This window comes from Burkholderia cepacia (assembly GCF_001718835.1).
In the GTDB taxonomy this organism is placed as follows: Bacteria; Pseudomonadota; Gammaproteobacteria; order Burkholderiales; family Burkholderiaceae; genus Burkholderia; species Burkholderia cepacia_F.
Map to the genome: position 1 here is coordinate 2,215,725 of NZ_CP013443.1, position 114,073 is coordinate 2,329,797.

The window sequence follows — 114,073 nt, forward strand, 5'->3', positions numbered from 1 at the left end:
CGAGCGCGTGCTGCCGGAGATCAAGCACGTCGGCGAAGTCGCCAAGACGTACTTCCTGCGCCGCGCGATCGCGCAGGGTTTCGACGATGCGGCATTCGTCGATCGCCACGGGCGCATCAGCGAAGGCTCGATCTGGAATCTGGCGTTCTGGGACGGCGACGCGGTCGTGTGGCCGGTGGCCGGCATGCTCGGCGGCGTCACGATGCGCATCGTGCGCCGGCAGCTGGCGCGCCTGGGCGTCGCGCAGCACGATCGCGAACTGACGCCGGCCGACCTGCCGTCGATGGCCGGCGCCGTCGTGATGAACTCGTGGACGCCCGGCGTCGCCGTGCGACGGTTCGGCACGGCGACGCTGCCGGACGCGTCGTCGTTCGTCGCCCTGCTGCATCGCGCGTACGAGCAGGAGCCGCTCGTCGCCCTGTGACGCGCGCAGGCACGAAACGCCGGTGCGCTGCCCGTCTCCTCACCCGTCGACCGTCTCCGGCAGCCGCGCGATCGCCTTGATCTCGAACTGGAAGCCGTACAACCAGGTCACGCCGACGGCGGTCAGCGGAGCGAAGCCGCCCCTGCATCAACGATGAAGGCACTTTAAGGACCGTAGCCCGGCGGATAAACCGACAACCCTGTCCAACACTGTTTGCGCGCCCCAAGCAATTCCCGACGACGCGGAGCCCTGACCGATGGACCGATTCGACGCAATGCAGGCGTTCGCCCGCGTCGTGGAAGCCGGCAGCTTCACGAAGGCGGCCGAGACACTTGCACATGAGCCGCACCACCGTCACGCAACTGGGGCAGCAGCTCGAAGCGCGGCTGCGCGTGAAGCTGTTCAACCGCACGACGCGCAAGGTCGTCGTCACGGCCGACGGCGCCGCGTACTACGAGCGCGTGGTGCGGATGCTGGCCGACATGGACGATGCCGAAACGAGCCTGTCCGTTGCGTCCGCATCCCCAGGGGGCGGCTGCGCGTGAACGTACCGAGCCCGTTTGCGCGCCTGATCCGGATCCCCGCGCTGCCCGATATGGCTGCCGCGTATCGCGCCCGTGGCGAGTTGGTGCCGCTGTTCGAACGATGGCGGCTCGAACCGATGCCGATGTACGTCGCGTTCCCGCCTGACCGGCATGTCCGCGCGAAGGTGCGCGTCTTCGTCGACTGGATCGCCGGCCTGATGGCGCAGCAAGCGCCGGTCGCGAACCGATGTCGCGACGGCAACGGTTCGCGCGACACGCGCAAGGCCTTGGCGACCTGAATCGCGCGGAACCGCCGGCGACGCTCAGGCCGTCAGCGCGTGCAGCGCCTCGTCGGTGAGCCACAGCGATTCCTGCAGGTCCTGCTCGTTCAGGTTCAGGCCGTCGCCGCCGCGATCGACGACGATGAAGTCGCTGACGCCGCCGAGCGCGATCAGCGGGTGATGCCACACGCCCTTCGCGTAGTTGACGCCCTGCCACCCGCTCGTCACGAACGCGCGGATCTTCGCCGGATCGAGATCGCCCGCCGGCGCGACGACGACGAGATACGGCTGGTCGTTCAGCGGCACGAACGCCTGGCTGCCGAGCGGGTGCCGCTCCAGCATCTTCACTTCGAACGGCAGCGTGCGCGGCTGGCCGCGGAACAGGTTGACGAGCGTGCGGCCGCCTTCATCGGTCACGTCGACTTTCGCGAGATCATGGAAGCGGATCGTCGTGCCGAGGTTGATCGGGATCTGCTTTGCCCCTTCCGTTTCGATCACGTCGCCGAACGGCGCGAACGCTTCCCTGGTCAGCGGCTCGATGACAAGCGTCTTCATTTGTCGAGCGTCCCCCACAGACGCAGGCGCGACACGCCGCCGTCCGGAATGATGTTCAGTCGCACGTGCGTGACGGGGCCGAGCGACGCGATGTCCTGTTCGAAGTAGTGCTGCTTGTCCATCTGCAGCTTCTGTTCGCCGAGCAGCACCGGCCAGAACATCGACTGCGTGATCAGCGAGCTGTCCGTGCCGCCCGACACGTACGCGGCCTGGATCGAGCAGCGGTCCGGATAGTTGCCCTTGAAGAACGCGGTGTCGACTTCGATCTTGCGGATCACGCCCGGCTGCGCGAGCGCGATGATCGCCCAGTCGTTGCCCGGCTCGCGGCGCCGGCGGGTTTCCCAGCCGTCGCCCATGTTCACGCCGCGGCCCGGCAGCAGCAGGTTCGACGCGACGCCGAAGTGCTGGTTGTTCGCGGCCACCACGTAACCGCCGTTTTCCATCGCCGCGAGATCGAACTGCTCGGTCGCGCTCGCGCCGGCCCAGTCGAGCTGCGGCTGGCCGTATACGCGCAGGCGTGCGATGCCGCCGTCCGGGTAGATGTTCACGCGCAGGTGCGTGAACGCACGTGCGTCGCTTGCTTCGACATAGTGATGGCTGTTGCCCTGCAGCGTCGTCGACGGCACGATCTCGACCCACTCGGTCGCATGCGTCGGCGCGCCGTCGGCCACGAACGCGGCCTCGATCGACGCGGCCGGCGGGAAGTTGCCGGTGAAGTGGCTCGTGTCGATGTCGAAGCCCTTGATCACACCCGGGCGCGCGAGCTTGACGATGCACCAGTCGTAGCCCGTGGTGCGCTTGCGGCGCGTTTCCCAGCCGTCCATCCACTTGCCGTGGTCGTCGTACTTGCCGGGGATGAAGACGGCCGGCTCGGGGTTCAGCATCCGGTCCTTCGGCGCGAAGAAATCGTCGCTGGCTTCGAGCGCCTGCGCACCGAGGCGCGGGTCGGCAAGATTCACGTAGCGCCGCGTGAACTCGGGTGCGTTGGGATCGAGAAGCGGAACAGCCATGATGTTTCCTTGTTTCAGTGAGGCGATCGGGCCGCTGCGACGCAGCAGGCCTTATTACGGTGCAGGCGGCGGTGTCAGCCGTCGATCAGGTCGTCGAGGCGAAAGCGCGCGATCCGGTAGATCTGGTCGAGGCTCGCGCGCAACTCCTCGGTGCGCGAATGATTCACGCGCGACTCGAAGTTCGCGATGATGCCGTGCCGGTCATAGCCGCGCACCGCGAGGATGAACGGGAAGCCGAACTTCTCGCGATACGTGCGGTTCAGCGTCAGCAGCTTGTCGAACTCTTCCTGCGTGCACTGGTCGAGGCCCGCGCCGCTCTGCTCGCGGGTCGACTCGGCCGTCAGCTCGCCGCGCACGGCGGCCTTGCCGGCCAGCTCCGGGTGAGCGTTGATCAGCGCGAGCTGGCGCACTTCGCCGCCGGATGGATTCCACCGCGCCGGACATCGTCTTGTGCAGCGCGTCGACGCTCGCGAACGGCCGCTCGCCGGCGGCGACTTCGGCCACCCACGGCGAATGTTCGAAGATCCCCGACAGCGCCGCGACAAATGCGCTCGGCGCCATCGTGTTCAGTTGATCCAACGTGTAGCGCATCGCCTTCATGCTTTCCCTTCGTTTCGATGATTGGGCTGATACGGATGATGTTCACGCCAGTGGCGCGCGATGTCGACACGTCGCGTCACCCATACGCGATCGTGTTTTTCGATGTGATCGAGGAAACGCTGCAGCCCGCGGAAGCGGCCCGGCCGGCCGAGCAGCCGGCAGTGCATGCCGATCGACAGCATCTTCGGCGCTTCGTCGCCCTCCGCGTACAGCACGTCGAACGCGTCGCGCAGGTAGTCGAAGAAGTGATCGCCGGTGTTGAAACCCTGCGGCGTCGCGAAGCGCATGTCGTTGGTATCGAGCGTGTACGGCACGATCAGCTGCGGCGACGTCCTGCCGCCCGACACTTCGACGTCCATCCAGAACGGCAGGTCGTCGCCGTAGTTGTCGGAGTCGTACAGGAAACCGCCGTATTCCGCGACGAGACGGTGCGTATTGGGGCTGTCGCGGCCGGTGTACCAGCCGAGCGGGCGCTCGCCCGTCACGCGCTCGATCGCTTCCATCCCGAGGCGCATGTGCTCGGCCTCGAGTTCCGGCGTCATGCTCTGGTAGTGGATCCAGCGCCAGCCGTGGCACGCGATTTCATGGCCCAGCTCGACGAACGCGCGCGCGAGCTCCGGGTGGCGTTCGATCGCCATGCCGACACCGAACACCGTCAGCGGCATCCCGCGCTTCTCGAATTCGCGCAGGATGCGCCATACGCCGGCCCGCGAACCGTATTCGTAGATCGACTCCATGCTCATGTGGCGGTCGGGATACGCGGCCGCGCCGACGATTTCGGACAGGAACTGCTCGGAGCCCGGATCGCCGTGCAGCACGCAGTTCTCGCCGCCCTCCTCGTAGTTCAGCACGAATTGCACGGCGACGCGGGCGCGCCCCGGCCAGTTCGCCTGCACGGGATGGCGGCCGTAGCCGATCAGGTCGCGAGGATAGTTGGGATCGAGTGACATGGTTCGAGGTGCGGCGAAAGCTCGCTGAAATAATGGGTTCGCATCGACCGCGCGGCTGCCGGAGACCGGCTGCGCAAGCCGATGCGATGACGGCCCAGTGTAGCGAAAACGCCCATACGCGCCCATACAGCGGCGCAGATAGTGCGTGTCAGACGGTGTGTATGTGCGGTTGCGGCAAATTCGGGACCGGTTCGGCCTCGTCCCCGCCCGGCGGGCTGAAACGGGCGAACGCGCCGTCGTAGCGCTTGGGCAGCGGCCGCGCGTAATCGCCGCGCTTCGCCGTCGCGAGACGCAGCGCGACGAGCGCCTCGGCCCACTTGACGGCCGCCGTGACACCCTCGACCACCGGCGCGCCGATCTGCTGCTCGATCTCGTGCGCGAACTCGGCCATCCCCGCGCAGCCGAGCACGATCGCGTCGGCGCCGTCCTCGTCGAGCGCGCGCCGGCATTCGTCGACGATGATCCGGCGCGCGGCCGAGCCCGGCCGGTCGAGCTCGAGCACGGCGACATCGGTCGCACGCACGTTGCGGCAGAACCGCTTCATTCCGTAGCGCTCCGCGAGGTGCCATGCCATCCCGCAGGTGCGCGCGAGCGTCGTGACGACCGAGAAGCCCGGCGCGACCACGCTCGCCGCATGCATCGCGGCCTCGGCAATGCCGATCACCGGCCCGCGCGCGAGCTCGCGCGCCGCGTACAGGCCCGGATCGCCGAAGCACGCGATCACGTATGCGTCGCAGCCGTCGCGCTCGCCCTGCGCGACCTCGGCAAGCAGCCCCGGCGTCGCGAGCGCCTCGTCGTAATACCCTTCGATCGACGGCGGCCCCATCGACGGGCTCACGGCCACGATCTCCGTGCCCGCGGCCGCGACCTCGCGCGCGCAGCGGCCCATCGCGTCGGTCATCCGCTGCGTCGTATTCGGATTGATCAGCCGGATCTTCATCGCACGCTCCTCAGGCCTTCGGGTTCACGAGCAGCCGGTAGAACACGAAGCCGAGCCCCGCGCCGATGAACCACGAGAAGTTCGCGACGCCCTGCCAGCCCGGCACCATCACGCACACGATCGCGATCACCGCGGCCGGCAACAGCGCGGCGAGCGCGCGGCGGTTCACGCCGCCCGTGTACCAGTACGTCCCGCTCTCCGACATCGTGTACAGGTCGTCGCGCACGAGCCGGCCGCGCTTGACGAGGTAGAAGTCGGCGATCAGCACGCCGTACAGCGGGCCGATGAACGCGCCGAGCACGTCGAGCGTGTAGTGGATCACGGCCGGGTTGTTGAACAGGTTCCACGGCGTGATGAAGATCGACGCGACGGCCGCGAGCATCCCGCCCGCGCGCCAGCTGATCAGGCGCGGCGCGACGTTCGAGAAGTCGAACGCGGGCGACACGAAGTTCGCGACGATGTTGATGCCGATCGTCGCGATCGTGAACGTCAGCGCGCCGAGGATCACCGCGGTCGGATGGTCGATGCGGCCGACCGTCTCGACCGGGTCGGTGATGAGTTCGCCGAACACGGGCAAGGTCGCGGCCGTCGTGATCACCGTGACGAGCGAGAACGCGAGGAAGTTGACCGGCAGCCCCCAGAAATTGCCGCGCTTCACTTCGCCGAACGAGCGGCAGTAGCGCGAGAAATCGCCGAAGTTCAGCATCGGCCCGGAGAAGTACGACACGACCAGCGACACGGCCGTGATCATCACCGGAATCACTTCCGCGCCGTGATACTTGACGCCGCCGAGGTTGATGCCGATGTTGCGCCAGCCCGCGCGCCACACCATGTAGCCGGCGAGGACGAACATCACGACGTAGACGGCCGGCCCCGCGAAGTCGATGAACTTCTTGATCGTCTCCATCCCGTTCCAGAACACGAACGCCTGGAGCACCCACAGCAGCATGAAGCCGGCCCAGCCGACCGCCGACAGCCCGAGGAAGCCGTAGCGATGCACGTCCGCGTAAGGCAGCCATTGCGGGAAGAATTTCAGCACGACGATCACGAGCGCGCTCGACGCGAGATAGGTCTGGATGCCGTACCACGCGATCGCGATCAGCCCGCGGATCACGGCCGGCACGTTCGCGCCGAGCACGCCGAACGTCGCGCGGCACGCAACCGGATACGGCACGCCGATCTGCTGGCTCGGCCGTGCGATCAGGTTGCACAGCACGTTCACGAGGCCGATCCCGACGATCAGCGCGATCAGCACCTGCCAGCTCGTCAGCCCGAGCGCGAACAGGCTGCCCGCGAACACGTAGCCGCCCACACTGTGCACATCCGACATCCAGAACGCGAAGATATTGTATGAACCCCATGTCTGATTTTTCAGGGGTGCCAAATCTTCGTTGTACAGACGTTCGCTGAAACCGCCCGGCAATGGCGGGCCGCTCCCCTCGCCGCCTTCATCCGCCGGATAGGCGCTGTCGTGCGCCACACTGAACTGAGCCATGACTTCTCCTTGACCGCGGCCGCACGGCCGCTTCATCGTCGTCGAAATCGCCCCGGGCCGTCGTCCCGGGGTCGGACCTGCGGCCGCGGCGCGTGCCGCGTGCCGGCATTGCTTCAGTTCAGTGGGTGCGCAAGCAGGGTTCCGTCGCCGCTTACGCGGCGCCGCCGAACACTTCGCGCAAATCGACCTGCCCTTGCGCGGGCCGGTCCAGCATCTTCAGTTCGACATGCTGCAGGTGATGCGCCATCAGTTCCGCCGCGCGCTTCGCGTCCCCCGCCTCCAGTGCGGCGAGGATCTCGTCGTGGTCGTCGCACGAGCACGGGCTGCGCCCGTGCGATTCGTACAGCGCCGACATCAGCGTCGAGCGTGCGACGAGCCCTTCGAGGCACTCGCTGAGCGTCGCATTGCCCATCAGCGTCGCGAGCGCCGTATGGAACTCGCCCGACAGCCGGATCCACGCCGCGAAGTCGTGCCGCTCGAACGCCTTGCGTTCCTTGTCGATCAGCGCGGCGACGCCCTTCAGCCGCTTCGCGCCGGGCCCGGTCGCGAGCCGCTCGACCACGGCGAGCTCGATGATCCGGCGCATCTCGAACACCTCGTGCACGTCCTGCAGCGTCGGGCTCGCGACGAACGCGCCGCGGTTCGGCTCGAGCTCGACGAGCTTGTCGGTCGCGAGCTGTGCGAGCGCCTGGCGGATCGCCCCGCGCTTCACGCCGAACACGTCGCAGAGCTGCGCCTCCGTCAGCTTCGCGCCGGGCGCGAGCCGATGCTCGAGGATCGCCGTGCGGATCCGCTCGGCGATCGCTTCGGGTCCGGGCGCGCCGGACGGGACGGATTCGGGCTCGTTCATGATCGGCATCGTGTGATGATCCTCATCCTAGGGCGGACATAAAGATTGTCAACAATTCTTTTCATCGATTTTGCACAATTGGCGCGCATCGCGGCGAACCGGCATGGTGCAACGCGCGTCAAATCCATGCACGACAAGCCTGAATCGCCCATCAGAAGCGATCCTCGTCCGTATTGGCGCCGGATATTTTGTTGACAAAATTGGTGCACGACAGAAGCGGCACCATGTTGCGCGAGGCTCGAACGCTTGACCGTTAGTTGCGCGATCGCATAAAGAAAAAGGCGGAAAATCCGCCCTTTCGATCGTGCGTCCCGGCAATCAGCCGAGGTGCGGATAGTCCGACAGCGTAAGCCGGAAACCGTGCGCATTCGCAACCAGTTGCGCGTGCGCGCCGAACGGCAGCGTCAGCAGGTCGGGCACGTGGCCGAACTGGAGCCCCGTGACGACCGGAATCCCGACCACCGCGCGCACCTGCTCGATCATCGCCTGCATGTCGTAGCCGTTGTCGTACTCGAATGGCCGCGCACCGGTGAACTGGCCGAGCACCAGCGCCTGCTGGCGCGCGAGCAGGCCCGACAGGTGCAGCTGATAGATCATCCGCTCGATCCGGAACGGCTGCTCGTTGACGTCCTCGATGAACAGGATGCCGCCTTCGATGTCGGGCATGTACGGCGTGCCGACGAGCGACGTCAGGATCGCGAGGTTGCCGCCCCACAGCGTGCCGGTCACGTTCACGCTCTGCACCTGCGGCGCTTCGGCGATGATCGTCGTGCTCGGCTGCGTCAGCGTCTGCCAGAAGTGCTGCATCGTGAAGTCGCTCGGCGTCTCCGCGCCGAAATCGGCGGACAGCATCGGGCCGCCGAACGTCTTGATGCGTGCCTTCGCATACAGCGCGAGCTGGAGTGCCGTGAAATCGCTGTGGCCGACGAGCGCGACCGGCTGGTCGCGCAGCCGGCGTTCGAGCCCGCGATAGTCGAGCCCGTGCAGGATGCGCGCGGCGCCGTAGCCGCCGCGCACCGCCAGCGCGATGTCCGGCAGCGGCCGCTCGGGATCGGCAAGACGGTTCAGGTCGCCGGCCCGCTCGCCGTCGGTGCCGCCGAACCGCTGGAAGCGCCGCTGCGTCGCCTCGATGTTCTCGATGCGGTGCTGTGCGGTGCTGAGGCGCTCGAGCGCGCGATTGATCGCGTCGGGGTCGTGCGGATAGCCGGACGGCGCAAGCAGGCGAATCGAATAGGATGCAGTGGACGAAGCGGACATGGGCAGGACGTGTCGGTGATCAAACCAGCTTAGAGGGCCCGAACCGCGCCGGGTTCACGACGTGCCGGACGCCAGGTCGCGAGCGATGCGCGCCTCGCGCAGCGCGCGGCGGCGCTCGGCGAAGAACGACTTCAGCGCGGCGCCGCACTCGTCGGCGAGCACACCGCCGGTCACTTCGGTATGGTGGTTCAGCTGCGGATTCGCGAACGCGTCGATCACGCTGCCGCAGGCGCCCGTCTTCGGATCGGCGGCGCCGTAGACGACCCGCGCGATGCGCGCATGCATGATCGCGCCCGCGCACATCAGGCACGGTTCGAGCGTCACGTACAGCTCGCAGCCGGGCATCCGGTAATTCTGCAGATGCTGCGCGGCCATGCGCAGCGCGGCCATTTCGGCATGAGCCGACGGGTCGTGGCCGCCGATCGGGTGGTTGAAGCCACGCGCGATCACTTCGTCGCCGCGCACGAGCACCGCGCCGACCGGCACTTCGCCGGCCGCGCGCGCCTCTTCGGCGGCGGCCTGCGCGAGACGCATGAAATGCAGATCGCGCGCCGACACCGGCGCGGCGGCGGGCTCGGGAGAATCGGTCGCGGGTTCGGCAGGCACGCCCGGCAGCACGTCAGGCGTCACATCGGCCCCGCTTGCGCAGGCCCGTCGTCGTCGAGCCCGCGCTCGCACAGGCGCTCCGCGATGCGTCGGCAGTAGTCGCGCGGCATCACCATCGGGCCGCCGCGCAGCGATTCGAGCGCCATGTCCAGCGCGAGGATCTTCGCCTGCAGCCGGCACCGCGCGGCACGGTCGCTGACCGCCTGCACTTCGTCGTGCAGGTTGCGCAGCGCGCGCAATTGCTCGACGGCCGGCGGCACGAAGCCCGCATTCTTCAGGATACGGTTGGCCACCCGCACCTCCTCGGGCACGAGCAGGTCGTCATCCAGCGCCTGCGGCGCGCCGGTACCCGGCAAATCGTCGAACTCGCCCCGCGCGGCGGCGGCGGCAATACGTTGTTCGACCAGGGCGTCAAGCAATCTCATCAGTCAATCGGAACAATGCGGCAGGCCGAATTCTAGCAGGGTGACGCGGGTATGACAGGCCCTTCGAGAGAATGCTCGATATTGCATCGGCGACGGGATTGTGCTGGGACGGCGCGTGCGCCGTTCTTCCCCCTTTTTATGACGATGCGCGGCGTGCGGCATCGCATAATCGCACCGCATCGCCGCGCGTTGTCCAGTCAGCGCAGCCGATAGACGCGACCGCCTGCGCCGCCCGACGGTCGCACCGTTGGCTATTGCCCGCCCTCGTAAAGCTGGTTCAGGCGTTCCAGTTCACCCGACTTCTGCGCGCGCAGCAGTTCCTGCTTGACCTGCGCCCGGCTCAGGCCGGCCGGGCTGCCCGCCTGCGTACCGGCGGCGGGCATGCTGCCCACTGCCGTCGCGCTGATCGCGGCGTCGGACGGCGACGCCGGTGCGCTTCCCTCCTGCGCCCGGGCGAGCCCCACCGCGCCCAGCACGCAGACTGCGGCCAACGCCGCCTTGAATACCGTCTTCATCGTGGCACCTCACATGAAGCAGCAATGCGATCTGTTCGACGCGGGCAGCGCTGGTGTCCGCTGTCCGCGCGCTTCGACGTCCACCCCGTTGCGATGCGACCGGCTCGCGCGTCCGTGGCTTCGTCGAATTTTTCCGGCATTCCCCCTATGAATTCCCCCGGGCCAGCGCATCGGCGTGCGCAATACCGCGTCGCGGCCGCATCGCGCGTTTCGTGTCGTCCTGTTCGCGCCTCTCGCCGCATCGCGAATCGAATCTTCCCGTCGCGCCCGCATTGCTTCGGACTCCTCTTTCGCGTCGTGCGCGACAGCGAGCGAGCATCGGTCGTGCGGCAGGAATGGGGCAATGATAGGAACCGCGCGTACGCTTGACGCCCCCTTGAAAGGGGGCAATTGCGCGGTTTGTCATCTTGTCGGCCTAAGCTCGACACATCGTGCAACAGGCTCGCACCGCCCGCATCGCGACACCGCCGCGAGCAGGTCCGTCATGCACTCGGGGAACGTCTTCATGTCTGACAAGCACGCCGCGCTTGCAGGTCACATTCGACGACTGTGTTCGCTGGGCGTCGAGCCGCGCCTCGTCATTCCTCATGTGATTGAAGCGGCACGGCAGATCGTCGGCGCCGACTGGGGGATGTTCTTCTATGCCGACGAATGCCATGTGCTGACCGACGTGTACAGCGAAAACGACGCGGTCTACGCGGTGCTGCCCGCCTACTTCGCGAACGTGCACAACACCCCGCAACAGGAAGTGCTCGGCGTCACGTTCTCGGACGCGATGCGTCGCGGGCGCGGCTTCGACAACAGCGCGCGCCACGACGGCGCGCTGCTGTCGAGCGCCATGTACGCGGACCTGTGGCAGCCGGTGTCGATGCGGCACTGCCTCGAGCTGACCGCGACCGACGGCACGCGCGGCTGGGGCAGCCTGCAGTTGTCCCGCTCGCCGGGCAGCCCGCCGTTCTCCGACCGGAATCACCGCGACCTCGAACCGTTCGCACGGCATCTCGCGCATGCGTTGTCGCGCCCCGTGCAGGCGCCGCTGCATGAAGCGGAAGGCAGCCTGTCCGCGATCGTGGTCGTCGACGACGCCGGCCGGATCCTGCTGCACAACGCGGACAGCATCCGGATGCTGGCGCTTGCGACCGGCGAGCCGCTCGCGTTCTATCGCGACGACCGCGTGCCGGACTGGCTCGCGCCGCTGCTGACGAACGTCAGCCGGATCTGGCGAGGCCACCCCGCGCCGCCCGCCGCGCTGGAGCGCCGCACTACCGCGGGCCGCTTCCGCTTCAAGGCGTATCGCTTCGCCGACGCCGGCGCGATGCGACGCGAATTCGCGATCGTGATCCACATCGAGCACTTCCCGCCACTCGAACTGGAGATCGAGCGGCTCGGCTTCCGGTTCGGCCTCACCGAACGCCAGCGCGAACTCTGCACGCAACTCGTGCTCGGCCGCTCGCACAGCGAGATCGCGCGCTGCCTCGCGTTGCGCGACAGCACGGTCGTCGATCACGTCCGCAAGATCTATCGCAAGCTCGACGTCCACAACCACGACGAGCTGCGCAGCGTGTTTCGTCTCGGCGCGCCGGGGTAGCCGCCGCCGACATCGGGCGATCCTTCGGAAACGGCGGAGCTATCGAAACCCGCGCACGCCGGTCCGGAAGAATCTTCAGTCGTTCAGGCGCGAATCTCGGCGGACCGCCTGCGGCGGCACGCCGAACCCGCGCACGAACGCCTCGCGCATGTGGCGCCGGTCGCGAAAGCCGTTTTCCTTCGCAATCACGTCGAGCGAATGGCGGCTCTGCTCGATCATCAGCCGCGCGGACTCCAGCCGCAGCCGCTCGATCGCCTTCGCGGGCGACTGCCCCGTTTCGAGCGTGAACACGCGGCTGAACTGGCGCGGGCTCAGGTGAACCGTCTCTGCGAGTTCCTCCACCGTCAGCGAGCGGCCCAGATTCCGGCGCGCATAGTTCAGCGCATTCTGGATGCGGTCCGATTTCGGCGCGAGTTCCAGCATTTCCGAATGCTGCGACTGGCCGCCGGCCCGCCGCTGATGCATCACGAGCTTGTGCGCGACCGACCGGGCGGCATCCGCGCCCAGGTCCTTTTCCACCATCGCGAGCGCGAGGTCGAGGCCGGCCGTCATCCCGGCCGACGTCCAGACCGGGCCGTCGACGATGTAGATCCGGTCGTCCTCGACGCGGACGTCGGGAAAGCGCTTCTGCAGGTCGCGGCCGAACGCCCAGTGCGTCGTCGCGCGGCGCTGCGCGAGCAGCCCGGCCTCGGCGAGCACGAACGCGCCCGTGCAGATGCCGGCGATCCGCCGCGCGCGATGGCCCGCGCGGCGCAGGTACGCCAGCAGCTTCTCCGGGGCCGGCGATTCGAGCGGATCATTGACCCCGGCGACGATCCACGTGTCCACGTCGATCTTCCCGCGCAACGACCGCGTGCCCACCGCCACGCCGAGCGACGAGCGCACGTCGCCACCGTCTGCGGAGAAGTTCTCGAGCGCGTAGAACGCCTCGCCCGCCACCATGTTCGCGTACTCGAACACCGACTGCGCGGCGAGCGCCATGATCTGGAAGCCGTCGCTGATCAGAAAGCCGATGCGGTGCATGTGCGTTCTCCAGTGTCGGTCAAGGTCGCCACGCCATGTCCTGAATCATACCCATCTACGTCATTTCCGTCGAACCGGATCGAAGCCAGAATGGACTCACGCATTTCCCCTCCCCTACGAAACGGAGTGACATCATGGCTCAAGCACATCAAGGTACGGCTGTCGTGACCGGCGCCTCGTCGGGCATCGGCGCCGTCTACGCGGATCGCCTCGCGCGCCGCGGTTACGACCTGATCCTGGTCGCCCGCAACCGCGACCGGCTGGCCGCCCTCGCCGAGCGCATCACGAACGACACGCAGCGCAGCGTCGAGATCGTCGACGCCGACCTCAACGACCGCGCGGCCCTCGCCACCGTCGAGGCGAAGCTGAAGCAGGATGCGAGCATCACGCTGCTCGTGAACAATGCGGGCGTCGGCACGCACGCGCCGCTGCTCGACAGCGACGTCGACGCGATGACCCGGATGATCGACCTGAACGTGACGTCGCTCACGCGCCTCACCTACGCGGCCGTGCCCGGCTTCGTCGCCGGCGGCCGCGGTGCGGTGATCAATATTTCGTCGATCGTCGCGATCTCGCCGGAAACGCTGAACGGCGTGTACGGCGGCACCAAGGCGTTCGTGCTCGCATTCAGCCAGTCGCTGCATCACGAACTCGCCGACAAGGGCGTGCAGGTGCAGGCCGTGCTGCCCGGCGCGACCGCCACCGATTTCTGGCAGACGGGCGGCCTGCCGCTCGAGCATCTGCCGAAGGAAATCGTGATGTCGGCGTCCGACCTGGTCGACGCCGCGTTGACGGGCTTCGACCGCGGCGAACTCGTGACGATCCCGTCGCTGCATGCGGGCGACGAATGGGCCGCCTACGACGCCGCGCGCCGCACGATGGCCCCGCACCTGTCGGCCGATACGCCCGCGCCGCGCTACGCGACGGGGCGATAAGAGGAATTCTGATCATGAAACTCGGCGGAAACACCATCCTCATCACTTGACCGGCACGTCGGGCATCGGCCGCGCGCTGGCGGAAGTCTTCAGCCGACGCGGCAACAAGGTCATCGTTGCGGGCCGGCCGCTGCGCGATGACGCGGGGCCGAACGAGCACGCGTTCGTCGACCAGTTCAGCCAGTTCGGAGCACTACAGATGTTGGCGAACCTGTCATTACAGCTAGGTACACATTTATAGGATATTTTCCTACCATGTTCTTGCAGTCCTTGGTCTCATCGATTAACACCATCACCCGTTACTTTTCGTATCCAAGGAGCATGCCATGGCAGAGGAAATCGTTGAACCTAGTCATATCGGCCACTTCCGCATCAGTGGGGGGCACATCAATTGGCCGCCCCACGGCGGAGTCGGCCCGGTGCTGCCGAGTCGAGTGATCAACGTCACCCTTCATGCGTACAACGGAAACAGTATCGTGAGCGGGAGCGGCACGTTGATCGTGACGCCTCCGGGTAAGCCGCCTATCTACACTCGCTTGTATTTGAAGGGGACGTCGCACGTGCAAAGCTATGGTGTAGGCAAGGCTTTCCAAACCTTCGCATTGCACGGCACGCCCTTTGCTAGCGCGCCGGGCTCCACCTTTGTTTCGCAGCTCGTCATCCATCTCAAGACCCTATGGGGGCCGGACGGCACGGCGACCTATACCCTCGAGACGAGCGGCGTTGAGCACCCGTCGGAAGTGGTGATCAAGGACGCTGAAGTGAATGTCCGGTGGGTGGTGAAAGAAAGCATCCCGGTTCTGGAAGAGTAAGCACCCACGCCGAAATGATGCGTCGCCGCCCTTTGAAGCGGCGAAACCCGAAGCCTCAAATCGGGATAGGGGCGGTCAGGTAATCTGACCGGTCCCCTCCCACATACATGGACGCCCCGGCGACGTTCTTGTGCCGGCGCGTGAGCAAGCGATGAAGCCAGCCCGAGAAAGCATCGTCCTTGTTGGCGCAATAGCGAACGACAGCCCGCGCGCCGTGCACCATCAGTGTCCGCAGGTAGGTATCGCCGTGCTTGCTGATACCCAGCAGCGTCGGCTTGCCTCCGCTCGAATGCTGTCTGGGTACCAGACCTAACCACGCCGCCAGTTGCCGGGCATTGCTGAAGCACTTGCCGTCGCCGATCGAGGCAACCAGAGCGCTGGCCGTAATCGGGCCGATGCCGGGAATCTCTGCCAGTCGGCGACTGGCGTCGCTCGCGTGATGCCACGCCTTGATCTGCGTCTCGATCTCTGCGACCTGCCGGTCAAGTTCCTTCAAGTGGTCCGTCAAGCGCTGTATCAACAGACGGAATGACCCCGGCAGTTCATTGCTGGCGTCTTCGATGAGCTGAGGTACGTGCTGGGCAATGCTGGTGATCCCCCGCGGCATCACCAAACCGAATTCCCCCAGCAGCCCGCGGATCTGATTGGCCTGCGCGGTACGCGCCCGAACGAACCCTTGGCGGGCTCGGTGCAATGCAATAACCGCCTGTTGATCGACGTTCTTGATGGGCACAAACCGCATGTTGGGTCGCGCCACCGCTTCGCAGATCGCTTCGGCATCGGCAACGTCGTTCTTGTTCGTCTTCACATAGGGTTTAACGAACTGGGGAGCCATGAGCCTCACCGTATGGCCGAGCGTCTGCAGCTTGCGTGCCCAGAAGTGGGCGCTGGCGCAGGCTTCCATTACCACGGTACAACTCGGAAAATTGCTCAGCAGCGTGAACATCTGATTGCGCGTGAGCTTCTTGCGCAACACCATCCTGCCCGACCCATCCTGCGCATGCAGGTGGAAGCAGTGCTTGCCGAGATCGATGCCGATCAGCGATACCGTGTCCATGATGGCCCCCAAAAGGACAAAATCCTCACTCAGCGTAGTCCACTGAGCGAGGATCGGGCTGACCATCCTATTAGCCCCCGGACATACCGCCCGGGGCAATTCGCCATTCACCGGATCTGCCGGGGAATGCTGAACCTCATTCCCACCGATTGTCGATTGGTCCTGGAACGATTACACGGCATGGCTTCCATGCCCAGCATCCGGGGTTTGCTGCCGACAGCAACTGCCGCGCCTTTGGCGAGATCATCTGACTCGCTCCGCCCTCGTCCAGGTTGGTTAGGTGTACAGTCCCGTATTTTCATGGTGCAGTTCTCTCGTTGGAATGGAAAGACGCACTTTGGGTAAAAGTCTTCACGGAAGCGCCACAACGAAGAAGGAAGCGATCCGTCGAGCAATACAAGGTAGTCAAGAGGGCCTGAGAAAGCCGGCCGGTCGTTGCGGCGGATCAGAGCGGCGCTCACGGAGCGGACTTGCGCCTTGCCCGCACTGAAGCCGCTCGGAAAAACCCATTCAATATTACCTACCGCCATGCTGAACGACGCGCTTGCACGCCTCACCATCGACCAGTTGAAATCGCTGATGCGCTGGCTTCCCGACACGTCTCCCACCGGCAAGAAAGACCTCCTGATCGGACAGATTTCGAGAAGTCTCGATGATGACGGGCTGCGCACGCTGTGGGAACGTCTGGATGATATCCAGCGTATGGCCGTAGCGGAGGCCGCCTATGCGCCGGACGGCCTCTTTGATGGAAAGCGGTTTCGAGCAAAATACGGGCGATTGCCCGATTTCACCGTCATGGAGGACGGCCGACGCTCCTACTACGGGCGGCCGACGGCATTAGGCCTTTTCTTGTATTACGAGGCCGGATGTTACCGTTTGCCGTTCGATCTGCGCGAGCGGCTGCAAAGCTTCGTGCGAGAACCTCTGCCCGTCAGGTTGAGTCCCGTCGAGACACTGCCGGAGGAGGCCGGCGAAAATCGGCTGACCGTGAGGTGTAACGAGCACGACGCGACGATCGACCTGCTCGTTCTGCTGCGTTTGACAGATCAGGGCAAGGTTCAGGTGAGCGACAAGACATCGCTGCCTGGCACCGCTACACTGCGCTTGCTGACCGATCATCTCGCCGGTGGCGATTTCTATGTTCCACCACGCAAACAACGCCAGCGCGCGGCAGAGATTGGCCCGATCAAGGCGTTCTCCTGGCCGCTGCTGCTCCAGGCAGCCGGGTTGGCACAACGGAATGGCAGCAAACTCGCTCTGAGTGACACGGGCCGAAAAGCACTGGCGTCCGTCCCGGCCAAGGTATTGAGGGCAATCTGGAGCAAGTGGCTGAAGTCCAGTCTCTTTGACGAATTCAGCCGCATTGACGTCATTAAGGGGCAAAAATCCAAGGAGCGCGTGATGACTGCGGTGGCGCCGCGTCGCTCCGTCATCAATGAAATGCTGCGCATCTGCCCCGTCGGAGCGTGGATCAACGTCGACGACCTCTCACGATTCATGGAGGCGGCCGGCCACACGTTTGAGGTTACGCACGATGCATGGAGCCTCTATATCGGCGAGTCGCACTATGGCAGTTTGGGCCACGCCGGCTACCATGATTGGTCGATTCTGCAGCTTCGATATCTGCTCTGCGTCCTCTTCGAGTACGCGGCTGCCCTCGGCATCATCGATATCGCGTACATCGAGCCGGCCGGGGCGCGTCACGACTACCACCAGATGTGGGGAACAGATGAGCTGGAATTCCTGAGCCGCTACGATGGTTTGACTTACTTCCGCGTCACCCCGCTCGGCGCCTATTGCATCGGATTGCATGACGAGTACACGCCCGCCTCCGTCCCGCCGAGCGTCAGGCTTTCGGTTTTGCCCAGTTTGCAGGTGAACATCGCGGACGGAAGCCTGTCGATGGACGAATCGCTGACGCTGACGACGTGGGCCGAGGAACTGACAGACAAAAGTTGGCGGCTGGATCGTCAAAAGGCGGTGGAAGCCGTCGAGAAAGGACGCGACATCGCCGAACTTCGAGCGTATCTTCAAGCACGAGTAGACCAGCCGTTGCCGGAAACGGTGGAATCCTTCATCAAGACGACCGAGAAGCGGGGTAAGGCGCTGAAAGTCTTGGGGACCGCGCTACTGATTGATTGCGAGAATGAGGAAATCGCGTCGATGATTGCCGAAGGAAAGAAAACCGCCGGTCTCTGTCTGCGAGCTGGAAAGCGACAGCTTGTCGTCAAGCTTGAGCATGAGGAAAAATTCCGGAAGTTTGTCCACGAGCTTGGTCTCGGTGTGACAATTTGACGCCTTATCCGTGTCGGCACGTTGCGGGCAGTCACACCGTTCGGATAAGTCCGCAGCGCTGTCGGCGTGTTCCAGAAACGCTGAGACTGCGGACTTGAATACGCTGAACGGGACCTATCCGTCACTTTGCGTCCATATACAATGGCCTTTCGAGCCACAGCCGGCAATCTCCTCGAGGATGCCGCACCCGTTATCTCGCACCGATGTTCCTCGACTACCCTACCCTCGATGCGCTGCGCACGCGCCATCCCGCTTGGCGACTTTTGCGCTCCGACCACGCGCCGCTCGCCGTCAGCTTCCTGCACCGCGCGTTCGTCGCGCCGAACGTGCGCGAGGTGGCGGCTCCGTTTCTTGCCGAAGCACTCGAGGACGAGCTTTACGCGTTGCGCGAACAACTCGGCGACGGCGCCTTCCCGAAGCCCGCGCTCGAGTATTTGAACGACTGGGCGAGTCCTGAAAAGGGATGGTTGCGCAAGTTCTATCGCCAAGGCTCCGATGAACCGCATTTCGACCTGACACCCGCCGCGGGAAAAGCGATAGCGTGGCTCGGCACGCTGATGGAACGAAGCTTTGTCGGCACGGAATCCCGGCTCCTGACGCTTTTCGAGTTGCTGCGGCAGATGGCCGAAGGCAGCGAGACGGACCCGGAAAGGCGTCTTGCCGAGCTCCACGCGCGGCGCAGCCAGATCGACGAAGAAATCGCTCGCGTGGAGGCCGGCGACGTCCGGCTGCTCGACGATGCCGCGATCAAGGACCGCTTTCAGCAATTCATGCAGATGGCGCGCGACCTGCTCACGGATTTCCGTGAAGTCGAGCAAAACTTCCGTCTGCTGGACCGGCATGTACGCGAGCGAATCGCGCTCTGGGAAGGATCGAAGGGTGCGCTCATCGAAGAAATCATGGGCGAGCGCGACGCGATCGCCGATTCGGACCAGGGCAGCAGCTTTCGGGCGTTCTGGGACTTCCTGATGTCGAGCCGCCGCCAGGAGGAACTCTCCGAACGGCTCGAGCACGTGCTTGCGCTCCCGGCGATCACGGAAATGAAGCCGGACGCGCGCACGCGGCGCGTCCACTATGACTGGCTGGAAGCCGGCGAGCACACGCAACGCACGGTCGCTCAGCTCTCGCAGCAGCTTCGACGTTTCCTCGACGATCAAGCGTGGCTCGAAAACCGCCGCATCATGGACATTCTGCGCGGTATCGAAACGAAAGCGCTTGTGCTGCGTGAAGCGCCCCCGCCGGGCTCCGTCATGGAGATCGAGACCGCGTCCGCTGACATCGAGCTGCCAATTGAACGCCCGCTTTACGCCCCTGCGCTGCGCCCTCTCATCGCCAACGTCGCAATCGAGACCGGCGATGCGGACCTCGATGCGTCGGCACTCTACACGCAGATCGTCGTCGATCGCGCGCGCCTCGCAAGCCACATCCGCCGCTGCCTTCAAGATCGGCGGCAAGTGACACTTGCCGAACTGGCCGCTTCGCAGCCGCTCCTGCATGGGCTCGCTGAACTCGTCGCCTATTTGCAACTGAACGCCGAAGCCGGAACATTTCGCGCGACCGTCGATGAGACCGTCTCCGATACGATCGAGTGGCAGGCAAACGATGCCAACGGAGCAGCAATCGTCAAGCGCGCAACGATGCCGCGGGTGATTTTCACAAGGTAGAAATGATGGAAGAACAGCAAACCCCGTCGCTTGGTCGAGGTGACTTGTCGACGGTTGCCGTCGCGCTGCTCAAGGGCGTAATTTATCGTGATGGAAACGAGCGCCTCTGGGCCGCACTGCTCGAATTGCAGACACACGTGCGCGACTACGTCGCCGTGCTTGGCCTCGAGCTCGTCGTGGACGAGGCGGAAGGCTACGCCTTCGTAAAGAGCCGCACCGAGCCTGACGCCGAAGTCGACGGAGACCAGGCCAAGCTGCCCCGGCTCGTTGCACGGCGTCCACTCTCGTTCCCCGTGAGCCTGCTGCTCGCGCTGCTGCGAAAGAAACTGGCGGAATGGGATGCCGGCGGCGGCGACACGCGGCTCGTCCTTTCGCGCGAGGACATCGTCGAGCTCGTACGCGTGTTCCTTCCCGCGAGCACTAACGAGGCGCGCCTGGTCGATCAGATCGATACGCACGTGAACAAGATCGTCGACCTCGGATTCCTGCGCCGGATGAAGACCGCGAGCGGACCGCCCACATTCGAGGTGCGACGCATTCTCAAGGCGTTCGTCGATGCGCAATGGCTGCTCGATTTCGACGCGCGGCTCGCAAGCTATCAGGCGCACCTTCGGGATGCGACGAATTCGGACCAAACGGAGAGTCGCGATGAATGAGCCGCGCACGCTCGGCCTCGATTTTGCCGCGGACAACACCCTGACGGGCTTTCGCCTCGAGCGGCTCGAGGTTTTCAACTGGGGCACCTTTGACGAACGGGTCTGGGTGCTGAGGGTCGACGGCCGCAACGGCCTGCTGACAGGAGACATCGGTTCCGGCAAGTCGACGCTCGTCGACGCCATTACCACCCTCCTCGTGCCCGCGCAGCGCATCGCCTACAACAAGGCGGCAGGCGCGGACAGCAAGGAACGTACGCTGCGCTCGTATGTGCTCGGCTACTACAAGTCGGAGCGCAACGAGGTCACGGGAGCGGCCAAGCCCGTGAGCCTGCGCGACCATAACAGCTATTCGGTGATTTTGGGCGTGTTTCGCAACGCCGGGTACGACGCCACCGTCACGCTCGCGCAAGTGTTCTGGATGAAGGACGCGCAGGCTCAACCTGCGCGATTCTTCGTCAGTGCCGAACGAGATCTCTCGATCGCGACCGACTTCTCGCGCTTCGGCACCGACATTGCGCAGCTGCGCAAGAAGCTGCGCGGGCTGGGCGCCGAAATCGAGGACACGTTTCCGAAATACAGCGCCTGGTTCCGGCGGCGCTTCGGAATCGAAAACGAGCAAGCGCTCGAGCTCTTTCATCAAACGGTATCGATGAAGTCGGTGGGCAATCTCACCGACTTCGTACGCAGCCACATGCTCGAGCCGTTCGACGTCGCACCGCGCGTCGACGCCCTGATTGCTCACTTCGACGATCTGAATCGCGCGCACGAGGCGGTACTGAAAACCAAGCGCCAAGTGGAATTGCTGACACCGCTCGTCGACGACTGCGACCGCCACAGCGCGCAAGGCCGCGTTCTCGAAGGCTGGCGCGCGTGCCGTGAAGCATTGAGGCCCTACTTCGCCGGGCTCAAGCTCGGCCTCGTCGAACGCCGCCTCCAATTGCTCGAAGAGGATCATGCGCGCGCGACCTCGCGAAAGGCGCGACACGAAGAAGCGCGCGACCAGGCACGCCAGCGCGTGGACGATTTGCGCCGTGCCGTGGCCGAACAAGGCGGCGATCGCATCGCGCAGCTCGATGTCGAGATCCGCGAGCACGAGCGAGAAAGCGTGCGTCGCCGCGAACGCGCGCAACGCTATGCCGCCATCGTTACGCTGTTCGGCGAAACCGAGGCCGTGGATGAGGCTGCATTCGCCTCCCAGCGCCAACGCCTGGCCGAGCAGCGCAGCTCGCTCGTTGACGACGAAGCGCAACAGCAAAATGCGGTAACCGAATGGAGCGTGGCATTTCGCGAAGGAAAAGCGCGGCGTGATGTGCTGGAGGACGAAATCGCGAGCCTGAAAGCCCGACGCAACAACATCCCGAAGGAACAGGTCGCGATGCGGGCGAGCCTGTGCTCGGCGCTCGGCCTGGAGGAAGACGCCCTGCCGTTCGCGGGCGAACTCATTCAGGTGCGCGAGGATGCGCGTGATTGGGAGGGCGCCGCCGAGCGCGTCCTGCGCAACTTCGGCCTGTCGCTGCTCGTGCCCGACGAGCACTATGCGAACGTCGCGGCGTGGGTCGATCGCACTCATCTTCGGGGGCGGCTCGTCTACTTTCGCGTGCGCTCCGAACGCACCGCGCGTGTAGCCGAGGCCATCGAGCTGCACCGCGACTCGCTCGCGCACAAGCTCGCGATCAAGCCCGACTCGCAGTTCTACGGCTGGCTCGAGCGCGAAATCGGCCGCCGTTTCGACTATGCCTGCTGCGATACGCAGGAGCAGTTTCGGCGCGAGACGCGCGCGATCACACGTGCGGGCCAGGCGAAAGCGCCTGGGGAGCGCCACGAAAAAGACGACCGCCACGCGCTCGACGATCGCAGCCGCTACGTGCTCGGTTGGAGCAACACGGCAAAAATATCCGCTCTCGCAGCACAACGGCAAGCGCTCGAAGCTCGCCTTGGCGAGATCGGGCAAAGGCTCGGAGAGGCCCAACACGAGCACACCAAGGTGCGTGAGCAACTCGAAGCACTTGCGCGTGCCGGCGAGTTCGCCGAGTTTCGGGAAATCGATTGGTCGAGCTGCGCTGCCGCGATCGCACGTCTTGCGGACGAAAAGGCGCGACTCGAATCGGCAAGCGACGCCCTCGCAGAGCTAACGGCTCAATTGGACTCGGCGCAAGCGTCGTTGAAAGAGAGTGAAACGGCGATGTCGGAAACCGACTCGGAACTGGGCGGCATCCTGGCCAAGCGGGAGGCGGCACAAGCGCTGCGCGAAGAGACGCACGCGCTCGTTGCAGAAGTGGATGCCGAACTTGCCGAACGAATCGAGGCCCTGCGAGCAGAGATTCTCGGCGAACACCAGCTTTCCGTCGAGTCATGCGACAACCGCGAGCGGGACGTGCGAGAGGCGTTGACAACCCGTATCGACAACGAAACGAAGTCACTCGGCCGCCTGGCCGAAAGAATCGTCAAGGCAATGGCGGCCTTCAAGGAAGCCTACAAGCTCGAAACGGCCGACTTCGATGCGAGCCTCGACGCGAACTCAGAGTACCGTGACATGCTCGCGCGGCTGCAGGCGGACGATTTGCCGCGCTTCGAAACGCGTTTCAAGGAGCTGCTCAACGTCAACACGATCAACGAGATCGCCAACTTTCACGCCCAGCTCGCGCGCGAACGGGCGACGATCAAGGAACGCATCGAACGCATCAACGAATCGCTGCGACAAATCGACTACAACGCGGGTCGTTACATCGTCCTCGAGAGTCAGCCCAGCCCCGACGCGGAGATCCGCGAATTCCAGAGCGACCTGCGCGCTTGCACCGAGGGCGAACTCACCGGCTCGGACGATAGCCAATACTCGGAGGCCAAGTTCCTGCAAGTCAAACGGATCATCGACCGCTTCCGCGGCCGCGAAGGGTTGACCGAGCAGGACCGGCGCTGGCGAGCCAAAGTGACCGACGTGCGCAACTGGTTTCTGTTCGCCGCCAGCGAGCGTTGGCGCGAGGACGACAGCGAATACGAGCACTACTCGGACTCCGGCGGTAAATCGGGCGGCCAGAAGGAAAAGCTCGCCTATACGATCCTTGCCGCGAGCCTCGCCTATCAGTTCGGCCTCGAATGGGGCGCCGTGCGTTCCCGGTCGTTCCGCTTCGTCGTCATCGACGAAGCATTTGGCCGAGGCTCCGACGAATCGGCGCAGTATGGTCTCACTCTGTTTCAGAAACTGAACCTTCAACTGCTGATCGTCACGCCACTGCAGAAGATTCACATCATCGAGCCGTTCGTTTCGAGTGTCGGATTCGTTCAGAACGACGGTGGACGCGCCTCCAAGCTGCGCACCCTGTCGATCGAGGAGTACCGCGCGCACAAGGCGGAGTTCGAGCAATGAGCTGGACAACTGCCGTCGAACTGCGTGCCCGCCTCCAGCACCTATGGGCACGCGGCGAATGGCTGCGAAGCTTCGTAGACGGCACCGAGGGGCTATTCCCGCTACGTCTGGCGATCAAAGGCCCGAGTTCGTCCGAGCTGGCTGAACGCTTCGACGCGGTACGCGCATGGATCGCGGAAATTGCCGCGACGCCGCACATACGCATCGAATGGCGAGAAATCAATCATCGAATTCTCGGCGTGCAGCGTTTGCCACGAGCGGCCTGGGTCGACAGTCTGGACGATGCGCTCGCAGTCGCCGGCAAGCACCGCGACGCAGCGCAGTTCGCGCGGCTGCTCGAAATCACTCGCGCCCGCCAGCCGAAGCTCATCGCGTGGCTTGCGCAGCGCCCGTTGCAAGCCCTCGAATTCGCCGGCGATTGGGAACGACTGCTGGCGGTCGTCGATTGGCTGCAAGCACATCCGCACCCGGGCGTCTATCTTCGCCAAGCCGAAATCGCCGGCGTCGACACGAAATTCATCGAGGCAAGGCGCGGCGTCCTCTCCCAATGGCTCGATCTCGTGCTGCCGTCCGAGGCGATCGACAGCAGCCGGACAGGCGTCGCTCAATTCGCCGCGCGCTACGGGTTCCGCGAGAAGCAACCCCGTATTCGATTTCGCGTGCTCGATGAGCGGCTCGCCGTTCTGCCCGGCATGGGCCGCCCCGACATCGCACTCGACGCCGACAGCTTCGCGCGCCTCGCACTGCCGTGCCGCCATGTTTTCGTTACGGAAAACGAAACAAATTTTCTGGCGTTTCCCGACGTTCCGCAGGCGATCGTGCTCTTCGGAGCGGGCTACGGCTGGGAAGCTCTGGAGCCGGCGCGATGGCTCGCGGACTGTGCGCTCCACTACTGGGGCGACATCGACACGCACGGCTTTGCCATTCTCGACCAATTGCGTTGCCGATTCCCTCACGTGAACTCCTTCCTGATGGACCGCGCGACACTGATGGCGCATGAAGCATTCTGGGGAGACGAAGGCGATCAGGTCATGCGTGATCTGCCGCGACTCACGGCGCAAGAGCGCGAGCTCTTTGACGACCTGCGTGACAACCGGATTCGCCACGGATTGCGGCTCGAACAGGAGCGCGTCGGGTTCGGGTGGGTCAGAGCGGCGCTAGAGGAACGGTCTTTCGTTTAGCCGCCGCTCAATTCATCGCGCTGTGTTCCTCGATGCCGGTCGCGGTAACCGCGCGACAAATCCTGACCGGATGCCGCACACCGCCGCAATCCGGCCTTCTGCGGTGACGCGCTCACAAGCAAAAATGCCCCCGGACAAACCGTCCGGGGGCATTTCGCGATTCACTGCATCTGGCGGGGAATGCTGAATCTCACTCCCACTCGATCGTCAATCTGGGGCTGGAGCCTTTTGGGGACGGCGTTTCCGCCTGGTCACGCGGCGTCGATACCGTCAACGATACCGAAAATCATGCTCGGCAGTTGATGGCTGTTATCGGAACGCCCCGGAGCATCAATGCTCGTTTTGTTTGAAAGATCACGAACATTGGCTGTCCCAAGGCGATTTGTGGCCGCAATACCGTCGCTGATACCGTCAGCATCTTTAGAGCACGGTCCTCGATACCGTCACAGCCGCAATGCGGCGCTAAGATCGTCGTGCTCGAAGGCACTGGCCATACGTGCCATCTCTGCTCGTGTGCAACCAACTTCCTGGGCAACCGCTTGCCATGTCCGGGTAACGTCGGCTACCTCCCGGATCGTGGCCCGAGCCTGTTTCAGCGTCAGACCAAAAAACTCCGCCGCATTTTCCAAGAGCCCCACCGAGCACGTTCCCTCGTCGAGATCGATATTCGTCGTCAGGATACGCGCCTTCAGATCGGTCGGCGTGGGATTGAGGTCATAGGCTGGTGACAATACCCACCCATCGCGCCCCGCCCACAGAAAGCCGTGGTTGCGCAAGTGGTCGTCCACATTGGAAACCAAAACATTGAACGTCACGCGGCGATACAACTGCGCGGCGTCGGCCCGCGCCTTCGCCCCATGTTGCGTCAGCGCGTCAACTAGTTCGGGATAACTGCCGCGTTGACCGTCCCGCGATCCCGTCATCGACATAGCCGAGAGAAAGGGAACGCGAATATTGCCTGCGCGATCGAAACGACGGGACAGCAGCACCGGCTTGCCTGCTACGCGGAGCAGTTCGTGGTGCGGAGTGGATATGCCGGCGCGTTCCGCCAATAGTAGTGCGATTTCCTCCCAGGTCTCGATGCTGTAGTCGTCGGTCTCCTTCGGGAATTTGGCAATCGACAAATGACCGTACTGGTCGATGACCGAGGCCTTGGGACGTGCGCCGCCGAGCGACGATCCGGGCGCAAAGATGAGTTGCAGATCCTCATCGGTTTCCTCGTCCCGCAGGATGCGCTCGGTGATTTGTAGCAGCCGCCCCAATTCAATGAGCGCGGGAACCCCGGCGGGCACCGGCGCTTGGAACTCGTCCTCTCCGCTCCAGCGAAACCGCAAGGCTCCCAGACGCGTTTCATCGGCTACGCCCAACAAATAGTCCAGTTCGCTGAGTGTACGGACGCGCCGTCCTTCTCGTTCTGCTTGGCGACGCTCGGCGCGCTGCATGAGACGGCGCCCCCAGGTATCCGGCGCCGAATCACCTATCGAACCGAAGATCGGTTGATCAGGCAGCGGTGGAAAGACGCCTCGCGTCAATGCCAGCGCTGGTTCGATAGAAAAACGCTCGTCGTCGGCCAGCCAGGTCTCGTCATATTCGAACGTGACCGTTGCTTCCCGACGCGACGCATGGCGTCTGAGCAGCCCCACTGATCGCGGCGCGCCATCGAGATCAATGTAGACGTCAACATCAGCCATGGTCACCCTTCCCGCCGCTACGAGGGAGCCGGATGCGCTGCGGCAATGCCGCGGTTGCCAACGACTGCCCAATCGTATCTCGGGCCACATCGGCGATCTCCGACAGCCCGCCCAGAAGACCAAGCGCCTGCAACACGGCCGCATAGATGCCGATGCTCACGCCCGGATCACCCGCTTCGACGCGCTGCAGAGTCGCTCTGGACGTAAAAGCCCGTTCGGCAATCACCGCCATGGTCAACCGGCGGCGGCGACGCGCGTCGTGAATATCGGCGCCCAATTTCCGCAACGCCCGCCGGACGCCGGCAGAAGGAGCGTGAGGAGTCGGCATTTTGCCACCTTCGTAAGTCTTTATATCCGATAATGTATCACGAAGATAACACTAACCGCCAATGATATGACTACGGAGGACGATCAGGGGCCAAGCCATTTCATAAGCCTCGATGAGCCGACATTTCCGGATAATTCGTGAGAGATGCGGTAATCGGTACAGTCATACTCGTCGCTAAACTCGGCAAAATCTGGTAACAATTGCGGTAGTATGACGGTCTTTCAAATTCCTTTCATTAAAAATACGGATAGGTCTTGATGGATGGCCAACCGACAACCACCGCCCTTGCAGACACGCTGACTACGTTGGGCAGCTTTGGCCTGCTCGACCTGTCCCGGCAACAGCGCAACCTCCTGCTACTTCGCCCGGTATTCCAGCTTGAGCGCTATAAGATGATGCTCGGGGACGAAAGCAGTTCAGACCGCAGCCTCTTCCAGGGTGTCGACACGCATTACCTTGCATTGTCAGCACTGGATCAGATGATGGAAGCCACCACGGTCTCCAGTGGAAGTACTTCGACAGAAATCCTGACGCATCTTGCCGACGTCGCAATACGGATGAAACCGACACTCTCGGCGCCTCAGGCTCGGCGCGTAGCGGAGGTCATTCTCGATGCACTGGACAACAAGGCCAACAACCATCGCGAGTTCAGCTTCGAGTATTTTGATGCCCAAAGCGCGAGCACCAACAGCATCCAGTTCCGCCTTGTACGGTTCGAGCCCGACGCCGAAGATGTATATCGGTACCGCCCAACGGCGGAAGGCTATCTGGTCTACCTCGGAATGTTGGATCTCTCGCCGGAGGACTCCCAGGAACTGTTGGAAAAGATGCTGGACCTTCTGGTCCAGCGCGGGCGCTTCGATGCCGCTCTGGAAATCGCACGCCGTGCGCGCAAGCTATCCATTGAGTACCGTCAGCTCATTCGCGATCGCCTCTACCAGGCCTATCGCGCTCCAGGCAGCGTCAACTGGAGCCGAGACATGGCCGGGCGGATCGACGAGGCGCGGACGCACGTTCGTCAGCGCCAAGCCGAAGACGCCCGGATGGAGGAAGCCGTTGGCGAGGCCCTGCTTGGCGCCGATGAACCGAAGACGCGCGAGAGTCTCGTACAGCTGAAGGAAACCATCCGTAGCGCCAGCCTCATCCGACTACAGCTTGTCACTGATATCAACGTAGCGCCCGAACGTTTCATCGAGGCGCAGCGCGCGGTCTTCCGTGCACGCAAGCCCACCGGTCTCCCGGACCTTGAGCCGCAACTCCTTCCGCAACTCGTCAACCTTCCGACCCAATTACTCTCGGCAGAAGCGGACGTCTTCATCAGTGCACTATACCCACCGGTGTGGCCAAGGGTGTACGACCTGAACTCGGTGTTCGCCCTGCTACTAGAGCAGCGTGGGGAAGATGCAGAGGTCGAGACTGACCCAGGCTCGATTGAGAAGCTCGAACCCCTGCCCGACCAGTTTTCGAAGGAACTCGTGCTACGCGCCAACGACTGGCTGGCAGGCAAGTTTTCCGCCGGCCAACGGCTGCGCATCGACCAACTGCTGGATGCCGCCGAGGACGAAGGCCTAGACCGGACGACGCGGCGGTGCCTCGTTCTCATCCTGTTCCGATCGTTCGCGCGGTCTGAGAGCGAGTTCAAGAACGTGAGCGTCGAACTCACGGGAGACACCTTCCATCTCGACATCGCTCAGGGCAGTGCTCTCGAGTTCGTTCCCCAGGGAGAGTCAGAATGAATATAGAACCTACCGTGCGCAACGCTGCGCGACTGACCTACAAGGCGCTGCACACGACGTTGTCGCCTATCAATGACTCGGAGTACCGCGAGCTGCTTGCCCTGTGCAGAGCAGACCCGACATTCAGACGCTACGTCGAGGATGTCGCGGCCGGCATGGAACTGCAGATTCTCGACTTGAGCGAGCAGCGTGGGCTCATTGTAGTTCCGGCCTCCAAGGATAGCCGCTTCGCAGTGCGTCTCACGGATATCCGCAGCGGCATGACTCCAGACCAGAAGGCTGCGCTCGTGCTTGCCCACATCGCCATCGCGGCGGCCTTCTTCCCAACGACTGATGGATTGGACGATGACAACTACTCCCCGCCCCCGGCGTCTGTGGCCACCTGCCGCGACACACTCTATGCACTGGCGCGGCGCCTGAAGGAGACATCTGACCTTCCGCCGGACGTGCCACCTGAGCTTGCTCCCGGCTGGGAGACAATTTCAGCACTTCCAGTAGCAATCCCGTCCGGTCAGCGAGCGTCGCATGCCTCGGTTGTCGGCGTCGTCAAGATTGCGCTGAACCAGATGTCGCAGAACGGCCTTGTTCGGCTTGACCGCGACGCGGAAGACGAGGCGGCTGCGACCTACACGCCCACCTTTCGGCTGCGTGTGCAGTTGCGAGAACTGGCGTTGCGGCGACTTTACGAGATGGCGCAGCTTGCTACGACCGAGCGCAAGGCGGCGTGACCATGCAGAAGATTTCCCGCATCCACCTGGGCAACTGCGGCTACCGCACCGCATGGTACGAAGGGATGACTTTCGAGCTGACCGACCCGGACAGCGGCCAACCCACCGACACGCTCATCAACCTGGAGAATGGCGGTGGCAAGACCACACTCATCGGGCTTGTGTTCTCGTGCTTCGAGACCGCTCAAGAGAGGTTTCTCAAACACATCCAGAGCAAGCACAACACGTTCTCTCAGTACTTCACTCACGATGGCGTACCTGGTTTCATCATCGTTGAATGGCTCATGCCGTCCAGAATGGCAGGAGGCAAGCCCTACCGTCTGGTGACCGGTCAGGCGGTCGCGGTACGGTCGCACACCGAGCCACCGGAAGTCGACCGCATGTTCTTCTCATTCGAGGAGCACGCCGACCTCGGCCTGGTAGACATCCCGGCCCCAGGTCTGGCGCAGCCCACGTCGTCCTCCATGCAGGAGTTTTCTCGCTGGCTGCACGCACAGCAAAAAAAATACTCGGGTGACGTTTTCATCAGTCACAACCGCCAAGCGGAGTGGCAGCGGCATCTGAAAGACGAGCGTCTCATTGACCTGGACATGTTGCGCATGCAGGTCAACTTCTCGGCACAGGAAGGCGGTTTCGACACGGGTTTCCTCGACTTCAAGACGGAAGGCGAGTTCCTGCGCAAATTCCTGAATCTGACCAGCGACACCACGAAGGCCGACGAGGCACGGAAGCTAGTGGTTGCGGTATGCGAGAAGCATCGCCGTAAGCCTCAGTTCCAAAAGCGTCGTGATGAGCTAACCAAGTTCAGGGCATCACTGAACGCTTTCGCCGAGTCTGCTCATCTGTATCTTGAGACGCTTGCCGCGCAGCGCTCTATGCTAATTCGGGGCGCTCAGATGGTCCAGGCCTTGCAGGCCCGGGCCGTCTCCTTGTGCCTTGACCACGACCGAGAAGTGAAGTTTGAGCAGACCCAGCGAGGACTGGCCTCGGCTGCGCTCGCGGACTCGACGTCGTACACAAAGGAGCACGCGACGGTCACCTGGGCCTGGCACCAGAAGCGCAGCGCTCAGGCGAAGGCTCGCAAGGAGGCTGCCGATGGCCAGGTAAAGAACTTGGAGCAGGACGAACGACTCATTCGAGCGGCGCGGCTGCAGAAGGAAATCGTCGGCGTCGACGAAGAGCTCAAGGAGCTTGACGCGCTGGCCGAAGCCGAGCGCGCGAATCTCAAACCGACGAAGGACCACGTCGAAACTCAGGGGGCGCTGCTGCGCCGAGCACTGTTCAACGAAGAGCAGCGACTGAAGGTAGCGCTCCAAGTGCTCAATGAGCGAGCTACCGCGCGTGAGGAAGAACGAACGGCCCTCCGCAAGCAACGAACTCAAGCCGAAGCTGACGAGCTCCGCCAGGTAGGGGAACGTTCGAAGCTTCAAGCGGCCGAGGAGTCCTACACGCGTCGTAGGCAAGCTCTTGAAGCGGATGGTGCCTTTCTCGGACCCGATGAGACGACTGCGGAGGCGCTTGAACGACTGAATACCAATGCTGCAACTGCGGCTTCCGAGCGTGACCTGCATCGAGCATCGCAGCAACGCTGCGCCAAGGAGGCACGAGAGCATCGACAGTCCTCCGCAGCGGAGAACGTCCGCGCGGCCGAGTTGGCCGCCAAGGCACGGGCACTCGGCGAGTTCATCGCACGAGGAGAAGCCGAGCTCGAACGCCTGGCACAGCTACCCACTCTTCTGAATGCCGTCGAATCCGACCGCGTCGACCCGTTGTCCGCGGCCTTGCCTGCCCGCCTGCGCGAGGTCGTCTCTGAGTCGGCACGACAAGTGTCTGTGGGAGACGTTCGCTTGGCGGAGCTACGCGCCACCAAGCAGGCTATTGATGAGACCGGGGTTGCTGGCTACAGCATCGACGTTGCACTCGTCGTCGAGACACTTCTACAGGCAGGAGTGCGCTCGGCGAAAGCCTATAACGAATACATCTCACGCGCCTTACCGGACGCCTCCAAGGCGCAGGCGCTCGTCGCCAGCGACCCCGCCCGCTTCCTCGGCGTCTCCGTGGCGTCCACGGAACTTGATAAGGCCAGGGCCATCTCCTGGGAGGCACGGCGGCCTACGCGTCCTGTAGTGATATCAGCGACAACCCTTGAGCCTGCAGCGCAACTGGCGGAGCGCTTGGTCGTCCCTGCCGAGGACGATTCGGCCTTTAACGTCGAGGCTGCCGCCAAGCTGGGCTCGAACCTCGAGATCCGGGTCTCTGATGAAAACGAGCGTCGGTCCGCGTATCAGGAGCGCCACGACCAAACGCTGAAGGCTATCCACGAGCTGGATAGGTATGCGAAGGAATTCGGCGACGGAAAACTTGGACGGGCACGAGCCGACAAGGTGGCCCTCGAAGAAGACGCTGCCGCTGCGACAGCACGCGCGGAGTCCCTCGAATCGCTCTCGCTTGAGTTGGATGAGAAGGCTCAAGGGCTGGAGCTGCAAGCCCAAGCCGCCGATGCGAGACGCCAGGCTGCACTTTTATCTTCCGAAGCAGTTCGCACGTTCCAGAACGAACACGAAGCCGGTCATGCGGAGCGCGTCCACCGACTGGCGGACGTAGCACAAGGCATCACCGCAGCACAGGAGAGCAAGTCCGCAGCCGATGAGGGCCTTGAGCGACTGCAGCGTGAACACGACCGCGACCACGGTTTGCGCGTGAGCACTGACCATGAACTCAAGGTCGCAGGCGAAGAGCGTGCGGGCGTTGCGCACTACGACAAGGACTATCCGGCTCACGAACAGCTGTTGCAGAACCCGCGACCGGTAGAGACGTTGCGCCGCATTTACAGCGATGCGGAAGCGGCCTATCTGGTCGAAGAAAGGGAGCGACTCGGGCTGTTGGCACACAAGCTGGAAGATGCTCGAAAGCGCCGTGAAGACAAGGCCAAGGAGTTCACCCGCGAATACAAGGGCGTTCAGATGGCGGACCTTGCTGCCTTTCTGAACGTAAACCATGAAGATGCGTTAGCCGACGTCGAGACCGCACTGGAGGCGGCCAAGCCAGAGCAGGTGAACGCTGCTTCAAATCTGCAGGTCGTGAACGGCGAGTCAAGAAAGTGGTTGGACTCAAACAAGACGAACCTCGGCCCCGCGGTACCTGCTCACGAGGCTTTGGACCTGGATGCTCTGGCCGCTCTCATGGCTGAGGCCGAGAACCGCGTGAACGCGGCGTTGGAAAGGATGCGTGCGGCCAACGAAGCCGCGAACCAAGCCGCGGACAGAGCCAATCGGAAGCGCACAGCCGCGGAGGCGGACGGGAAGGTTGAGGCGCTGCTGCGCAGCAGCATGGGGTTTGAAGACAAGCCCGATCCAGTGCTCATTGCAGCGGAAATCGGCGCCCAAGTGGGAATGACCTTAGAAGTGCCGGACCCCGACAGTCTCGTTCTGGAGGCCGACGCCAGCAACCAAGTCAACGCGCTGCTAAAGGACTACACGGGGAAGAACCAAGGCGTCAGCAAACTGCAAACCAAGGCTCGCGCTGCCTTCGACCTCGTCAAGGCGGCTGCGTCGGAGCAGTCGTTCCGCGAGGTCGACCCCGATGTTGCGCAGCAGATGGTCGCCAACGAGTTCGGTGCCGCGTGTACGGACGCGAAACGGCTCCTAGAGCATCTGGACGACCGCATCGCGACGACCGAGGCAACACTGCGGTCGATGCAAGCTGACTTCGATGCCTGCGTCGAGGAGGTTCTCGCCGTCGTCCGCTCGGCCATCACGACGCTGAATCGCGCGACGAGCAAGGACAAGTCAGTGCCGGTGGGTGCCCCATACGTCGGTGGCAAGCAAGTCCTGAAGATGCGGGCAAACTTCGGCTCAGTGCCAGTTGAGACGCGACGCCAGACTCTCAGCGCCTACCTCGACACGTTGGTTGATACAAATGTGTTCCCTCCGCGCGGTACAGACTTCATCGCCGACGCTGTGGCGCGCGTTTATGGGCGTCCGCTAGGACTGCAAGTCCTGAAGATGTCCATCGAGGAGACAGAGCAGTACGTACCGGTTGAGCGGGTTTCGAACTCCGGTGGCGAAGGCGTCGTCATGGCGATGTTCCTATACTTGGTCATCAACCAGTTGCGGGCTGAGAACCACGCCCAGGTATATCGCATTGCCGGTGGGCCGCTCATCCTCGACAACCCGTTCGCGAAGGCCACCAGCCCCACCATGTGGCGCGCCCAACGGCTGCTGGCCGAGGCCATGAACGTCCAATTGATATTCGCCACGGCACTTCAGGACTTCAACGCTCTCGGCGAGTTCCAGCGATTCATCCGCCTGCGCCGCGCCGGACAGAACAGCAAGACAAGACGCTGGCACCTTGAGTTCGCTAACCTGAAGCTCAACAACGTACCCGAGGAGTTGGCTTGAGCGAGTTCCTTGAAGCGCTGCTATCATCGCCGCGCAAGCGTGTGCCGCTCGACGAGCTGCGCCGGCACTACTTCTCGCTGTACCCAGATGTCCAGAACAGCCCAGACCGTGGTGTGCTGCTGCTGAGGGCGCTGAAGGAGCTAGAAGCTGACGGTGCCATCTCGCTGCCGGCTACCAGAAGTTGGGAACAGGCCGGCTCGCCCGCTCTTCCACTTTGGGTCACGTTGAAGAGTTCACCTCGCTCCAAGGCTTCTGTCAACTATGCCGACGTGATCTGGGCGCCGGAGCTGGGGTTCTGGCCAGAGTTGAGGCCATCGCAGTTGCCATCGCTACGGCCCATCAATGACTTCCTACTCCGACGCCGAGGGGCTTTCTCCCCGGTTCCAATCAAGGAACGTTCCTTGGAAATCTTCGGCGACGAGAAGCGGCTCGACAACATGTGTGTCGGAGACTTCCTCTTTGGTGGGCGACTTCCAATTTCCGTCATCGGTTGCTTCCGAGTGCCCCAGCCGCTGCCGTATCGCAAGGTTGATGCGCCTGGCAAGTCCGTACTCGTTGTCGAAAACCACAACACGTACTGGAGCTTCGCCGAATGGAACGAGGCCACGCGACGATACACGGCGGTCATCTATGGCGGAGGTGAAAACTTCAGGCTCACTGGGCGAGCGTTGCGCCAAGCGATACAAGAAACAGGAGCTTCTTCAGCGGAGTACTTTGGCGACCTGGACCCGAAGGGCCTGTCAATTCCCGTGGACTTCAACCGTTCCGTCGAACCAGGCTATCCGACCGTTTCTGCAGCGCTCCCGTTGTACCGCTGGTTGCTTGCGAACGGAGTGCGGCGTGAAAAACCCGAGTGCGCAACCTATGTAGCAGGACTGGCGGCTGCCTGGCTCGGCGCAGAGCTCGCCGCAAAACTAGAAGCAGTTTGGTCTGCAGGCATGTGGCTGCCTCAGGAAGCGCTGGGCACTGAACAACTCCGTGCTGATGCCATTGGCGTCAGGGCCGCCCCCGGCGGCTTGGACGGCTGAGCGTCAAAGCGCATGGCTTTAACAGGTCAAGGATACCGTCGGCACCGCTGACGGTATCAAGCAAGCCCATCCACATGTTGCCCGCATATACCGTCAGAAATACCGTCAAATGACGGTTGCTCGGTTTCCGCGCAGGGCGCAGGCGCAGGTTGACAATCCCTCTAGCGATCAAGGACTTACGGACCTGCGCTCGGCAATTTAGAATCGGGCACGCGTGATTTACCGATCAACACAACCCATTGATTCAAAAGGGAATTCCAAGAACCTCTATTCCCACTCGATCGTCGCCGGCGGCTTGCCCGAGATGTCGTACACGACCCGGTTGATCCCGCGCACCTCGTTGATGATCCGGTTCGACGCGCGGCCGAGCAGCGCGTACGGCAGGTGCGCCCAGTGTGCGGTCATGAAGTCGGTCGTCTGCACGGCGCGCAGCGACGTCACGTAGTCGTACGTGCGGCCATCGCCCATCACGCCCACCGACTTGACCGGCAGGAACACCGCGAACGCCTGGCTCGTCAGGTCGTACCAGGTCTTGCCGACATCGGCTTCGCCGCACAGGCCGGCAGCCGCATCCTGCGCGGTCGCGGTCGTGTTGCGCAGTTCCTCGATGAAGATCGCGTCCGCGCGGCGCAGCAGGTCCGCGTATTCGCGCTTCACTTCGCCGAGAATCCGCACGCCGAGGCCCGGGCCCGGGAACGGATGGCGGTACACCATCTCCGGCGGCAGGCCGAGTGCGACGCCCAGCTCGCGCACTTCGTCCTTGAACAGGTCGCGCAGCGGCTCGAGCAGCTTCAGCCCGAGCGTTTCCGGCAGGCCGCCGACGTTGTGGTGGCTCTTGATCGTCGTCGCCTTCTTCGTCTTCGTGCCGCCCGATTCGACCACGTCCGGGTAGATCGTGCCCTGCGCAAGCCACTTCGCCTTCGACAGCTTCTTCGCCTCGGCCTGGAACACCTCGACGAACTCGCGGCCGATGATCTTGCGCTTCGCTTCCGGATCGGTCACGCCGGCCAGGTGGCCGAGGAACTGCTCGGATGCGTCGACGTGCACGACCTTCGCATGCAGGCGGCCTTCGAACATGTCGAGCACCATCTTGCCTTCGTTCAGGCGCAGCAGGCCGTGGTCGACGAACACGCAGGTCAACTGATCGCCGATCGCGCGATGGATCAGCGCGGCTGCGACGCTCGAATCGACGCCGCCCGACAGGCCGAGAATCACTTCCTCGTCACCGACCTGCTCGCGGATCTTCGCGACGGCTTCCTCGATGTGGTTCTTCATGATCCAGTCGGGCTTCGCGCCGGCGATCTGCAGCACGAAGCGCTCGATGATCTGGCGGCCCTTCACCGTGTGCGTGACTTCCGGGTGGAACTGCACCGCGTAGTAGCCGCGTGCCTCGTCGGCCATGCCGGCGATCGGGCAGCTCGGCGTCGACGCCATCAGCGCGAAGCCCGGCGGCAGCTCGGCAACCTTGTCGCCGTGGCTCATCCAGACCTTCAGCATCCCGTGGCCTTCGTCCGTCTTGAAATCCTCGATGCCGTCGAGCAGGCGCGTATGGCCGTGCGCGCGCATTTCCGCGTAACCGAATTCGCGGTGGTCGCTCCACTCGACCTTGCCGCCGAGCTGCACGGCCATCGTCTGCATGCCGTAGCAGATGCCGAGCACCGGCACGCCGAGATCCCACACGGCCTGCGGCGCGCGCAGCTGGTGGTCTTCGTACGTGCTCGCATGGCTGCCCGACAGGATCACCGCCTTCGGCGCGAACTCGCGGACGAAGTCGTCGGACACATCGTTCGGATGGATTTCGCAGTAGACGTGCGCTTCACGCACGCGGCGCGCGATCAGTTGGGTGACTTGCGAACCGAAGTCGAGAATCAGGATTTTGTCGTGCATGGCTGCGGACGGGATGAAGAGAATAAGAAAAGCAGCGCATCGTTTGCATCGTGCGCTGCGTCAAAAGCATGGACAGCGGCGTCGGGCGGAAGGCAGCACGCGCGACGCATGGCCGGTTCAATCCTGCATCGGCGGGCGCTCGTCCAGCGCGACGTCGCTTGACGCCTTGCCGGACGCGGCAGGCGCGCCGGACGGTGCGGCCGCCGCTGCGGTGGACGTGGCCGCCGGGCGGGCAACGACCGGCTCGGCCCGCTGCGGCGACACCACCGCCGGCTCGGCCGGCCGCTGCGCGGCACGGCCTTCGAGCGCCTGCGCCCGCTCGCGCCGGCGCACGGCCGATGCGAGCCGCACGCCGCCGAGGCCGAGCACGATCAGCGCGACGCCGACCGCCGCGGACAGCAGCTGGCCGGCCGCCGCCAGCGCCGGACCGTGCGAGCCGATCGACCAGACGATCGTCAGCGCGCCAGTCAGCCAGTACACATGGCCGACCGCGCGCGCGACGGGCGCCGTGAGATCCCCGTTGAACGCTGCATGAAACGCGAGCCACGCGAGCCCGAGCAATGCGATGCCGAACGCCTGGCCGAGCATCGCCGGCTGGACGTTCGCAAGCTGCAGCGCGTTGAAGAGCGACTGCCAGGGCGTCAGCACGAACAGCACGCCGAACGCCAGCAGCAGCACGGCATCGACGATCAGCACGGCTCGCAGCAGCGGTTTCATCGGCGATCAGTCCACGTGGTAGTTCGGCGCTTCCTTCGTGATCTGCACGTCGTGCACGTGCGACTCACGCATGCCCGCCGCCGTGATCTGGACGAATTCGGCCTTGTCGTGCAGCTCGTCGATCGTGCGGCAGCCGCAGTAGCCCATGCTGGCGCGCACACCGCCGACCAGCTGGAACAGGATCGCGTTGACCGAACCCTTGTACGCGACACGGCCTTCGATGCCTTCCGGCACGAGCTTGTCGATGTTCGCCGAGTTGTCCTGGAAGTAGCGGTCTGCCGCGCCGTCCTTCATCGCACCGACGGAACCCATGCCGCGATACGACTTGTACTGGCGGCCCTGGTACAGGAACACGTCGCCCGGCGCCTCTTCGGTGCCCGCGAACATGCTGCCCATCATCACGGCGTTCGCGCCGGCCGCGAGAGCCTTCGACACGTCGCCCGAGAAGCGCACGCCGCCGTCGGCGATGCACGGCACGCCCGTGCCCTTGAGCGCTTCCGCGACGTTCGCGATCGCGCTGATCTGCGGCACGCCCACACCGGCGACGATCCGCGTCGTGCAGATCGAACCCGGGCCGATACCGACCTTGACCGCGTCCGCGCCGTATTCGACGAGCGCCTTCGCGGCAGCAGCCGTCGCGATGTTGCCGCCGATCACTTCGACGTGCGGGAAGTTCTGCTTGACCCAGCGAACGCGCTCGAGCACGCCCTTGCTGTGGCCGTGCGCGGTATCGACCACGATCACGTCGACGCCGGCCTGCACCAGCAGCTCGACGCGCTCTTCGTTGTCCGGACCGACCCCGACCGCCGCGCCTGCGCGCAGCTTGCCGTGTTCGTCCTTGCACGCGTCCGGGTGCTCGGTCTGCTTCGTGATGTCCTTGACGGTCATCAGGCCGCGCAGTTCGAACGCGTCGTTGACGACCAGCACGCGCTCGAGGCGGTGGCTGTGCATCAGCGCCTTCGCTTCGGCGAGCGGCGTACCTTCCTTGACCGTGACGAGGCGCTCGCGCGGCGTCATGATCGACTTGACCGGCTCATCGAGGCGCGTTTCGAAACGCAGGTCGCGGTTCGTGACGATACCGACGAGCTGCGGGCCTTCGACGACCGGGAAGCCCGAGATGCCATGCTGGCGCGACAGCGCGATCACGTCGCGCACCTTCATTTGCGGCGGCACCGTGATCGGGTCGCGGACGACGCCCGACTCGAAACGCTTGACCTTCGCGACTTCGCGGGCCTGCTCGCTCGGCGTGAGGTTCTTGTGGACGATGCCGACGCCACCCTGCTGGGCCATCGCGATCGCGAGGCGACCTTCGGTGACCGTGTCCATCGCAGCGGACACGAGCGGCATGTTCAGGGAGATGTTGCGGGTCAGCTTGGTCTTGAGGCTGGTGTCGCGCGGGAGAACGTCGGAGAAGGCGGGAACGAGGAGCACGTCATCGAAAGTGAGTGCTTTTTGGATCAGACGCATGGCAAATCCTATGGGCGCAAAAGCGAATTATACGCGAAGCGCCGTGAATTTTCACAACACGAACAACGGCTTAGCCGGTTTCGGCCGTTCGGGGGCCGAATCGTTCGGTTCCCCGTTCGGTTCGTTTTCGATCCGGTTTCGTTTTGGACGCCGGCGTGTCCGTTCGCGCGCCCTCACGCCAGCCCGGCCACGCGGGGGGTGTGGTGCTAGATTAGTGCCGGGCCACGAACGGCGGGAGTGACAAGTGTGTCGGGATTCGGATGGATTCGCTGATCACGGCGGCCGCGCGCGCGCTCGCGGCCGGTGACGCGCTCGGCGCGCTGAACCGCGTCGCGCTGCGCGACGATGCGCCGGCGCTCGCGTTGCGCGGAATCGCGATGGCGCAGCTCGGCGATTTCGAACGCGCGAAGGCGCTCGTGCGCAGTGCGGCGCGCGCGTTCGGCCCGAAGGAGACCGTGGCCCGCGCGCGCTGCGTCGTCGCGGAAGCGGAGATCGCGCTCGCATCGCGCGAGCTCGGCTGGCCGGCCCGTGCGCTCGACGCCGCGCGCACTACGCTCGAAGCGCACGGCGATCACGTCAATGCGGCGCACGCACGCCACCTCGAAGTGCGCCGGCTGCTGCTGATCGGGCGCCTCGACGACGCCGAGCGCGCGCTCGCCGGCCTCGATCCGGCGCCGCTGCCGGCGGCGTCGCGCGCCGTGCACGAGCTCGTCGCCGCGGGCATCGCGATGCGGCGCGTGCGGCCCGGCGCCGCGCGCGCGGCGCTCGCCCGCGCACGCCAGGCCGCGCAAGACGCCGGCATCGCCGCACTGACGGCCGAGATCGACTGCGCGCGCGGCATCCTCGACGCGCCGGCCGCCCGCCGGATCGCGCCCGGCGGTGCGCGGCTCCTGCTGCTCGACGAAGTGGAAGCGCTGCTGGCGTCGGACGCCGTCGTCGTCGATGCGTGCCGCCACACGGTGCGCGACGCGCGCACGACCGTGTCGCTCGCGCGGCGGCCCGTGCTGTTCGTGCTCGCCCGCGCGCTCGGCGAGGCATGGCCGGCCGACGTGCCGAGAGACGCGCTCATCGCCCACGCGTTTCGCGCACGGCACGCGGACGAATCGCATCGCGCGCGCCTGCGCGTCGAGATCGGCCGGCTGCGCGCGATGCTCCAACCGCTCGCGGACGTGACCGCGACCGCGCGCGGCTTTGCGCTCGAACCGCTCGGCGTGCGCGAGACCGTCGTCCTGGCGCGCCCGGTCGACGAAAAGCATGCGGCCGTGCTCGCGCTCCTCGCCGATGGCGAAGCCTGGTCGAGCTCCGCGCTGGCGCTGGCCCTCGGCGCAAGCCAGCGCACCGTGCAGCGCGCGCTCGACGCGCTCGCGCAGGCAGGCAAGGTGCAGACGTTCGGCCGCGGGCGCGCGCGCCGCTGGATGACGCCGCCGCTGCCCGGTTTCGCGACGACCTTGTTACTCCCCGCCCCGCTGCCGGGAGATTAGGATGACGTTACCGAACGCACTGAACGACGAGGACGGCGACATGAAACGATCCGCGGCAGACATCATCCGGGAATACGGCCCGTTTCCCGGCGTCGACGGCGTACACGGCGTCACGTTCGACGGGAAGCACGTGTGGTACGCGTCCGGCGACAAGCTGAATGCGCTCGACCCGGACAGCGGCGAGACGCTGCGCACGCTCGACGTCGCCGCGCACGCGGGCACGGCGTTCGACGGCCGCCACCTGTACCAGATCGTCGAGGACCGCATCGAGAGGATCGACCCCGAATCGGGCCGCGTGCTCGCGACGATTCCCGCTCCCGGCGGCGGCGGCGATTCGGGGCTGGCATGGGCCGAAGGCACGCTGTGGGTCGGCCAGTACCGCGAACGCAAGATTCATCAGGTGGATCCGCAATCGGGCGCCGTGCTGCGCACGATCGAATCGAACCGCTTCGTCACCGGCGTGACGTGGGTTGACGGCGAGCTGTGGCACGGCACCTGGGAAGGCGACGCAAGCGAGCTGCGGCGAGTCGATCCGCAATCGGGTCAAGTGCTCGAACGGCTCGACATGCCGGCCGGCGTCGGTGTGTCGGGGCTCGAATCCGACGGCCGCGACCGCTTCTACTGCGGCGGCGGCAACAGCGGGAAGATTCGGGCCGTGCGTCGCCCCGCACGCGGCGCGACGGCATCGGCCGAATCGACGGATCAATAGGCCAAGTCTCCCCTGCCGACGACACGCGCGGCGTTCGCCAACGCCGCGCCGCTTCCCGCCGAGTGCAGGAATGAACAAGACGCCTTTCCCCCGACACCGCTAAGATGCGCGCTCGTCAGTCATGTGTTCGGAGCGGTCGATGCAGCGCGGTGTGGTCTACGGTGTTCTGGCAGGCGCCCTGTGGGGCATGGTGTTTCTCGTCCCGCGGCTGCTGACCGACTTCTCGCCGCTGCTGCTGAGCGCCGGCCGCTATGCGATGTACGGCCTCGTGTCGCTCGCGGCCGCGCTGCCGGCCGCCCGCTCGCTGCTCGCGCGGCTGACCCACGAGGATTTCGTCGCGCTCGCGAAGCTCGCGCTGGTCGGCAACGTCGCGTACTACATGTTGCTGTCCGGCGCGGTGCACCTGATCGGCATCGCGCCCAGCTCCCTGATCGTCGGGGTGCTGCCCGTCACGGTGACACTCGCGGGCCTCGGCGACCACGGCGCGGTACCGCTGCGCCGGCTCGCCGCCCCGCTGGCGCTGGTGATCGCGGGCATCGTCTGCATCAACGTCGACCTGTTCACGTCCGAGGCCGCGCATGCGACGACGCTCGGCCAGAAACTCGCCGGCATCGCCTGCGCGGCGGGCGCGCTCGCGAGCTGGACCTGGTACGCGGTCGCGAACGCACGTTATCTGCAGCGCCATCATCGTTTCGGCGGCAACGAGTGGTCGGTGCTGTGGGGTGTCGTGACGGGCCTGATCGGCGCGCTGTGCTGGCTCGGCGTCCTCGCGGCGCCGGCCGGCACGCTGCAGGCAGCGGTGCCCGCGTCGCGCTGGCAGTTGTTCTGGCTGCTGAACCTCGTGCTCGCGATCGGCGCGTCGTGGCTCGGCAACGGGCTGTGGAATGCCGCGTCGAAGCGGCTGCCCCTCACGCTGTCGGGCCAGCTGATCGTGTTCGAAACCGTGTTCGCGATGCTGTATGCGTTCGCATACGACCGGCGGATGCCGCATGCGCTCGAAATCGCCGCGCTGGTGCTGCTGCTCGCCGGCGTCTACGGATCGGTGCGGCGGCATGGCGACACGCACACGAAGGACGATCCGATGAATGCGAACCTCACCGCGCACTGAGCGCGGCGGGGTTTGATCGGACGAATCGGATAAATCAGCGTCGGATCGCGCGAATCAGCGCGAATCCTTGTGCATCCACTTGCGGCCCTCGATGGAGCCGTCGCGGCGCGACTTGTCGACGCGCCGCTGGCGCGCGAGCTTCGGATCGACGATCAACGGGCGGTAGATCTCGACGCGGTCGTGGTCGGCGAGCGGTGCGTCGAGCGGCGCAAGCTTGCCGAACACGCCGGTCTTCGCGTTCGCGAGATCGATTTCCGGGTGCAGCGCGAGCACGCCGCTCGCATCGATCGCCGAACGAACGGTCGCCCCTTCGGGCAGCGACAGCGGAATCAGCGTCTGGCGATCCGGCAGCGCGTAGCAGACTTCGATCGACAGCATCGCGTCACCCCTTTCCGTAGCGCTGGTCGGCGCGCTTCACGAACGAATCGACGAACGTGTTCGCGATGTGGCTGAACACCGGCCCGATGATCTTCTCGAGCAGGATGTTCGAGAACTCGTAGTGCAGCGCGAATTCGATCTTGCATGCATCGGCACGCAGCGCCGTGAAGCGCCACGAGCCCGTGAACTTCTTGAACGGGCCGTCCGTGAACTCCATGTCGATCCGCGTCGGGCGCTGCTGCGTATTGCGCGTCGCGAAGTGCTGCTTGATGCCCTTGAAGTTGATGTCGATGCGCGCTTCCATCCCGCTCTCGTCCTGACGGCGAACCTCGACACCGCCGCACCAGGGCAGGAAATTGGGGTAATCGGCCACGTCGGTGACGAGGTCGAACATCTGTTCCGCCGAATGACGGATCAATACGGTTTTCTGGACATCTGCCATAAATCGCGCGGCATCGCTAAAGGTGAGAACGCAAGCCGGGCGATTCCCGCCCCGCTTTGCTAAAATCGTGATTTTAAACGAGTTGGCCCGATCCTTTCATGAGCATCATCGACAACAGGAAAGCGCACTTCGATTATCACATCGAGGAACGCTACGAGGCGGGGCTCGTGCTCGAGGGCTGGGAAGTCAAGGCGCTGCGCGCCGGGCGCGGCCAGATCAAGGAAGGCTACGTCGTGGTGAAGAACGCCGAGATCTTCCTGATCGGTACCCATATCAGCCCGCTGCCCGAAGCCTCGACGCACATCAAGCCCGACCCGGTTCGCACGCGCAAGCTGCTGCTGCACCGCGAGGAAATCAAGAAGCTGATCGGCAAGGTCGAGCAGCGCGGCTACACGCTCGTGCCGCTGAACTTCCACTACAAGGGCGGTCGCGTGAAGTGCGACATCGCGCTCGCGAAGGGCAAGAAGCTGCACGACAAGCGCGAAACCGAGAAGAAGCGCGACTGGGAACGCGAAAAGGCACGCATCATGCGCGCCGGCACCTGACGCGCCGTTACCTCGCATGAAAAGGCCCGCTCGAAGCGGGCCTTTGTCCTGTGGGGAAGCGTGACGAGCCGGCGGGCGGCCGGACGCGCACTTCATCGCACTTCGTCGCGGCAATCCGCCGCACGCCCGGCGCACGATGCAGCCGCGGCAAGACCGCCGCGGCGACACCACTCAGGCCTTGCCGGCCGGCGTGCCGGCTCCCGCCGGCCCCGCATGCCTGACGATCGTCAGCGCCGACGAGATCGCGGTGCCGAGATCCGACAGGTTCGACGGCACGATCAGCGTGTTGCCCTGCTTCGCGAGATTCGAGAACGCCCCGACATACTGTTCGGCGACCTTCAGGTTCACCGCATCCATCCCGCCCTGCGACTGGATCGCGTTCGCGATCTTCTGGATCGCCTGCGCGTTCGCCTCGGCCACCGCCAGAATCGCGGCGGCCTCGCCCTGCGCCTGGTTGATCGCCGCCTGGCGCTCGCCTTCGGATTTCTGGATCGCGGCTTCGCGCGCGCCCGACGCGAGGTTGATCTGCTCCTGCTTGCGGCCTTCGGATGCGGCGATCAACGCGCGCTTTTCACGCTCCGCGGTGATCTGCGCCTGCATCGCGTGCAGGATTTCCTTCGGCGGCGTCAGGTCCTTGATCTCGTAGCGCAGCACCTTCACGCCCCAGTTCGCCGCGGCCTGGTCGAGCGCCGACACGATGTTGTGGTTGATGAAGTCGCGCTCCTCGAACGTCTTGTCGAGTTCGAGCTTGCCGACCACCGAACGCAGCGTGGTTTGCGCGAGCTGCGTGATCGCGAGCACGAAGTTGCTCGACCCGTAAGACGCCTTCATCGGATCGGTCACCTGGAAGTACAGCACGCCGTCGACCTGCAGCTGCGTGTTGTCGCGCGTGATACAGACCTGGCTCGGCACGTCGAGCGGGATTTCCTTCAGCACGTGCCGGTACGCGATGCGATCGACGAACGGCAGCACGATATTCAGGCCGGGCGACAGCGTCGCGTGATAGCGCCCGAAGCGCTCGAGCACCCACGCATGCTGCTGCGGCACGATCTTCACCGTCTTCGACACGATCACGATCGCGATGACGAGCAGGACCACCCAGATGATCAGCGAATCCATGAAATATTCCCTCCTTGTTGTATATCGGCGGACGATCAGCCCGCGGGTTTCGCCACGACCACGAGACAATTGCCGCGCACGGCACTCACCTGATACACGTGCACATCGTCTCGCTCGCCGTTCGCCAGCTCGACGTCCCAGTCGGCGCCGCGATACTGCACGCGCGCGCGGCCGTCACGCCACGCATCGACCGTCACGGTCGAGCCGATGTCGAGATTGACGTCGGGATTCGTCGACGTGTCGCGCTTCTGCTTGCGGCCGAGCCCCGAGCGGCGCAGCGCGATCATCGCGACGATCGCGACCGCGGCCGCCGCGCCGAACTGCACGTGCGGCGCGAAGCCGGCCAGTTGCAGCAAGCCGCCCGCGAGAAAGCCGAGCGCGATCATCAGCAGGTAGAACGTGCCCGTCAGCAGTTCGGCCACGACCAGCACGCCCACCGCGACCCACCAGAACAGATGCCCCGACATCATGTGGTCTCCAGAAAAAACGACCCCCAAGCTCACTGCGTTCGCTGCCCCCCCGAGGGGGCGGCCGGCACTCTTGGGGCGGCCCGGCGCGTGCCCGCAAACGAAAACACCCCGGTGCGTACCGGGGTGTTTATAGCATGAAGCTTGCGTATTGCCTTCATCCGGCAGGCGGACGCGCCGCCCGCCTGCCTGAGGACCGTTGCCCATCTTACTTCCGGTTGGCAAGCGCCTGCCACGTATCGATGATCGTGTCGGGGTTCAGCGAGATCGACACGATGCCTTCGTCGGTCAGCCATTGCGCGAAGTCCGGGTGATCGGACGGGCCCTGGCCGCAGATACCGACGTACTTGCCCATCTTGCGGCAGGTATCGATCGCACGCTTGAGCAGGAACTTGACGGCCGGGTCGCGTTCGTCGAAGTCGACAGCCAGCAGTTCCATGCCCGAGTCGCGGTCGAGGCCGAGCGTGAGCTGCGTGAGGTCGTTCGAGCCGATCGAGAAACCGTCGAAGTGCTCGAGGAACTCTTCGGCGAGGATCGCGTTGGTCGGGACTTCGCACATCATCACGAGGCGCAGGCCGTTCTCGCCGCGCTTCAGGCCGAACTTCTCGAGCAGGCCGACGACACGCTCCGCCTGCTTCACGGTACGCACGAACGGCACCATGATCTCGACGTTGGTCAGGCCCATCTCGTCGCGCACGCGCTTCAGTGCACGGCATTCCATCTCGAACGCCTGCGCGAAGTCTTCAGCGATGTAGCGCGATGCGCCGCGGAAACCCAGCATCGGGTTTTCCTCGTCCGGCTCGTAACGCGAACCGCCGATCAGCTTCTTGTACTCGTTCGACTTGAAGTCGGACAGACGCACGATCACGGGCTTCGGATAGAACGCCGCCGCGATCGTCGCGACACCTTCCGTCAGCTTGTCGACGTAGAACTGACGCGGCGATGCGTGACCGCGCGCGACGCTCTCGACGGCCTTCTTCAGGTCCTGGTCGATGTTCGGGTACTCGAGGATCGCCTTCGGGTGAACGCCGATGTTGTTGTTGATGATGAACTCGAGACGCGCGAGACCCACGCCGCCGTTCGGCAGTTGCGAGAAGTCGAACGCGAGTTGCGGGTTGCCGACGTTCATCATGATCTTGACCGGGATTTCCGGCAGTTCGCCGCGCTGCACTTCCGTGACTTCCGTCTCGAGCAGCCCGTCGTAGATCTTGCCTTCGTCGCCTTCCGCGCACGACACGGTGACGAGCGCGCCGTCCTTCAGGACGTCGGTCGCATCGCCGCAGCCGACGACTGCCGGCACGCCGAGCTCACGCGCGATGATCGCCGCGTGGCAGGTCCGGCCGCCACGGTTCGTGACGATCGCCGCCGCACGCTTCATCACCGGCTCCCAGTTCGGGTCGGTCATGTCGGCCACCAGCACGTCGCCCGGCTGCACGCGTTCCATTTCCGACGGATCCTGGATCACGCGCACGGGGCCCGCGCCGATCTTCTGGCCGATCGCACGCCCCGTCGCGAGCACCTGCGACTGGCCCTTCAGCTTGAAGCGCTGCTCGGCCTTGCCGGTTGCCTGGCTCTTCACGGTTTCCGGGCGTGCCTGCAGGATGAAGATCTTGCCGTCGCGGCCGTCCTTGCCCCACTCGATGTCCATCGGACGCTGATAGTGCTTCTCGATGATGACCGCGTACTTCGCCAGCTCGATCACGTCTTCGTCGGTGATCGAGTAGCGGTTGCGCTGCTCGTGCGGCACGTCGACCGTCTTCACGCGGCCCGGCTCGCCCGGCTGCGTGAATTCCATCTTGATCAGCTTCGAGCCGATCGAGCGGCGGATGATCGGGTACTTGTCCTGTGCGAGCGTCGTCTTGAACACGTAGAACTCGTCCGGGTTCACGGCGCCCTGCACGACGGTTTCGCCCAGGCCGTAGCTCGACGTGATGAACACGGCGTCCTTGAAGCCCGATTCGGTATCGATCGTGAACATCACGCCGGCCGCGCCGACGTCCGAGCGGACCATGCGCTGCACGCCGGCCGACAGCGCGACTTCGGCGTGCGTGAAGCCCTTGTGCACGCGGTACGAGATCGCGCGGTCGTTGTACAGCGACGCGAACACGTGCTTCATGCGGTCGAGCACGTCTTCGATGCCGACGACGTTCAGGTACGACTCCTGCTGGCCGGCGAACGATGCGTCGGGCAGGTCTTCCGCGGTCGCGGACGACCGCACGGCGAACGACAGTTCGGCCGGCGAGCCGTTCTTCAGCACTTCGAACTGCGCGCGGATTTCCTGCTCGAGACGCGCCTGCAGCGGTGCATCGACGATCCACTTGCGGATTTCGGCACCGGCTTCGGCGAGCGCCTTCACGTCGTCGATGTCGAGCGACTCGAGACGCTTGGCGATGCGATCGGTAAGGTCGTTGTGCTTGAGGAAATCGCGGAACGCGAGCGCGGTCGTGGCGAAACCGGTGGGTACGCGAACGCCTGCTTCGGAAAGCTGGCTGATCATTTCGCCAAGCGACGCATTCTTGCCGCCGACGATTTCCACATCGGTCATCCGCAACTGCTCGAACGGAATTACATACGCCTGGTCCTTTGCGACGTTTGCTGCGTTAGTCATACAAGCCCCTAAGTGTGAAAAAAATGCTCGATTGCGCAAGTGGGCTTGGACGCGGGCGCTTGCAAAAAGGCGCGGCGCGTCTTGCGCAACCTGTTGGAGAAACACTCGCAGCGGCGAAAATCTTCCGACCCGATTTGCAAAAATCCCGGCAGAAGGGCGATATTTGCAGACAAATCGCCAAACTTGCCGGGAATTATGGAATCGAGCGGCAAAGCCTGGGGCGCCGTTCGCGCCCTGCCCCCGCAATTGCTTATCCAACAGGTTGCCGCTATTCTACCGTGCCGGCTGCCGGATGTGGCGCGACCTTGTCACTGCGTCTGGAGGCGAACCTCCAGCCGCCCGCGCAACCGCCCTTCACGCTCGACGCCCAGATTCATGCTGCCTACCGTATTCATCGTCTCCGACGGCACCGGGATCACTGCCGAAACCTTCGCGCACTCGATCCTCTCCCAGTTCGACCAGAAATTCCGTCTTGTGCGCGTGCCGTTCGTCGACTCGCTCGACAAGGCCTATGCGACCGTCGAGAAGATCAACGAGGCCGCCGTGCACGACGGCCGCCGCGCAATCGTGTTCACGACGCTCGTCGACAGCGAGTCGAACGACATCGTCAAACGCTCGAACGCACTCGTGCTCGACATGTTCCAGCGCTTCGTCGAACCGCTCGAACAGGAACTGGAGCTCAAGTCGAGCCACGCGATGGGCCGCGGCCACCAGAACGCGGACACCGAGGAATACAAGACCCGGATCGAGGCGATCAACTTCTCGCTCGCGCACGACGACGGCCAGTCGAACCGCAACCTGTCGGAGGCCGACGTGATCCTCGTCGGCGTGTCGCGCAGCGGCAAGACGCCGACGAGCCTGTATCTCGCGATGCAGTACGGCGTGAAGGCCGCGAACTATCCGCTGATTCCGGAAGACTTCGAACGCGGCAAGCTGCCGTCGGCGCTCGCCTCGCACCGCGAGAAGCTGTTCGGGCTGTCGATCGACCCGCAGCGCCTGTCGGAGATCCGCAACGAGCGGCGCCCGGGCAGCAAGTACGCGGCACCCGAGAACTGCCGTTACGAGATCAACGAGGCGGAAGCGATGATGCGCCGCGAGGGGATCAAGTGGCTGTCGTCGACGCACAAGTCGATCGAGGAAATCGCGACGACGATCCTGCAGGAAGTCCGCCTCGACCGGCAGTCGTACTGACGCGGCGCGGGCGCGCCGCCCTTCCCGCCCCGAAAAGACAAAAGGCCGCGTGCGACACGCGGCCTTTTTCGTTTCGCAGCGCGGGGGCGTGACCGCCCTGCCGCCCCGCACCGTCACGCGCGGCGCTGCTGACGCACCTGCTCGAACAGGCACACCGCCGCCGCGGCTGCGACGTTCAGCGACTCCATCCCGCCCGGCTGCGGAATCGTCACGCGATGCGTCGCCGCATCACGCCAGAACGCCGATACGCCGGCGCCCTCGTTGCCGAACACCCAGACGACCGGCCCGGCCAGGTCGCAATCGTAGATCGCCTGCGCGCCGTGCGAGTCGGTCAGCGCAACCGGTACATCGAGGCGTTCGGCGAGTTCACCGGCTTCGACGTCCTCGTGGATCGACAGCAGGAAATGCGCGCCCATGCCCGAACGCAGCACCTTCGACGACCATGCGTACGCGGTCCCCGGCGCACAGAACACGTGGCGCACGCCTGCGGCCGCCGCGCTGCGCAGGATCGAGCCGACGTTGCCGGCGTCCTGCACGCCGTCGAGCACGACCGACGTATGCGTGACGCGCGCGGGCAGCGGGTGCGCCGGCCGGTCGACGAGCAGCAGGAAGCCGACGCCGTTGACGACGTTCGACAACTGCCCGAACAGCGCGTCGGGCAGCGTGACGATCCGTTGCGCATCGATGCGCGCGACGATCGCCTGCGCCTCCGCGTGGCCGAGTGCGCCTTCGGTCGCCACGCACAGCTCGGGCGTCGCGCCCGTATCGAGGTACGCGCTCGCGAGATGGAATCCTTCGAGCAGCGCCTGGCCGCTGCGGCGCTGATGGGGCGTCGAACCCGCGAGCGCCTTCAGGCGCTTGTACAGCGGGTTGTCGCGGGAAGTGATGCTTTTCATCGAATCAGGTCGAGTGCCGCACGAACCGGCGCGAACGAGCGCCGGTGCGCTTCGCACGGGCCGTGCTCGCGCAGTGCGGCAAGGTGTTTCGCGGTGCCGTAGCCCGCATGCACGTTGAAGCCGTACACCGGGAAACGCTCGTGCAGGTCGACGAGCATGCGATCGCGCGTGACCTTCGCGAGAATCGACGCGGCCGAGATGCTCGGCACGAGCGCATCGCCGCTGACGATCGCCTCGGCCCGAACCATCAGCGTCGGGCAGCGGTTGCCGTCGATCTGCGCGAGCGTCGGCAGCACCGACAGGCCCTCGACCGCCCGCTTCATCGCGAGCATCGTCGCGTGGAGGATGTTCAGCGTGTCGATTTCGTCGACGCTCGCCGACGCGACGCAATAGGCGCGCGAACGTGCGACGATCAGGTCGTACAGCGCGTCGCGCTTCTTCGCGGACAGCGCCTTCGAATCGTCGAGCCCGTCGATCGGCTGCGCCGGATCGAGGATCACCGCGGCGGCCACCACCGGCCCCGCGAGCGGGCCGCGGCCCGCTTCGTCGACACCGCAGACGATCTCGTCGGGCCGGCTGAAATCGAAACCGTCCTGCACGTCGCTCGACGCGCGGCGGCGTGGTGCACGTACTGCGGTCATGCGCGCCCCTTGCGTTGTTCGAGCACGCGCACGACCGCTTCGGCCGCCTTCGCGGCCGTGTTCTGCCGCAGCGAAAGATGCATTTCGGTGAATACTTCGGTCAGTGTGCGGCGGTTCGCGTCGTCGCGCAGCTGCGTGAGCGTCGCATCGGCAAGCGCCTCGGGCGTCGCGAAATGCTGCAGCAGCTCGGGCACGACGAAACGCCCCGCCAGGATGTTCGGCAAGCCGACGTACGGCAGGTACCCCTGCCGGCGCATGATCTGCCCGGTCAGCCAGGGCACCTTGTACGAGATCACCATCGGCTTCTTCAGCAGCGCGGCTTCCAGCGTGACCGTGCCGCTCTTCACGAGGATCGCGTCGGCGGCCGTCATCGCGACCTGCGAGCGGCCGTCGGTGAGCGTCAGCGCAAGCTGCGGATGCGCGTCGACAAGCGGCTGCAGCAGCGCGCGCAGCGCGGGCGTCGCCGCCGGCATCACGAACCGCACGCCAGGCTCGCGCTGCTGCATCAGCGCCATCGCCGCAAAGAACGTCGGGCCGATCAGCGCGATTTCCGAACGCCGGCTGCCCGGCAGCACCGCGATCACCGGGCCGTCGGCCGGCAATCCGAGCGCGATGCGCGCGCCGTGCATGTCGGGTTCGAGCGGGATCTCGTCGGCCAGCGGATGGCCGACGTAGGTCGACGCGACGCCTGCCTTGTCGAGAATCGCCGGTTCGAACGGGAACAGGCACAGCATGTGATCGACGGACTTCGCGATCTTCTTGATCCGGCCGCCGCGCCATGCCCAGATCGACGGGCACACGAAGTGGATCGACGGGATCCCCGCGTCGCGCGCGGCCTGTTCGACATTGAAGTTGAAGTCGGGCGCGTCGATGCCGATGAACGCGTCCGGCCGCTCGGCGAGCAACTGGCGCTTCAGCTCGCCACGAATCCGCAGGATCTCGGGAATCTGGCCGAGCGCCTCGACGTAGCCGCGCACGGTCAGCTTGTCCATCTGCCAGTGCGAGTCGAAGCCCTGCGCGATCATCCGCTGCCCTCCGATCCCGTAATACTGGGCCGATTCGGGCAGCCGCTCGCGCAGCCCGCCTAGCAGCGACGCCGCGAGCAGGTCGCCCGACGGTTCGCCGGCCGCCATCGCGAGCCGGAGCTGAGTGGTCGGAAGCGGCATCGCTTAGCGGATGATGCCGCGTTGCGACGCGTCGATGAACTCGACGAACGCCTTGACCGCCGCGTCGCCGTCGCCGCCCGCTTCCGCGAGCTCGCGCAGCTGCACCTTCGCTTCCTCGAACGACAGGCCGCTCTTGTACAGCAGGCGGTACGCGCTACGCAGTGCGGAGATCGCGTCGGGCGAAAAGCCGCGCCGGCGCAGCCCCTCGACGTTGATGCCGTGCGGCTCGGCCTTGTTGCCCGCCGCGATCACGAACGGCGGAATGTCCTGCACGAGCGCCGATGCGCCGCCCAGCATCGAGTGCGCGCCGATGCGCACGAACTGGTGGACGCCCGACATCCCGCCGACGATCGCCCAGTCGCCAATCTCGACGTGGCCGGCCATCTGCGCGTTGCTCGACAGGATCACGTGGCTGCCGACGGTGCAGTCGTGACCGATGTGCACATAGGCCATGATCCAGTTGTCGTCGCCGAGCGTCGTCACGCCGCCGTCCTGCACGGTGCCCGTGTGGATCGTCGTGAATTCGCGGATCGTGTTGCGGCTGCCGATCACGAGCTTCGTCGGCTCGTCCTTGTACTTCATGTCCTGCGGACGACCGCCGACCGACGCGTAATGGCCGATGCGGTTGTCCTCGCCGAGCGTCGTATGGCCTTCGATCACGCTGTGCGAGCCGATCGTCGTGCGCGCGCCGATCGTGACGTGCGGGCCGACGATCGCGTACGGGCCGATCTCGACCGATTCGTCGATCTGCGCGCCCGGTTCGACAATCGCGGTGGGATGAATCCTGGTCATGCGCCGTTGCCTCTCGATGTGATGTGTCGCGTTGCGTTGCCTATGCGTGCCGCGTCGCTCAGGGCGCCACGTCGGTCGTCTTGACCGTGCACATCAGTTCGGCTTCCGCCGCCACCTTGCCGTCCACTTCCGCCACCGCCTTGAACTTCCAGATGCCGCGGATGTAGCGTTCGAACGTCACGTTCAGAATCAGTTGGTCGCCCGGTTCGACCGGACGCTTGAAGCGCGCGCCGTCGATCCCGACGAAGTAGTACAGCGTGTTCTCCGGATCCTTCGGCTGCTCTTCCGAGAAGGTCAGCAGCGCCGCGGCCTGCGCGAGCGCCTCGAGGATCAGCACGCCCGGCATCACCGGCCGCTTCGGGAAATGCCCCTGGAAGAACGGCTCGTTGATCGACACGTTCTTCAGCGCTTTGATTCCCTTGTGCGGTTCGAGTTCGAGCACGCGATCGACGAGCAGAATCGGGTAGCGATGCGGCAGCAGCGTGAGGATCTTGTGGATGTCGAGATTGATTTTTTCAGTGCTCATGATGGTTCGTCTCACGCAGAGGCTGCGCGGTGGTGATGCAAATGCTGATGCGGACCGGTGCCCGGCCCTGTCGGTCGAACCGGGCGGCACATGCAGTCCCTGCCCGGTTCATGATGTCGCATGGTATGGGTTACGCGTCCGCGCCGCCGCCCTGGGCGGCCAATGCGGTCTCGAGCGCCTTGATGCGCTCGCGCAGCTTGTCGAGGTTGCGCACGAGCGCGGCGCTCTTGTTCCATTCGCCGTGGTCGACGGCCGGGAACGCGCTGGTATAGATGCCGGCCTTCGGCAGCGACTTCGATACACCCGAATTCGCGGTGATGATGACATAGTCGCCGAGCGTCACGTGGCCGGCGATCCCGGCCGCGCCGCCGATCATGCAGTGGCGGCCGATCGTCGTGCTGCCCGCGATGCCCGCCTTGCCGGCGATCACCGTATAGGCGCCGATCCGGCAGTTGTGGGCGATCTGCACCTGGTTGTCGATCTTCACGCATTCGTCGATGACGGTGTCCGCCATCGCGCCGCGGTCGATCGTCGTGTTCGCGCCGATCTCGACGTCCGGGCCGATCGATACGCCGCCGACCTGCGGGATCTTGACCCAGCTGCCGGTGCGCGCGTCGCCGTCGCCGACGAAATCCGGCGCGAAGCCGAAACCGTCGGAGCCGATCACGGCGCCCGCATGGATGATCGCGCGCGGGCCGACCTTGCAGCCGTGGTACACCGACGCGTTCGGATAGATGTGCGAGCCCGCCCCGATCGTCGTGCCGCGGCCGATGAAGACGTTCGCGTCGAGCTGCACGCCGTCTTCGATCACCGCGCCGGCCTCGACCGTCACGTGCGGGCCGATCACCGCGCTCGCGGCGACCTGCGCAGCCGGATCGATCGTCGCGCTCGGATGCACGCCGGCGGCACGCTGCGGCGTGGCCAGATCGATGAACATCTGCGCGACGCGCGCGAAGTACGCGTACGGATTCGGCGTGACAATGAAATTGCGCCCCGTCGCGGCCGCGCCCAGCTTTTCCAGATCCTTCGGCGCGATCAGCACCGCGCCGGCGCGGGTCGACTCGACCTGCGACAGGTACTTCGGATTCGCGAGGAACGCGAGTTGCTGCGGGCCTGCCTGGTCGAGCGGTGCGAGCCCGCTCACCTTGCACTGTGCGTCGCCGGCGATCTCGCCGCCGAACCGCTTTACGAGTTCCTCAAGCGTCAATGCCATTCGTCGTCTGCTCCGTTCAGTTCGTCGAGCCGGACGCGAGCGCCTTGAGCACCTTGTCGGTGATGTCGATGCGCGGGCTGACGTACACGGCTTCCTGCACGATCAGATCGTAATTCTGCTGCTCGGCAATCTGCTTGATGACCTTGTTCGCCTTCTCGAGCACGGCCGCCAGCTCCTCGTTGCGGCGCTGGTTCAGGTCTTCGCGGAACTCGCGCTGCTTGCGCTGGAAGTCGGTATCGAGCTGGGCGAGATCGCGCTGCTTCTGCGCGCGGTCGGCCGCCGACAGCGACGCGCCGTTCTTGTCCAGCGAATCGGACATCGATTTCAGGCGTGCCGCCAGATCCTGCAGATCCTTGTCACGCTTCGCGAACTCGGCTTCGAGCTTCGTCTGCGCCGCCTTCGCGGGCGCCGACTCGCGCAGGATCCGATCCGAATTGACCGCCGCGATGCGGGCGACGTCCTGTGCGTGTACCGTCGCAGCGCCCAAGGCCAGCGCAACGGTCAGCGCGCACATCACTCGTTTCGAAAACTTACCGGTTAGCAAAATTACCCTCTCGTTGCTGTTGTCATGCGTTCGGTCAGAACGCCGTCCCGATCTGGAACTGGAATTTCTGGTACTGGTCGCCTTCGTGCTTCTGCAGCGGGAAGCCGAGGCTCAGCTTCAGCGGGCCGATCGGCGAGATCCACGCGAGACCCACGCCGTAGCCGTAACGCAGGCCGTTGGCGCCCGTACTCGTGCCGCCCGGCGCGTTGCCCCACACGTTACCGCCGTCGAGGAACGTGAACACGCGCAGCGTGCGGTCGTAGCCCGTGCCCGGCAGCGGGAACGTCAGCTCGATGTTGCCGACGAGCATCTTCGAACCGCCGATCGGGTCGTTCGTCTTCGTGTCGCGCGGGCCCAGCGAGCTCGGCTCGTAGCCCCGCACGGAGCCGATACCGCCCGCGTAGTAGTTCTTGAAGATCGGATACGGGTTGCCGATACCGTTACCGTAGCCGCCTTGCAGGTTCAGGCCCAGGATGAAGCCGCGCGAGAACGAATAGTAGTACTGGGCCTGCAGGTCGGCCTTGTAATACTGGATCTTGCCGACCGGTACGCCGTACTCCATGTTCGCCTGCGTGAAGTAGCCGCGGCTCGGAATCAGCGCGCTGTCACGCGCGTCGCGCGACCACGCGACCGTCAGCGGCACCGTGTTCGACACGCGGCCGAACTCGTTCACGTAATCCTGGTAGCTTTGCGGCGTGTTCGAATCGACGTCGAGGCGGTTCTGCTCGAAACCGGCGCCGAAGTAGACGGTGTCGACTTCCGAGAACGGAATGCCGAACTTCAGGTTGCCGCCCGCGCTGATGATCCGGAAGCTCGAGCTCGTCGAATAGTAGAGCGGCTGGTACGTGCGGTAGTAGACGTCCGTGATCCGCTTGATGCCGTCGACCGTGAAGTACGGGTCGACCTGCGTGACGGTCAGCGTGCGGTAGCTCTTCGCGGTGTTGACGTTCACCGACAGGCTGGTACCCGAGCCGAACACGTTGTCCTGCGACACCCCCGCCGACAGCACGACCTTGTCCGTCGACGAGAAGCCGGCGCCCAGCGTGATCGCGCCGGTCGGCTTCTCGGCGACCTTCACGTTCACGTCGACCTGGTCGTTCGTGCCGTCGACCGGCACCGTCGTCACGTCGACGTTGGTGAAGTAGCCGAGACGGTTCACGCGATCCTTCGACAGCGCGAGGCGGTTCGAATCGAACCACGAGCTTTCGAGCTGGCGCATTTCGCGGCGCACCACTTCGTCGCGCGTGCGCGTGTTGCCGACGACGTTGATGCGGCGCACGTACACGCGGCGGCTCGGATCGACGACGAGGTTCAGGTTAACCTTGTGGTTCGCCTGGTCGATGTCCGGCTGTGCGTTGACGGTCGCGAATGCGTAGCCGTATTCACCGAGCTTGTCGACGATCGACTTGGTGGTCTGTTGCAGCTTTTCGGCCGAGAAGCGGTCGCCCGGCTTGATCTTGATCAGCTTGTTGAGTTCGGCCTCGCGATCGAGCAGGTTGCCCGACAGCTTGATGCCCGACACCGTGTACGGCTCGCCTTCGTGCAGCGTGACCGTCAGGTACATGTCCTTCTTGTCGGGCGAGATCGACACCTGGGTCGAATCGATGTTGAACTCGAGATAACCGCGGTTCAGGTAGTACGAGCGCACCGCTTCGAGGTCGCCCGTCAGCTTTTCCTTCGAGTACAGGTCGTTCTTCGTGTACCAGGAGAACCAGTTCGGCGTGGACAGCTGCATCTCGTCACGCAGCGTGCTGGTGCTGAATGCCTTGTTGCCGATGAAGTTGATCTGGCGGATCTTCGCGCTCGGGCCTTCGGCCACCGCGAACAGGATCGACACGCGGTTCGCGTCGACCGGCGTGATCGTCGTCTTGACCTCGGCCGCGTAGAAGCCGCGCGTGAGGTACTGGCGCTTGAGCTCCTGCTCCGCCTTGTCGACGAGCGCCTTGTCGTAATAACGGCCGTCGGCGAGGCCGACCGCGCGCAGCGCCTTCGTCAGGTTGTCCTTGTCGAATTCCTTCGTGCCGGTGAAGTCGATCGACGCGATGGCCGGACGCTCCTGCACCTGCACGATCACGACGTTGCCCTGCGTGGCGATGCGTACGTCGTTGAAGAAGCCCGTCGCGTACAGTGCGCGGATTGCTTCGGATGCCTTGTCGTCCGTGAAGGTATCGCCCTGCTTGATCGGCAGGTAGGCGAACACCGAACCCGCTTCGACGCGCTGCAGCCCCTCGATCTTGATGTCTTGCACCACGAACGGTGCCGCTGCATGCGCCGCGAGGCCGTGCGCGGCGAGCGCGGCCGCTGCAACTGTCTTAGGTACAAAGCGATGAGGTTTGAACAACATGCATCCCCAATATTTAGCTGCATCAAATCAGGCGGCTGCCCAGCGGCCGCCGCCTGACGCTTCAGAAATGGATTAACCGAGCCAGATCGTTGAACAGCGCGATCGCCGACAATGCGACGATGCAGATCAACCCGGCTCTTTGCAGAATCAGCTGCCAGCGCTCCGAGACGGCTTTCCCGGTCGCGGCTTCAACCGCATAATATAACAGATGCCCCCCGTCCAAAACGGGAATCGGCAACAAGTTCAGGACGCCAAGGCTAATGCTGACAAGGGCGAGGAACGACAGGAACGCCGACGGACCGAGCCGCGCACTCTTGCCTGCGTAGTCGGCGATCGTCACGGGGCCGGACAGGTTCTTCAGCGACGCGTTGCCCGTGATCATGCGCCCGAACATCCGCAGCGAATACACGGAGATGTCCCACGTGCGGTGCGCGCCGAGCCGCAGGCTCTCGATCGGCCCGTAACGCACGTCGACGGACGGCGCATGCATCGACAGCGCCGCGCCGATCCGGCCGACCTGCTGCCCCGATTCGTCGTCGCGCTGCATCTGCGGCACGATCGACACCGTCTGCGCGGCGCCGTCGCGCTCGATCTTCATCGCCAGCGTCTTGCCCGCATGGTGCTTGATTGCGTCGATGAAGCGCGTCGCGCCGCCGATCGGCTTGCCGTCGAGCGCGACCAGCTTGTCGCCGGACTTCAGGCCCGCCTGCTCCGCCGCGCTGCCTGGCTGCACCGACGCGACCGACAGCGTGCCGCCACCGGTCTCGAAGCCCAGATGGGCCATGAAATCGTCGTCGATGTCGCCTTCCGCGATATTGCGCAAATCGACGCGGAAATCGAACGTCGACGCACCGCCGTCGCGCGCGCCGAGCACGATCTCGCGGTGATCGAACGCGGCCGCGAGCAGCTTCCAGCGCAGGTCCGACCACGAGCGCACCGGCTGCGCGTCGCCTGCGGGCACATCACGGATCGACACGATCGCCTCACCGCCGTCGAAGCCCGCGCGCGCCGCCGCCGTGCCGGCGGCCGGCGGCGCGACGATCGCGGCCGGCTCGGTCACGCCGGTGGCAAATACGGCGGAAAACAGGAGAATTGCCAACAGGAAGTTGGCAATCGGCCCGGCCGCGACGATCGCGATGCGCTTGTAGACCGATTGCCGGTTGAACGCCTGGCCGAGTTCCTCGGGCGGGATGCCGGGGCCGGGATCGCGCTCGTCGAGCATCTTCACGTAGCCGCCGAGCGGCAACGCGGACAGCGTCCACTCGGTGCCCGTCCGGCGGCTGACCCAGCGCGCGACGGGCTGGCCGAAGCCGATCGAGAAACGCAGCACCTTCACGCCGCACCAGCGCGCGACGCGATAATGTCCGTACTCATGCACGACGACCAGCACCCCGATCGCCACCGCAAACGCGATCAGTTCGACCAGCACGTTCATGAGCACCTCATTCAGACAGTGCGCTCCACGCGTGGCGCAGGCGCTTTGGCAATGATCTCGGCGGCGAGGCGGCGTGCCTCGGCATCCGCCGCCAGGACGTCGTCGAGCCCGTCGGGCGCGCGGTTCGGCAGCGTGTTGAGCACGGCGTCGACCGTCTCCGCAATCGCCATGAAGCCGATGCGGCGCGCGAGAAACGCTTCGACCGCCACTTCGTTCGCCGCGTTCAATGCGGCGCTCGCGATACCGCCTTCCTCGAGCGCCTTCAGCGCGAGCGCAAGGCACGGGAAGCGCGCGTAATCGGGCTTCTCGAACGACAGCTGGGCGATCTGCGCGAGGTCGAGCTGATCGACACCTGCATCGACGCGCTCGGGGAACGCGAGTGCGTGCGCGATCGGCGTGCGCATGTCGGGGTTGCCGAGCTGGGCGAGCACCGAGCCGTCGCGGTACGACACGAGCGAATGGATCACGCTCTGCGGATGGATCAGCACGTCGATCCGGTCGCCCGGCAGCCCGAAGATCCAGTGTGCCTCGATCACCTCGAGGCCCTTGTTCATCATCGTCGCGGAGTCGACCGAGATCTTGCGGCCCATCACCCAGTTCGGATGCTTGCACGCCTCGTCCGGCGTCACGTCGACGAGCGTGGCCGGCTCGCGCGTGCGGAACGGGCCGCCCGACGCGGTCAGGATGATCTTCGAGATCCCGCCGTGCTCGTTCTCGTCACGCGGCATACACTGGAAGATCGCGTTGTGTTCGCTGTCGACCGGCAGCAGGATCGCGCCATGGTCGCGCACGGCGTCCATGAAGATCGCGCCCGACATCACCAGCGATTCCTTGTTCGCGAGCAGGATGCGCTTGCCGGCGCGCGCGGCCGCGAGGCTCGGCGCGAGGCCGGCCGCACCGACGATCGCCGCGACCACCGTGTCGCAGCCGTCGCTCTTCGACACGTCGACGAGCGCCTGCGGCCCGTGCAGCACGGTCGTCCTGCTGCCCGCCGCCCGCAGTTTCGCGTCGACGTGCGCGGCCGTCGCGGCATCGCCGACCACCGCCACTTCAGGCGCGAAGCGCAGGCATTGCTCGACCAGCTTGTCGCCGTTGCGGTGTGCGGTCAGCGCGTACACCGAGAAGCGCTCGGGATGGCGCGCGACCACGTCGAGCGTGCTGTCTCCGATCGAGCCCGTGGAACCGAGCAATGTCAGACGTTTTTGCATAACAGAAATAGTGGTTTAACCAAGCAGCAGCATCGCGAGCGGCAGCACCGGCAGCAGCGCGTCGACACGGTCGAGCACGCCGCCATGGCCAGGCAGCAGTCCGCTCGAATCCTTCACGCCCGCCTGCCGCTTCAGCAGCGACTCGAACAGGTCGCCGATTACGCTGTACGCGACCAGCAGCGTCAGTGCAGCCCACGCGCCGGGCATCCCGTAGCGCACGGCGAATGCGGAAAACAGGGTCGGCTCGAACGCATGCCCGACCATCGCGACACCGGCGACGACCATCACGGCGAGCCAGCCCCCGATCGCACCCTCCCAGCTCTTGCCGGGGCTGATCGTGACGGCCAGTTTACGCTTTCCGAAGGCCTTGCCCGCGAAGTATGCGCCGATATCGGCCAGCCAGACGACCAGCAGCAGCGACAGCACGAACGGCACGCCCAGCGCACGCGCCGCGACGAGCGCATGCCAGCAGGCCGCGAAGACCACGAGACCGGCCGCCAGCAGGAACGGCCGCCAGACGCCGCCCGCGAGTTCGGGCTTGCGCCGCAGCGCGAATGGGCCGACCAGCAGCCAGAACACGCCGGCTGCCATGAAAAGGGGACGGGACGAAGCCGCATCGACGCCGAGCGGCGCCGTTGCCGCGAGCGCAAGCGCCGCGACGACTGCATAGACGACCGGGCCGGCGCCGCCGAGCTTGAGCAGGCGTGCCCATTCCCACGCGGCGAACACGAGCACGACGCCGATCAGCGCGCCGAACGCGGTGAGCGGCGCGAACAGCGTCACCGGCAGCAGGACCGCCAGCATCACGATCGCCGTGATCACACGGGTTTTCAGCATGAAAGGGAGTCGGCGTTCTGCGATTGCGGTTCGAGCTGTGCGCTCGTGCGGCCGAAACGACGCTCGCGCTCCGTATACGACGCCATGGCGTCGGCCAGTGCCGCGCCGTCGAAATCCGGCCAGTATTTGTCGGTGAAATAGAATTCGGCGTACGCAAGCTGCCACAGCAGGAAGTTGCTGACGCGCTGCTCGCCGCCGGTACGGATGAAGAGATCGGGCTCCGGCGCATAGGCCATCGCCAGGTGCGGCGCGAATGCGTCCTCGGTCACTTCGACCTCGCGCCCTTCGCGCACGGCCTGCTCGACGAGTTTCTTCGTCGCCTGCAGGATGTCCCACCGGCCGCCGTAGTTCGCCGCGATCGTGAGCGTAAGACGGGTATTGCGCGCCGTCTTGGTTTCGGCGCGGCGAATCAGTTCGCGGATGCGCGGCTCGAAACGGTCGAGATCGCCGACGACACGCAGGCGGATCCCGTTCGCATGGAGCTTGCCGACCTCGCGCTCGAGCGCGGTGATGAAGAGCCGCATCAGGAACGACACTTCGTCGTTCGGCCGGCGCCAGTTTTCCGAACTGAACGCGAACAGCGTCAGGTATTCGACGCCGGCGCGCGCGCAGCCTTCGACCACGGCCCGCACGGCATCGACGCCGCGGGTATGCCCCGCGACGCGCGGCAAGCGGCGTTCGGTCGCCCAACGGCCGTTGCCGTCCATGATGATCGCGATGTGACGCGGCACGACACCGACGTCAGGCACGCGAACGGTAGAGCTGGTATAGGTCATGGCCGTTGAGACAGTAATGCGGGAAGAAGGCGGCGCGCGAGGACGGTCGTCAGACCGTCATGATCTCGGCTTCCTTGCTCTGCACGAGCTTGTCGATTTCGGCAACGTGCTTGTCGGTCAGCTTCTGCACGTCGTCGCTCGCACGGCGCTCGTCGTCTTCCGAGATTTCCTTGTCCTTCACGAGCTTCTTGAGCGCTTCGTTCGCGTCGCGGCGCAGGTTGCGGATCGCGACCTTGGCCGTTTCGCCTTCGCTCTTGACGACCTTGGTCAGTTCGCGGCGGCGCTCTTCCGTCAGCGCGGGCATCGGCACGCGGATCAGGTCGCCGGCCGTGGCCGGGTTCAGGCCCAGGTCGGCTTCGCGAATGGCCTTCTCGACCTTCGCGACCATGTTCTTTTCCCACGGCTGCACGCCGATCGTGCGCGCATCGACGAGCGTCAGGTTGGCGACCTGCGAGATCGGCACCATCGACCCGTAGTAGTCGACCTGCACGTGATCGAGCAGACCGGTGTGTGCACGGCCCGTACGGATCTTTGCCAGATCGTTCTTGAACGCTTCGATCGAGCGCTGCATCTTTTGCTCGACGCCCTTCTTGGTATCAGCGACACTCATTTCAACCTCCGAACCTTCTAACCTTCAAAGAACGCGGGCCCTGCCCGGCGCGTCCGGCGCGCCGCGGCCGATGGCCCGCATCCGCGGGAGTTTACACGTGGACGAGCGTACCTTCGTCCTCGCCCAGCACGATGCGCTTGAGCGCGCCCGGCTTGTTGATCGAAAACACGCGAATCGGCAGCTTCTGGTCGCGGCACAGCGCGAAGGCCGTCGCGTCCATCACTTGCAGGTTGCGGCTGATCGCCTCGTCGAACGTGATCGTCGTATAGCGCGTGGCCGCCGGATCCTTCTTCGGATCGGCAGAATATACGCCATCGACCTTGGTCGCCTTCAGCACGACCTCGGCGCCCACTTCCGAACCGCGCAGCGCGGCGGCCGTGTCCGTCGTGAAGAACGGGTTGCCCGTACCGGCCGCGAAGATCACGACGCGGCCTTCCTCGAGCTGGCGAATCGCGCGGGGCCGGATATACGGCTCGACGACCTGGTCCATGCGCAGCGCGGACTGCACGCGCGCCTCGATGCCGGCGTGGCGCATCGCGTCCTGCAGCGCCAGCGCGTTCATCATCGTCGCGAGCATCCCCATGTAGTCCGCCGTCGCGCGATCCATGCCGGCCGCGCCACCCGCGACACCGCGGAAAATATTACCGCCACCGATCACGACCGCGAGTTGCGTACCGAGACGCACGACTTCGGCGATATCGGCCACCATCCGTTCGATCGTCGCGCGATTGATGCCGAAGGCATCGTCGCCCATCAGCGCTTCGCCGGAGAGTTTGAGGAGGACGCGTTTATAGGCATTGGACATAGGGGCTTCCGAGCGACGAGAGGATGACAACCACGAACTGTAGGGGCGAAATACTGATTCGGGCAAGCGCCGACGGTCGAACCGGGTTTCCCGGCCGGCGGCGGCGGCGCCGACCGCGGCGGAGCGGACGCCCGCCGCGGATACTGCCTGACTGCTTACGGCTTACGGCTTACTGCTGCTTTGCTGCTGCGACTTGCGCGGCCACTTCGGCGGCGAAGTCGTCCTGGCGCTTCTCGATGCCTTCGCCGACGACGAACAGCGCGAACTTCTGCACTGCCGCATTCGCTGCCTTCAGCATCTGCTCGATCGTCTGCTTGTCGTTCTTCACGAACGTCTGGTTCAGCAGCGACACTTCCTTCAGGTACTTCTGGACGCTGCCGTCGACCATCTTCGCGACGATCTCGGCCGGCTTGCCCGATTCCGCAGCCTTCTGCTCGGCCACGCGGCGTTCCGTCTCGATCAGTTCCGCCGGCACGTCAGCCGACGACAGCGCGACCGGCTTCATTGCCGCGATGTGCATCGCGACGTCCTTGCCGACCTGCTCTTCCGCGCCCGTGTACTCGACGATCACGCCGATACGCGCGCCGTGCAGGTACGTTGCGATCTTGTTCGCGGTTTCGAAACGGACGAAACGGCGGATCGAGACGTTCTCGCCGATCTTGCCGATCAGCGCCAGACGCACTGCGTCGACCGTCGAGCCTTCGAGCGGCAGCGCCGACAGTGCTGCCACGTCGGCCGGGTTCTGCGTCGCGACGAGTTCTGCAACCGTCTTCGAGAATGCGAGGAAGTCGTCGTTCTTCGCGACGAAGTCGGTTTCGCAGTTCAGTTCGACCAGCGCGCCTGCGTTGCCGCCGACGAACGATGCGACGACGCCTTCTGCCGTCACGCGCGATGCCGCCTTGCTTGCCTTGTTGCCGAGCTTGACGCGCAGCAGCTCTTCAGCCTTGGCCAGATCGCCGTCGGCTTCCGTCAGCGCCTTCTTGCACTCCATCATCGGTGCGTCGGTCTTTGCGCGCAGTTCTGCCACCATGCTTGCGGTAATTGCCGCCATCATTCGCTCCTTGAGTCTGTATTCACAACGCCGCCCGCTTGGACGCGAACGGCCGAAAATCGTTTCCGGACCCGCGCCGATTCGGCGCGATCAGGTCCGGCGCACAAGCTTAAAAAAAGGGGGCCTGTTGAGAGCCCCCTTTTTGCGCCGGCTCGGGGCCAGTTACGCGTTTTCCTCGACGTACTCGTCGTCGCCGCGCGCGGCCTGGACCACTTCGTTGACCGCGTTCGCACGGCCTTCGAGGATCGCGTCGGCCACGCCTTCTGCGTACAGCGCGACAGCCTTGCTCGAGTCGTCGTTACCCGGGATCACGTAATCCACACCTTCCGGCGAGTGGTTCGTATCGACCACGGCGATGACCGGCACGCCCAGCTTGTTCGCTTCCGTGACGGCGATCTTGTGGTAGCCGACGTCGACGACGAAGATTGCGTCCGGAATGCCGCCCATGTCCTTCACGCCGCCGATCGACTTCTGCAGCTTCGCGATTTCGCGTTCGAACAGCAGCGCTTCCTTCTTGCTCATCTTCTCGAGCTCGCCTGCCTCGACCGCCGCCTCCATGTCCTTCAGGCGCTTGATCGATACCTTCAGCGTCTTGAAGTTGGTCATCATGCCGCCGAGCCAGCGTGCGTTGACGTACGGCATGCCCGCACGCTGCGCTTCCTGGGCGATCGTGTCACGCGATTGACGCTTCGTGCCGACGAACAGGATCGTGCCGCGGTTCGCTGCCAGCTGGCGCACGTACTTCTGTGCGTCCGTGAACATCGGCAGCGTCTTTTCGAGGTTGATGATGTGAATCTTGTTGCGGTGACCGAAAATGAACGGAGCCATCTTCGGGTTCCAGAAGCGCGTCTGGTGACCGAAGTGGACACCCGCTTCCAGCATTTGGCGCATCGTAACTGCCATGTAAATTCTCCACGAGGGTTGGGTCTTAAGCCGGCCGCCGTACCGCCGCGCGAACCCGCCCCGAAAGGCACGAATTCCGCGCGGCCGGCACCCTGGTTGCGCCGGCTTGCGATTCGGCACGTGCAAACGCCCGTGCCGTAAGCCTTTCACCGCGATGCCGCCCCGGAATGGGGCCACTACGGCATTTGGATGTCGACTTAGCCAAAGAGTATAGCACGCCGATTTGTCCGCTCTCAAGTCGCTCACCACTTTCGCTTGCCGCGCGGCAGCCTGCCGGACAATCCGCGAAAACCCGCACCCGCGCCCGCCCGCAGGGGCTGCGACGCCCGCCAGAAGGTGCGATAATCCATTAATTCACCGCATTCCAGGCATACCTCGATGGCTATTACGCTCAAAAACGAACACGATATCGCCGAGATGCGCGTCGCCTGCCGTCTCGCGAGCGAAGTGCTCGACTTCATCACGCCGCACGTCGTCGCGGGCATCACGACCGCCGAACTCGACCGCCTCTGCCACGAGTTCATGCTCAACGAGCAGGGCACGATCCCGGCACCGCTGAACTACCAGCCGCCCGGCTACCCGCCGTACCCGAAGGCCACCTGCATTTCGGTCAACGACGTGATCTGCCACGGCATTCCCGGCGAGAAGGTGATCAAGAACGGCGACGCGCTGAACATCGACATCACCGTGATCAAGAACGGCTACTTCGGCGACACCAGCCGGATGTTCATCGTCGGCGAGGGCTCGATCCTCGCGAAGCGCCTCGTGCAGACCACCTACGAATGCATGTGGCTCGGCATCGACCAGGTCAAGCCCGGCGCGCACCTCGGCGACATCGGCTACGCGATCCAGAAGCACGCGGAAGCGCAGGGCTACAGCGTCGTGCGCGAATACTGCGGCCACGGCATCGGCACGGTGTTCCACGAGGATCCGCAGGTCGTCCACTACGGCCGTCCGGGCACCGGCATCGAACTGAAGGCCGGGATGATCTTCACGATCGAGCCGATGATCAACGCCGGCAAGCGCGACATCCGCACGATGCCCGACCAGTGGACGGTCAAGACGCGCGACCGCAGCCTGTCGGCGCAGTGGGAGCACACGGTGCTCGTCACCGAAACCGGCTACGAGGTGCTGACCGTGTCGGCCGGCACGCCGGCGCGCCCCGTGTTCGCGCAACCGGCCGCCGCGGTCTGAGCGCCGTCGCGCCAGCCCGCCCCATCCGCACCATCCGCACCACCTGCACCTGACCGGCCGCCCATGAGCGCTCACGCCGCCCCCTCGCCCGACGCGCTGTCGCGGCGCGCCGAATTCAAGGCCGCCAAGACGGAGATGCTCGAGCGCTTTCGCCGCGCGACGAACGTCGCGTCGCTGATGCACGCGCTGTCGAAACTCACCGACGATGCGCTCAAGCGCGTGTGGGACGACTGCGGGCTGCCCGCGACGCTCGCGCTCGTCGCCGTCGGCGGCTACGGGCGCGGCGAGCTCGCGCCCTATTCCGACGTCGACATCCTCGTGCTGCTGCCCGATGCGCACGACCCGGCGCTCGACGCGCGGATCGAACGCTTCATCGGGATGGCGTGGGATCTCGGCCTCGAGATCGGCAGCAGCGTGCGCACGGTCGCGCAGTGCATCGAGGAGGCGTCGCAGGACGTCACGGTACAGACCTCGCTGCTGGAAGCGCGCCGCATCGTCGGCAGCACCGCGCTGTTCGAGCGCTTCACGGTGCGCTACCACGAGGCGCTCGACGCCCGCGCGTTCTTCACCGCGAAGGTGCTCGAGATGCGCCAGCGCCACGCGAAGTTCCAGGACACGCCGTACAGCCTCGAGCCGAACGTGAAGGAAAGCCCCGGCGGGCTGCGCGACCTGCAGACGATCCTGTGGATCGCGCGCGCGGCGGGCTTCGGCAGCAGCTGGCGCGAACTCGACACCCGCGGCCTCATCACCGATCGCGAAGCGCGCGAGCTGCGCCGCAACGAAGGTTTCCTGAAGACGCTGCGCGCGCGGCTGCACGTGATCGCCGGCCGCCGCCAGGACATGCTCGTGTTCGACCTGCAGACGCAGGCGGCCGAGAGCTTCGGCTACCTGCCGACGCAGACCAAGCGCGCGAGCGAGCAGCTGATGCGCCGCTATTACTGGGCCGCGAAAGCCGTCACGCAGCTCGCGACGATCCTGATCCAGAACATCGAGGCGCAGCTCTTTCCCGCGACGAGCGGCATCACGCGCGTGCTGTCGCCCGACCGCTTCGTCGAGAAGCAGGGGATGCTCGAGATCGTCGACGACGGCGTGTTCGAGCGCCATCCCGACGCGATCCTCGAAGCGTTCCTGCTGTACGAGACGACCCGCGGCGTAAAGGGCCTGTCCGCCCGCACGCTGCGCGCGCTGTACAACTCGCGCGAGATCATGAACAACGCGTGGCGCCGCGATCCGCAGAACCGCGACACGTTCATGCGGATCCTGCAGCAGCCCGAAGGCATCACGCACGCGTTCCGGCTGATGAACCAGACGAGCGTGCTCGGCCGCTATCTGCTGAACTTCCGCCGCATCGTCGGCCAGATGCAGCACGACCTGTACCACGTGTACACGGTCGACCAGCACATCCTGATGGTGTTGCGCAACATCCGCCGCTTCGCGGTGGCCGAGCACGCGCACGAATATCCGTTCTGCAGCCAGTTGATCGGCAACTTCGAGCGCCCGTGGGTGCTGTACGTCGCCGCGCTGTTCCACGACATCGCGAAGGGCCGCGGCGGCGATCACTCGACGCTCGGGATGGCCGATGCGCGGCGCTTCTGCCGCGAGCATGGCATCGCCGGCGACGACGCGGCGCTGATCGTGTGGCTCGTCCAGCATCACCTGACGATGAGCCAGGTCGCGCAGAAGCAGGACACGAGCGACCCCGAAGTCATCAAGCGCTTTGCCGAGGTCGTCGGCAACGAACGCTACCTCACCGCGCTGTACCTGCTGACCGTCGCCGACATCCGCGGCACGAGCCCGAAGGTGTGGAATACGTGGAAAGGCAAGCTGCTCGAGGACCTGTACCGCATCACGCTCGCGGTGCTCGGCGGGGCCAACCCCGACGCGCATTCGGAGCTGAAGTCGCGGCAGGAGCAGGCGCTCGCGCTGCTGCGCCTCGAGACCGTGCCCGACGACGCGCACCGCGCGCTGTGGGACCAGCTCGACGTCGGCTTCTTCCTGCGTCACGACGCGGCCGACATCGCGTGGCAGACACGCGTGCTGTACCGGCACGTGAACGCCGAGACCGCGATCGTCCGCGCGCGGCCGTCGCCGATCGGCGACGCGCTGCAGGTGCTCGTGTACGTGAAGGATCGCCCCGACCTGTTCGCGGGCATCTGCGCGTATTTCGACCGCAACGGGCTGTCGGTGCTCGACGCGCGCGTCAGCACGACACGCCACGGTTATGCGCTCGACAACTTCATCGTCACGCAGACCGAACGCGACGTGCGCTACCGCGACATCGCGAATCTCGTCGAACAACAGCTCGCGTCGCGGCTCACCGAAACCGCACCGCTGCCGGAGCCGTCCAAGGGCCGCCTGTCGAGGCTGTCCCGGACGTTTCCGATCACGCCGCGCGTCGACCTGCGGGCCGACGAGCGCGGCCAGTACTACATCCTGTCCGTGTCGGCCAACGACCGGCCGGGCCTTCTCTATTCGATCGCGCGCGTACTCGCCGAGCATCGGATCGGCGTCCATGCGGCGCGGATCAATACGCTCGGCGAACGCGTCGAGGACATCTTCCTGCTCGCGGGTGCCGGCCTGTCCGACAACCGCCTGCAGATCCAGCTTGAAACCGAATTGCTGCGTGCGATCGCAGTCTGAATGAATTCCAGCGTTTATGCGCACCAAATTAACCGTCAAGAATCCGAAGCCGGCGTCGCCGACCCGCGCCCCTGTCCGCTCCGGCAGCCTCGTCGCCCGCAAGGCGGTGCGCCCCGCTGCGCCGCCCGCAGGGGACAAGCCGGCCCGCCCGAAGAAGGCGTCCCCGGCCGCCGCCGGCGAACGCTCGTTCAAGCCGCGCGGCGCGGCAGGCGCCGAGCGCCCGGGCGCGGATCGCGCACCGGCGAAACGTCCGCCGCGTGACGGCAGCGCCGAGCGCAGCTATCGCGGCGGCGATGCGAAGCCCACCGGCCGCACCGAACAACGTGGCGCGGGCCGCCCCGGCGATAGCCGCCCGTATCGCAGCGCGGAAGGCAAGCCCGGCGCGCGTGGCGAGCGCGGCGAATCTCGCCCGTATCGCGACAAGGATGCGAAACCCGCAGGACGCACCGAACGCGGCGAGCGCCGCCCCGGCGAAGACCGTCCGTATCGCAACGCGGAAGGCAAGCCCGCCGCGCGTGGCGAACGCGGCGAATCCCGCCCGTACCGCGGCACGGACGCGAAACCTGCGGGCCGCACCGAGCGCGGCGAACGTGGCGAATCGCGCTATCGCGACAAGGACGCAAAATTCGCAGGACGCGCCGAACGCGGTGAAGGCCGCCCGTACCGCAGCGCGGAGGGCAAGCCAGCCGCACGCGGCGAGCGCAGCGACACCCGCCCGTATCGGAGCACGGATGCGAATCCCGCAGGCGAGCGCCGCAGCGCCGACGGCAAGTTCAGCCGAGGCAAACCCGACGCACGCCCGGCCCGCCGCGGCGACGACGATGCGCGGCCCCGTCGTGCGAGCGCCGGCGCCGAAGGCGGCAAGCGCCCCTATCGCGACACGACAGGCGGCGAAGGCGCGAAGCGCAGCTTCGGCGACCGCCGCACGTCGTCCGACCGCCCGGCCCGCGCGCCGCGCGACGGCGATCGCGCCGCGCGCGGCCCGAACGCCCCCGCCAAGCGCGGCGCTGCCGAACGGCCGTCGGCCGGCGCGGGCTTCAAGACCGCGCAACCGGTCAAGCGCCGGGCATCCGACGTGGATCGCGGCGACGAGTCCGGCCTGATGCGCCTGTCGAAGCGGATGTCCGAGCTCGGCATGTGCTCGCGCCGCGAAGCCGACGAATGGATCGAAAAGGGTTGGGTGCTCGTCGACGGCGAACGCATCGACACGCTCGGCACCAAGGTCCGCGCCGACCAGAAGATCGAGATCGACGAGCGCGCGAGCGCCGCGCAGGCTGCGCAAGTGACGATCCTGCTGCACAAGCCCGTCGGTTACGTGTCGGGCCAGGCGGAAGACGGCTACGAGCCCGCAGCCGTGCTGATCACGCGCGCGAACCGCTGGAGCGGCGACCATTCGCCGGTACGCTTCTCGCCGCAGCACCTGCACGCGCTCGCACCGGCCGGCCGCCTGGACATCGATTCGACCGGCCTGCTCGTGCTGACGCAGAACGGCGTGATCGCGAAGCAGCTGATCGGCGAGCAGTCGGATATCGACAAGGAATACCTGGTGCGCGTGCGCTTCGGCGAACGGCTGATCGACATCGACCAGCACTTCCCGGCGGAATCGCTCGCGAAGCTGCGTCACGGCCTCGAGCTCGACGGCGTCGCGCTGAAGCCGGCGATGGTCAGCTGGCAGAACGGCGAGCAGTTGCGCTTCGTGCTGCGCGAAGGCAAGAAGCGCCAGATCCGTCGCATGTGCGAACTGGTGGGCCTCGACGTGATCGGCCTGAAGCGCGTCCGGATGGGCCGCGTGATGCTCGGCGCCCTGCCGCAGGGGCAATGGCGCTATCTGTCGGCCGACGAGACGTTCTGACGGCGGTTCCGACGGCCCTACGCGGCGCGTCTGCGCACGTTACGAAAAAGCCCGCCGTGTTTTTCCGGCGGGCTTTTCTCATTCCGGCGGGCAACGCGAGCGATCGCGCCCGTCCCGCGTCAGTCGTCCGTCGCGTCGAGCCCCGGGAACAGCACTTCCGTGAAACCGAAGCGCGTGAAATCGGTGATCCGCATCGGATACAGCTTGCCGATCAGGTGATCGTATTCGTGCTGGACCACGCGCGCGTGAAAACCGTCGGCAACACGATCGATCTTCTCGCCGAACTGGTCAAAGCCGCTGTAGCGCACCTTTGCGTAGCGGCTGACGACGCCGCGCATGCCCGGCACCGACAGGCAGCCCTCCCAGCCCTCTTCCATGTCCGGCGGCATGTACTCGACCTTCGGGTTGATCAGCACGGTCTCGGGCACCGGCGGCGCTTCCGGGTAGCGGTTGTTGTTGCCGAAGCCGAAGATGATGATCTGCAGCCCGACGCCGATCTGCGGCGCGGCCAGGCCGGCACCGTTCGCATGGTGCATCGTCTCGAACATGTCCGCGACGATCTCGTGCAGCTCGGGTGTATCGAACCGCTCGACCGGCTTGGCGACTTCGAGCAGGCGCGGATCGCCCATCTTCAGGATCTCGCGAATCATGGCGTATTGCCCTCCAGGAGTTGGTGCAGGCCGTCTTCGTCCAGCACGGGGATGCCGAGTTCCTCGGCCTTCGCGAGCTTGCTGCCGGCTTCGGCGCCCGCGACCACGTAATCCGTCTTCTTCGATACCGAACCGGCCACTTTCGCGCCCGCCGCTTCGAGCATTTCCTTCGCGGCATCGCGCGTGAGCGTCGGCAGCGTGCCCGTCAGCACGACGGTCTTGCCGGCCAGCACGCCCTGCGGCGCCTTCGGCGCGGGCGGCCCTTCCGGCCACGTCACCTTGCCCGGCGCGCGCAACTGCTCGATCACGGTCCGGTTGTGCTCTTCCGCGAAAAACTGGTGGAGCGACTCGGCGACGATCGGCCCGACGTCGTTGACTTCGAGCAGCGCTTCGATCGACGCGTCCATGATCGGCGTGAGCGAGCCGAAATGCTTCGCGAGATCCTTCGCGGTCGATTCGCCCACGTGACGGATGCCGAGCCCGTAGATGAAGCGCGCGAGCGTCGTGTGCTTCGCCTTCTCGAGCGAGTCGAGCAGGTTCTGTGCCGACTTCTCGGCGAACCGGTCGAGCTCGGCGAGCGTCGCAAAGCCGAGATTGAACAGGTCGGCCGGCGTGCGCACGAGATTCAGCTCGACGAGCTGGTCGATGATCTTCTCGCCGAGACCGTCGATGTCGAGCGCGCGGCGCTGCGCGAAGTGCCACAGCGCCTGCTTGCGCTGCGCCGGGCAGAACAGGCCGCCCGTGCAGCGCGCGATCGCCTCGTCCGGCAGGCGCTCGATCTTCGAGCCGCACACCGGGCATTCGGTCGGCATCACGAATTCGGCCGCATCGGCCGGGCGCCGGTCGAGCAGCGCCCCGACCACCTCGGGGATCACGTCGCCGGCGCGGCGCACGATCACGGTATCGCCGATCCGGATGTCCTTGCGGCGCACCTCGTCCTCGTTGTGCAGCGTCGCGTTGGTCACGGTCGCGCCGCCGACGAACACCGGTTCGAGGCGCGCGACCGGCGTGATCGCGCCGGTGCGCCCGACCTGCACGTCGATCGCGACGAGCTTCGTCAGCGCTTCCTGCGCGGGGAACTTGTGAGCAAGCGCGAAGCGCGGCGCACGCGACACGAAGCCGAGGCGCTCCTGCTCGTCTCGCCGGTTGACCTTGTAGACGACACCGTCGATGTCGTACGGCAGCGACTCGCGCTTCTCGCCGACCTTGCGGAAGAAGTCGAGCAAGCCCTCGGCGCCCTGCACGACCGCGCGCTCGCGGTTCACGGGCAGGCCGAGCGACTCGTACCAGTCGAGCAGCGCGCTATGCGTATCGGGCATCGGCATCCCGTCGAGCACGCCGATCCCGTACGCGAAGAACGACAGCGGGCGCTGCGCGGTGATCTTCGAGTCGAGCTGGCGCAGACTGCCGGCCGCCGCGTTGCGCGGGTTCGCGAATTCGCGCTGCTCGGCCGCGCGCTGGCGCTCGTTCAGGCGTGCGAAATCGCGCTTGAACATCAGCACCTCGCCGCGCACGTCGAGCACGGCCGGCACGTTCTTGCCCTTCAGCTTCAGCGGAATCGAGCGGATCGTGCGCACGTTCTCGGTCACGTCCTCGCCGGTCGTACCGTCGCCGCGCGTCGACGCCTGCACGAATACGCCCTGCTCGTAACGCAGCGAGATCGCGAGACCGTCGAACTTCAGTTCGCACGCGTAGTCGACCGGCTCCGTCACCGAGCCGGCGAGATCGGTCGCCTTGTCGAGCGCATCGGCGACGCGCTTGTCGAACGCGACGATATCCTCGTCGGCGAAACCGTTGTTCAGCGACAGCATCGGCGCGTCGTGGACGACCGGCGTGAAGCCGCCGGCCGCCTCGCCGCCCACGCGCTGCGTCGGCGAATCGGGCGTCACGAGTTCGGGATGATCGGTTTCGAGCTGCTGCAGCTCGCGAAACAGGCGGTCGTACTCGGCGTCGGGCAGATCCGGCTGATCGAGCACGTAATAGGCGTAGTTCGCCCGCTCGAGTTGGTCGCGCAGCCACGCGGCGCGCGCGTCGGGCTGGCTGGCTGGCGGTTCGGCTTGGGTTCGGGCCATGCTGGCGGCAGATTCGTTCTGAGAAAATCGGATGCCCGATTATCTCAGTTTGCCGCCGCGCCGGGGGCCGGAAACGGCGTGGCGCGCGATGCTGCCGACAGCCGCCGGCAGCGGGTCGCGGCGGCATCGCGCGCCGCGACCGGTGGTTCGCGTTACTGGCTGAAGAGGCGGCGCGTGACCGGCGAACCGGCCGGGATGCCCGCTTCCTCGAGCTTCGCGTACAGCTTCATCAGTTGCTGGTCGATCGCGACGAGCGTCGATTCCGGCAGCGGCCGGCGCGAATCGTCGACGACCCGCGCGCCGATCCGTTCGGACAGCGACTTCGCGTAGTCGCACATCAGCCGGAACGGCAGGATGTCCTCTTCGGCGACCGGCACGTCGAGCACCAGCGTGATCATGTTGCCGCCCTTGTACGTGAGGTCGTCACGCAGGAAGTTCGTGTCGCCGAACTGCAGCATGAACACCGGGTTCTGCTTCGCGTCGAGCTTCACGAAACGCGTGCCGTCGCGCGACAGCAGCAGCCCGTCCTGCGACGCGACCGCCTGCACGTAGTTCGCCGACCACGGCGCGCCGTCCGACATCACGTTGATCGACAACTGGGCGTCGCATTGCGCGGCAAACGCGTCGAGCTCGCGCGCCATCGCGACCGTTTCCATCATGTCCGGGAATTCCGGCGCGCCGTCGATCGCGTCGGCGAACTGCTGGACGCCCGTCACGAATTCGGAGAACTCGAGCTCGTTCAGCGCGCCGCTGCGGTTCGCGAGCTGCGCGGCCGCGCGCAGTTCCTCGTAGCGCACGCCGTTCTGCAGCAGCTCCCACTGGCCGCCTTCGGGCTTGCCTTCGATATGCACGGGCTTGCTGCCCGCGCGGCGCAGCCGCTGCGCGACCGGCAGGATCTTGTCGCCCGGCAGCGCCCCGGTGAGGCGGATCGGCACGATGCAGTCGATCCGGCGGTCGACGATCGCCGGCGGTGCCGACGAGATCGTCGTCGCGGCCGGCAGCACCGGCTCGGCAGGCTCGACCGGCTCGCTCGCGCCGCTTTCGTCGGCCGTCTCGGCGATCGGCAGGTCGGCCGACGTCGCCTCGGCCTGCAGGTCGGCCGGCATGTCGGCCGGCGCCGCACCGCCCAAGGCGGCCCCGCCCAAGGTGGCCCCGCCGAACGTCGGCTCGACGCGTGCCGCCTCGGCTGACGCGCCGGCTGCGCCCGCTGCGCCCTCGGCGTCCGGCGCCGCAGGCTCGCGCCGCACCGGCTGACGCACCGGCTCGATGAACGGCAACTCTTCGTCGCGTTCGGGGCGGTTCATCGCCTCGGCCGCTTCCTCCGGCATCGGGCGCGGCATCCTGCGCCGCACCTTCGCGCCCTGCCATGCGTTGTAGACCACGACGCCGCCCACCACGACGGCGCCCGCGCCGATCAAACCGAGTGTCAACTCGTCCATGCACGCTCCATCAGCAATTCTTGTTCGTTGGGCTCGCAAGCGGGGCGCCATTGCGCCGGGCGGCTCCGTGCCGCACGCCCGCGAACCCGGTTCGTAAACGTCAATTCTGGGCAAAACCCGCGGCGGTTTCCATGTCCACCGCGACGATCCGCGACACGCCCTGCTCCTGCATCGTCACGCCGATCAGTTGCTGCGCCATCTCCATCGCGATCTTGTTGTGCGAGATGAACAGGAACTGCGTCTTGTCGGACATCGCGCGCACGAGATTCGCGAAACGCTCGGTGTTCGCGTCGTCGAGCGGCGCGTCGACCTCGTCGAGCAGACAGAACGGCGCCGGATTCAGCTGGAACATCGCGAACACCAGTGCGGTCGCGGTCAGCGCCTTCTCGCCGCCCGACAGCAGGTGAATCGTCGCGTTCTTCTTGCCGGGCGGCTGCGCCATCACCTGCACGCCGGCATCGAGGATCTCGTCGCCGGTCATGATCAGCTTCGCCTGGCCGCCGCCGAACAGGCGCGGGAACAGGTCGCTGAAGTGACGGTTGACCTCGTCGAAGGTGCCTTGCAGCAGCGTACGCGTTTCCTGGTCGATCTTGTGGATCGCGTCCTCGAGCGTCGTGATCGCATCGATCAGGTCGGCCGACTGCGCGTCGAGGAACACCTTGCGCTCGCTCGCCGCCTTCAGCTCGTCGAGCGCGGCCATGTTCACCGGGCCGAGCGCGTTGATCGCGTTGTTCAGGCGCGTGACCTCGCCCTGCAGGTAAGACGGCTTCAGATCCGGCGTGAGCTTCTCGCGCAGCGCTTCCTCGTCGACCTCGGCCGCGGTCAGCTGCTCGGCGAACTGCTCGACCGCCAGGCGCGCGGCCTGCTCCTTCAACTGCAATTCGGTGATGCGGTCGCGCAGCGGCTGCAGCGAGCGCTCGGCGACGAGCCGCTGCTCGTCCGACGCGCGCAGCTTCGCGGTCAGGTCGTCGAGTTCGATCCGCGCGGCCTGCAGCGCCTCTTCCTTCACCGCACGAACTTCGAGTGCGTCCTGCAGGCCCGTGTGCGCGGTCTGCTCGTTGATCGTCTCGAGTTCGGCGCGTGCGTCTTCCAGCGACCCGGCGACACGTTCGCTCTGCTCGTGCGCGACCTGGATGCTGCGCTTGAGCTCGTCGATCCGCGTCACCGCGTTGCGCGCGGCGAAGCGCGCGTCGTTCGCGCCGCGCTCGAGGTCACGCGCTTCCTGACGCGCCTGCGTCAGCGATTCGTCGAGCGCCTCGAATGCGAGCTGGTTGTCCTCGAAGCGCGCCTGCAGCTCCGCGAGTTCGCCGTCGAAACGCTCGAAATTCGCTTCCGATTCCGCGCGCATCGCGCGCTGCTCTTCGATCTGCGCGCCGATTTCCTCGAGTTCCTCGCGGATCTGCGTGCTGCGCTGCGTGTAACGTTCGTGCGCCTGCGCAAGCTTCAGCACGTCCATCTGCAGCGCGTGCACGCGTTGCGTCGCACGCTCGGCCTGTGCGCGCACGTCGCCGAGCGCCTGCGTGGCCTGCGTGTGCGCGGCTTCCGCGCGGGCCGCCGTGCGGCGCGCCTCGTCGGCGAGCAGCGCCTGCGCACGCACCTGGCGCGTCAGGTTTTCGATTTCCTGCTGGCGGGCCAGCATCCCGGCCTGTTCCGAATCGGCGGCATAGAGCTGCACGCCGACGCGCGTGACGACATGGCCGGCCTTGACGACGAACGCGCCGCCTGCCGGCAGCTGCGTGCGCGTCGCGAGCGCCTGTGCGACGTCGTCGGCGACATACACGTTGCCGAGCCAGTCGTTCAGCACCGCACGGATGCCCGCGTCGTCGATGCGCACGAGCGACAGCACCGGACGCAGGCCAGCCACGGCCGCGGGCGGTTCGCCGGCCGCGGGCGGCGCATAGAACGCGAGCTTCGCGGGCGGCGCATCGGTCGCGAATGCCTTCACCCAGTCGAGATTCGACACTTCGAGCGCGGCGAGGCGCTCGCGCAGCACGGCCTCGAGCGCCGCTTCCCAGCCGGCCTCGACGTGCAGCTTCTTCCACAGGCGCGGCAGCGCGCCGAGCTCGTGCCTGTCGAGCCACGGCTGCACCTTGCCTTCGGTCTGCACGTTTTCCTGCAGTTGCTTCAACGCGGCGAGACGCGCCTCCAGCTGGTGGATCTGCGCGGCCTCGGCCTGCACGCGCTCCTGCGCGGCACGGCGTTCGCCATCGAGGCGCGGCACCGTTTCCTGCGCGTCGGCGAGGCGCGCCTGCGCTTCGGCAAGGATCTCTTCCTGCTCGGCCAGCTGCATGCGCAGTTCCTCGAGCTGGGCCTCGTCCGGCGCGTCGAGCCCGCCTGCTTCGCTCTTCAGGCGCTCATGGCGCTGCTGAAGCTGCTGAAGCTGCTGGTCGGCGTTGCGCTGGTGCGCGGCCTCGAGTTTCAGCGACTGTTCGGTCTGCGCGATCCGCGCGCGCTCGTCGTTGAGCTGCGCCTGCGCATCGCGCCATTTCGCTTCGAGCGCCGGCAGCGCGTCGTGCTTCGCGGCGGCGTTGTCTTCGGCGAGCGCGGCCTTCTCGTCGGCCATCGCACGCGCCTCCTCGGCCTCCTCGAGCTCGTCCTGCGCCTTCTCGGCCTGCGCGCGCCATTGCTCGCGCTGCGCATTCAGCGCGGCGATCTGCGCCTGCACGCGATTGCGCGATTCGACGATGAACTTGATCTCGGCCTCGAGGCGGCTCACCTCGGCGTTCGCCTCGTAGAGCGAACCCTGCGCGCCCTGCATCGCGTCGCTCGCCGAGTAATGCGCGACACGCAGCGTCTCGAGCTGCGCCTCGACCTCGCGCAGCTTCGCCGTCTGCGCCTCGAGGTCGATCTGCGCCTGTTCGATCGCGCGCTGCTGCTTCTGCTGCTCGCCCGCGGCCTCGTTCTTGCGCAGCAGCCACAGCAGGCGCTGCTTCTCCTCGCCGTCGGCGACGAGTTCCTTGTATTTGGTCGCGACGACGGCTTGCGCCTCGAGCTTCTCGAGGTTCGCACCGAGTTCGCGGACGATGTCCTCGACGCGCGTCAGGTTCTCGCGCGTGTCGTGCAGGCGGTTCTCGGTTTCGCGGCGGCGCTCCTTGTACTTCGATACGCCCGCGGCTTCCTCGAGGAACACGCGCAGCTCTTCCGGCTTCGCCTCGATGATCCGCGCGATCATGCCCTGCCCGATGATCGCGTACGCACGCGGCCCGAGGCCCGTGCCGAGGAAGATGTCCTGGATGTCGCGGCGACGCGCCGGCAGGTTGTTGATGTAGTAACTCGACGTGCCGTCGCGCGTGAGCACGCGCTTCACGGCGATCTCGCCGTACTGGCCCCACTGGCCGGCCGCGCGGCCGTCGGAATTGTCGAAGATCAGTTCGACGCTGGCCCGGCTGCCGGGCTTGCGGGCAGTCGAGCCGTTGAAGATCACGTCCTGCATCGACTCGCCGCGCAGCTCGGAAGCGCGCGACTCGCCGAGCACCCAGCGCACGGCATCGATGATGTTGGACTTGCCGCACCCGTTCGGGCCCACCACGCCGACAAGCTGGCCCGGAACCTGGAAATGCGTGGGATCGACGAAGGATTTGAAGCCAGCGAGTTTGATCGAGCTCAGACGCACGGCGGTATCGGATGTGAAGAAGGTGTGAAACGGACGGAGCCGCACTGCGCGAGGCCGGACGGCCCATGCGCGCGACGCGCCCCGGAATTCAAAAGCGGGGCCGCGCGCATCCAGCGTTGGGCCCCGCAAACGGCTTCCATCATACCATCGCGCGTGCACCGTCCCGACCGTCGCCGGGTTTGTCCGGTGCCGGCGCGGCACGATGGACCCGGCTCGACAGCAGCGTGGCGAGCACGATGCATGCGCCGCCCGCCCACTCGCGCGCGGTCGGCAGCTCGTTCGCGAACACCCACGCCGACAGCGCGGTGATCACGATCTCGAACAGCATGATGATCGACGCACGGTTCGCCGGCACGCGCGCGAGCCCGTACTGCACGAGCAGGTTGTTCGACGCCATCGTCACGCCGATCGCGACGATGATCAGCGCGGCGACGCCGAGCTGGCCGCCCGCCGGAGCAGCCGGCAGCCCCTCGAACAGCGACGCGATCGCGCCGAACACGGCCGCGCCGCCGAACAGCGTCGCGGTGCGCATCTCCGCGCGCATCTCCGGCAGCTCGCGGCTCGCCTTGATCACGAGCACGTTGCTCATCGCGAAGCTCAGCCCGGCGGCGAGGCCGGCCCATTCGGCCGGACTGGCCGGCAGCGGCAGGCCGAGCGCCGGCGACCACAGCATCAGCATCGCGCCGCCGATCGACAGCGCCGCGAGCCCCGCGCCGGCCCAGGTCAGCCGCTCGCGCAGCAGGAAGTGCGCGTAGATCGCGGTCCACGCGGGGGTCAGGTAGAACAGCAGCATCACGCGCAGCACCTCGCCGTGGATCGTGCCCCACACGAACCCGAGGTTCGTCACGCCGGCCGTCACGGCGATGCCGGGCAGCACCCAGTGCCAGCGCAGCGTCGCGATCGTCCGGTGCCGCGCGACGATCACGAACAGGAACGCGACGAGGCTCGTCAGCGCGCTCGCCAGCGTGCCCGTCACGCCGAGCGACGCAAGGATCCGCAGCGGATACCAGATCAGGCCCCATACCGACGCGCCGATCAGGATGGCCAGCGTCGGCAGGCTGCCGCGTACCGCGTTATTCATTTGGTTCGATACCCTTTATTCGACCGGCCCGGCCGCCGTTCCGGCAGGCCGTGACCGCGTTCCGTCACGCTATAATCGTCCGTTGCGACCCGTGCGCCCGCGGCGCCCGTTCGCAGCCGCGCGGCGCGCCCGCCGCTTCTTTCGCTCCAACCGGCCGCGATGGCCGCTTCGCCCGTGAACCCTCGACTCGACTCGCTCCAGCCCTACCCCTTCGAAAAGCTGCGCGCCCTGTTCAAGGACGTGACGCCCTCCGGCGCCCTCAAACCGATCAGCTTCGGCATCGGCGAGCCCAAACATGCGACCCCGGCGCTGATCCGCGACGCCGTGGTGGCCGCGCTCGACGGTCTCGCGTCGTACCCGGCCACCGCCGGCTCGGACGCGCTGCGTACGTCGATCGCGCACTGGCTCGAGCGCCGCTACGGGCTGCCGGCCATCGATCCGGCTACGCAGGTGCTGCCCGTGTCGGGCTCGCGCGAGGCGCTGTTCTCGCTTGCCCAGACGGTGATCGACGCACGCCCGTCCGAAACGGGCGAGAAGGCGATCGTACTCTGTCCGAATCCTTTCTATCAAATTTACGAAGGCGCGGCGCTGCTGGCCGGTGCCGAACCCTATTTCGCGAACAGCGATCCGGCCCGCAACTTCGCGTGCGACTACGCGTCGGTGCCCGACGCAATCTGGGCGCGCACGCAGCTGCTGTACGTATGCTCGCCGGGCAACCCGACGGGCGCCGTGCTGACTCTCGACGACTGGCGCGAGCTGTTCGCGCTGTCCGACCGCCACGGTTTCGTGATCGCGTCGGACGAGTGCTATTCGGAAATCTATTTCGACGAAGCGGCACCGCCGCTCGGCGGCCTCGAGGCCGCGCACCGCCTCGGCCGCGGCTTCGAGCGGCTCGTGATGCTGTCGAGCCTGTCGAAACGCTCGAACGTGCCGGGCATGCGCTCGGGTTTCGTCGCCGGCGACGCCGCGCTGCTGAAGAAATTCCTGCTGTACCGCACGTACCACGGCGCGGCGCTGTCGCCGGTCTGGCAGCACGCGAGCATCGCCGCGTGGAACGACGAGGCGCACGTGCGCGAGAACCGCGCGCTGTACCTGCAGAAGTTCAACACGGTCACGCCGATGCTCGCCGACGTGATCGACGTGAAACTGCCCGACGCGGCGTTCTACCTGTGGGCCAACGTGTCGCGCACCGGCCTGTCGGACACCGAGTTCGCCCGCCGCCTGTACGCCGACTATAATGTGACGGTTCTGCCCGGCTCGTACCTGGCGCGCGATGCGCACGGCACGAATCCGGGCCGCGATTTCATCCGGATCGCGCTCGTCGCGGGCACCCCCGAATGCGTCGAGGGCGCGCAACGCATCGTCGATTTCTGCCGGTCTCTCGCGCGGTAATCGTCCATCGATCAATTCCATCCACAATCTCCTGCGAAAACGAACATGTCGCAACAACTTCAGCAAATCATCGATACCGCCTGGGACAACCGCGCCGAGCTGTCGCCGAAGGCCGCACCGGCCGACGTCCGCGAAGCCGTCGCGCACGCGATCGAGCAGCTCGACAAAGGCGCGCTGCGCGTTGCCGAGAAGATCGACGGCAACTGGACCGTGCACCAGTGGCTGAAGAAGGCCGTGCTGCTGTCGTTCCGCCTGGAGGACAACGCGCCGATGCCCGCCGGCGGCTACTCGCAGTTCTACGACAAGGTGCCGTCGAAGTTCGCGAACTACACGGCCGAAGATTTCGCCGCAGGCGGCTTTCGCGTCGTGCCGCCGGCCATCGCGCGCCGCGGCTCGTTCATCGCGAAGAACGTCGTGCTGATGCCGTCGTACACCAACATCGGCGCGTACGTCGACGAAGGCACGATGGTCGACACGTGGGCGACGGTCGGCTCGTGCGCGCAGATCGGCAAGAACGTGCACCTGTCGGGCGGCGTCGGCATCGGCGGCGTGCTCGAGCCGCTGCAGGCGAACCCGGTCATCATCGAAGACAACTGCTTCATCGGCGCCCGCTCGGAAGTCGTCGAAGGCGTGATCGTCGAGGAAAACTCGGTGATCTCGATGGGCGTGTACCTCGGCCAGAGCACGAAGATCTACGATCGCGAGACGGGCGAAGTCAGCTACGGCCGCATCCCGGCCGGCTCGGTCGTCGTCGCCGGCAACCTGCCGTCGAAGGACGGCTCGCACAGCCTGTACTGCGCGGTGATCGTCAAGAAGGTCGACGCGAAGACGCGCGCGAAGGTCGGCCTGAACGAGCTGCTGCGAGGCGACTGATGGCGAAGCCGCACACCGTGGTCGTCTACGGCATTCCGAATTGCGACACCGTGAAGAAGGCCCGCGTGTGGCTCGACGATCACGGCGTCGAATTCGAGTTTCACGATTTCAAGAAGCTCGGCGTCAGCGCGCCGCTGATCGAAGACTGGCTGAAGGACGTGTCGCTCGACGCGCTCGTCAACAAGCGCGGCACCACGTGGCGCGGCCTGGACGACGCAATGAAGGCGGCCGCCGAATCGAAGACCGGCGCGGTCGCGCTGATGATCCACAAGCCGTCGGTCATCAAGCGTCCCGTGCTGGTGGTCAACGGCCGCGTGAAATCGCTCGGCTTCGTGGCCGATCAATACGCGGCGCTGTTTGCCGCATAGGGCTGCCCGCGCTGCGCCTGTCGGCGCAGCCCGACGTCTTGTCGCTGCCGGCCACCGCGCCGGCATTTTTTATCGAAAGTGGTCCGAACCATGTCCGCCACCCTAGCCCTTACCGAACAGCTGATCGCCCGCGCGTCCGTGACGCCCGACGACCAGCATTGCCAGCAGATCCTGACCGAGCGCCTCGCCGCGCTCGGCTTCGAATGCGAGACCGTCGCGTCGCACGGCGTGACCAACCTGTGGGCCGTCAAGCGCGGCGCCGACGGCCGCGACGGCAAGCTGCTCGCCTTCGCGGGCCACACCGACGTCGTACCGACCGGCCCGCTCGAGCAATGGAGCTCGCCGCCGTTCGTCCCCGCCCATCGGGACGGCAAGCTGTACGGCCGCGGCGCGGCCGACATGAAGACCTCGCTCGCGGCGTTCGTCGTCGCATCCGAGGAATTCGTCGCGGCACACCCCGGCCACCGCGGCGCGATCGCGTTCCTGATCACCAGCGACGAGGAAGGCCCCGCCACCGATGGCACCGTGAAGGTCGTCGAGCTGCTCGAAACACGCGGTGAACGCATGGACTACTGCATCGTCGGCGAGCCGACGTCGACCAGCGAACTCGGCGACGTCGTCAAGAACGGCCGCCGCGGCTCGATGTCGGGCGAACTGGTCGTCAAGGGCGTACAGGGCCACATCGCCTATCCGCACCTCGCGAAGAATCCGATCCACCTGCTCGCGCCGGCGCTCGCCGAGCTCGCCGCCGAACAGTGGGACGAAGGCAACGAATACTTCCCGCCGACCACCTGGCAGGTGTCGAACCTGCACGCCGGCACCGGCGCGACCAACGTGATCCCCGGCCACGCCGACCTGCTGTTCAACTTCCGCTTCTCGACCGCGAGCACGGTCGAGGGCCTGCAGGCGCGCGTGCACGCGATCCTCGACAAGCACGGCCTCGAATACACGCTGAAGTGGTCGGTGAGCGGCCTGCCGTTCCTCACGCCGCGCGGCGAGCTGTCGGGCGCGCTGGAAAACGCGATCCGCACCGAGACCGGCATCACGACCGAGCTGTCGACCACGGGCGGCACGTCGGACGGCCGTTTCATCGCGCGCATCTGCCCGCAGGTGATCGAGTTCGGCCCGCCGAACGGCAGCATCCACAAGATCGACGAGCACATCGAAGTGCGCTTCATCGATCCGCTGAAGAACGTGTACCGCCGCGTGCTCGAACAACTGATCGCCTGATGGAGCCCCGCATGACGACACCTTTTGCCACTGTTCGCGACCTGCTGCGCTACGCGGTCACGCGCTTCTCGAAGGCGAAGCTCGCGTTCGGCCACGGCTCCGACAATGCGTACGACGAAGCGGCCTACCTCGTGCTGCGCACGCTCGACCTGCCGCTCGACACGCTCGAGCCGTTCCTCGACGCACGCCTGCTGCCCGACGAAATCGCGGCCGTGCTCGCGGTGATCGAACGGCGCGCGACCGACCGCGTGCCGGCCGCGTACCTCACGCATGAAGCGTGGATGCATGGCCACCGCTTCTATGTCGACGAGCGCGTGATCGTGCCGCGCTCGTTCATCGGCGAACTGCTCGACGACGGGCTGCAGCCGTACGTCGCCGATCCCGAACAGGTCGGCGCCGTGCTCGAGCTGTGCACGGGCTCGGGCTGCCTCGCGATCCTCGCGGCGAGCGCGTTCCCGAACGCCGAGATCGACGCGGTCGACCTGTCCGACAAGGCCCTCGAAGTCGCCGAGATCAACGTACGCGACTACGGCCTCGCAGACCGCGTCGCACTGCACCGCGGCGACCTCTACGCACCGCTGCCCGCGTTCCGCACCGACCCGGGCACGCGTTACGACGTGATCCTGACGAACCCGCCGTACGTGAACGCATCGTCGATGGCCGCACTGCCGCCCGAGTACCGTCACGAGCCGGAGATGGCGCTCGCGGGCGGCGATGACGGGATGGACATCGTGCGACGCATCGTCGCCGAAGCCCATCGCTGGCTGCACGACGACGGCGTGCTCGTCGTCGAGATCGGCAACGAGCGCGAGAACGTCGAGGCCGCGTTCGGCGGCCTCGAACTCACGTGGCTGCCGACCAGCGCAGGCGACGACGCCGTGTTCCTGATCCAGGCGTCGGATCTCCCGCAGAAGCCCTGACGCCCCGCCAGCCCGAGCCGCGCGGCGCCCCGCTGCGCCGCACGGTTGGGTAAGATGCGCGTAGGCGGCCGCCCGGCCGCGCGACCTCAGGAGTCCGTCACGCGCCCATGACCCTCGACTGGCTACATCTCGGTACCCTGATCCTGACCATCCATGTGCTCGGGATCGTCGCGGCGTGCCACGCGATCATGAACACGCGCACGTCGCAAGGTGCGATCGCATGGGCCGTCTCGCTGGCGGCCATGCCGTACCTGACGCTCATTCCGTACCTGTTCCTCGGTCGCAGCAAGTTCTCCGGCTACGTCGACGCCCGGCGCCACGAGACCGAAGCGCTGCGCACGCATACGCACCACGTTCCGTGGGCCGCCGCCGATTCGACCGACGGCGCGGCCGCGAGCGCGCTCGGCCAGGCCGCGGTGCTCGCGCTCACGCGGCTCGGCGGCATGCCGTTCCTCGGCGGCAATTCGGTGCGCACGCTCGTGAACGGCGATGCGACGTTCTCGGCGATCCTGGCCGCAATCGACGCCGCGCGCGATTACGTGGTGGTGCAATTCTTCATCGTGCGCGACGATGCGCTCGGCCGGATGCTGCGCGACTCGCTGCTCGCACGTGCCGCAGCCGGCGTGCGCTGCTGCCTGCTGTACGACAGCATCGGCAGCTTCGACCTGCCGCACGGCTACGTCGACTCGTTGCGCCGGGGCGGCGTCGAGGTTCATCCGTTCGCGACCAACCGGAAGTTCGTCAACCGCTTCCAGCTCAACTTCCGCAACCACCGCAAGATCGTCGTCGTCGACGGCAATCGCGCGTTCGTCGGCGGCCACAACGTCGGCGTCGAATATCTCGGCGCGAAGCCGCGCCTGTCGCCGTGGCGCGACACGCACATCGAGATACGCGGCCCCGTGGTCGCGAGCATCCAGTACGTGTTCGCCGAAGACTGGCACTGGGCGACGCAGAAGCTGCCGCCGCTCGCGCTGCCGCCACCCGCGCAGCCGGGCGACAACATGCATTGCCTCGCCGTGCCGATGGGGCCGGCCGACAAGCAGGAGACAGGCTCGCTGTTCTTCGTCGAGGCGATCAACGCCGCGCGCGAACGGGTCTGGATCACCACGCCGTACCTCGTCCCCGACGAAGCCGTGATCTCCGCGCTGAAGCTCGCCGTGATGCGCGGCGTCGACGTGCGCATCCTGATTCCGAGCCGGCGCGATCACTACGTGGTATTCGAGGCGTCGAAGCTGTACGCGCGCGACCTGGTCGATGCGGGCGTGAAGGTATTCCGCTACCGGCCCGGCTTCCTGCACCAGAAAGTCGTGCTGATCGACCGCATCGCGGCGGCGATCGGCAGCGCGAATCTCGACAACCGCTCGTTCCGCCTCAATTTCGAGATCATGGTGCTGACCGTCGACCGCGCATTCGCCGACGAGGTCGAGACGATGCTCGTTGCCGACTTCGCACAGGCGTACGAGGTCGATGCGAACGAATACCGCCGCTCGCCTGCCTGGCGACGCATCGCGATGCACGTCGCGCGGCTGTTCGCGCCGATTCTGTGAGCGGCCTCCTGATGCCCCGGCAACCCGCGCCGGCCGCGTCGGGCGTCACAGCAGCTTGTCGATATCCGCGGCGATCTCGTCCGGCTTGGTGGACGGCGCATAACGCTTGACGATGCGCCCTTCGCGATCGATCAGGAATTTCGTGAAATTCCACTTGATCGCCTTGAGGCCGAGAATGCCGGGCGCCTCGTCGGTCAGGTAGCGGTACAGCGGATGCGCATGGTCGCCCTTCACGTCGATCTTCGCGAACATCGGGAACGTGACGCCGTAGTTGCGCTCGCAGAATGCGCCGATCTGCGCGGCGTCGCCGGGCTCCTGCTTGCCGAACTGGTTGCACGGGAAGCCGAGCACATAGAAGCCGCGCGCCGCGTACTGGTCGTACAGCTTCTGCAGGCCCGCGTACTGCGGCGTGAATCCACACTCGCTCGCAGTGTTGACGATAAGCAGCACCTTGCCGCGATACGCGTCGAGCGAGGCCGGCGCGCCGGCAAGCGTCTCTGCGCTGAACGAATACAGGGTGGACATCGTGCCCCCTTTCGAATTCGAACCGACGTGAAGTCTAGGCGAAAAACGCGCGGAAACGGCATCTCCCGAACGGCCAATGCCCGGCGCAAGCGGCGCGCAGTCTAGAATAGCGGTTTTGGCCAGTCATTTCCGCCGTGATCCGTTTCAATCAGTTCAGCCTTGCGCGCGGCACCAAGCCGCTGTTCGAGTCGACCTCCTTCGTGCTCAATCCCGGCGAGAAAGCCGGCCTGATCGGCGCGAACGGCGCCGGCAAGTCGACGCTGTTCTCGGTCCTGCGCGGCGAGCTGCACTCCGACGGCGGCGATTTCTCGATGCCGCCGTCGTGGCGGATCGCCCACGTGTCGCAGGAAACGCCCGCCGTCGACCGCTCGGCGCTCGACTACACGCTCGACGGCGACGCCGCGCTGCGTGAGATCGAGGCGCGCATCGCCGCCGCCTCCGCCGCGCATGACGGCGCCGCCGAAGCCGACGCGCACGCGGCGTTCGCCGACGCCGACGGCTACACCGCGCCGGCCCGTGCCGAGGCGCTGCTGCTCGGTCTAGGCTTCACGCTCGCGCAGACGCGCGAATCCGTCGCCAGTTTCTCCGGCGGCTGGCGCATGCGCCTGAATCTCGCGCAGGCGCTGATGTGCCGCTCCGACCTGCTGCTGCTCGACGAACCGACGAACCACCTCGACCTCGACGCGATCGTCTGGCTCGAAGACTGGCTGCACCGCTACCCCGGCACGCTCGTCGTGATTTCGCACGACCGCGAATTCCTCGATTCGATCTGCAATGTCACGCTGCACCTGGAAAACCGCCAGGTGAAGCGCTACGGCGGCAACTACTCGCAGTTCGAAGTGCTGCGCGCGCAGCAACTGGCGCTGCAGCAAAGCGCTTATGAAAAGCAGCAGAAGACGATCGAGCACCTGCAGAGCTTCGTCGACCGCTTCAAGGCCAAGGCGACCAAGGCCAAGCAGGCGCAGAGCCGGATGAAGGCGCTCGAGAAGATGGAGCTGATCGCGCCCGCGCACATCGCGTCGCCGTTCACGTTCGAATTCCGCACGCCCGATGCCGCGCCGAACCCGATGATGGTGATGGAAGACGTCCGCTGCGGCTACCACGCCGACGGCGGAGCGGAGATCCCGATCGTCGAGCGCGTCGCGCTGTCGATCCAGAACGGCCAGCGCATCGGCCTGCTCGGCGCGAACGGCCAGGGCAAGTCGACGCTGATCAAGACGCTGGCCGGCACGCTCGCGCCGCTGTCGGGGCACGTCCGCGACGGCAAGGGGCTGACGATCGGCTATTTCGCGCAGCACCAGCTCGAAACGCTGCGTGAGGACGATTCGCCGCTCGCGCATCTGGCGCGGCTCGCGCCCGACACGCGCGAGCAGGAACTGCGCGACTTCCTCGGCGGCTTCAACTTCTCGGGCGACATGGCAACCAGCCCGGTCGGGCCGTTTTCGGGCGGCGAAAAGGCACGCCTCGCGCTCGCGCTGATCATCTGGCAAAAGCCGAACCTGCTGCTGCTCGACGAACCGACCAACCACCTCGACCTCGAAACGCGCCATGCGCTGACGATGGCGCTCGCGCAGTTCGAGGGCACGCTGATCCTCGTCTCGCACGACCGCCACCTGCTGCGCGCGACGACCGACCAGTTCATGCTGGTCGCGAAGCACCGGCTGCAGCCGTTCGACGGCGACCTCGACGACTACCGCGACTGGCTGCTGCAGCACGCGGCCGAGCAGCGCGCCGCCGCGAAGGCGGACAGCGCAGCTTCGTCGGGCGCGGGTGCCGCGGCCAACCGCAAGGACCAGAAACGTCAGGCCGCCGAGGAACGGCAGCGCTTGTCGGTGCTGAAGAAGCCGCTGCAGACGCGCATCACCAGGCTCGAAAAGGAAATGGAGACGCTGCACGCGGAGAAGGCGCGCCTCGACGCATTCGTCGCCGATCCGGCGAGCTACGAAGCCGAGCGCAAGACGGAGCTGACCGATGCGATCCGCAAGCTCGGGGACGTCAACACGCGTCTCGAGACGGTCGAGGCCGACTGGCTTGCCGCGCAGGAAGAGCTCGAGCAGATCGGCTGACCGCCGCGCGGCGCGGCCCGGCGGGCCGCCCGCTCAGCGTCGCGGCAGCGTATCGCGCGGCATCTGCTCGTCGTCGCCCATCAGGTGCCGGCGCCCTTCGGTCGGCCGCCGGATCGCGGCAGCGACTTCCGCTTCCGTCACGTCCTCGGACACGACCTTGCGCGCGAGGCGCCCCTCTTCGTCGATCCACTCGACGATCCGGCATCCACCGCCCCAGGGTTGGCGAATCGGCTCCGACACGCGACAGCCGCGCAGGTTGTAAACGCCTCGGTCCAGCGCTTGCCCGTACTGTTTCAACATAGATCCCTTTCGCCTTGCACGGTTCGACTGTCCGCAAAAGGATAGGGAAAAGCGATGTCCGGCGGGTTACAGCAGCCTACATATTCTTTACAGCGAATTACGCGCCAGATCGCCGGGGAGTTGCCCCCGGCGCGCGGCGCCGCTCATTCGAGCCCGCGCACGCGGTCGATCGCCTGCTCGAGCCGATCGACGGCCATCACGTTCAGCCCTTCGATCGGCTGCTTCGGCGCGTTCGCCTTCGGGATCAGCGCCGACGTGAAACCGAGCTTCGCGGCCTCGCGCAGCCGCTCCTGCCCGCGCGGCGACGGCCGGATCTCGCCCGCCAGCCCGACTTCGCCGAACACGATCAGCCCCTTCGGCAGCGCCTTGTTGCGCATCGACGAATGGATCGCGAGCAGCACCGCGAGGTCGGCGGCCGGCTCGGTGATCTTCACGCCGCCCACCGCATTGAGGAACACGTCCTGGTCGAAGCACGCGATGCCCGCATGTCGGTGCAGCACCGCGAGCAGCATCGCGAGCCGGTTCTGTTCGAGGCCGACCGCGAGCCGGCGCGGGTTCGGCACGTGCGCGGTGTCGACGAGCGCCTGCACTTCGACGAGCAGCGGGCGCGTGCCTTCCTGTGTCACGAGCACGCACGAGCCGGGCACGACCTGCTCGTGCTGCGACAGGAACAGGGCGGACGGATTCGCGACGCCGCGCAGCCCGCGCTCCGTCATCGCGAACACGCCGAGCTCGTTGACCGCGCCGAAGCGGTTCTTGAACGCGCGCACGAGCCGGAACGACGAGTGCGTGTCGCCTTCGAAGTACAGCACGGTGTCGACGATATGCTCGAGCACGCGCGGGCCGGCCAGGTTGCCTTCCTTCGTCACGTGCCCGACCATGATGATCGCGGTGCCCGACTGCTTCGCGATGCGTGTGAGCTGCGCCGCGCATTCGCGCACCTGCGCGACGGAGCCGGGGGCCGACGTGAGCGCTTCCGAATAGACGGTCTGGATCGAGTCGATCACGGCCACGTCCGGCCGTTCGGTGTCGATCGCGGCCTGGATCTTCTCGAGCTGGATCTCGGCGAGCAGCTTCAGTTCGTCCGCCGGCGCACCGCCGTCGAGCAGCGCAAGCCGTTGCGCGCGCAACGCGATCTGCGCGGCCGATTCCTCGCCGCTGATATAGAGCGCGCGCCGCTCGCTCGCGATGTCCGCGAGCGACTGCAGCAGCAGCGTCGATTTGCCGATACCCGGGTCGCCGCCGATCAGTACGACGCCGCCCGGCACGAGCCCGCCGCCGAGCACGCGGTCGAATTCGCCGATGCCGGTGGAGAAGCGCGGCACGTCGGCTGCTTCGATGTCGACGAGACGCTGTACCGGCGCCCGCTTCGCGAGCGACTGGAAACGATGGGCCGACGGCGCGTCAGGAATCGATTCGACGAGCGTATTCCAGGCCTGGCACGACGGGCACTGCCCTTGCCACTTCGGGGTCTGTCCGCCGCACTCGCTGCAGACGTATACAGTTTTCTGTTTGGCCACGCGCAACGCCCTTATTCCGCGCGCACGGGCACGCGGCCGGCGACTGCACACATCAGCTCGTAACCGATCGTGCCGCAATGGCGGGCGACGTCGTCGATCGGCAATGCACTGCCCCACAACTCGACACGCGCGCCGACGCCGGCCTGCGGGCACGGGGTCAGGTCGACGGTAATCATGTCCATCGACACGCGACCGACGATCCGCGTGCGGATGCCGTCGACGATCACGGGCGTGCCTTCGGGCGCGACCCGCGGATAGCCGTCCGCATAACCGCACGCGACCACGCCGATCCGCATCGGCGCCTGCGCGGAGAACGTCGAGCCATAGCCGATCGCCTGGCCTTTCGCTATCGTCTGTACCGCGATCAGTTCGGACGCGAGCGTCATCGCCGGCTTCAGCCCCGTGTCGGCGACGTCGGACGACAGCCCCGACGGCGACGCGCCGTACAGCACGATCCCCGGGCGCACCCAGTCGAAATGCGTGTCCGGATGCCACAGCACGGCGGCCGAGTTCGCAAGGCTGCGCGCGCCGGCGATGTTTTCCGCACCGCGCTCGAACGTCGCGAGCTGCTCGGCGACGCCGCGTTCGTTGTCCGCATCCGAAAAATGGGTCATCAACGTGATCTGGCCGATGCCGGGGCACGCGCGGGCGCGCTCCCAGGCCGCGCGGTATTTTTCCGGCGTGTAACCCAGCCGGTTCATCCCGCTGTTCATCTTGAGCTGCACGTTGACGGGCTTCGACAGCCGCGCCGTTTCCAGCATCCGCATCTGCTCGTCGTTGTGGACGGTCGTCGTCAGGCTGTAGCGGTCGATCACGTCGATGTCGGTCGAGCGGAAGAACCCCTCCAGCAGCAGGATCGGGCCGGCCCAGCCGAGCTCGCGCAGCTTGACGGCCTCGTCGAGGTCGAGCAGGCCGAAGCCGTCGGTGCCGCGCAGGCCCGGAAACACGCGGGCAAGACCGTGCCCGTACGCGTTGGCCTTGACGACCGCCCAGACCTTGGACGGGCCGGCAAAACGGCGGACGACGGAGAGATTGTTCGCGAGAGCGGCGGTGTGGATGGTGGCGGAGATCGGGCGCGGCATGGGAAATTTACGTAAAGACGCTTGCGAATCATCAGCTTACCGCGCCTTTTGAGCACTGAAGCCGGCAACTTGCGGAACGATCGGGGAATCTTGCTAGTCCGAATTGGCGTATTTTCATGTTATAAAGCCGTGCGCACAACCCATTTCGAACGGAATAAGCCGATCGCATACCAGGCGGCCTACGCGGCCCTGCCGCAGCGACGAAAGCATCGCATCAGATGAAAAAAGGTTTTTACACCATCATGGCCGCGCAGTTTTTCTCGTCGCTGGCCGACAATGCGCTCCTCATCGCCGCCATCGCCCTGCTGAAAGACCTTCACGCCCCCAACTGGATGACACCGCTGTTGAAGCTGTTCTTCGTGTTGTCCTACGTGGTGCTGGCGGCCTATGTCGGTGCGTTCGCGGATTCGCGCCCGAAGGGCCGCGTGATGTTCATCACCAACTCGATCAAGGTGGTCGGCTGCATGATCATGCTGTTCGGCGCCCACCCGCTGATCGCATACGGGATCGTCGGCTTCGGCGCGGCAGCCTACTCGCCCGCGAAATACGGCATTCTCACCGAGCTGCTGCCGGCCGACCGGCTGGTCGCCGCCAACGGCTGGATCGAAGGCACGACCGTCAGCTCGATCATCCTCGGCACCGTGCTCGGCGGTGCGCTGATCAGCCCGCACATCGCGTCGCACGTGATCGCGCATACCCCCGACTGGATCGGCACGCCCGCCGAAGCGGCGATGGCGATCATCATGGCGATCTACGTGGTCGCCGCGCTGTTCAACCTGCGCATTCCCGATACGGGCGCCCGCTACCCGAAGCAGGAACGCGGCCCGGTCAAGCTCCTCACCGATTTCGCCGACTGCTTCATGGTGCTGTGGCGCGACAAGCTCGGCCAGATCTCGCTGGCGGTCACGACGCTGTTCTGGGGCGCGGGTGCGACGCTGCAGTTCATCGTGCTGAAGTGGGCTGAAGTCTCGCTCGGCATGTCGCTGTCGGAGGGCGCGATCCTCCAGGCCGTGGTCGCGGTCGGCGTCGCGGCCGGCGCAATCGCCGCCGCGGCCCGGATCCCGTTGAAGAAGTCGCTGACCGTGCTGCCCGTCGGCATCGTCATGGGCATCGCGGTGATGCTGATGGCGTTCTACACGCGCGACCTGTTCCCGCCGCACTGGGCCGTGCATTTCGGCCACCTGCGCATGCCCGTGTACCTGATCATCGCGTACATCTTCCTGATGTGCGTCGGCGCGCTGTCGGGCTACTTCGTCGTTCCGATGAACGCGCTGCTGCAGCATCGCGGCCACGTGCTCCTGTCGGCCGGCCACTCGATCGCGGTGCAGAACTTCAACGAGAACCTGTCGGTGCTCGTGATGCTGTGCCTGTATGCGGTGCTCGTGTGGCTCGACGTGCCGGTCGGCGTCGTGATCGTACTGTTCGGCACGTTCGTCTGCCTGACGATGTGGCTCGTGATGCGCCGCCACCAGGCGAACCAGCGCCAGTTCGACTCGGTCGCGCTGATCGGCGAGGCGAAGCACTGACGCGCCCGCTCCCGTTCCCGCATGCCCGCGCCGGTTCCCGAACCGGCGCATTGCCCCGATGACGCACCCGATACCCAACATCCTGACCATCGCCGGCTCCGATTCGGGCGGCGGTGCAGGCATCCAGGCCGACCTGAAGACGTTCTCCGCGCTGGGCGCCTACGGCGCCAGCGCGATCACCGCGCTGACCGCCCAGAACACCCGCGGCGTAACGGGCGTGCATGCGCCCGACGCGGCGTTCGTGACCGCACAGCTCGACGCGGTGTTCAGTGACATCCGCATCGACGCGGTCAAGATCGGGATGCTCGCGAATGCGGCGATCGTGCACGCGGTCGCCGACGCGCTGCGGCGTTATGCGCCACGCTTCGTCGTACTCGACACGGTGATGATCTCGAAGAGCGCGCACGCGCTGCTCGCCCCCGATGCCGTCGACGCGTTGCGCGATGCGCTGCTGCCGCTCGCGACGGTCGTGACGCCGAACCTGCCCGAAGCAGCCGCGCTGCTCGGCGACGCGCCGGCGACGACCGAAGACGACATGGTCCGGCAGGGCCAGGCGCTCGTTGCGGCAGGCGCGCACGCGGTGCTGATGAAAGGCGGCCACCTGCCGGACGCGTCCGCGAGCCCCGACTGGCTCGTCGAAGCGGCGCGCACCGTGCGGCTCGACGGTGCGCGCGTACCGGTCAGCAACACGCACGGCACCGGCTGCACGCTGTCGTCGGCGATCGCCGCGCTGCTGCCGCAACAGCCCGACCTCGAAAGCGCGGTGCGCGAAGCCAAGACCTACCTGACCGGCGCGATCGCCGCGAGCGGCCACCTCGACGTCGGCCACGGCGTCGGCCCGGTCCATCACTTCCATCGCTGGTGGTAAGCGCCGGCTGACGCGGCGTCAGTGATCCTGCGCCGCGAACGCCTGCGCGCGCACCGGCCAGTCGTCCGGCACGACGAACCCGCGCGCGGTCTCGCGCCACGCGCCGTCGGCGGCCGGCCCGTATACGCCGATCAGCGCCGGCGCCTGCCGCTCCGACAGCCCTGCCGGCAACGCATGCGCGGGCGCCAGCGGCTCGGGCGCGCCGGCGCCCGCCGCGATGCGGCGCGGCGCGAGCCACGCGAGCCGCGGCAGCACCGCCCATCCGGCGTCGGCCGGCTGCGCGGCCGCCCACGCCGGCCACTGCGCGTGCGTCAGCCAGAATCCGCGCGGGTGATCCGGCGCGATTTCCCCGTCGAGCCGCGGCAGCGGCGCGCCGTGCGGATAGAACAGCCATCCCTTGATGAACATCTGTGCGTCGGACGGGGCGCCGTAGCCGAGCAGCGCGAATCCGTCGCGCCCGCTCAGGCGCAGCTGGTGCTCGATCAGGCGGGCGCGCTTGCGGTCGAACCGGTCGACGAGATTGGGGCCGACGAAGTCGGCAAGCGACGCCGCGTCGCCGTCGCACATGGGTGCGCACAAATAGCACTTCACCGCGAGTTCCCAATGCAGGCGCTGACCGCCGGGCGTATCGACGAGGAAGTCCACCTCGCCGAGCGTCTTGCCGTTGCTGCGCAGCGGGAGATTGGCCGCGACGAGCCGCAGCGACGGGCCGTGCGTCAGGAAATACTCGAGCAGGCATTCCGCGTAGCGGCCGAGACGCACCGGCCGCAGCCCTTCGAGCGCGCGGTGCAGCGCTTCGGGCGCGGCGTCGAGCGCGACCAGCCACGCTTGCGCGGCCGCCCGCTCGGCGGCATCGGACCACGGCTGCGCCAGCGGCGCGCCGGGCGCCGCTGCAAGCAGGCTCGGGCTCGCAAGCAGCCAGCCCAGGTCGCGAACCGCGGCGTCATGCAGCGTATCGACGAACGAAGACGCCGCGCCGGCTGTCATTGTGCGGACCGCTCGACTGCCCCGGGGATGGCCGCCCCACGGAAGGTATCGCGCGCGAGGCACAGGTCGGCCCATGCCTTCGACTTGTCCTGCAGGCTGCGCAACAGGTACGCCGGGTGGTAGGTCACGATTACCGGCACGCCCTCGTACGCATGCACGCGGCCGCGCAGCGACGCGATGCTCGCGTCCGTCTTCAGCAGGGTCTGCGCGGCGAAACGGCCGAGCGCGACGATCAGCTTCGGCTTCACCAGCGCGACCTGGCGCTGCAGATAAGGCTCGCAGCGCGCGACCTCGTCCGGCTCCGGGTTGCGATTGCCGGGCGGCCGGCATTTGATCACGTTCGCGATATACACGTTGTTGCCGCGCTGGAGCGACAGCGACTGCAGCATGTTGTCGAGCAGCTTGCCGGCCTGGCCGACGAACGGCTCGCCCTGCTTGTCCTCGTTCTCACCCGGCGCTTCGCCGATCAGCATCCAGTCCGCTTCGCGGTCGCCGACCCCGAACACGGTGTTGGTCCGCTTCTCGCACAGCCGGCAGAGCGTGCAGTCGGCCACGCGCGCAGCCAGCGCGTCCCAGTCGAGTTCGGCGACCGGCGTCTCGGCCACGCGCAGCTCGGCGACCGGCACGGGATCGCCCGGCGGCGCTGCATCGAACCAGGCGAAATCGTCTTCTTCGACCGGCCGCGCATCGGGCGGCGGCGCAACATCGTCCGTGCGCGCGGCCTGGCGGGATGCGATGCGCTCGCCCGCGGCGGACGGGGCATGTGCTTCAAGCGGCGGCGTGCCGGCGTCGGACGCTTGCTTCGGTGCATCCGCCCGCGCGGATGCCGGCAGCGGGCGCGTCGGCGCATCGACCGCCGGCGTGACGGCCACGGATGCCGCCGGCTCCGATGCAATGGCGCCTGCGCGCGCCGCACCACCCTCGCCTGCCTGACCCACCGGAGCCGCCTCGGGCGCTTTCGTCACGGCCTCCTGCGCGGCGGCGGCCGGCGCATCGGCCGCGTGCAGCCCGCGCCGCACCCAGATCTGCGCGAGGCCCATTTCCTCGAGCGCCGCTTCAGCCCATGCCATGCGCGTCCCCCTCATCCTTGTTCAGCGTCAGACGCATCACGATCGCGTCTTCCCGGCTGTGATGCTTCGCCGGGTAGTAATTCTTGCGCCGGCCGATCGTCACGAAGCCGAAGCGCTCGTACAGATGGATCGCGCGCGGATTGGACGGCCGCACCTCGAGCAGCACGCCGTCGAGCCGCTCCGCGCGCGAAATGCGCACGGCCTCGCGCAGCAGCGCAAGGCCCGCGCCCGCACGCTGCGCGGCCGGTGCGACGCACAGGTTCAGCAGGTGCATCTCGTCGACCACGGGCATCAGCACGCAATAGCCGACGAGCGAACCCGTCACGTGCCGCAGGCACACGCCGAGATAGCCGTTGCGCAACGAGTCCTCGAAGTTGCCGCGGCTCCATGGGAACTCGTACGCGACGTGCTCGATCGCGACGACCTCGTCGAGATCGGCGTCCGTCATCGGCGCCAGGTAGCGGTCGCTCAGCAGGACGCCCGTCATTCCCGCGCTCCGCCCGGTTGAGCCGCGCGCGCCGCCAGCCGTTCGGCGGTCGTCTGTGCCACCTTGTCGCGCACGTACTCCGGTGCGGCCTGGTCGGCCGGCACCGCACGGCCGGCACGGAACGCGCGCAGCGCGGCATGGGCGACCGCCAGCGCGTGCGGCATCGCGTCGCCGTCGATCACGGCCGCGTGCGCCGCGGCCGGCAACCGGGCACCGAACGCGGCGGCCGCGTTGCCCGCGAGCGTGAACGGCGTATCGGGCACGCCGACCGCGCCCGGCGCGTCGAGCGTAGCCGGATGCAGCGTAAGCCAGTCGCCGGCGCTTTCGTCCCACGCGAAGTCCGCCCAGTAGGCTTCGTCCATCCGCGCATCCAGCGCGGCGAGGACGCGGGTCGTGCCGGGCGCACGCAGCCGCGCGTGCTCGGCACACGCGAGCAGCGTGCCGATCGGCACGACCGGCAGCCCGCGCCCGAACGCGAGCCCCTGGGTGATGCCCGTCGCGGTGCGCAGGCCCGTGAACGAGCCGGGGCCCGCGCCGAACGCGATCGCGTCGCAATCGGCGAGCGTCAGCCCCGATTCGGCGAAGAGTGCCTGGATTGCCGGCAGCACGCGCGTGCTCGACACGGCGCCCGTCAGTTCGTGGCGAACCCAGGTTTGCGGGATGGAAACGGCGTCATCGGCCTGGGCCGAGCGCAGCAGCGCGACCGAGCAGTATTCGGTCGACGTATCGATGGCGAGGAGCACTGTTTGCGTCATGGGCGACATTGTAATGCGGCACCCCGCTCCCACGGGCGATCGGGACCGATCCGTGCGCACACGCACGCCCGGCGGCGGTTTGGAAGGATCGCTCGACCCCGCGCGGCGGTCCGCTTGTTAAGATCGCCCGACCTGAAACCCTTACGGAGACACCCGATGAGCGAACTCACCGCCCAATTCGACCAGGCCCAGATCGACGTCAAGCAACTGACGGAACGGCCGGGCAACCTGACCCTGCTGCGCCTGTACGCGCTCTTCAAGCAGGCGACCGACGGCGACGCCCATGGCGACAAGCCGGGCTTCACCGACATCGTCGGCAAATACAAGTACGACGCATGGGAGGCGCTGAAGGGCACGTCGCAGGATGCGGCAAAGCAGCAGTACATCGAACTCGTCGAATCGCTGAAGAACGGCACGGCGTCCTGACCGAATAGCCTCCGGACGGCCCCGGTCGCCCTCCGTTCGCAATAGGCAATCAAATCAGTGGCGCAGCGCAGCAAATCTCTTTATAATGCTGCCTGCGTCACCTCCGCGCTCGGCTCGCAAGCCGTTCCGGCCCGACGCCTCGTAGCGTTAAGCTCCAATCCGGTTTAGAACCTGTCCCCTCCTGCTTCGACCTTCGCGGTCGTCACTTATCAGGCTGGCGGCCCCGCTCCTGAAGCGCGCCGCACCCAAAACAGCTTCTAATGCCTCATCCGCCGACGGTTCGGCGGATTGCACCCGTTTCCCGATTTGCTCGCTGAATCCGACGACTTGGGTATGCGCGATTGGCGCCGACGTTTCACCCACTGTGTTTCAAGGATTGTTATGACTTCGAGCATCAACTCCAGCCCGCTCAACGCGATCGCCGACCAGGCGCTCGGTCTCGACGACGCCGCCGCACCGGCCGCGGTCGAACCGGCGTCGGACGAGCCGAGCTTCGCGTCGCTCGGGTTGTCGCCGGAGATCGTCTCCGCGCTGCAGGCCGCCGGCTACGTAAAGCCGACGCCGGTTCAGCAGCGCGCGATTCCGGCCGGCATCGCCGGCCGTGACCTGCTGGTCTCGAGCCCGACCGGTTCGGGCAAGACCGCTGCATTCATGCTGCCCGCGATCGAACGTTTCGCGCAGCTCCAGAAGGCACAGGCGCAGCAACCGCGCGCGCCGCGTGAACCGAACCAGGGCGACCGCCGTGCGCGCCGCCCGCAACCCGTCGCGCGCCCGGGCCTGCTCGTGCTGACGCCGACCCGCGAACTCGCGATGCAGGTCACCACGGCCGCCTCGACGTACGGCAAGCACCTGAAGCGCCTGCGCACGGTCAGCATCCTCGGCGGCGTCGCCTACGGCCAGCAGCTGATGCTGCTCGCGAAGAACCCCGAAATCCTGGTCGCCACGCCGGGCCGTCTGCTCGATCACCTCGAGCGCGGCCGTATCGACCTGTCCGAGCTGAAGATGCTCGTGCTCGACGAAGCCGACCGCATGCTCGACATGGGCTTCATCGAAGACATCGAAACGATCGTCGACGCCACGCCCGAGTCGCGCCAGACGATGCTGTTCTCGGCCACGCTCGACGGCAAGATCGGTTCGCTGACGAGCCGCCTGCTGAAGGATCCGGAACGCATCGAGATCCAGCAGCGCCTCGAGTCGCGCGCGAACATCGCGCAGACCGTGCACTACGTGGACGACCGCGACCACAAGGATCGCCTGCTCGATCACCTGCTGCGCGACAACGCGCTCGACCAGGCGATCATCTTCACGGCGACCAAGATCGACGCCGACCAGCTCGCCGGCCGTCTGGCCGACGCAGGCTTCGAATCGGCCGCGCTGCACGGCGACCTGCCGCAGGGCGCGCGTAACCGCACGATCCGAGCGTTGCGCGAGCGCCGCGTGCGCGTGCTGGTGGCAACCGACGTCGCGGCCCGCGGCATCGACATCCCGGGCATCACGCACGTGTTCAACTACGACCTGCCGAAGTTCGCGGAAGACTACGTGCACCGTATCGGCCGTACGGGTCGCGCGGGCCGCTCGGGCATCGCGGTGAGCCTCGTGCACCATGCGGAGCAAGGCGCGCTCAAGCGCATCGAACGCTTCGTGCGCTCGCCGCTGCCGGTCAACGTGATCGAAGGTTTCGAGCCGCGCAAGGCACCTCCGCGCAACGGCGGCAACGGTGGCCGCGGCCGTCCGGGCGGCGGCAACGGCGGTCGACGTTTCGGCGGCAAGCCGGGCGGCGGCCATGGCGGCAACGGCCGCAGCTACGGCGGCGGCAATGGCGGTGGCTGGAGCGGCAAGCCGGGCGGCAGCCGTGACGGCGGCAACCGCCGCAGCGACGGCCAGCGCGGCGGCCCGCGACGCAGCAATTCGGCGTCGTAACGGCGAGCGGGCGGCCTCATCGGCCGCCCGTATCCGCCCTGCAACACGCAACCGGCGCATCCGCGCCGGTTTTTTTTCGCCCCGCCCCACATTTCACGATGCGGAAAATTTTTTTGTGTCGTAAAAAATCATGCTGCGTGGCACAACCCGGGCGATTGCGGGATGGGAAAAAGCGTTTCTTATCTCGAAATCAGCATGACAAGCAATTGATTTATAAAGATTAAAAATTTCCACCCTTCCTGAACGAGCCCCTGTTTCGCAACCTGCGATTTGCCTAGACTCTTATACAAGACCTCGCGAACCGGAACACCCACTTCCCGCCTCGCGAATTGCATCACCTCGTTCGATTCATCCCGATTCAGGCAAGGTCACGTCAAGGAGCTCATCATGTCGCGTCAGCAACAGGCACAGGAACTGCAAAAGCAATGGGAAACCGATCCGCGCTGGAAAGGCATCAAGCGCAGCTATTCGGCTGAGGACGTGGTCCGCCTGCGCGGTTCGGTCCCGATCGAGCACACGCTTGCCAGGCGCGGCGCGGAAAAGCTGTGGAGCCTCGTCAACAACGAGCCGTTCGTCAACGCACTGGGCGCGCTGACCGGCAACCAGGCGATGCAGCAGGTGAAGGCCGGCCTGAAGGCGATCTACCTGTCCGGCTGGCAAGTGGCCGGCGACGCGAACGTCGCGGGCGAAATGTACCCGGACCAGTCGCTGTACCCGGCGAACTCCGTGCCGCTCGTCGTGAAGCGCATCAACAACACGCTGACGCGCGCCGACCAGATCCAGTGGTCGGAGGGCAAGAATCCGGGCGACGAAGGGTATGTCGATTTCTTCGCACCGATCGTCGCCGACGCGGAAGCCGGCTTCGGCGGCGTGCTGAACGCGTTCGAGCTGATGAAGGCGATGATCGAAGCCGGCGCATCGGGCGTCCACTTCGAGGACCAGCTCGCGTCGGTGAAGAAATGCGGCCACATGGGCGGCAAGGTGCTCGTGCCGACACGCGAAGCCGTCGCGAAGCTGTCGGCAGCGCGTCTCGCGGCCGACGTGATGGGCACGCCGACCGTGCTGGTCGCCCGCACCGACGCGGAAGCGGCCGACCTGATCACGTCCGACGTCGACGACAACGACAAGCCGTTCCTCACCGGCGAGCGCACGGTGGAAGGCTTCTTCCGCACGAAGCCGGGCATCGGGCAGGCGATCTCGCGCGGTCTTGCCTACGCGCCGTACGCCGACCTGGTCTGGTGCGAAACCGGCAAGCCGGATCTCGAGTACGCGAAGAAGTTCGCGGAAGCGATCCACAAGCAGTTCCCGGGCAAGCTGCTGTCGTACAACTGCTCGCCGTCGTTCAACTGGAAGAAGAACCTCGACGACGCGACGATCGCGAAGTTCCAGAAGGAACTCGGCGCGATGGGCTACAAGTTCCAGTTCATCACGCTGGCCGGCTTCCATGCGCTGAACTACTCGATGTTCAACCTCGCGCACGGCTATGCCCGCACGCAGATGAGCGCCTTCGTCGAACTGCAGCAGGCCGAGTTCGCGGCGGCCGACAAGGGCTTCACGGCCGTCAAGCACCAGCGTGAAGTCGGCACCGGCTACTTCGACGCCGTGACGCAGACGGTCGAGCGCGAAGCGTCGACGACCGCGCTGCACGGCTCGACCGAGGACGAGCAGTTCTTCGACGGCAAGAAGGTCGCGTAACACGCGTCGGCGCCCGAACCGCGAAGGCGCAACAGGGGAGGAGACGGCATGCGCGCGACGTCAGACGCGCGACGTGCCGCACGGCCTGCGGGCCGCATACGACCACACGCGCGCCGGCCCTGCCCGGCGCGCACTGCGCACTGTTTTCGGCGTCGGCCGACCGGCCTGTGCCCGCCGGTCGCCGCGCCTACCGATAGACGATCACCGGAATTTTCGTATGGGTCAGCACGCGCTGCGTCTCGCTGCCGATCAGCAAGCTGCCGAGCCCGCGGCGTCCGTGGGACGCCATGAAGATCACGTCGCAGCCGCCGCGTTCTGCCGCCTCGATGATGCCGAGATACGGCGACGGATGCACGCTCGTCCACGTGTCGCAGTCGACGCCGGCCGCCTTCGCGGCCGATTCGACCTCGTCGAGGTGCGCGCGCGCCTCGCGCTCGCTGCGCGCCCGGAAATCGGCGGGCGGTTCGATGATCACTTCGGAAAACGGCGAGTACGGATACTGCGGCAGGCACGCGTACGCCGTGACGCGCGCACCGACCGCCCGGGCCAGGTCGATCGCGCCGTCGATCGCCTTCTGCGACAGTTCGGAACCGTCGGTTGGAACGAGGATGTGCCGGAACATCGCGCCCTCCTTCGTCAAGTACACGCCGCAAGCCGCAATCCCATCCGAGCCGGCCGTGGCGCGTCGGACATGCCTCCTACGAGTGTAGTGCGCGAAACCGCCCGACCGGCCCCGGCAGCGGGTTCGCCCTCATATCGGAAACACGCGGGCGAACGCGACCGGCTCCTGCTGCTACTCGCCCCAATATCCGGGCCGCTCGTAAGTGTGCTTCAGGTAGTCGAGAAACAGCCGCACGCGCAGCGGCAGGTGCCGGCGTTGCGGGAACACCGCGTGGATGCCGATCGGCGGGGCGGCAAATGCGTCGAGCACGCTGACGAGCCGGCCGGCCGCGATGTCGTCGCCGACCTCCCACCACGAGCGCCACGCCAGGCCATGTCCGGCGAGGCACCACTCGTGCAGCACCGCGCCGTCCGAGCATTCCATCGTGCCGCTCACGCGGATCGACACGACCTTGCCGTCCTCCTGGAACGTCCAGCCGCGCTGCTGGTTCGCGTTTGCCGCGAGCGCGAGGCAGTTGTGCCGCGCCAGTTCCGCGAGCGTCGCGGGCGTGCCGCGCCGCACGAGATACGCGGGCGCCGCGACGCACACGCGGCGGTTCTCGCCGAGCTTCAGCGACACGAGCGACGAGTCGGGCAGCTCGCCGAGCCGCACCGCGCAATCGAACCCCTCGTTGACGAGGTCGACCATGCGGTCGGACAGGTCGAGCGTGACCGATACGTCCGGATGGCCGACGCTGAATTCGGGCACGAGCGGCGCGACGTGCCGCCGGCCGAAGCCGGCCGGCGCGGAAATGCGCAGGTGGCCGCTCGCCTTGACGCCGCCGGCGGACACGCTCGCCTCCGCGTTCTGCATGTCGTTGATGATCCGCTGGCAGTCCTCGAGGAACGCCGAGCCCTCGAACGTCAGCGTGAGCTTGCGCGTCGTGCGCACCAGCAGCTTGACGCCGAGCCGCTCCTCGAGCGCGTCGAGGCGACGGCCGATGATCGCCGGAGCGACGCCTTCCGCATGCGCGGCCGCCGACAGGCTGCCCTTCGCCGCGACCGCGGCGAACGTTTCGATCTGCTTGAACCGGTCCATGACTCACGGGCGGTTCCGCCGCCCTTCAAGTGGCTTGAGACGCTCAAGATTAGGTATATGAAAGTAAAAGATCAAGTGATGAATAGCGTCTTTTTTAGCACATCCGATCACGAATAGAATTCACCTGACCTCTGAAACCGGAGCGCAAGGCTATGTCGGCCACAACGACACTCTCCTCCTCTCCCGACGCAATCCTCTTCGACGCATTCGGCACGCTGTTCGACGTGCGTGCGGTGCTGGCCGCGGCAGAGCAGATGTTTCCCGGTCACGGGGAACGGTTGTCGCAGCTGTGGCGACGCAAGCAAATCGAATACTCGCAACTGCGCACGCTCGCCGATCCGGCCGGCGCCCGCTATCGCCCGTTTCGGGACATCACGCTCGATGCGCTGCGGTTCGCCGCGCGCCGGCTCGGGCTCGCGCTGAACAGCGCGGCCGAGAAGCGGCTGATGGACGAATACGCGTGCCTGTCCACCTATCCCGATACGGTGCCCGCGCTGCGCAAGCTGCGCGCGCTCGACCCGCGCCCGCCGCTCGCGATCCTGTCGAACGGCACGCCGCAGATGCTCGACATCGCGATCAAGAGCGCCGGCATGTCCGGGCTGTTCGATCGCGTGTTGTCGGCCGACACCGTGCGCGCGTACAAGCCGAGTCCGGCCGCCTACGCGCTCGGCACCGCCGCGTTCGGACCGAACCGGCGCGGCATCGTGTTCGTGTCGTCGAACGCGTGGGACGTCGCCGGCGCCGTCTGGTTCGGCTACACCACGTTCTGGCTCAACCGCACGGGCGCGCCCGCCGAGGAACTCGACGCGCCGCCGGACGGTACGGGCACCGGCATGGCCGACCTGCTCGCATTCCTCGCCACCCCGGCTCCGTCCGGCAGACCCGCAAACCGCACGCGCCCCGGCCCGGGTGCATGACGTTTGCAGCTGCCGCCTTCCCCCCTTCACCGAAACCGCAACTGACCGACCAAGGAGATGAGACTCATGAGCACCCCGATCACGCTGCCGCAAGGCATGGCGATCACCGGCGAAATCAAGCCGGGTTACGAAGCAATCCTGACGCCAGAAGCGCTCGCGCTCGTCGCGGCGCTGCACCGCACGTTCGAACCGCGCCGCCAGGCGCTGCTGCAGGCGCGCGTCGAGCGCACGAAACGGCTCGACGCAGGCGAGCGCCCCGACTTCCTGGCCGAGACGAAGGCGATCCGCGAAGGCGACTGGAAGGTCGCGCCGCTGCCGGCCGACCTGCAATGCCGCCGCGTCGAGATCACTGGCCCCGTCGAGCGCAAGATGATCATCAACGCGCTGAACTCGGGCGCCGATTCGTACATGACGGACTTCGAGGATTCGAACGCACCGAGCTGGACGAACCAGATCGACGGCCAGATCAACCTGAAGGATGCGGTGCGCCGCACGATCTCGCTCGAGCAGAACGGCAAGTCGTACAAGCTGAACGACAAGGTCGCGACGCTGATCGTGCGTCCGCGCGGCTGGCACCTCGACGAAAAGCACGTGACGGTCGACGGCCAGCGCGTGTCCGGCGGCATCTTCGATTTCGCGCTGTTCCTGTTCCACAACGCGAAGGAGCTGCTTGCGCGCGGCTCGGGCCCGTACTTCTACCTGCCGAAGATGGAAAGCCATCTCGAGGCACGGCTGTGGAACGACATCTTCGTCGCGGCGCAGGAAGCTGTCGGCGTGCCGCGCGGCACGATCCGCGCGACGGTGCTGATCGAGACGATCCTCGCCGCGTTCGAGATGGACGAGATCCTGTACGAACTGCGCGAACACAGCTCGGGCCTGAACGCGGGCCGCTGGGACTACATCTTCTCGGCGATCAAGAAGTTCAAGAACGACCGCGGCTTCTGCCTGGCCGAGCGTTCGAAGATCACGATGACGGTGCCGTTCATGCGCGCGTACGCGCTGCTGCTGCTGAAGACCTGCCACAAGCGCAACGCGCCGGCGATCGGCGGGATGAGCGCGCTGATCCCGATCAAGAACGATCCGGAAGCGAACGACAAGGCCATGGGCGGCGTGCGTTCGGACAAGCAGCGCGACGCGACCGACGGCTACGACGGCGGCTGGGTTGCGCACCCGGGCCTCGTGCCGATCGCGATGGAAGAGTTCGTCAAGGTGCTCGGCGACAAGCCGAACCAGATCGCGAAGCAGCGCGACGACGTGCAGGTCGAAGGCAAGAACCTGCTCGACTTCCAGCCTGAAACGCCGATCACCGAAGCCGGACTGCGCAACAACATCAACGTCGGCATCCATTACCTCGGTGCCTGGCTCGACGGCAACGGTTGCGTACCGATCCACAACCTGATGGAAGATGCGGCCACGGCCGAGATTTCCCGTTCGCAGGTGTGGCAATGGATCCGCTCGCCGAAGGGCGTGCTCGACGACGGCCGCAAGGTCACGGCCGAACTCGTGCGGGAATTCTCGAAGGCCGAGCTCGACAACGTGAAGCGCTCGGTCGGCGGCAACACGCAGCCTTACGAACGCGCCGCCGCGATCTTCGAGCAGATGTCGACGTCGGAAGGTTTCACCGAATTCCTGACGCTGCCGCTGTACGAGGAAATCTGACCGCGTCGCGACCGCATGAAAACAGCCCGATCAGCGCAAGCCGATCGGGCTCTTTCGGTCAGGCCGCCCATCCGGTTCAAGCGCCCCGCGGGGCGCTTTTTCTTGGGCGCGACGCGCGACCGGTCAGACGGCTTCCCGCTCGCGCCGGTGCTGGACCCAGTCGCCCGACGCAATGCGCGGCTTGTCCGACACCGCATGCGCGGCGACCGGATAGTAAAGGCACGTGTACTGCCGGCCGCCGAGTTCGACGGTCACGTCTTCCGGCTTGAACAGCGAGTCGACACCCGGATAGACGCGCTCGATCTCGTCGAGTACGGGAACGAGCAGGTCGTCGACTTCGTAGACGTCCCCCCAGACCAGCGACTTGCCGGCCGCCCCGGCAATCATCCCCGGATACGTGCCGAAATCGTACAGTTCTCCCGGCAGCGCGGCGGCGCCGAGCAGCGTCGGCGCGGCAATTCCGTGCCTGGCGGCCGCGTGGCCGATGTCGTTGGCCTCCCCGTTTCTCAAGGTGCCGTAGACGAATACGTAACGCATCGTGGTTCTCCTCTTTGATTCGTGTGTTGCCGTGTCAGGTCAGCGGCGTCGCGCTGACGAGCACGCCGTCCTCGTCGGCGTAGATCCATTCGCCGGGGGCGATTCGCGTGCCGAGCACCGTGACGGGAACGTCCCGTTCGCCGGCCCCGCGTTTGTCGCTCTTGCGCGGATGCGTCGCGAGCGCGAGCACGCCGACGTTGCACGCGCGCAATTCAGCCGAATCGCGCACGCATCGATAGACCACGATACCGGGCCGATGGTTCTTCTCGGCGAGCGCGCCGAGGTTGCCGCCGACGAGCGCGCAACGCCGGCTGCCGCCGCCGTCGACGACCAGCACGCGCCCGGCGCCGTCCTGTTCGAGCGCGGCGCGCACGAGCGTGTTGTCCTCGAACAGCTTGAGCGTCGCCGCGGGCCCCGCGAAACGCGCCGCGCCGCCGTACGGGCGCAGCGCCGGCTCGAGCACGCGCAGGGCGCCGGCCGCGAGCCGGTCTTCGTGGGCGTCGCAGAGGTCGGTTGTTGCAAACGTCGTCATGTCATCGTCTCCGGTCGCATGCAAGGTTCAATCGAACGTTGCATTATCGACTGAAAAAAAGCCGCCACGCGCAGGTGTGCGAGCCTTCTAAAATGACGGCATCGCTGCCGCACCATCCGAATTGCCCATGAATCCGTCCGCCCGCGCCGACGAGCCTGCTCATCGCGACACCATCGACATTCCGCCCGAATTCGCGCCGACCGCCGCCCATCCGATGCGCGTGCGTGCGCGGCCGGTTCCCGCCGGCGCGCGCATACCGCGTCACACGCACGCGTGGGCACAGCTCGCGTACGCATCGCGCGGCGTGCTGCGCGTCGCGACGACCGGCACGACATGGATGGTGCCGCCGTCCCGTGCGATCTGGGTACCGCCGCGCGTGACGCACGAGGTCGTGATCGTCGAAGAGGCGTTCTTGCGCACGCTGTACATCGACGAGTCGATCGTGCCGGAAGGGCTTGATGCATGCCGCGTCGTCGAAGTGACGGGGCTCCTGCGCGAACTGATCGTCGCGCTCGACGCGCGCGACCTGAGCACCGCGCGCGAGCGCCTGCTGTGCAGGCTCGTGCTCGACGAGCTGAGTCGCGCCGAACCGCTGCCGCTCGCGGTGCCGATGCCCGACGAAAAACGGCTGCGCGTGCTGTGTGAATCGGTACTCGCGCATCCGGCGCATGCGGAGTCGCTCGAGCACTGGGCAAGCGAGGTCGGCGCGAGCACGCGCACGATTTCGCGGCTCTTCAAGCAGGAACTGGGAGTGAGTTTTTCGCAGTGGCGTCAGCAGGCACTGCTGGCACGGGCCATTCCGCTGCTGAACCAGGGGCGTCCGCTGTCGCATATCGCGCGCGAGCTCGGCTACCAGAGCCAGAGCGCCTTTTCGGCGATGTTCCGGCGCGCATTCGGCGAAAGCCCGCGCGCATTCATGCTGCGCGGCCACGCGCACGAGGCCGCGGAAGGCATGACGGGAAGCGACGGACAACCGCACGGCGACACGGCGGAGCCCCAATCGTGACGGCAGTGCGCGGCCGTCAGACCGGCCGTACCATGTGGCGGATCGAGCCAAGTTGCGCGAGCCGCGACCCGGCAACCTGATAGCCCATGCGCAAATAAAGACGCGCGGCCGGATTGTCGACGAACACGCGCAATTGCAGTTCGTGCAGCCCGCGCGCACGCGCCCAGCGGTGCGACATGTCGAGCATGTAGGTGCCGGCGCCCTGCCCGCGATGACCGGCCGCGATCTGTACGTCGCGGATGTGCAGCGAGTCGGCCTCCTCCGTCACGCGCAGCACGCCGATGCGCTCGCCGTCGGCCTCGAGGATGAAGTTCTCGGATTCGCGCCAGCTCGCGTAGAACAGGTCGCTGCGCCACACGAGCCCATGGCGCTTGTAATAGCCGCCCATGTTGCCGTGCGTCAGCGCTTCGGCAAACGGAAAATCGCCGGCCTCCGCGGGCCGGAGCTGATACAGGAGTCGCAGATCGGTCGGATCGAGCATCGCGCAGGGGTCAAGAACGCATCCCGCCACGATAGCGCAGTCGCGTGCGGATGCAATCGTGATTTGCTCGTATCGCGCTGAGGGGATGTCTAACGGGAGACGGCACAAACGAAAATGCCCGCACAAGGCGGGCATTCTCTTTTTTGGCGGAGCGGACGGGACTCGCCTACGTTCCGCAGGCCGCGGCTGCGCCTGCAGGCGCGGCCCTTCGAGTCCCGCCGGAAGCCGCGCAGGCGGCCTCCTCCGCTCCGCAGTCACGCGCCCGCCAACGGGCGCAACCGGAAACGCAAATGAAAAAGCCCGCACGAGGCGGGCTTCTTCATTTTCTGGCGGAGCGGACGGGACTCGAACCCGCGACCCCCGGCGTGACAGGCCGGTATTCTAACCGACTGAACTACCGCTCCAGTCTTGCTGCTTGCCTGGCAGGCGTCGGTTGCTTCCTGCCGGCGCATCGTTTGTTCGAACGACGCCGAAATCTGGCGTCCCCTAGGGGATTCGAACCCCTGTACTCACCGTGAAAGGGTGATGTCCTAGGCCTCTAGACGAAGGGGACAACGTACTGCTTACACCTTTAATGCAAAAGCCCGTTCAAAAAACGTTCCTTGAACGGGCTTCGTTCTGGCGGAGCGGACGGGGCTCGAACCCGCGACCCCCGGCGTGACAGGCCGGTATTCTAACCAACTGAACTACCGCTCCAGCTTTCTTCACCCTGGCCCGCAGACGTCATTGACACTCTGCAAACCTTGCGGCACTTCCAACGAAACGCCGCTGAATCCTGGCGTCCCCTAGGGGATTCGAACCCCTGTACTCACCGTGAAAGGGTGATGTCCTAGGCCTCTAGACGAAGGGGACAACGTACTGCTTACATCTTTAATACAAAAGCCCGCTCAAAAACGTCTTGAACGGGCTTCGTTCTGGCGGAGCGGACGGGACTCGAACCCGCGACCCCCGGCGTGACAGGCCGGTATTCTAACCGACTGAACTACCGCTCCAGCTTTCTTACCCAACCCGCAGGACGTCGGTTACGTTCCTGCAAGCCTTGCGACACTTCTACGAAACGCCGCTGAATCCTGGCGTCCCCTAGGGGATTCGAACCCCTGTACTCACCGTGAAAGGGTGATGTCCTAGGCCTCTAGACGAAGGGGACAAAATCTTTTCAGACCTGTCTGACTTTCGCTATTCACTTTTCAATCAACAGCGAAGGCCGAAATTCTAACTGCTTTGAATCATTTTGTGAAGCATTTTTTAACTACCCTGCTTCGCGAATCGATTGGTTTGTTCTGATGGTGGAGGTAAGCGGGATCGAACCGCTGACCTCTTGCATGCCATGCAAGCGCTCTCCCAGCTGAGCTATACCCCCTTGCAGAACAGAAATGAGATTATATGGAGCTACTTTGAACTTGTAAATACCCTTTTTGCGATTGGAGCGAAATTTTTTGCGAAGCCGCCGATCGACGGCTTCGCGAATGCTCGAACCTCAGGCCAGTGCGGCCTCGATGCGCGACACCACGACATCGCGACCGAACAGGACGAGCACCGCGTCGATCGACGGCGTGTGCGTCGTCCCCGCCACCAGCAGGCGCACCGGCATCGCGAGCTGCGGCATCTTCAGCTTGTGCGTGCCGAGCGTCGCCTTCAGCACGGCCGAGATCGCCTCCTTGCTCCACTCGACCGTCTTCAGCGCCGCCGCGAGTTCGGCCAGCGCCGGACGCACCGTATCGGTCACGTGCTGCGCAAGCGCGTCGGCATCCGGTGCCGGCACACGATAGAACATCGCAGCGCCTTCCGCGATCTCCTTGACCGTCGTCGCGCGATCCTTCATCAGCCCGACCACGGCATCGAGCGCCGGGCCCGTCGCGATCGCCGCATCGTCGACGCCGAGCGCCTCGAAGAACGGCTTCGACAGCACGGCGAGACGCGCGTTGTCCGCTTCCTTGATGTAATGCGCGTTCAGCCAGCTCAGCTTGCTGTGGTCGTACTGCGCGGGCGACTTGCCGAGATGCTCGAGATCGAACCACTCGACGAACTGCTCGCGCGAGAAAATCTCGGCATCACCGTGCGACCAGCCGAGGCGCGCGAGATAGTTGACGACCGCTTCGGGCAGGAAACCCGCGTCGCGATACGCCATCACGCTCATCGCGCCATGCCGCTTGCTCATCTTCTCGCCCTGCTCGTTCAGCACGGTCGGCAGGTGCGCGTAGACGGGCGCCTCGCCGCCGAGCGCATTCAGGATGTTGATCTGGCGCGGCGTGTTGTTCACGTGGTCGTCGCCACGGATCACGTGCGTGATGCCCATGTCCATGTCGTCCACCACCACGCAGAAGTTGTAGATCGGCGTGCCGTCCGGGCGCGCGATCACGAGGTCGTCGAGTTCCTCGTTCGAAATCTCGACACGCCCCTTCACCGCGTCATCCCACACGACCGTGCCCGTCAGCGGATTGCGGAAACGCAGCACCGGCTTCACGCCGGCCGGCGGCTCCGGCAGCACCTTGCCGGGCTCCGGACGCCACGTGCCGTCGTAGCGCGGCTTCAGGCCGGCCTCGCGCTGGCGTTCGCGCAGCGCGTCGAGCTCCTCGGCCGACATGTAGCACGGGTATGCAAGCCCCTTCTCCAGCATCTGCGCGAGCACCTCGCGATAACGGTCCATCCGCTGCATCTGGTAGATCGGGCCTTCGTCGAAATCCAGGCCGAGCCATTGCATCCCTTCGAGGATCGCGTCGACCGCTTCCTGCGACGAGCGCTCGACGTCGGTATCCTCGATGCGCAGCACGAACGTGCCCTTCATCTTGCGGGCGAACGCCCACGGATAGAGCGCGGAGCGGATGTTGCCGAGGTGGATGAAGCCGGTGGGACTCGGCGCGAAGCGGGTACGGACAGGACGGGTCATAAACGGTAACTCGAACGCCTGGGGCGCATGAATGATTCGACGCGGGATCGACGGCGGCAGCCCGGACAAGAACGGGGCCGGCCGCGCCCGGAACGGGAAAGAAGCCGGAATTATACTCGCGCCGGACATCGCGCCAAGCGCGCCGCTTGCTTTATGATGTGCGCGCCGCGGCCGCCTTGCCGGCGCCGTGCCGGCCGCGCGGCACCCGTCGCGCCGCCCCGACCTACCGACGCAGCGGGCCCGTCGCCCGCTGCCCGACGCTGGAGAACCATTCGATGTCGTCCCCTCGCCTGTCGCGCCGTCACTTCACGATCGCCGCCGCATCCGCCAGCCTCGCCGCCTGCACGTCGCCCGGCGGCAAGAGCCGCCCCGACAACGCCTCCGCAGCCCAGTCGCACGACAAGCCGGTGAAGATCGGCATCGCGCTCGGCGGCGGCGCCGCACGCGGTTTCTCGCACATCGGCGTGCTGAAGGCGCTCGAGGCGCGCGGCATCCCGGTCGAAATCGTCGCGGGCACGAGCGCGGGCTCGGTGGTGGGCGCACTGTATGCGTCGGGCATGAGCGCCCTGCAGATCAACAAGATCGCGCTCGACATGGATCAGGCGGCAATCAGCGACTGGGCGCTGCCGTTCCGTTCGCGCGGGCTGCTGCAAGGCGTGGCGCTGCAGAACTTCCTGAACAAGACGCTCAACAACCGGCCGATCGAGAAGATGGCGAAGCCGCTCGGCATCGTCGCGACCGATCTGCAGAACGGCCAGCCGATCCTGTTTCAGCAGGGCAACACGGGGCTCGCGGTGCGCGCATCGTGCAGCGTGCCGTCGGTGTTCGAACCGGTGAAGATCGGCAACCGCGAATATGTCGACGGCGGCCTCGTGAGCCCCGTGCCCGCATCGTACGCGCGCAAGATGGGCGCGAGCTTCGTGATCGCGGTCGACATCTCGTCCCGGCCGGACGGCGCGGCGACCAACAACCCGATCGAGATGTTGCTGCAGACGTTCACGATCATGGGCCAGACGATCAAGACCTACGAACTCGACAAGTACGCGGACGTCGTGATCCGCCCGAACCTCGCGGCCATGGGCGGCAGCGACTTCAACCAGCGCAACGCGGCGATCCTGGCGGGCGAGGAAGCCGTCGCGCGCATCATGCCTGAACTGCAGCGCAAGCTCGCGGCAGCGCGCACCGGGACCGCCGCGACTGCCGCGACCGCCACATAAGGCAGCGCCAGGCGTCGACTGCCCCAAAACAAAAAACCCTGCCGCCTTTCGGTGACAGGGTTTTTTCGATCCGGCTGTCGGGGAACGCTCAGTTGTTGCCGTTCGCCGAATCGTCGCCAATCGTCGCGCGCACGCGCTGACGCAGATCTTCCGGCTTCATCGGGAACTCCGACTCGAGCCGGCGCGCGCCGGTGAAACGCTTTTCCCAGTAGCCGCTATCGAGATCGTCGACACGGATGGTGCTGCCCGTCGACGGCGAGTGCACGAACTTGTTGTCGCCGATGTAGATGCCGACGTGCGAGAACGTGCGGCGCATCGTGTTGAAGAACACGAGATCGCCCGGCTTGAGGTTGCTCATACTCACCTTCTCGCCGACGCGGCTCATCTCTTCCGCACGACGCGGCAGCGACATGCCGAGGGTGTCCTGGAACACGTAGCGCACGAAGCCGCTGCAGTCGAGGCCCGAATCCGGCGAATTGCCGCCCCAGCGATAGCGCACGCCGATCATGTTCAGCGCGCCGACGACCACGTCGCCCGCCTTGCCGGCCATGCCGGCGAGGAACGACTTCGCGCCGCCGCCCGACGACGGCTGCGCGCTGGTCTGCTGGAGGGAGGCATTCGACGCGTTCTGCGTCGAATTCGTGACATTCTGGTTAAAACTGCTGACTTCGTCGGCGAACGCGCCGGGTGCTGCTGCGAACAGGGCGCCGATGAACAGCCCGGCGATGGTGCGCGCGCATGCCTGGGTCAGGGATCGATGCTGCATTGGTCGATGGAATTTGCTTAAAAATCAGCTGATTGGCGGAAAATTTCGGTCGATACTAGCCAGCGCGTAATCGTTTGTCAAAACAAATTAATAAATACAATCGAGATGATCAGACCATTGGCGGCCTATCACGCTTTCCAGACCGCTTTCAACAGCTTTTGTGTGTAAGGATGTGACGGTCTGGTGAAGATGTCGGCCACCTCCCCCGACTCGACGACGGCCCCGCCCTGCATCACCGCGACGCGGTGCGCCATCGCCCCGATCACCTCCAGGTCATGGCTGATGAATACATAGCCGAGGTTGTATTTCTGTTGCAAATTCGCGAGCAGCTTGAGCACCTGCTGCTGAATCGACACGTCGAGCGCGGACGTCGGCTCGTCGAGGATCAGGATGCGCGGTTCCAGCACCAGCGCGCGCGCGATCGCGATCCGCTGGCGCTGCCCGCCCGAGAATTCGTGCGGATAACGGTGCAGCACCGTGCGGTCGAGGCCGACTTCGCGCAGCACCGCGAGCGACTTCGCGCGACGCGCATCGGGCGTCATGTCCGGGCGATGCAGTTCGAGCCCCTCGCCGACGATCCGCTCGATCGTGTGACGCGGGGAAAGCGAACTGAACGGATCCTGAAAGACCACCTGCATGTTCGAGCGCAGTGCGGTCTGTTCGCGGCCGCGATAGGTCGACAGCGCGCGTCCCTGGAATTCGATCGTGCCGCCGGCCGTCTTTTGCAGCCCGAGCAGCGCCATCGCGAGCGTCGACTTCCCGGATCCCGATTCACCGACGATGCCGAGCGTCTCGCCCTGCCGCACCGACACCGACACATCCGCGACGGCCGTCACGGGTACCGAGCCGAACCAGCCCGCGATGCCCGGCCGCTTGCGCGCGAACTGCACGCTCACGTGGCGGGCATCGAGCACGACGGGCGCAATCGGCATCACCGGCGCGACCGCGCGTTGCGGCCGGCTGTTCAGCAGCCGCTGCGTATACGGATGCTCGGGTTCCGCGAAGATCCGCTCGACCGGCCCGCTCTCGACGAGCCGGCCGCGCTCCATCACCGCGACGCGATCCGCGAAGTGCCGCACGAGATTCAGGTCGTGCGTGATCAGCAGGATCGCCATCCCGCGCGTTGCCGCTTCCTCGCGCTGCAACTCCAGCAGCAGATCGACGATCTGCGCGCGGATCGTCACGTCGAGCGCGGTGGTCGGCTCGTCGGCCAGCAGCAGGCGCGGCCGGCAGGCGAGCGCCATCGCGATCATCGCGCGCTGTCGCTGGCCGCCCGACAACTGGTGCGGATAGCTGTCGACACGCTTCTCCGGCTCCGCGATGCCCGTGCGTGCAAGCAGAGCGATCGCGCGCTTGCGCGCCTCGACCGCCGATACGCCGTCGTGCAGCACGATCGTCTCGCCGATCTGCACGCCGATCGTATACAGCGGGTTGAGCGCCGTCATCGGTTCCTGGAAGATCATCGCGATGTCCGAGCCGCGCAGCCCGCG

At 66.0% G+C, this 114,073-nt stretch carries 95 protein-coding genes, 7 tRNA genes and 5 pseudogenes (2 of these 107 only partly in view); 39 read left to right on the plus strand and 68 right to left on the minus strand.

Features of this window, described 5'->3' with window-relative positions:
- Positions 1–424 carry the 3' portion of an aminotransferase class IV family protein gene (locus tag WT26_RS13530; RefSeq protein WP_069273095.1) on the plus strand. The gene continues 392 nt to the left of window position 1, outside the view, so only the last 424 of its 816 coding nucleotides appear in the window; its start codon lies beyond the left edge, outside the window; the stop codon is at positions 422–424.
- Between the two features lie 39 nt (positions 425–463).
- Here the strand turns inward: WT26_RS13530 and WT26_RS38430 are convergent.
- Positions 464–550, minus strand: a pseudogene (locus tag WT26_RS38430) (RidA family protein); the annotation flags it as partial.
- A gap of 130 nt (positions 551–680) precedes the next feature.
- On the opposite strand from WT26_RS38430, the pseudogene WT26_RS13535 reads away from it, so the two are divergent.
- A pseudogene (locus WT26_RS13535) lies at positions 681–1,247 on the plus strand (LysR family transcriptional regulator).
- 24 nt (positions 1,248–1,271) lie between these two features.
- On the opposite strand, the gene WT26_RS13540 reads toward WT26_RS13535, so the two are convergent.
- The 11 genes and pseudogenes from WT26_RS13540 to WT26_RS13590 form a co-directional block, all read right to left on the minus strand.
- Positions 1,272–1,784: an ureidoglycolate lyase gene (locus WT26_RS13540; RefSeq protein WP_059662809.1), complete on the minus strand. Its 513-nt coding sequence runs from the start codon at positions 1,782–1,784 to the stop codon at positions 1,272–1,274.
- Positions 1,781–2,794 carry an allantoicase gene (alc, locus tag WT26_RS13545; protein WP_034188802.1) on the minus strand — a complete coding sequence of 338 codons (1,014 nt, stop codon included), beginning with the start codon at positions 2,792–2,794 and terminating at the stop codon, positions 1,781–1,783. The genes WT26_RS13540 and alc overlap by 4 nt, the downstream gene beginning before the upstream one ends.
- A 74-nt stretch (positions 2,795–2,868) precedes the next feature.
- Positions 2,869–3,394, minus strand: a pseudogene (gene uraD / locus WT26_RS13550) (2-oxo-4-hydroxy-4-carboxy-5-ureidoimidazoline decarboxylase).
- The gene (gene puuE / locus WT26_RS13555; RefSeq protein WP_027784723.1) at positions 3,391–4,344 is read right to left on the minus strand and encodes an allantoinase PuuE; all 954 of its coding nucleotides are present in this window, start codon (positions 4,342–4,344) and stop codon (positions 3,391–3,393) included. Before puuE ends, uraD begins: the two are co-directional and overlap by 4 nt.
- 148 nt (positions 4,345–4,492) lie before the next feature.
- A complete protein-coding gene (locus tag WT26_RS13560; protein WP_069273096.1) occupies positions 4,493–5,284 on the minus strand; it encodes an aspartate/glutamate racemase family protein in 792 nt (263 codons plus the stop codon).
- 10 nt (positions 5,285–5,294) lie between these two features.
- The gene (locus WT26_RS13565; protein WP_069273761.1) at positions 5,295–6,779 is read right to left on the minus strand and encodes an NCS1 family nucleobase:cation symporter-1; all 1,485 of its coding nucleotides are present in this window, start codon (positions 6,777–6,779) and stop codon (positions 5,295–5,297) included.
- 151 nt (positions 6,780–6,930) lie between these two features.
- Positions 6,931–7,638, minus strand: a complete 708-nt coding sequence (locus tag WT26_RS13570) for a GntR family transcriptional regulator (protein ID WP_069273097.1) — start codon at positions 7,636–7,638, stop codon at positions 6,931–6,933.
- Positions 7,639–7,947: 309 nt separating this feature from the next.
- Entirely contained in the window at positions 7,948–8,886 is a 939-nt protein-coding gene (gene ldcA, locus WT26_RS13575; protein WP_069273098.1) for a muramoyltetrapeptide carboxypeptidase, read from the minus strand.
- 54 nt (positions 8,887–8,940) lie between these two features.
- On the minus strand, positions 8,941–9,516 hold the full coding sequence (gene tadA, locus WT26_RS13580) for a tRNA adenosine(34) deaminase TadA (RefSeq protein WP_069273099.1): 576 nt from the start codon (positions 9,514–9,516) through the stop codon (positions 8,941–8,943).
- Positions 9,513–9,917, minus strand: a complete 405-nt coding sequence (locus tag WT26_RS13585) for a DnaJ family domain-containing protein (protein WP_069273100.1) — start codon at positions 9,915–9,917, stop codon at positions 9,513–9,515. Before WT26_RS13585 ends, tadA begins: the two co-directional genes overlap by 4 nt.
- A gap of 251 nt (positions 9,918–10,168) precedes the next feature.
- A complete protein-coding gene (locus tag WT26_RS13590; protein WP_059713759.1) occupies positions 10,169–10,432 on the minus strand; it encodes a hypothetical protein in 264 nt (87 codons plus the stop codon).
- Between the two features lie 505 nt (positions 10,433–10,937).
- Between WT26_RS13590 and WT26_RS13595 the strand changes: the two genes are divergently transcribed.
- Positions 10,938–12,020: a helix-turn-helix transcriptional regulator gene (locus WT26_RS13595; protein ID WP_069270697.1), complete on the plus strand. Its 1,083-nt coding sequence runs from the start codon at positions 10,938–10,940 to the stop codon at positions 12,018–12,020.
- A gap of 75 nt (positions 12,021–12,095) precedes the next feature.
- Here the strand turns inward: WT26_RS13595 and WT26_RS13600 are convergent, their stop codons facing one another.
- Positions 12,096–13,043 (minus strand): GlxA family transcriptional regulator, encoded by a 948-nt coding sequence (locus tag WT26_RS13600; RefSeq protein WP_069273101.1) that lies wholly within the window; start codon positions 13,041–13,043, stop codon positions 12,096–12,098.
- Positions 13,044–13,177: 134 nt separating this feature from the next.
- Here WT26_RS13600 and WT26_RS13605 point away from each other — a divergent pair, with 134 nt between their 5' ends.
- The 3 genes and pseudogenes from WT26_RS13605 (at position 13,178) to WT26_RS13615 (ending at position 14,790) form a co-directional block, all read left to right on the plus strand.
- Positions 13,178–13,978: an SDR family NAD(P)-dependent oxidoreductase gene (locus tag WT26_RS13605; protein WP_069273102.1), complete on the plus strand. Its 801-nt coding sequence runs from the start codon at positions 13,178–13,180 to the stop codon at positions 13,976–13,978.
- A gap of 14 nt (positions 13,979–13,992) precedes the next feature.
- Positions 13,993–14,105: pseudogene (locus tag WT26_RS37310) on the plus strand (short-chain dehydrogenase); the annotation flags it as partial.
- Positions 14,106–14,304: 199 nt separating this feature from the next.
- Positions 14,305–14,790, plus strand: a complete 486-nt coding sequence (locus WT26_RS13615) for a hypothetical protein (protein WP_059957495.1) — start codon at positions 14,305–14,307, stop codon at positions 14,788–14,790.
- Positions 14,791–14,899: 109 nt separating this feature from the next.
- Here WT26_RS13615 and WT26_RS13620 read toward each other — a convergent pair.
- Positions 14,900–15,847: pseudogene (locus WT26_RS13620) on the minus strand (IS110 family transposase); the annotation flags it as partial.
- Between the two features lie 477 nt (positions 15,848–16,324).
- On the opposite strand from WT26_RS13620, the gene WT26_RS13625 reads away from it, so the two are divergent.
- The 5 genes from WT26_RS13625 (at position 16,325) to WT26_RS13645 (ending at position 25,007) form a co-directional block, all read left to right on the plus strand.
- Entirely contained in the window at positions 16,325–18,142 is a 1,818-nt protein-coding gene (locus WT26_RS13625; protein ID WP_230461566.1) for a helicase-associated domain-containing protein, read from the plus strand.
- A gap of 203 nt (positions 18,143–18,345) precedes the next feature.
- Positions 18,346–19,806, plus strand: coding sequence for a DUF3375 domain-containing protein (locus WT26_RS13630; protein WP_069270275.1), 1,461 nt, complete (start codon positions 18,346–18,348; stop codon positions 19,804–19,806).
- Between the two features lie 5 nt (positions 19,807–19,811).
- Positions 19,812–20,462, plus strand: coding sequence for a DUF4194 domain-containing protein (locus WT26_RS13635; RefSeq protein ID WP_069270698.1), 651 nt, complete (start codon positions 19,812–19,814; stop codon positions 20,460–20,462).
- Positions 20,455–23,826 (plus strand): ATP-binding protein, encoded by a 3,372-nt coding sequence (locus WT26_RS13640; protein ID WP_069270276.1) that lies wholly within the window; start codon positions 20,455–20,457, stop codon positions 23,824–23,826. Before WT26_RS13635 ends, WT26_RS13640 begins: the two co-directional genes overlap by 8 nt.
- Positions 23,823–25,007, plus strand: a complete 1,185-nt coding sequence (locus WT26_RS13645; RefSeq protein WP_069270277.1) for a DUF3322 domain-containing protein — start codon at positions 23,823–23,825, stop codon at positions 25,005–25,007. Before WT26_RS13640 ends, WT26_RS13645 begins: the two co-directional genes overlap by 4 nt.
- Positions 25,008–25,450: 443 nt before the next feature.
- Here WT26_RS13645 and WT26_RS13650 read toward each other — a convergent pair whose 3' ends face one another.
- Entirely contained in the window at positions 25,451–26,698 is a 1,248-nt protein-coding gene (locus tag WT26_RS13650) for a type II toxin-antitoxin system HipA family toxin (protein ID WP_059870768.1), read from the minus strand.
- Positions 26,691–27,026, minus strand: coding sequence for a helix-turn-helix domain-containing protein (locus WT26_RS13655; RefSeq protein WP_063895039.1), 336 nt, complete (start codon positions 27,024–27,026; stop codon positions 26,691–26,693). Before WT26_RS13655 ends, WT26_RS13650 begins: the two co-directional genes overlap by 8 nt.
- A 257-nt stretch (positions 27,027–27,283) precedes the next feature.
- On the opposite strand from WT26_RS13655, the gene WT26_RS13660 reads away from it, so the two are divergent.
- Genes WT26_RS13660 through WT26_RS13675 form a run of 4 tightly spaced genes read left to right on the plus strand, consistent with a single transcriptional unit; the run spans position 27,284 to position 34,918 of the window.
- A complete protein-coding gene (locus WT26_RS13660; RefSeq protein ID WP_059827273.1) occupies positions 27,284–28,762 on the plus strand; it encodes a hypothetical protein in 1,479 nt (492 codons plus the stop codon).
- Entirely contained in the window at positions 28,759–29,490 is a 732-nt protein-coding gene (locus WT26_RS13665) for a hypothetical protein (RefSeq protein ID WP_059827272.1), read from the plus strand. The genes WT26_RS13660 and WT26_RS13665 overlap by 4 nt, the downstream gene beginning before the upstream one ends.
- A gap of 2 nt (positions 29,491–29,492) precedes the next feature.
- Positions 29,493–33,890 carry a hypothetical protein gene (locus WT26_RS13670; protein WP_069270278.1) on the plus strand — a complete coding sequence of 1,466 codons (4,398 nt, stop codon included), beginning with the start codon at positions 29,493–29,495 and terminating at the stop codon, positions 33,888–33,890.
- Positions 33,887–34,918: a Wadjet anti-phage system protein JetD domain-containing protein gene (locus WT26_RS13675; protein WP_069273103.1), complete on the plus strand. Its 1,032-nt coding sequence runs from the start codon at positions 33,887–33,889 to the stop codon at positions 34,916–34,918. Before WT26_RS13670 ends, WT26_RS13675 begins: the two co-directional genes overlap by 4 nt.
- A gap of 267 nt (positions 34,919–35,185) precedes the next feature.
- On the opposite strand, the gene guaA is transcribed toward WT26_RS13675, so the two are convergent.
- The 3 genes from guaA to guaB all read right to left on the minus strand — a co-directional run bounded on the left by guaA (position 35,186) and on the right by guaB (position 38,989).
- Positions 35,186–36,805 (minus strand): glutamine-hydrolyzing GMP synthase, encoded by a 1,620-nt coding sequence (gene guaA, locus WT26_RS13680; RefSeq protein ID WP_027787108.1) that lies wholly within the window; start codon positions 36,803–36,805, stop codon positions 35,186–35,188.
- A gap of 117 nt (positions 36,806–36,922) precedes the next feature.
- Positions 36,923–37,522 carry a hypothetical protein gene (locus tag WT26_RS13685; protein WP_069273104.1) on the minus strand — a complete coding sequence of 200 codons (600 nt, stop codon included), beginning with the start codon at positions 37,520–37,522 and terminating at the stop codon, positions 36,923–36,925.
- A gap of 6 nt (positions 37,523–37,528) precedes the next feature.
- On the minus strand, positions 37,529–38,989 hold the full coding sequence (gene guaB / locus WT26_RS13690) for an IMP dehydrogenase (protein WP_059532318.1): 1,461 nt from the start codon (positions 38,987–38,989) through the stop codon (positions 37,529–37,531).
- A 260-nt stretch (positions 38,990–39,249) separates the two neighbouring features.
- On the opposite strand from guaB, the gene WT26_RS13695 reads away from it, so the two are divergent.
- The 3 genes from WT26_RS13695 to WT26_RS13705 all read left to right on the plus strand — a co-directional run bounded on the left by WT26_RS13695 (position 39,250) and on the right by WT26_RS13705 (position 42,287).
- Positions 39,250–40,470 carry a DNA-binding protein gene (locus tag WT26_RS13695; protein WP_069273105.1) on the plus strand — a complete coding sequence of 407 codons (1,221 nt, stop codon included), beginning with the start codon at positions 39,250–39,252 and terminating at the stop codon, positions 40,468–40,470.
- Positions 40,471–40,510: 40 nt separating this feature from the next.
- Positions 40,511–41,179 carry a glutamine cyclotransferase gene (locus WT26_RS13700; protein WP_069273762.1) on the plus strand — a complete coding sequence of 223 codons (669 nt, stop codon included), beginning with the start codon at positions 40,511–40,513 and terminating at the stop codon, positions 41,177–41,179.
- 139 nt (positions 41,180–41,318) lie between these two features.
- Positions 41,319–42,287 (plus strand): DMT family transporter, encoded by a 969-nt coding sequence (locus WT26_RS13705; protein WP_069273763.1) that lies wholly within the window; start codon positions 41,319–41,321, stop codon positions 42,285–42,287.
- Between the two features lie 54 nt (positions 42,288–42,341).
- Here WT26_RS13705 and WT26_RS13710 read toward each other — a convergent pair whose 3' ends face one another.
- Both WT26_RS13710 and WT26_RS13715 read right to left on the minus strand, forming a co-directional pair.
- Positions 42,342–42,665: an RnfH family protein gene (locus WT26_RS13710; protein WP_069273106.1), complete on the minus strand. Its 324-nt coding sequence runs from the start codon at positions 42,663–42,665 to the stop codon at positions 42,342–42,344.
- A gap of 4 nt (positions 42,666–42,669) precedes the next feature.
- Entirely contained in the window at positions 42,670–43,107 is a 438-nt protein-coding gene (locus WT26_RS13715; protein WP_027787100.1) for a type II toxin-antitoxin system RatA family toxin, read from the minus strand.
- Between the two features lie 98 nt (positions 43,108–43,205).
- Here WT26_RS13715 and smpB point away from each other — a divergent pair, with 98 nt between their 5' ends.
- Entirely contained in the window at positions 43,206–43,652 is a 447-nt protein-coding gene (gene smpB / locus WT26_RS13720; protein WP_006478511.1) for an SsrA-binding protein SmpB, read from the plus strand.
- Positions 43,653–43,823: 171 nt separating this feature from the next.
- Here the strand turns inward: smpB and WT26_RS13725 are convergent, their stop codons facing one another.
- The 3 genes from WT26_RS13725 to ppsA form a co-directional block, all read right to left on the minus strand.
- The gene (locus tag WT26_RS13725; RefSeq protein ID WP_069273107.1) at positions 43,824–44,771 is read right to left on the minus strand and encodes an SPFH domain-containing protein; all 948 of its coding nucleotides are present in this window, start codon (positions 44,769–44,771) and stop codon (positions 43,824–43,826) included.
- 35 nt (positions 44,772–44,806) lie between these two features.
- Positions 44,807–45,241, minus strand: a complete 435-nt coding sequence (locus tag WT26_RS13730; protein WP_059532300.1) for an NfeD family protein — start codon at positions 45,239–45,241, stop codon at positions 44,807–44,809.
- Positions 45,242–45,446: 205 nt separating this feature from the next.
- Positions 45,447–47,846, minus strand: coding sequence for a phosphoenolpyruvate synthase (gene ppsA, locus WT26_RS13735; RefSeq protein ID WP_059532297.1), 2,400 nt, complete (start codon positions 47,844–47,846; stop codon positions 45,447–45,449).
- 375 nt (positions 47,847–48,221) lie between these two features.
- Between ppsA and ppsR the strand changes: the two genes are divergently transcribed.
- Positions 48,222–49,037, plus strand: coding sequence for a pyruvate, water dikinase regulatory protein (gene ppsR, locus WT26_RS13740; protein ID WP_021159117.1), 816 nt, complete (start codon positions 48,222–48,224; stop codon positions 49,035–49,037).
- A gap of 113 nt (positions 49,038–49,150) precedes the next feature.
- Here ppsR and WT26_RS13745 read toward each other — a convergent pair whose 3' ends face one another.
- The 16 genes from WT26_RS13745 to rpsB form a co-directional block, all read right to left on the minus strand.
- The gene (locus WT26_RS13745; RefSeq protein ID WP_069273108.1) at positions 49,151–49,933 is read right to left on the minus strand and encodes a TrmH family RNA methyltransferase; all 783 of its coding nucleotides are present in this window, start codon (positions 49,931–49,933) and stop codon (positions 49,151–49,153) included.
- The gene (rnhB, locus tag WT26_RS13750; protein ID WP_059662853.1) at positions 49,930–50,574 is read right to left on the minus strand and encodes a ribonuclease HII; all 645 of its coding nucleotides are present in this window, start codon (positions 50,572–50,574) and stop codon (positions 49,930–49,932) included. Before rnhB ends, WT26_RS13745 begins: the two co-directional genes overlap by 4 nt.
- Positions 50,571–51,740: a lipid-A-disaccharide synthase gene (gene lpxB, locus WT26_RS13755; protein ID WP_059532289.1), complete on the minus strand. Its 1,170-nt coding sequence runs from the start codon at positions 51,738–51,740 to the stop codon at positions 50,571–50,573. Before lpxB ends, rnhB begins: the two co-directional genes overlap by 4 nt.
- A 3-nt stretch (positions 51,741–51,743) precedes the next feature.
- Complete coding sequence (gene lpxA / locus WT26_RS13760) at positions 51,744–52,532, minus strand: acyl-ACP--UDP-N-acetylglucosamine O-acyltransferase (protein WP_059532286.1); 789 nt, start codon at positions 52,530–52,532, stop codon at positions 51,744–51,746.
- 58 nt (positions 52,533–52,590) lie between these two features.
- Entirely contained in the window at positions 52,591–53,058 is a 468-nt protein-coding gene (gene fabZ / locus WT26_RS13765) for a 3-hydroxyacyl-ACP dehydratase FabZ (protein ID WP_021159112.1), read from the minus strand.
- 130 nt (positions 53,059–53,188) lie between these two features.
- Entirely contained in the window at positions 53,189–54,271 is a 1,083-nt protein-coding gene (gene lpxD, locus WT26_RS13770; RefSeq protein ID WP_069273109.1) for a UDP-3-O-(3-hydroxymyristoyl)glucosamine N-acyltransferase, read from the minus strand.
- Between the two features lie 16 nt (positions 54,272–54,287).
- Complete coding sequence (locus tag WT26_RS13775; protein ID WP_011549544.1) at positions 54,288–54,785, minus strand: OmpH family outer membrane protein; 498 nt, start codon at positions 54,783–54,785, stop codon at positions 54,288–54,290.
- 64 nt (positions 54,786–54,849) lie between these two features.
- Positions 54,850–57,159, minus strand: coding sequence for an outer membrane protein assembly factor BamA (bamA, locus tag WT26_RS13780; protein WP_081333732.1), 2,310 nt, complete (start codon positions 57,157–57,159; stop codon positions 54,850–54,852).
- A 61-nt stretch (positions 57,160–57,220) separates the two neighbouring features.
- The gene (gene rseP / locus WT26_RS13785) at positions 57,221–58,594 is read right to left on the minus strand and encodes an RIP metalloprotease RseP (protein ID WP_069273110.1); all 1,374 of its coding nucleotides are present in this window, start codon (positions 58,592–58,594) and stop codon (positions 57,221–57,223) included.
- A gap of 11 nt (positions 58,595–58,605) precedes the next feature.
- Positions 58,606–59,802: a 1-deoxy-D-xylulose-5-phosphate reductoisomerase gene (locus WT26_RS13790; protein ID WP_059532277.1), complete on the minus strand. Its 1,197-nt coding sequence runs from the start codon at positions 59,800–59,802 to the stop codon at positions 58,606–58,608.
- Positions 59,803–59,817: 15 nt separating this feature from the next.
- A complete protein-coding gene (locus tag WT26_RS13795) occupies positions 59,818–60,639 on the minus strand; it encodes a phosphatidate cytidylyltransferase (protein WP_059532274.1) in 822 nt (273 codons plus the stop codon).
- Positions 60,633–61,415 (minus strand): polyprenyl diphosphate synthase, encoded by a 783-nt coding sequence (gene uppS / locus WT26_RS13800; RefSeq protein ID WP_006478494.1) that lies wholly within the window; start codon positions 61,413–61,415, stop codon positions 60,633–60,635. Before uppS ends, WT26_RS13795 begins: the two co-directional genes overlap by 7 nt.
- Positions 61,416–61,464: 49 nt before the next feature.
- Positions 61,465–62,025 carry a ribosome recycling factor gene (frr, locus tag WT26_RS13805; protein WP_039342717.1) on the minus strand — a complete coding sequence of 187 codons (561 nt, stop codon included), beginning with the start codon at positions 62,023–62,025 and terminating at the stop codon, positions 61,465–61,467.
- Positions 62,026–62,116: 91 nt separating this feature from the next.
- Positions 62,117–62,830, minus strand: a complete 714-nt coding sequence (pyrH, locus tag WT26_RS13810; RefSeq protein WP_048248631.1) for a UMP kinase — start codon at positions 62,828–62,830, stop codon at positions 62,117–62,119.
- Positions 62,831–62,999: 169 nt separating this feature from the next.
- Positions 63,000–63,881 (minus strand): translation elongation factor Ts, encoded by an 882-nt coding sequence (gene tsf / locus WT26_RS13815; protein ID WP_021159104.1) that lies wholly within the window; start codon positions 63,879–63,881, stop codon positions 63,000–63,002.
- Positions 63,882–64,043: 162 nt separating this feature from the next.
- A complete protein-coding gene (rpsB, locus tag WT26_RS13820; protein ID WP_006483818.1) occupies positions 64,044–64,784 on the minus strand; it encodes a 30S ribosomal protein S2 in 741 nt (246 codons plus the stop codon).
- Positions 64,785–65,162: 378 nt separating this feature from the next.
- Here rpsB and map point away from each other — a divergent pair, with 378 nt between their 5' ends.
- The 3 genes from map to WT26_RS35700 all read left to right on the plus strand — a co-directional run bounded on the left by map (position 65,163) and on the right by WT26_RS35700 (position 70,470).
- On the plus strand, positions 65,163–65,978 hold the full coding sequence (map, locus tag WT26_RS13825; RefSeq protein WP_021159103.1) for a type I methionyl aminopeptidase: 816 nt from the start codon (positions 65,163–65,165) through the stop codon (positions 65,976–65,978).
- Positions 65,979–66,041: 63 nt separating this feature from the next.
- Positions 66,042–68,618, plus strand: a complete 2,577-nt coding sequence (locus WT26_RS13830) for a [protein-PII] uridylyltransferase (RefSeq protein ID WP_059532272.1) — start codon at positions 66,042–66,044, stop codon at positions 68,616–68,618.
- 16 nt (positions 68,619–68,634) lie between these two features.
- Positions 68,635–70,470 (plus strand): pseudouridine synthase, encoded by a 1,836-nt coding sequence (locus WT26_RS35700; RefSeq protein ID WP_081333733.1) that lies wholly within the window; start codon positions 68,635–68,637, stop codon positions 70,468–70,470.
- A gap of 119 nt (positions 70,471–70,589) precedes the next feature.
- On the opposite strand, the gene def is transcribed toward WT26_RS35700, so the two are convergent.
- The 5 genes from def to WT26_RS13860 all read right to left on the minus strand — a co-directional run bounded on the left by def (position 70,590) and on the right by WT26_RS13860 (position 79,325).
- On the minus strand, positions 70,590–71,120 hold the full coding sequence (def, locus tag WT26_RS13840; protein ID WP_069273111.1) for a peptide deformylase: 531 nt from the start codon (positions 71,118–71,120) through the stop codon (positions 70,590–70,592).
- Positions 71,117–73,192, minus strand: a complete 2,076-nt coding sequence (ligA, locus tag WT26_RS13845) for an NAD-dependent DNA ligase LigA (protein WP_059532260.1) — start codon at positions 73,190–73,192, stop codon at positions 71,117–71,119. Before ligA ends, def begins: the two co-directional genes overlap by 4 nt.
- A gap of 152 nt (positions 73,193–73,344) precedes the next feature.
- Positions 73,345–74,631, minus strand: coding sequence for a cell division protein ZipA C-terminal FtsZ-binding domain-containing protein (locus WT26_RS13850; protein WP_069273112.1), 1,287 nt, complete (start codon positions 74,629–74,631; stop codon positions 73,345–73,347).
- Positions 74,632–74,731: 100 nt separating this feature from the next.
- On the minus strand, positions 74,732–78,244 hold the full coding sequence (gene smc, locus WT26_RS13855; protein WP_069273113.1) for a chromosome segregation protein SMC: 3,513 nt from the start codon (positions 78,242–78,244) through the stop codon (positions 74,732–74,734).
- Between the two features lie 139 nt (positions 78,245–78,383).
- On the minus strand, positions 78,384–79,325 hold the full coding sequence (locus tag WT26_RS13860) for a DMT family transporter (protein WP_048020897.1): 942 nt from the start codon (positions 79,323–79,325) through the stop codon (positions 78,384–78,386).
- Positions 79,326–79,484: 159 nt separating this feature from the next.
- Between WT26_RS13860 and dapC the strand changes: the two genes are divergently transcribed.
- From dapC to cls, 6 genes are all read left to right on the plus strand, one after another.
- Positions 79,485–80,717 (plus strand): succinyldiaminopimelate transaminase, encoded by a 1,233-nt coding sequence (dapC, locus tag WT26_RS13865; protein ID WP_069273114.1) that lies wholly within the window; start codon positions 79,485–79,487, stop codon positions 80,715–80,717.
- Positions 80,718–80,762: 45 nt separating this feature from the next.
- On the plus strand, positions 80,763–81,590 hold the full coding sequence (gene dapD, locus WT26_RS13870; RefSeq protein WP_014896723.1) for a 2,3,4,5-tetrahydropyridine-2,6-dicarboxylate N-succinyltransferase: 828 nt from the start codon (positions 80,763–80,765) through the stop codon (positions 81,588–81,590).
- Positions 81,590–81,958, plus strand: coding sequence for an ArsC family reductase (locus tag WT26_RS13875; protein ID WP_059532248.1), 369 nt, complete (start codon positions 81,590–81,592; stop codon positions 81,956–81,958). The genes dapD and WT26_RS13875 overlap by 1 nt, the downstream gene beginning before the upstream one ends.
- 90 nt (positions 81,959–82,048) lie before the next feature.
- Positions 82,049–83,188, plus strand: a complete 1,140-nt coding sequence (gene dapE / locus WT26_RS13880; RefSeq protein WP_059532246.1) for a succinyl-diaminopimelate desuccinylase — start codon at positions 82,049–82,051, stop codon at positions 83,186–83,188.
- Positions 83,189–83,199: 11 nt separating this feature from the next.
- Positions 83,200–84,108 carry a 50S ribosomal protein L3 N(5)-glutamine methyltransferase gene (gene prmB / locus WT26_RS13885; RefSeq protein ID WP_069273115.1) on the plus strand — a complete coding sequence of 303 codons (909 nt, stop codon included), beginning with the start codon at positions 83,200–83,202 and terminating at the stop codon, positions 84,106–84,108.
- 107 nt (positions 84,109–84,215) lie between these two features.
- The gene (gene cls, locus WT26_RS13890) at positions 84,216–85,655 is read left to right on the plus strand and encodes a cardiolipin synthase (protein ID WP_069273116.1); all 1,440 of its coding nucleotides are present in this window, start codon (positions 84,216–84,218) and stop codon (positions 85,653–85,655) included.
- Between the two features lie 45 nt (positions 85,656–85,700).
- Here the strand turns inward: cls and WT26_RS13895 are convergent, their stop codons facing one another.
- A complete protein-coding gene (locus tag WT26_RS13895) occupies positions 85,701–86,180 on the minus strand; it encodes a glutathione peroxidase (protein WP_027787077.1) in 480 nt (159 codons plus the stop codon).
- 134 nt (positions 86,181–86,314) lie between these two features.
- Between WT26_RS13895 and WT26_RS13900 the strand changes: the two genes are divergently transcribed.
- On the plus strand, positions 86,315–88,246 hold the full coding sequence (locus WT26_RS13900; RefSeq protein WP_048020891.1) for an ATP-binding cassette domain-containing protein: 1,932 nt from the start codon (positions 86,315–86,317) through the stop codon (positions 88,244–88,246).
- A 33-nt stretch (positions 88,247–88,279) separates the two neighbouring features.
- Here the strand turns inward: WT26_RS13900 and WT26_RS13905 are convergent, their stop codons facing one another.
- From WT26_RS13905 to alr, 3 genes are all read right to left on the minus strand, one after another.
- On the minus strand, positions 88,280–88,546 hold the full coding sequence (locus WT26_RS13905; protein ID WP_069273117.1) for a DUF2866 domain-containing protein: 267 nt from the start codon (positions 88,544–88,546) through the stop codon (positions 88,280–88,282).
- 143 nt (positions 88,547–88,689) lie between these two features.
- Positions 88,690–90,066: a DNA repair protein RadA gene (gene radA, locus WT26_RS13910; protein WP_069273765.1), complete on the minus strand. Its 1,377-nt coding sequence runs from the start codon at positions 90,064–90,066 to the stop codon at positions 88,690–88,692.
- Between the two features lie 11 nt (positions 90,067–90,077).
- The gene (gene alr / locus WT26_RS13915; protein ID WP_069273118.1) at positions 90,078–91,148 is read right to left on the minus strand and encodes an alanine racemase; all 1,071 of its coding nucleotides are present in this window, start codon (positions 91,146–91,148) and stop codon (positions 90,078–90,080) included.
- A gap of 218 nt (positions 91,149–91,366) precedes the next feature.
- Here alr and lplT point away from each other — a divergent pair, with 218 nt between their 5' ends.
- Positions 91,367–92,674, plus strand: coding sequence for a lysophospholipid transporter LplT (lplT, locus tag WT26_RS13920; RefSeq protein ID WP_069273119.1), 1,308 nt, complete (start codon positions 91,367–91,369; stop codon positions 92,672–92,674).
- 58 nt (positions 92,675–92,732) lie between these two features.
- Complete coding sequence (thiD, locus tag WT26_RS13925; protein ID WP_069273120.1) at positions 92,733–93,542, plus strand: bifunctional hydroxymethylpyrimidine kinase/phosphomethylpyrimidine kinase; 810 nt, start codon at positions 92,733–92,735, stop codon at positions 93,540–93,542.
- A gap of 18 nt (positions 93,543–93,560) precedes the next feature.
- Here the strand turns inward: thiD and WT26_RS13930 are convergent, their stop codons facing one another.
- From WT26_RS13930 to tsaB, 4 genes are read right to left on the minus strand one after another with little or no spacing between them, the layout of a single operon-like run.
- Entirely contained in the window at positions 93,561–94,529 is a 969-nt protein-coding gene (locus tag WT26_RS13930) for a DUF1853 family protein (RefSeq protein WP_069273121.1), read from the minus strand.
- On the minus strand, positions 94,526–95,599 hold the full coding sequence (locus tag WT26_RS13935) for a uracil-DNA glycosylase (RefSeq protein WP_069273122.1): 1,074 nt from the start codon (positions 95,597–95,599) through the stop codon (positions 94,526–94,528). The genes WT26_RS13930 and WT26_RS13935 overlap by 4 nt, the downstream gene beginning before the upstream one ends.
- Positions 95,586–96,086, minus strand: coding sequence for a ribosomal protein S18-alanine N-acetyltransferase (rimI, locus tag WT26_RS13940; protein ID WP_021159081.1), 501 nt, complete (start codon positions 96,084–96,086; stop codon positions 95,586–95,588). Before rimI ends, WT26_RS13935 begins: the two co-directional genes overlap by 14 nt.
- Positions 96,083–96,850: a tRNA (adenosine(37)-N6)-threonylcarbamoyltransferase complex dimerization subunit type 1 TsaB gene (tsaB, locus tag WT26_RS13945; protein WP_069273123.1), complete on the minus strand. Its 768-nt coding sequence runs from the start codon at positions 96,848–96,850 to the stop codon at positions 96,083–96,085. The genes rimI and tsaB overlap by 4 nt, the downstream gene beginning before the upstream one ends.
- Positions 96,851–96,997: 147 nt before the next feature.
- Between tsaB and WT26_RS13950 the strand changes: the two genes are divergently transcribed.
- The 3 genes from WT26_RS13950 to aceA all read left to right on the plus strand — a co-directional run bounded on the left by WT26_RS13950 (position 96,998) and on the right by aceA (position 100,882).
- Positions 96,998–97,267, plus strand: coding sequence for an acyl-CoA-binding protein (locus WT26_RS13950; protein WP_006478462.1), 270 nt, complete (start codon positions 96,998–97,000; stop codon positions 97,265–97,267).
- A gap of 381 nt (positions 97,268–97,648) precedes the next feature.
- Positions 97,649–99,187 carry a DEAD/DEAH box helicase gene (locus WT26_RS13955; protein WP_069273124.1) on the plus strand — a complete coding sequence of 513 codons (1,539 nt, stop codon included), beginning with the start codon at positions 97,649–97,651 and terminating at the stop codon, positions 99,185–99,187.
- A 387-nt stretch (positions 99,188–99,574) separates the two neighbouring features.
- Entirely contained in the window at positions 99,575–100,882 is a 1,308-nt protein-coding gene (gene aceA / locus WT26_RS13960) for an isocitrate lyase (RefSeq protein WP_048020876.1), read from the plus strand.
- A 187-nt stretch (positions 100,883–101,069) separates the two neighbouring features.
- On the opposite strand, the gene WT26_RS13965 is transcribed toward aceA, so the two are convergent.
- Positions 101,070–101,504, minus strand: a complete 435-nt coding sequence (locus WT26_RS13965) for a universal stress protein (protein WP_031399397.1) — start codon at positions 101,502–101,504, stop codon at positions 101,070–101,072.
- 171 nt (positions 101,505–101,675) lie between these two features.
- Positions 101,676–102,581 (minus strand): LysR family transcriptional regulator, encoded by a 906-nt coding sequence (locus WT26_RS13970; protein WP_059532208.1) that lies wholly within the window; start codon positions 102,579–102,581, stop codon positions 101,676–101,678.
- A 152-nt stretch (positions 102,582–102,733) separates the two neighbouring features.
- Here WT26_RS13970 and WT26_RS13975 point away from each other — a divergent pair, with 152 nt between their 5' ends.
- Positions 102,734–103,498, plus strand: coding sequence for a haloacid dehalogenase type II (locus WT26_RS13975; RefSeq protein WP_069273125.1), 765 nt, complete (start codon positions 102,734–102,736; stop codon positions 103,496–103,498).
- Positions 103,499–103,564: 66 nt separating this feature from the next.
- Complete coding sequence (gene aceB, locus WT26_RS13980) at positions 103,565–105,157, plus strand: malate synthase A (protein ID WP_059662987.1); 1,593 nt, start codon at positions 103,565–103,567, stop codon at positions 105,155–105,157.
- 123 nt (positions 105,158–105,280) lie between these two features.
- On the opposite strand, the gene WT26_RS13985 is transcribed toward aceB, so the two are convergent.
- Positions 105,281–105,694, minus strand: coding sequence for a gamma-glutamylcyclotransferase family protein (locus WT26_RS13985; RefSeq protein WP_069273126.1), 414 nt, complete (start codon positions 105,692–105,694; stop codon positions 105,281–105,283).
- Positions 105,695–105,728: 34 nt separating this feature from the next.
- Positions 105,729–106,226 carry a ribonuclease E activity regulator RraA gene (gene rraA / locus WT26_RS13990; protein WP_069273127.1) on the minus strand — a complete coding sequence of 166 codons (498 nt, stop codon included), beginning with the start codon at positions 106,224–106,226 and terminating at the stop codon, positions 105,729–105,731.
- Positions 106,227–106,353: 127 nt separating this feature from the next.
- On the opposite strand from rraA, the gene WT26_RS13995 reads away from it, so the two are divergent.
- Positions 106,354–107,232, plus strand: coding sequence for an AraC family transcriptional regulator (locus WT26_RS13995; protein ID WP_069273128.1), 879 nt, complete (start codon positions 106,354–106,356; stop codon positions 107,230–107,232).
- A gap of 16 nt (positions 107,233–107,248) precedes the next feature.
- Here WT26_RS13995 and WT26_RS14000 read toward each other — a convergent pair whose 3' ends face one another.
- From WT26_RS14000 to gltX, 9 genes are all read right to left on the minus strand, one after another.
- Positions 107,249–107,713: a GNAT family N-acetyltransferase gene (locus WT26_RS14000; RefSeq protein ID WP_069273129.1), complete on the minus strand. Its 465-nt coding sequence runs from the start codon at positions 107,711–107,713 to the stop codon at positions 107,249–107,251.
- Positions 107,714–108,040: 327 nt separating this feature from the next.
- Positions 108,041–108,117 (minus strand) — tRNA-Asp (locus WT26_RS14005).
- A 73-nt stretch (positions 108,118–108,190) separates the two neighbouring features.
- Positions 108,191–108,266, minus strand: a tRNA-Glu gene (locus WT26_RS14010).
- Between the two features lie 66 nt (positions 108,267–108,332).
- Positions 108,333–108,409 (minus strand) — tRNA-Asp (locus tag WT26_RS14015).
- Positions 108,410–108,489: 80 nt separating this feature from the next.
- Positions 108,490–108,565, minus strand: a tRNA-Glu gene (locus tag WT26_RS14020).
- A gap of 63 nt (positions 108,566–108,628) precedes the next feature.
- Positions 108,629–108,705 (minus strand) — tRNA-Asp (locus WT26_RS14025).
- 79 nt (positions 108,706–108,784) lie between these two features.
- Positions 108,785–108,860: transfer RNA gene (locus WT26_RS14030), tRNA-Glu, on the minus strand.
- Positions 108,861–108,997: 137 nt separating this feature from the next.
- Positions 108,998–109,073: transfer RNA gene (locus tag WT26_RS14035), tRNA-Ala, on the minus strand.
- A gap of 117 nt (positions 109,074–109,190) precedes the next feature.
- Positions 109,191–110,600 carry a glutamate--tRNA ligase gene (gltX, locus tag WT26_RS14040; RefSeq protein ID WP_069273130.1) on the minus strand — a complete coding sequence of 470 codons (1,410 nt, stop codon included), beginning with the start codon at positions 110,598–110,600 and terminating at the stop codon, positions 109,191–109,193.
- 176 nt (positions 110,601–110,776) lie between these two features.
- Here gltX and WT26_RS14045 point away from each other — a divergent pair, with 176 nt between their 5' ends.
- Positions 110,777–111,817 (plus strand): patatin-like phospholipase family protein, encoded by a 1,041-nt coding sequence (locus tag WT26_RS14045; protein WP_420480940.1) that lies wholly within the window; start codon positions 110,777–110,779, stop codon positions 111,815–111,817.
- Between the two features lie 88 nt (positions 111,818–111,905).
- On the opposite strand, the gene WT26_RS14050 is transcribed toward WT26_RS14045, so the two are convergent.
- Entirely contained in the window at positions 111,906–112,583 is a 678-nt protein-coding gene (locus WT26_RS14050; RefSeq protein ID WP_059532190.1) for a C40 family peptidase, read from the minus strand.
- 128 nt (positions 112,584–112,711) lie between these two features.
- Positions 112,712–114,073, minus strand: partial view of an ABC transporter ATP-binding protein gene (locus tag WT26_RS14055; RefSeq protein ID WP_059731055.1) — the 3' portion only. The gene runs 261 nt beyond the window's last position; only the last 1,362 of its 1,623 coding nucleotides appear in the window; its start codon lies beyond the right edge, outside the window; its stop codon occupies positions 112,712–112,714.

Bases quoted from the DNA above. Each gene is read 5' to 3' on its own strand.
- WT26_RS13895 (WP_027787077.1), bottom strand. From the start codon at position 86,180: ATGTCCACCCTGTATTCGTTCAGCGCAGAGACGCTTGCCGGCGCGCCG.
- WT26_RS14050 (WP_059532190.1), bottom strand. From the start codon at position 112,583: ATGCAGCATCGATCCCTGACCCAGGCATGCGCGCGCACCATCGCCGGG.
- fabZ (WP_021159112.1), bottom strand. From the start codon at position 53,058: ATGAGCACTGAAAAAATCAATCTCGACATCCACAAGATCCTCACGCTG.
- prmB (WP_069273115.1), top strand. From the start codon at position 83,200: ATGACGACACCTTTTGCCACTGTTCGCGACCTGCTGCGCTACGCGGTC.
- WT26_RS13605 (WP_069273102.1), top strand. From the start codon at position 13,178: ATGGCTCAAGCACATCAAGGTACGGCTGTCGTGACCGGCGCCTCGTCG.
- WT26_RS13930 (WP_069273121.1), bottom strand. From the start codon at position 94,529: ATGACAGCCGGCGCGGCGTCTTCGTTCGTCGATACGCTGCATGACGCC.
- WT26_RS13600 (WP_069273101.1), bottom strand. From the start codon at position 13,043: ATGCACCGCATCGGCTTTCTGATCAGCGACGGCTTCCAGATCATGGCG.
- WT26_RS13540 (WP_059662809.1), bottom strand. From the start codon at position 1,784: ATGAAGACGCTTGTCATCGAGCCGCTGACCAGGGAAGCGTTCGCGCCG.
- WT26_RS13795 (WP_059532274.1), bottom strand. From the start codon at position 60,639: ATGCTGAAAACCCGTGTGATCACGGCGATCGTGATGCTGGCGGTCCTG.
- WT26_RS13665 (WP_059827272.1), top strand. From the start codon at position 28,759: ATGAATATAGAACCTACCGTGCGCAACGCTGCGCGACTGACCTACAAG.
- WT26_RS13700 (WP_069273762.1), top strand. From the start codon at position 40,511: ATGAAACGATCCGCGGCAGACATCATCCGGGAATACGGCCCGTTTCCC.
- rseP (WP_069273110.1), bottom strand. From the start codon at position 58,594: ATGAACGTGCTGGTCGAACTGATCGCGTTTGCGGTGGCGATCGGGGTG.
- WT26_RS13670 (WP_069270278.1), top strand. From the start codon at position 29,493: ATGCAGAAGATTTCCCGCATCCACCTGGGCAACTGCGGCTACCGCACC.
- WT26_RS13950 (WP_006478462.1), top strand. From the start codon at position 96,998: ATGAGCGAACTCACCGCCCAATTCGACCAGGCCCAGATCGACGTCAAG.
- map (WP_021159103.1), top strand. From the start codon at position 65,163: ATGGCTATTACGCTCAAAAACGAACACGATATCGCCGAGATGCGCGTC.
- smpB (WP_006478511.1), top strand. From the start codon at position 43,206: ATGAGCATCATCGACAACAGGAAAGCGCACTTCGATTATCACATCGAG.
- WT26_RS13775 (WP_011549544.1), bottom strand. From the start codon at position 54,785: ATGTGCGCGCTGACCGTTGCGCTGGCCTTGGGCGCTGCGACGGTACAC.
- WT26_RS13655 (WP_063895039.1), bottom strand. From the start codon at position 27,026: ATGCCGACTCCTCACGCTCCTTCTGCCGGCGTCCGGCGGGCGTTGCGG.
- aceA (WP_048020876.1), top strand. From the start codon at position 99,575: ATGTCGCGTCAGCAACAGGCACAGGAACTGCAAAAGCAATGGGAAACC.
- cls (WP_069273116.1), top strand. From the start codon at position 84,216: ATGACCCTCGACTGGCTACATCTCGGTACCCTGATCCTGACCATCCAT.
- WT26_RS13995 (WP_069273128.1), top strand. From the start codon at position 106,354: ATGAATCCGTCCGCCCGCGCCGACGAGCCTGCTCATCGCGACACCATC.
- ldcA (WP_069273098.1), bottom strand. From the start codon at position 8,886: ATGTCCGCTTCGTCCACTGCATCCTATTCGATTCGCCTGCTTGCGCCG.
- WT26_RS13585 (WP_069273100.1), bottom strand. From the start codon at position 9,917: ATGAGATTGCTTGACGCCCTGGTCGAACAACGTATTGCCGCCGCCGCC.
- tsaB (WP_069273123.1), bottom strand. From the start codon at position 96,850: ATGTCGCCCATGACGCAAACAGTGCTCCTCGCCATCGATACGTCGACC.
- WT26_RS13875 (WP_059532248.1), top strand. From the start codon at position 81,590: ATGGCGAAGCCGCACACCGTGGTCGTCTACGGCATTCCGAATTGCGAC.
- WT26_RS13935 (WP_069273122.1), bottom strand. From the start codon at position 95,599: ATGGCATGGGCTGAAGCGGCGCTCGAGGAAATGGGCCTCGCGCAGATC.
- gltX (WP_069273130.1), bottom strand. From the start codon at position 110,600: ATGACCCGTCCTGTCCGTACCCGCTTCGCGCCGAGTCCCACCGGCTTC.
- WT26_RS13975 (WP_069273125.1), top strand. From the start codon at position 102,734: ATGTCGGCCACAACGACACTCTCCTCCTCTCCCGACGCAATCCTCTTC.
- WT26_RS14000 (WP_069273129.1), bottom strand. From the start codon at position 107,713: ATGCTCGATCCGACCGATCTGCGACTCCTGTATCAGCTCCGGCCCGCG.
- WT26_RS13615 (WP_059957495.1), top strand. From the start codon at position 14,305: ATGGCAGAGGAAATCGTTGAACCTAGTCATATCGGCCACTTCCGCATC.
- alc (WP_034188802.1), bottom strand. From the start codon at position 2,794: ATGGCTGTTCCGCTTCTCGATCCCAACGCACCCGAGTTCACGCGGCGC.
- WT26_RS13965 (WP_031399397.1), bottom strand. From the start codon at position 101,504: ATGTTCCGGCACATCCTCGTTCCAACCGACGGTTCCGAACTGTCGCAG.
- WT26_RS13590 (WP_059713759.1), bottom strand. From the start codon at position 10,432: ATGAAGACGGTATTCAAGGCGGCGTTGGCCGCAGTCTGCGTGCTGGGC.
- WT26_RS13715 (WP_027787100.1), bottom strand. From the start codon at position 43,107: ATGGCAGATGTCCAGAAAACCGTATTGATCCGTCATTCGGCGGAACAG.
- alr (WP_069273118.1), bottom strand. From the start codon at position 91,148: ATGCCGCGCCCGATCTCCGCCACCATCCACACCGCCGCTCTCGCGAAC.
- WT26_RS13635 (WP_069270698.1), top strand. From the start codon at position 19,812: ATGGAAGAACAGCAAACCCCGTCGCTTGGTCGAGGTGACTTGTCGACG.
- WT26_RS13685 (WP_069273104.1), bottom strand. From the start codon at position 37,522: ATGAAACCGCTGCTGCGAGCCGTGCTGATCGTCGATGCCGTGCTGCTG.
- frr (WP_039342717.1), bottom strand. From the start codon at position 62,025: ATGAGTGTCGCTGATACCAAGAAGGGCGTCGAGCAAAAGATGCAGCGC.
- WT26_RS13970 (WP_059532208.1), bottom strand. From the start codon at position 102,581: ATGGACCGGTTCAAGCAGATCGAAACGTTCGCCGCGGTCGCGGCGAAG.
- uppS (WP_006478494.1), bottom strand. From the start codon at position 61,415: ATGACCTATACCAGCTCTACCGTTCGCGTGCCTGACGTCGGTGTCGTG.
- WT26_RS13850 (WP_069273112.1), bottom strand. From the start codon at position 74,631: ATGGACGAGTTGACACTCGGTTTGATCGGCGCGGGCGCCGTCGTGGTG.
- rnhB (WP_059662853.1), bottom strand. From the start codon at position 50,574: ATGACCGCAGTACGTGCACCACGCCGCCGCGCGTCGAGCGACGTGCAG.
- lpxB (WP_059532289.1), bottom strand. From the start codon at position 51,740: ATGCCGCTTCCGACCACTCAGCTCCGGCTCGCGATGGCGGCCGGCGAA.
- WT26_RS13730 (WP_059532300.1), bottom strand. From the start codon at position 45,241: ATGATGTCGGGGCATCTGTTCTGGTGGGTCGCGGTGGGCGTGCTGGTC.
- WT26_RS13640 (WP_069270276.1), top strand. From the start codon at position 20,455: ATGAATGAGCCGCGCACGCTCGGCCTCGATTTTGCCGCGGACAACACC.
- WT26_RS13660 (WP_059827273.1), top strand. From the start codon at position 27,284: ATGGATGGCCAACCGACAACCACCGCCCTTGCAGACACGCTGACTACG.
- rpsB (WP_006483818.1), bottom strand. From the start codon at position 64,784: ATGGCAGTTACGATGCGCCAAATGCTGGAAGCGGGTGTCCACTTCGGT.
- WT26_RS13570 (WP_069273097.1), bottom strand. From the start codon at position 7,638: ATGCCGATCATGAACGAGCCCGAATCCGTCCCGTCCGGCGCGCCCGGA.
- WT26_RS13695 (WP_069273105.1), top strand. From the start codon at position 39,250: ATGGATTCGCTGATCACGGCGGCCGCGCGCGCGCTCGCGGCCGGTGAC.
- WT26_RS13710 (WP_069273106.1), bottom strand. From the start codon at position 42,665: ATGCTGTCGATCGAAGTCTGCTACGCGCTGCCGGATCGCCAGACGCTG.
- WT26_RS13560 (WP_069273096.1), bottom strand. From the start codon at position 5,284: ATGAAGATCCGGCTGATCAATCCGAATACGACGCAGCGGATGACCGAC.
- guaB (WP_059532318.1), bottom strand. From the start codon at position 38,989: ATGCGTCTGATCCAAAAAGCACTCACTTTCGATGACGTGCTCCTCGTT.
- WT26_RS13645 (WP_069270277.1), top strand. From the start codon at position 23,823: ATGAGCTGGACAACTGCCGTCGAACTGCGTGCCCGCCTCCAGCACCTA.
- WT26_RS13985 (WP_069273126.1), bottom strand. From the start codon at position 105,694: ATGCGTTACGTATTCGTCTACGGCACCTTGAGAAACGGGGAGGCCAAC.
- ligA (WP_059532260.1), bottom strand. From the start codon at position 73,192: ATGGCCCGAACCCAAGCCGAACCGCCAGCCAGCCAGCCCGACGCGCGC.
- dapD (WP_014896723.1), top strand. From the start codon at position 80,763: ATGTCGCAACAACTTCAGCAAATCATCGATACCGCCTGGGACAACCGC.
- ppsA (WP_059532297.1), bottom strand. From the start codon at position 47,846: ATGACTAACGCAGCAAACGTCGCAAAGGACCAGGCGTATGTAATTCCG.
- dapE (WP_059532246.1), top strand. From the start codon at position 82,049: ATGTCCGCCACCCTAGCCCTTACCGAACAGCTGATCGCCCGCGCGTCC.
- aceB (WP_059662987.1), top strand. From the start codon at position 103,565: ATGAGCACCCCGATCACGCTGCCGCAAGGCATGGCGATCACCGGCGAA.
- def (WP_069273111.1), bottom strand. From the start codon at position 71,120: ATGATTCGCGAGATCCTGAAGATGGGCGATCCGCGCCTGCTCGAAGTC.
- WT26_RS13905 (WP_069273117.1), bottom strand. From the start codon at position 88,546: ATGTTGAAACAGTACGGGCAAGCGCTGGACCGAGGCGTTTACAACCTG.
- lpxD (WP_069273109.1), bottom strand. From the start codon at position 54,271: ATGGCATTGACGCTTGAGGAACTCGTAAAGCGGTTCGGCGGCGAGATC.
- rraA (WP_069273127.1), bottom strand. From the start codon at position 106,226: ATGACGACGTTTGCAACAACCGACCTCTGCGACGCCCACGAAGACCGG.
- WT26_RS13630 (WP_069270275.1), top strand. From the start codon at position 18,346: ATGTTCCTCGACTACCCTACCCTCGATGCGCTGCGCACGCGCCATCCC.
- bamA (WP_081333732.1), bottom strand. From the start codon at position 57,159: ATGTTGTTCAAACCTCATCGCTTTGTACCTAAGACAGTTGCAGCGGCC.
- ppsR (WP_021159117.1), top strand. From the start codon at position 48,222: ATGCTGCCTACCGTATTCATCGTCTCCGACGGCACCGGGATCACTGCC.
- WT26_RS13830 (WP_059532272.1), top strand. From the start codon at position 66,042: ATGAGCGCTCACGCCGCCCCCTCGCCCGACGCGCTGTCGCGGCGCGCC.
- lpxA (WP_059532286.1), bottom strand. From the start codon at position 52,532: ATGACCAGGATTCATCCCACCGCGATTGTCGAACCGGGCGCGCAGATC.
- WT26_RS13565 (WP_069273761.1), bottom strand. From the start codon at position 6,779: ATGGCTCAGTTCAGTGTGGCGCACGACAGCGCCTATCCGGCGGATGAA.
- thiD (WP_069273120.1), top strand. From the start codon at position 92,733: ATGACGCACCCGATACCCAACATCCTGACCATCGCCGGCTCCGATTCG.
- puuE (WP_027784723.1), bottom strand. From the start codon at position 4,344: ATGTCACTCGATCCCAACTATCCTCGCGACCTGATCGGCTACGGCCGC.
- guaA (WP_027787108.1), bottom strand. From the start codon at position 36,805: ATGCACGACAAAATCCTGATTCTCGACTTCGGTTCGCAAGTCACCCAA.
- dapC (WP_069273114.1), top strand. From the start codon at position 79,485: ATGGCCGCTTCGCCCGTGAACCCTCGACTCGACTCGCTCCAGCCCTAC.
- tsf (WP_021159104.1), bottom strand. From the start codon at position 63,881: ATGGCGGCAATTACCGCAAGCATGGTGGCAGAACTGCGCGCAAAGACC.
- WT26_RS13725 (WP_069273107.1), bottom strand. From the start codon at position 44,771: ATGGATTCGCTGATCATCTGGGTGGTCCTGCTCGTCATCGCGATCGTG.
- WT26_RS13860 (WP_048020897.1), bottom strand. From the start codon at position 79,325: ATGAATAACGCGGTACGCGGCAGCCTGCCGACGCTGGCCATCCTGATC.
- WT26_RS13745 (WP_069273108.1), bottom strand. From the start codon at position 49,933: ATGAAAAGCATCACTTCCCGCGACAACCCGCTGTACAAGCGCCTGAAG.
- WT26_RS13595 (WP_069270697.1), top strand. From the start codon at position 10,938: ATGTCTGACAAGCACGCCGCGCTTGCAGGTCACATTCGACGACTGTGT.
- WT26_RS13955 (WP_069273124.1), top strand. From the start codon at position 97,649: ATGACTTCGAGCATCAACTCCAGCCCGCTCAACGCGATCGCCGACCAG.
- pyrH (WP_048248631.1), bottom strand. From the start codon at position 62,830: ATGTCCAATGCCTATAAACGCGTCCTCCTCAAACTCTCCGGCGAAGCG.
- WT26_RS35700 (WP_081333733.1), top strand. From the start codon at position 68,635: ATGCGCACCAAATTAACCGTCAAGAATCCGAAGCCGGCGTCGCCGACC.
- lplT (WP_069273119.1), top strand. From the start codon at position 91,367: ATGAAAAAAGGTTTTTACACCATCATGGCCGCGCAGTTTTTCTCGTCG.
- WT26_RS13705 (WP_069273763.1), top strand. From the start codon at position 41,319: ATGCAGCGCGGTGTGGTCTACGGTGTTCTGGCAGGCGCCCTGTGGGGC.
- WT26_RS13650 (WP_059870768.1), bottom strand. From the start codon at position 26,698: ATGGCTGATGTTGACGTCTACATTGATCTCGATGGCGCGCCGCGATCA.
- rimI (WP_021159081.1), bottom strand. From the start codon at position 96,086: ATGACGGGCGTCCTGCTGAGCGACCGCTACCTGGCGCCGATGACGGAC.
- WT26_RS13790 (WP_059532277.1), bottom strand. From the start codon at position 59,802: ATGCAAAAACGTCTGACATTGCTCGGTTCCACGGGCTCGATCGGAGAC.